Origin of the sequence: Pseudomonas synxantha (genome assembly GCF_900105675.1) — a bacterium.
In the GTDB taxonomy this organism is placed as follows: Bacteria; Pseudomonadota; Gammaproteobacteria; order Pseudomonadales; family Pseudomonadaceae; genus Aquipseudomonas; species Aquipseudomonas synxantha.
Genome location: NZ_LT629786.1, coordinates 569,132 through 681,075 on the forward strand (window position 1 = coordinate 569,132; position 111,944 = coordinate 681,075).

The 111,944-nt window shown below is 60.0% G+C and carries 114 protein-coding genes, 1 tRNA gene and 1 pseudogene (2 of these 116 running past the window's edge); 70 read left to right on the forward strand and 46 right to left on the reverse strand.

What is annotated here, in order from left to right:
- Window positions 1–253: the start of a ribonuclease E gene (gene rne / locus BLU48_RS02720; protein WP_057025521.1), read on the reverse strand. 2,894 nt of this gene lie to the left of the window's left edge; 253 of the gene's 3,147 nt are visible here — the first part of the coding sequence; it begins with the start codon at window positions 251–253; its stop codon lies off the left edge, out of view.
- Window positions 254–1,021: 768 nt separating this feature from the next.
- Between rne and rluC the strand changes: the two genes are divergently transcribed.
- Genes rluC through BLU48_RS02740 form a run of 3 tightly spaced genes read left to right on the forward strand, consistent with a single transcriptional unit; the run spans window position 1,022 to window position 3,635 of the window.
- A complete protein-coding gene (gene rluC / locus BLU48_RS02730; protein WP_003175615.1) occupies window positions 1,022–1,981 on the forward strand; it encodes a 23S rRNA pseudouridine(955/2504/2580) synthase RluC in 960 nt (319 codons plus the stop codon).
- Entirely contained in the window at window positions 1,968–2,630 is a 663-nt protein-coding gene (locus BLU48_RS02735; RefSeq protein WP_057025522.1) for an HAD-IA family hydrolase, read from the forward strand. Before rluC ends, BLU48_RS02735 begins: the two co-directional genes overlap by 14 nt.
- A gap of 21 nt (window positions 2,631–2,651) precedes the next feature.
- The gene (locus BLU48_RS02740) at window positions 2,652–3,635 is read left to right on the forward strand and encodes a S49 family peptidase (protein ID WP_046069153.1); all 984 of its coding nucleotides are present in this window, start codon (window positions 2,652–2,654) and stop codon (window positions 3,633–3,635) included.
- A gap of 72 nt (window positions 3,636–3,707) precedes the next feature.
- Here the strand turns inward: BLU48_RS02740 and BLU48_RS02745 are convergent, their stop codons facing one another.
- On the reverse strand, window positions 3,708–4,286 hold the full coding sequence (locus BLU48_RS02745) for a Maf family protein (protein ID WP_057025523.1): 579 nt from the start codon (window positions 4,284–4,286) through the stop codon (window positions 3,708–3,710).
- A 105-nt stretch (window positions 4,287–4,391) separates the two neighbouring features.
- Between BLU48_RS02745 and BLU48_RS02750 the strand changes: the two genes are divergently transcribed.
- The 20 genes from BLU48_RS02750 to BLU48_RS02845 all read left to right on the forward strand — a co-directional run bounded on the left by BLU48_RS02750 (window position 4,392) and on the right by BLU48_RS02845 (window position 21,982).
- Window positions 4,392–4,922 (forward strand): YceD family protein, encoded by a 531-nt coding sequence (locus tag BLU48_RS02750; protein ID WP_005790551.1) that lies wholly within the window; start codon window positions 4,392–4,394, stop codon window positions 4,920–4,922.
- A 13-nt stretch (window positions 4,923–4,935) separates the two neighbouring features.
- Complete coding sequence (gene rpmF, locus BLU48_RS02755; protein WP_003179396.1) at window positions 4,936–5,118, forward strand: 50S ribosomal protein L32; 183 nt, start codon at window positions 4,936–4,938, stop codon at window positions 5,116–5,118.
- Between the two features lie 4 nt (window positions 5,119–5,122).
- Complete coding sequence (gene plsX, locus BLU48_RS02760; RefSeq protein WP_082636739.1) at window positions 5,123–6,133, forward strand: phosphate acyltransferase PlsX; 1,011 nt, start codon at window positions 5,123–5,125, stop codon at window positions 6,131–6,133.
- Between the two features lie 139 nt (window positions 6,134–6,272).
- A complete protein-coding gene (fabD, locus tag BLU48_RS02765; protein WP_046069150.1) occupies window positions 6,273–7,211 on the forward strand; it encodes an ACP S-malonyltransferase in 939 nt (312 codons plus the stop codon).
- Window positions 7,212–7,235: 24 nt separating this feature from the next.
- On the forward strand, window positions 7,236–7,979 hold the full coding sequence (gene fabG, locus BLU48_RS02770; protein ID WP_003189275.1) for a 3-oxoacyl-ACP reductase FabG: 744 nt from the start codon (window positions 7,236–7,238) through the stop codon (window positions 7,977–7,979).
- A gap of 191 nt (window positions 7,980–8,170) precedes the next feature.
- Entirely contained in the window at window positions 8,171–8,407 is a 237-nt protein-coding gene (gene acpP / locus BLU48_RS02775; protein WP_003175607.1) for an acyl carrier protein, read from the forward strand.
- A gap of 128 nt (window positions 8,408–8,535) precedes the next feature.
- Entirely contained in the window at window positions 8,536–9,780 is a 1,245-nt protein-coding gene (gene fabF, locus BLU48_RS02780) for a beta-ketoacyl-ACP synthase II (protein ID WP_057025525.1), read from the forward strand.
- Entirely contained in the window at window positions 9,780–10,595 is an 816-nt protein-coding gene (pabC, locus tag BLU48_RS02785) for an aminodeoxychorismate lyase (RefSeq protein ID WP_057025526.1), read from the forward strand. The genes fabF and pabC overlap by 1 nt, the downstream gene beginning before the upstream one ends.
- Before the next feature lies 1 nt (window position 10,596).
- On the forward strand, window positions 10,597–11,718 hold the full coding sequence (gene mltG, locus BLU48_RS02790) for an endolytic transglycosylase MltG (RefSeq protein WP_057025527.1): 1,122 nt from the start codon (window positions 10,597–10,599) through the stop codon (window positions 11,716–11,718).
- A 19-nt stretch (window positions 11,719–11,737) separates the two neighbouring features.
- Complete coding sequence (gene tmk, locus BLU48_RS02795; protein ID WP_057025528.1) at window positions 11,738–12,370, forward strand: dTMP kinase; 633 nt, start codon at window positions 11,738–11,740, stop codon at window positions 12,368–12,370.
- Window positions 12,363–13,352 carry a DNA polymerase III subunit delta' gene (locus BLU48_RS02800; RefSeq protein WP_057025529.1) on the forward strand — a complete coding sequence of 330 codons (990 nt, stop codon included), beginning with the start codon at window positions 12,363–12,365 and terminating at the stop codon, window positions 13,350–13,352. The genes tmk and BLU48_RS02800 overlap by 8 nt, the downstream gene beginning before the upstream one ends.
- 64 nt (window positions 13,353–13,416) lie before the next feature.
- The gene (locus BLU48_RS02805; RefSeq protein WP_057025530.1) at window positions 13,417–14,205 is read left to right on the forward strand and encodes a TatD family hydrolase; all 789 of its coding nucleotides are present in this window, start codon (window positions 13,417–13,419) and stop codon (window positions 14,203–14,205) included.
- A gap of 444 nt (window positions 14,206–14,649) precedes the next feature.
- Complete coding sequence (locus BLU48_RS02810; RefSeq protein ID WP_057025531.1) at window positions 14,650–15,315, forward strand: TetR/AcrR family transcriptional regulator; 666 nt, start codon at window positions 14,650–14,652, stop codon at window positions 15,313–15,315.
- 126 nt (window positions 15,316–15,441) lie between these two features.
- Window positions 15,442–16,410: a GTP 3',8-cyclase MoaA gene (locus BLU48_RS02815; protein WP_057025532.1), complete on the forward strand. Its 969-nt coding sequence runs from the start codon at window positions 15,442–15,444 to the stop codon at window positions 16,408–16,410.
- Between the two features lie 136 nt (window positions 16,411–16,546).
- Complete coding sequence (locus BLU48_RS02820; RefSeq protein ID WP_046069142.1) at window positions 16,547–17,152, forward strand: DUF4823 domain-containing protein; 606 nt, start codon at window positions 16,547–16,549, stop codon at window positions 17,150–17,152.
- Window positions 17,153–17,168: 16 nt separating this feature from the next.
- Window positions 17,169–17,729: a DUF1285 domain-containing protein gene (locus BLU48_RS02825; RefSeq protein WP_057025533.1), complete on the forward strand. Its 561-nt coding sequence runs from the start codon at window positions 17,169–17,171 to the stop codon at window positions 17,727–17,729.
- A gap of 70 nt (window positions 17,730–17,799) precedes the next feature.
- On the forward strand, window positions 17,800–18,513 hold the full coding sequence (locus BLU48_RS02830; RefSeq protein ID WP_057025534.1) for a GntR family transcriptional regulator: 714 nt from the start codon (window positions 17,800–17,802) through the stop codon (window positions 18,511–18,513).
- The gene (locus BLU48_RS02835) at window positions 18,510–19,511 is read left to right on the forward strand and encodes an ADP-ribosylglycohydrolase family protein (protein WP_057025535.1); all 1,002 of its coding nucleotides are present in this window, start codon (window positions 18,510–18,512) and stop codon (window positions 19,509–19,511) included. Before BLU48_RS02830 ends, BLU48_RS02835 begins: the two co-directional genes overlap by 4 nt.
- Before the next feature lie 88 nt (window positions 19,512–19,599).
- Window positions 19,600–21,066 carry a purine-cytosine permease family protein gene (locus BLU48_RS02840; protein WP_057025536.1) on the forward strand — a complete coding sequence of 489 codons (1,467 nt, stop codon included), beginning with the start codon at window positions 19,600–19,602 and terminating at the stop codon, window positions 21,064–21,066.
- Window positions 21,059–21,982 carry a PfkB family carbohydrate kinase gene (locus BLU48_RS02845; RefSeq protein WP_057025537.1) on the forward strand — a complete coding sequence of 308 codons (924 nt, stop codon included), beginning with the start codon at window positions 21,059–21,061 and terminating at the stop codon, window positions 21,980–21,982. The genes BLU48_RS02840 and BLU48_RS02845 overlap by 8 nt, the downstream gene beginning before the upstream one ends.
- A 47-nt stretch (window positions 21,983–22,029) precedes the next feature.
- Here BLU48_RS02845 and BLU48_RS02850 read toward each other — a convergent pair whose 3' ends face one another.
- The 4 genes from BLU48_RS02850 to BLU48_RS02865 are packed head-to-tail and all read right to left on the reverse strand — an operon-like array spanning window position 22,030 to window position 24,406.
- Window positions 22,030–22,410: a Rho termination factor N-terminal domain-containing protein gene (locus BLU48_RS02850; RefSeq protein ID WP_043050076.1), complete on the reverse strand. Its 381-nt coding sequence runs from the start codon at window positions 22,408–22,410 to the stop codon at window positions 22,030–22,032.
- 50 nt (window positions 22,411–22,460) lie between these two features.
- Window positions 22,461–22,727: a hypothetical protein gene (locus BLU48_RS02855; protein WP_057014650.1), complete on the reverse strand. Its 267-nt coding sequence runs from the start codon at window positions 22,725–22,727 to the stop codon at window positions 22,461–22,463.
- 51 nt (window positions 22,728–22,778) lie between these two features.
- Window positions 22,779–23,123 (reverse strand): hypothetical protein, encoded by a 345-nt coding sequence (locus BLU48_RS02860; RefSeq protein ID WP_057025538.1) that lies wholly within the window; start codon window positions 23,121–23,123, stop codon window positions 22,779–22,781.
- Window positions 23,120–24,406 (reverse strand): MFS transporter, encoded by a 1,287-nt coding sequence (locus tag BLU48_RS02865; RefSeq protein WP_231989011.1) that lies wholly within the window; start codon window positions 24,404–24,406, stop codon window positions 23,120–23,122. Before BLU48_RS02865 ends, BLU48_RS02860 begins: the two co-directional genes overlap by 4 nt.
- Window positions 24,407–24,594: 188 nt before the next feature.
- On the opposite strand from BLU48_RS02865, the gene BLU48_RS02870 reads away from it, so the two are divergent.
- The 6 genes from BLU48_RS02870 (at window position 24,595) to BLU48_RS02895 (ending at window position 30,462) form a co-directional block, all read left to right on the forward strand.
- Complete coding sequence (locus BLU48_RS02870) at window positions 24,595–25,074, forward strand: GNAT family N-acetyltransferase (RefSeq protein ID WP_043050118.1); 480 nt, start codon at window positions 24,595–24,597, stop codon at window positions 25,072–25,074.
- A 148-nt stretch (window positions 25,075–25,222) separates the two neighbouring features.
- Window positions 25,223–26,044 carry an SDR family oxidoreductase gene (locus tag BLU48_RS02875; protein ID WP_057025539.1) on the forward strand — a complete coding sequence of 274 codons (822 nt, stop codon included), beginning with the start codon at window positions 25,223–25,225 and terminating at the stop codon, window positions 26,042–26,044.
- Window positions 26,045–26,076: 32 nt separating this feature from the next.
- Window positions 26,077–27,057, forward strand: a complete 981-nt coding sequence (locus BLU48_RS02880; protein ID WP_108240673.1) for a substrate-binding domain-containing protein — start codon at window positions 26,077–26,079, stop codon at window positions 27,055–27,057.
- Window positions 27,054–28,553 carry an L-arabinose ABC transporter ATP-binding protein AraG gene (gene araG / locus BLU48_RS02885; protein ID WP_057025700.1) on the forward strand — a complete coding sequence of 500 codons (1,500 nt, stop codon included), beginning with the start codon at window positions 27,054–27,056 and terminating at the stop codon, window positions 28,551–28,553. The genes BLU48_RS02880 and araG overlap by 4 nt, the downstream gene beginning before the upstream one ends.
- A gap of 18 nt (window positions 28,554–28,571) precedes the next feature.
- Window positions 28,572–29,537: an L-arabinose ABC transporter permease AraH gene (araH, locus tag BLU48_RS02890; protein ID WP_057025699.1), complete on the forward strand. Its 966-nt coding sequence runs from the start codon at window positions 28,572–28,574 to the stop codon at window positions 29,535–29,537.
- Between the two features lie 121 nt (window positions 29,538–29,658).
- Window positions 29,659–30,462 (forward strand): IclR family transcriptional regulator, encoded by an 804-nt coding sequence (locus BLU48_RS02895; RefSeq protein WP_057025698.1) that lies wholly within the window; start codon window positions 29,659–29,661, stop codon window positions 30,460–30,462.
- Here BLU48_RS02895 and BLU48_RS02900 read toward each other — a convergent pair whose 3' ends face one another.
- The gene (locus tag BLU48_RS02900; RefSeq protein WP_057025697.1) at window positions 30,463–31,515 is read right to left on the reverse strand and encodes an NAD(P)-dependent alcohol dehydrogenase; all 1,053 of its coding nucleotides are present in this window, start codon (window positions 31,513–31,515) and stop codon (window positions 30,463–30,465) included.
- 180 nt (window positions 31,516–31,695) lie between these two features.
- Between BLU48_RS02900 and BLU48_RS02905 the strand changes: the two genes are divergently transcribed.
- The gene (locus tag BLU48_RS02905; protein WP_046069129.1) at window positions 31,696–32,589 is read left to right on the forward strand and encodes an AraC family transcriptional regulator; all 894 of its coding nucleotides are present in this window, start codon (window positions 31,696–31,698) and stop codon (window positions 32,587–32,589) included.
- 167 nt (window positions 32,590–32,756) lie between these two features.
- Here the strand turns inward: BLU48_RS02905 and BLU48_RS02910 are convergent, their stop codons facing one another.
- Window positions 32,757–34,421 carry an electron transfer flavoprotein-ubiquinone oxidoreductase gene (locus BLU48_RS02910; protein ID WP_043047184.1) on the reverse strand — a complete coding sequence of 555 codons (1,665 nt, stop codon included), beginning with the start codon at window positions 34,419–34,421 and terminating at the stop codon, window positions 32,757–32,759.
- A gap of 516 nt (window positions 34,422–34,937) precedes the next feature.
- Between BLU48_RS02910 and BLU48_RS02915 the strand changes: the two genes are divergently transcribed.
- The 14 genes from BLU48_RS02915 to BLU48_RS02980 all read left to right on the forward strand — a co-directional run bounded on the left by BLU48_RS02915 (window position 34,938) and on the right by BLU48_RS02980 (window position 46,527).
- Window positions 34,938–35,687: an electron transfer flavoprotein subunit beta/FixA family protein gene (locus BLU48_RS02915; RefSeq protein ID WP_015885405.1), complete on the forward strand. Its 750-nt coding sequence runs from the start codon at window positions 34,938–34,940 to the stop codon at window positions 35,685–35,687.
- A 2-nt stretch (window positions 35,688–35,689) separates the two neighbouring features.
- Entirely contained in the window at window positions 35,690–36,619 is a 930-nt protein-coding gene (locus BLU48_RS02920; RefSeq protein WP_057025696.1) for an electron transfer flavoprotein subunit alpha/FixB family protein, read from the forward strand.
- Window positions 36,620–36,689: 70 nt separating this feature from the next.
- Window positions 36,690–37,505, forward strand: coding sequence for a substrate-binding periplasmic protein (locus BLU48_RS02925; RefSeq protein WP_057025695.1), 816 nt, complete (start codon window positions 36,690–36,692; stop codon window positions 37,503–37,505).
- 9 nt (window positions 37,506–37,514) lie between these two features.
- Window positions 37,515–37,877, forward strand: a complete 363-nt coding sequence (locus BLU48_RS02930) for a DUF4398 domain-containing protein (RefSeq protein ID WP_046069126.1) — start codon at window positions 37,515–37,517, stop codon at window positions 37,875–37,877.
- A complete protein-coding gene (locus tag BLU48_RS02935; RefSeq protein WP_057025694.1) occupies window positions 37,874–38,686 on the forward strand; it encodes an OmpA family protein in 813 nt (270 codons plus the stop codon). Before BLU48_RS02930 ends, BLU48_RS02935 begins: the two co-directional genes overlap by 4 nt.
- Window positions 38,687–38,936: 250 nt before the next feature.
- The gene (locus BLU48_RS02940) at window positions 38,937–40,376 is read left to right on the forward strand and encodes an aminotransferase-like domain-containing protein (RefSeq protein ID WP_057025693.1); all 1,440 of its coding nucleotides are present in this window, start codon (window positions 38,937–38,939) and stop codon (window positions 40,374–40,376) included.
- Window positions 40,377–40,469: 93 nt separating this feature from the next.
- Complete coding sequence (locus BLU48_RS02945) at window positions 40,470–40,961, forward strand: hypothetical protein (protein WP_057025692.1); 492 nt, start codon at window positions 40,470–40,472, stop codon at window positions 40,959–40,961.
- A gap of 162 nt (window positions 40,962–41,123) precedes the next feature.
- Window positions 41,124–41,378 carry a YkgJ family cysteine cluster protein gene (locus BLU48_RS02950; RefSeq protein ID WP_043047177.1) on the forward strand — a complete coding sequence of 85 codons (255 nt, stop codon included), beginning with the start codon at window positions 41,124–41,126 and terminating at the stop codon, window positions 41,376–41,378.
- Between the two features lie 41 nt (window positions 41,379–41,419).
- A complete protein-coding gene (locus BLU48_RS02955; RefSeq protein ID WP_057025691.1) occupies window positions 41,420–42,025 on the forward strand; it encodes an START domain-containing protein in 606 nt (201 codons plus the stop codon).
- Window positions 42,026–42,129: 104 nt separating this feature from the next.
- Window positions 42,130–42,366 (forward strand): hypothetical protein, encoded by a 237-nt coding sequence (locus BLU48_RS02960; RefSeq protein WP_046069121.1) that lies wholly within the window; start codon window positions 42,130–42,132, stop codon window positions 42,364–42,366.
- A 212-nt stretch (window positions 42,367–42,578) separates the two neighbouring features.
- Window positions 42,579–42,920, forward strand: coding sequence for a ribonuclease E inhibitor RraB (locus BLU48_RS02965; protein ID WP_003193463.1), 342 nt, complete (start codon window positions 42,579–42,581; stop codon window positions 42,918–42,920).
- A 445-nt stretch (window positions 42,921–43,365) separates the two neighbouring features.
- Window positions 43,366–44,775 carry a circularly permuted type 2 ATP-grasp protein gene (locus BLU48_RS02970; protein ID WP_057025690.1) on the forward strand — a complete coding sequence of 470 codons (1,410 nt, stop codon included), beginning with the start codon at window positions 43,366–43,368 and terminating at the stop codon, window positions 44,773–44,775.
- A gap of 4 nt (window positions 44,776–44,779) precedes the next feature.
- Window positions 44,780–45,730 (forward strand): alpha-E domain-containing protein, encoded by a 951-nt coding sequence (locus BLU48_RS02975; RefSeq protein WP_046069119.1) that lies wholly within the window; start codon window positions 44,780–44,782, stop codon window positions 45,728–45,730.
- A complete protein-coding gene (locus BLU48_RS02980) occupies window positions 45,727–46,527 on the forward strand; it encodes a transglutaminase family protein (RefSeq protein ID WP_046069118.1) in 801 nt (266 codons plus the stop codon). The genes BLU48_RS02975 and BLU48_RS02980 overlap by 4 nt, the downstream gene beginning before the upstream one ends.
- 19 nt (window positions 46,528–46,546) lie before the next feature.
- Here BLU48_RS02980 and BLU48_RS02985 read toward each other — a convergent pair whose 3' ends face one another.
- Window positions 46,547–47,353 (reverse strand): c-type cytochrome, encoded by an 807-nt coding sequence (locus tag BLU48_RS02985; protein ID WP_057025702.1) that lies wholly within the window; start codon window positions 47,351–47,353, stop codon window positions 46,547–46,549.
- A 653-nt stretch (window positions 47,354–48,006) separates the two neighbouring features.
- Here BLU48_RS02985 and BLU48_RS02990 point away from each other — a divergent pair.
- From BLU48_RS02990 to BLU48_RS03000, 3 genes are all read left to right on the forward strand, one after another.
- Window positions 48,007–49,212, forward strand: a complete 1,206-nt coding sequence (locus BLU48_RS02990) for an acetyl-CoA C-acetyltransferase (RefSeq protein ID WP_057025689.1) — start codon at window positions 48,007–48,009, stop codon at window positions 49,210–49,212.
- A gap of 16 nt (window positions 49,213–49,228) precedes the next feature.
- On the forward strand, window positions 49,229–51,376 hold the full coding sequence (locus tag BLU48_RS02995) for a 3-hydroxyacyl-CoA dehydrogenase NAD-binding domain-containing protein (protein WP_057025688.1): 2,148 nt from the start codon (window positions 49,229–49,231) through the stop codon (window positions 51,374–51,376).
- Window positions 51,377–51,469: 93 nt separating this feature from the next.
- Window positions 51,470–52,213: an amidotransferase gene (locus tag BLU48_RS03000; RefSeq protein ID WP_043047168.1), complete on the forward strand. Its 744-nt coding sequence runs from the start codon at window positions 51,470–51,472 to the stop codon at window positions 52,211–52,213.
- Here the strand turns inward: BLU48_RS03000 and BLU48_RS03005 are convergent.
- The 4 genes from BLU48_RS03005 to BLU48_RS03020 all read right to left on the reverse strand — a co-directional run bounded on the left by BLU48_RS03005 (window position 52,191) and on the right by BLU48_RS03020 (window position 56,386).
- The gene (locus tag BLU48_RS03005) at window positions 52,191–53,162 is read right to left on the reverse strand and encodes a magnesium and cobalt transport protein CorA (RefSeq protein ID WP_057025701.1); all 972 of its coding nucleotides are present in this window, start codon (window positions 53,160–53,162) and stop codon (window positions 52,191–52,193) included. The genes BLU48_RS03000 and BLU48_RS03005 overlap by 23 nt on opposite strands.
- Window positions 53,163–53,306: 144 nt before the next feature.
- Window positions 53,307–54,047, reverse strand: coding sequence for a lysophospholipid acyltransferase family protein (locus tag BLU48_RS03010; protein ID WP_057025687.1), 741 nt, complete (start codon window positions 54,045–54,047; stop codon window positions 53,307–53,309).
- A gap of 195 nt (window positions 54,048–54,242) precedes the next feature.
- Window positions 54,243–55,574, reverse strand: coding sequence for an IS4 family transposase (locus BLU48_RS03015; RefSeq protein WP_082636749.1), 1,332 nt, complete (start codon window positions 55,572–55,574; stop codon window positions 54,243–54,245).
- Window positions 55,575–55,693: 119 nt separating this feature from the next.
- Window positions 55,694–56,386, reverse strand: coding sequence for a crotonase/enoyl-CoA hydratase family protein (locus tag BLU48_RS03020; RefSeq protein ID WP_057023160.1), 693 nt, complete (start codon window positions 56,384–56,386; stop codon window positions 55,694–55,696).
- A 319-nt stretch (window positions 56,387–56,705) separates the two neighbouring features.
- Between BLU48_RS03020 and BLU48_RS03025 the strand changes: the two genes are divergently transcribed.
- Window positions 56,706–56,795 (forward strand) — tRNA-Ser (locus tag BLU48_RS03025).
- 198 nt (window positions 56,796–56,993) lie between these two features.
- Here the strand turns inward: BLU48_RS03025 and BLU48_RS03030 are convergent.
- The 9 genes and pseudogenes from BLU48_RS03030 to BLU48_RS03070 all read right to left on the reverse strand — a co-directional run.
- The gene (locus tag BLU48_RS03030; protein ID WP_057023159.1) at window positions 56,994–57,284 is read right to left on the reverse strand and encodes a type II toxin-antitoxin system RelE/ParE family toxin; all 291 of its coding nucleotides are present in this window, start codon (window positions 57,282–57,284) and stop codon (window positions 56,994–56,996) included.
- On the reverse strand, window positions 57,247–57,510 hold the full coding sequence (locus tag BLU48_RS03035; RefSeq protein ID WP_057023158.1) for a CopG family ribbon-helix-helix protein: 264 nt from the start codon (window positions 57,508–57,510) through the stop codon (window positions 57,247–57,249). Before BLU48_RS03035 ends, BLU48_RS03030 begins: the two co-directional genes overlap by 38 nt.
- A gap of 207 nt (window positions 57,511–57,717) precedes the next feature.
- Window positions 57,718–57,987, reverse strand: a complete 270-nt coding sequence (locus BLU48_RS03040) for a hypothetical protein (RefSeq protein ID WP_057023157.1) — start codon at window positions 57,985–57,987, stop codon at window positions 57,718–57,720.
- 328 nt (window positions 57,988–58,315) lie between these two features.
- Complete coding sequence (locus tag BLU48_RS03045) at window positions 58,316–59,356, reverse strand: DMT family transporter (RefSeq protein WP_057023156.1); 1,041 nt, start codon at window positions 59,354–59,356, stop codon at window positions 58,316–58,318.
- A 69-nt stretch (window positions 59,357–59,425) separates the two neighbouring features.
- Entirely contained in the window at window positions 59,426–59,761 is a 336-nt protein-coding gene (locus BLU48_RS03050; protein WP_046071635.1) for a hypothetical protein, read from the reverse strand.
- A 162-nt stretch (window positions 59,762–59,923) separates the two neighbouring features.
- Window positions 59,924–60,502: a DUF4337 domain-containing protein gene (locus BLU48_RS03055; RefSeq protein ID WP_057023155.1), complete on the reverse strand. Its 579-nt coding sequence runs from the start codon at window positions 60,500–60,502 to the stop codon at window positions 59,924–59,926.
- Window positions 60,503–60,556: 54 nt separating this feature from the next.
- Entirely contained in the window at window positions 60,557–60,922 is a 366-nt protein-coding gene (locus tag BLU48_RS03060) for a DUF2784 domain-containing protein (protein WP_057023154.1), read from the reverse strand.
- A gap of 51 nt (window positions 60,923–60,973) precedes the next feature.
- On the reverse strand, window positions 60,974–61,342 hold the full coding sequence (locus BLU48_RS03065; protein ID WP_057023153.1) for a helix-turn-helix domain-containing protein: 369 nt from the start codon (window positions 61,340–61,342) through the stop codon (window positions 60,974–60,976).
- Window positions 61,284–61,535, reverse strand: a pseudogene (locus BLU48_RS03070) (type II toxin-antitoxin system RelE family toxin); the annotation flags it as partial. The gene BLU48_RS03065 and the pseudogene BLU48_RS03070, both read right to left, overlap by 59 nt.
- Window positions 61,536–61,760: 225 nt before the next feature.
- Between BLU48_RS03070 and BLU48_RS03075 the strand changes: the two are divergent.
- Window positions 61,761–62,450 (forward strand): HAD-IA family hydrolase, encoded by a 690-nt coding sequence (locus BLU48_RS03075; protein ID WP_043047105.1) that lies wholly within the window; start codon window positions 61,761–61,763, stop codon window positions 62,448–62,450.
- A gap of 66 nt (window positions 62,451–62,516) precedes the next feature.
- Here BLU48_RS03075 and BLU48_RS03080 read toward each other — a convergent pair whose 3' ends face one another.
- Entirely contained in the window at window positions 62,517–63,263 is a 747-nt protein-coding gene (locus BLU48_RS03080; RefSeq protein ID WP_046071640.1) for a 3-oxoacyl-ACP reductase family protein, read from the reverse strand.
- Between the two features lie 106 nt (window positions 63,264–63,369).
- Between BLU48_RS03080 and BLU48_RS03085 the strand changes: the two genes are divergently transcribed.
- Window positions 63,370–64,293: a LysR family transcriptional regulator gene (locus BLU48_RS03085; RefSeq protein WP_057023152.1), complete on the forward strand. Its 924-nt coding sequence runs from the start codon at window positions 63,370–63,372 to the stop codon at window positions 64,291–64,293.
- Between the two features lie 117 nt (window positions 64,294–64,410).
- Here BLU48_RS03085 and BLU48_RS03090 read toward each other — a convergent pair whose 3' ends face one another.
- The 3 genes from BLU48_RS03090 to BLU48_RS03100 all read right to left on the reverse strand — a co-directional run bounded on the left by BLU48_RS03090 (window position 64,411) and on the right by BLU48_RS03100 (window position 67,890).
- Entirely contained in the window at window positions 64,411–65,139 is a 729-nt protein-coding gene (locus BLU48_RS03090) for an aspartate/glutamate racemase family protein (RefSeq protein WP_057023151.1), read from the reverse strand.
- 13 nt (window positions 65,140–65,152) lie between these two features.
- Window positions 65,153–66,682, reverse strand: a complete 1,530-nt coding sequence (locus tag BLU48_RS03095; RefSeq protein WP_057023150.1) for an NCS1 family nucleobase:cation symporter-1 — start codon at window positions 66,680–66,682, stop codon at window positions 65,153–65,155.
- Window positions 66,683–67,155: 473 nt separating this feature from the next.
- The gene (locus BLU48_RS03100) at window positions 67,156–67,890 is read right to left on the reverse strand and encodes a phosphoadenylyl-sulfate reductase (RefSeq protein WP_046071643.1); all 735 of its coding nucleotides are present in this window, start codon (window positions 67,888–67,890) and stop codon (window positions 67,156–67,158) included.
- Window positions 67,891–68,039: 149 nt separating this feature from the next.
- Between BLU48_RS03100 and thrH the strand changes: the two genes are divergently transcribed.
- Window positions 68,040–68,657, forward strand: coding sequence for a bifunctional phosphoserine phosphatase/homoserine phosphotransferase ThrH (thrH, locus tag BLU48_RS03105; RefSeq protein ID WP_057023149.1), 618 nt, complete (start codon window positions 68,040–68,042; stop codon window positions 68,655–68,657).
- Window positions 68,658–68,785: 128 nt separating this feature from the next.
- Here the strand turns inward: thrH and BLU48_RS03110 are convergent, their stop codons facing one another.
- From BLU48_RS03110 to rloA, 6 genes are all read right to left on the reverse strand, one after another.
- Window positions 68,786–69,142 (reverse strand): helix-turn-helix domain-containing protein, encoded by a 357-nt coding sequence (locus BLU48_RS03110; protein ID WP_046071645.1) that lies wholly within the window; start codon window positions 69,140–69,142, stop codon window positions 68,786–68,788.
- Window positions 69,142–69,444, reverse strand: a complete 303-nt coding sequence (locus BLU48_RS03115; RefSeq protein WP_057023148.1) for a type II toxin-antitoxin system HigB family toxin — start codon at window positions 69,442–69,444, stop codon at window positions 69,142–69,144. The genes BLU48_RS03110 and BLU48_RS03115 overlap by 1 nt, the downstream gene beginning before the upstream one ends.
- A 226-nt stretch (window positions 69,445–69,670) precedes the next feature.
- Window positions 69,671–71,014, reverse strand: a complete 1,344-nt coding sequence (gene pabB, locus BLU48_RS03120) for an aminodeoxychorismate synthase component I (protein WP_057023147.1) — start codon at window positions 71,012–71,014, stop codon at window positions 69,671–69,673.
- A 104-nt stretch (window positions 71,015–71,118) separates the two neighbouring features.
- Window positions 71,119–72,105 (reverse strand): alpha-L-glutamate ligase-like protein, encoded by a 987-nt coding sequence (locus BLU48_RS03125; protein ID WP_005790412.1) that lies wholly within the window; start codon window positions 72,103–72,105, stop codon window positions 71,119–71,121.
- Entirely contained in the window at window positions 72,105–73,637 is a 1,533-nt protein-coding gene (gene rloB, locus BLU48_RS03130) for an osmotic stress tolerance membrane protein RloB (RefSeq protein ID WP_043047095.1), read from the reverse strand. The genes BLU48_RS03125 and rloB overlap by 1 nt, the downstream gene beginning before the upstream one ends.
- 5 nt (window positions 73,638–73,642) lie before the next feature.
- Window positions 73,643–74,179, reverse strand: a complete 537-nt coding sequence (gene rloA / locus BLU48_RS03135) for a retropepsin-like aspartic peptidase RloA (protein WP_046071648.1) — start codon at window positions 74,177–74,179, stop codon at window positions 73,643–73,645.
- Window positions 74,180–74,450: 271 nt separating this feature from the next.
- On the opposite strand from rloA, the gene BLU48_RS03140 reads away from it, so the two are divergent.
- The 6 genes from BLU48_RS03140 to prpD all read left to right on the forward strand — a co-directional run bounded on the left by BLU48_RS03140 (window position 74,451) and on the right by prpD (window position 82,875).
- A complete protein-coding gene (locus BLU48_RS03140) occupies window positions 74,451–75,164 on the forward strand; it encodes a GntR family transcriptional regulator (protein WP_057011920.1) in 714 nt (237 codons plus the stop codon).
- Window positions 75,161–76,054, forward strand: a complete 894-nt coding sequence (gene prpB / locus BLU48_RS03145; RefSeq protein WP_046071650.1) for a methylisocitrate lyase — start codon at window positions 75,161–75,163, stop codon at window positions 76,052–76,054. Before BLU48_RS03140 ends, prpB begins: the two co-directional genes overlap by 4 nt.
- A 42-nt stretch (window positions 76,055–76,096) precedes the next feature.
- Window positions 76,097–77,224 (forward strand): bifunctional 2-methylcitrate synthase/citrate synthase, encoded by a 1,128-nt coding sequence (gene prpC / locus BLU48_RS03150; RefSeq protein WP_046071651.1) that lies wholly within the window; start codon window positions 76,097–76,099, stop codon window positions 77,222–77,224.
- Between the two features lie 191 nt (window positions 77,225–77,415).
- Window positions 77,416–80,010: a Fe/S-dependent 2-methylisocitrate dehydratase AcnD gene (gene acnD / locus BLU48_RS03155; RefSeq protein WP_057023146.1), complete on the forward strand. Its 2,595-nt coding sequence runs from the start codon at window positions 77,416–77,418 to the stop codon at window positions 80,008–80,010.
- An 11-nt stretch (window positions 80,011–80,021) separates the two neighbouring features.
- Window positions 80,022–81,212 (forward strand): 2-methylaconitate cis-trans isomerase PrpF, encoded by a 1,191-nt coding sequence (prpF, locus tag BLU48_RS03160; RefSeq protein WP_057023145.1) that lies wholly within the window; start codon window positions 80,022–80,024, stop codon window positions 81,210–81,212.
- 178 nt (window positions 81,213–81,390) lie between these two features.
- A complete protein-coding gene (prpD, locus tag BLU48_RS03165) occupies window positions 81,391–82,875 on the forward strand; it encodes a 2-methylcitrate dehydratase (RefSeq protein WP_057023144.1) in 1,485 nt (494 codons plus the stop codon).
- Between the two features lie 134 nt (window positions 82,876–83,009).
- Here prpD and BLU48_RS03170 read toward each other — a convergent pair whose 3' ends face one another.
- The 5 genes from BLU48_RS03170 to BLU48_RS03190 are packed head-to-tail and all read right to left on the reverse strand — an operon-like array spanning window position 83,010 to window position 88,493.
- Complete coding sequence (locus BLU48_RS03170) at window positions 83,010–83,750, reverse strand: alanyl-tRNA editing protein (protein WP_057023143.1); 741 nt, start codon at window positions 83,748–83,750, stop codon at window positions 83,010–83,012.
- A 2-nt stretch (window positions 83,751–83,752) separates the two neighbouring features.
- On the reverse strand, window positions 83,753–84,745 hold the full coding sequence (locus BLU48_RS03175; RefSeq protein WP_057023142.1) for a serine O-acetyltransferase: 993 nt from the start codon (window positions 84,743–84,745) through the stop codon (window positions 83,753–83,755).
- A gap of 37 nt (window positions 84,746–84,782) precedes the next feature.
- On the reverse strand, window positions 84,783–85,697 hold the full coding sequence (locus BLU48_RS03180; protein WP_046072693.1) for a PLP-dependent cysteine synthase family protein: 915 nt from the start codon (window positions 85,695–85,697) through the stop codon (window positions 84,783–84,785).
- A 16-nt stretch (window positions 85,698–85,713) separates the two neighbouring features.
- On the reverse strand, window positions 85,714–87,576 hold the full coding sequence (moeB, locus tag BLU48_RS03185) for a molybdopterin-synthase adenylyltransferase MoeB (RefSeq protein WP_057023141.1): 1,863 nt from the start codon (window positions 87,574–87,576) through the stop codon (window positions 85,714–85,716).
- 23 nt (window positions 87,577–87,599) lie between these two features.
- Entirely contained in the window at window positions 87,600–88,493 is an 894-nt protein-coding gene (locus tag BLU48_RS03190; protein ID WP_162276342.1) for a DMT family transporter, read from the reverse strand.
- A gap of 160 nt (window positions 88,494–88,653) precedes the next feature.
- Here BLU48_RS03190 and BLU48_RS03195 point away from each other — a divergent pair, with 160 nt between their 5' ends.
- On the forward strand, window positions 88,654–90,078 hold the full coding sequence (locus tag BLU48_RS03195) for an aminotransferase-like domain-containing protein (protein WP_057023139.1): 1,425 nt from the start codon (window positions 88,654–88,656) through the stop codon (window positions 90,076–90,078).
- A 104-nt stretch (window positions 90,079–90,182) separates the two neighbouring features.
- Here the strand turns inward: BLU48_RS03195 and ppsR are convergent, their stop codons facing one another.
- Complete coding sequence (gene ppsR / locus BLU48_RS03200; protein ID WP_003193298.1) at window positions 90,183–91,001, reverse strand: posphoenolpyruvate synthetase regulatory kinase/phosphorylase PpsR; 819 nt, start codon at window positions 90,999–91,001, stop codon at window positions 90,183–90,185.
- 178 nt (window positions 91,002–91,179) lie between these two features.
- Here ppsR and ppsA point away from each other — a divergent pair, with 178 nt between their 5' ends.
- The 8 genes from ppsA to BLU48_RS03240 all read left to right on the forward strand — a co-directional run bounded on the left by ppsA (window position 91,180) and on the right by BLU48_RS03240 (window position 99,319).
- Complete coding sequence (gene ppsA / locus BLU48_RS03205) at window positions 91,180–93,555, forward strand: phosphoenolpyruvate synthase (protein WP_057023138.1); 2,376 nt, start codon at window positions 91,180–91,182, stop codon at window positions 93,553–93,555.
- 106 nt (window positions 93,556–93,661) lie between these two features.
- Complete coding sequence (locus tag BLU48_RS03210) at window positions 93,662–94,651, forward strand: alpha/beta fold hydrolase (protein ID WP_057023137.1); 990 nt, start codon at window positions 93,662–93,664, stop codon at window positions 94,649–94,651.
- Window positions 94,652–94,880: 229 nt separating this feature from the next.
- Window positions 94,881–95,372, forward strand: a complete 492-nt coding sequence (gene rraA, locus BLU48_RS03215; RefSeq protein WP_046071661.1) for a ribonuclease E activity regulator RraA — start codon at window positions 94,881–94,883, stop codon at window positions 95,370–95,372.
- A 25-nt stretch (window positions 95,373–95,397) separates the two neighbouring features.
- A complete protein-coding gene (locus tag BLU48_RS03220) occupies window positions 95,398–96,393 on the forward strand; it encodes a zinc transporter ZntB (RefSeq protein WP_057011909.1) in 996 nt (331 codons plus the stop codon).
- Window positions 96,394–96,480: 87 nt separating this feature from the next.
- A complete protein-coding gene (locus BLU48_RS03225) occupies window positions 96,481–96,726 on the forward strand; it encodes a hypothetical protein (RefSeq protein ID WP_005790375.1) in 246 nt (81 codons plus the stop codon).
- A 2-nt stretch (window positions 96,727–96,728) separates the two neighbouring features.
- Window positions 96,729–97,553, forward strand: coding sequence for a mechanosensitive ion channel family protein (locus BLU48_RS03230; RefSeq protein ID WP_003193288.1), 825 nt, complete (start codon window positions 96,729–96,731; stop codon window positions 97,551–97,553).
- 87 nt (window positions 97,554–97,640) lie between these two features.
- Entirely contained in the window at window positions 97,641–98,231 is a 591-nt protein-coding gene (gene sigX / locus BLU48_RS03235) for an RNA polymerase sigma factor SigX (protein WP_003193286.1), read from the forward strand.
- A gap of 107 nt (window positions 98,232–98,338) precedes the next feature.
- Window positions 98,339–99,319 carry an OmpA family protein gene (locus tag BLU48_RS03240; RefSeq protein ID WP_057023136.1) on the forward strand — a complete coding sequence of 327 codons (981 nt, stop codon included), beginning with the start codon at window positions 98,339–98,341 and terminating at the stop codon, window positions 99,317–99,319.
- A 60-nt stretch (window positions 99,320–99,379) separates the two neighbouring features.
- On the opposite strand, the gene cobA is transcribed toward BLU48_RS03240, so the two are convergent.
- From cobA to BLU48_RS03280, 8 genes are all read right to left on the reverse strand, one after another.
- Window positions 99,380–100,123, reverse strand: coding sequence for a uroporphyrinogen-III C-methyltransferase (cobA, locus tag BLU48_RS03245; RefSeq protein WP_057023135.1), 744 nt, complete (start codon window positions 100,121–100,123; stop codon window positions 99,380–99,382).
- Window positions 100,124–100,132: 9 nt separating this feature from the next.
- Window positions 100,133–102,841 carry a nitrate reductase gene (locus tag BLU48_RS03250; RefSeq protein WP_057023134.1) on the reverse strand — a complete coding sequence of 903 codons (2,709 nt, stop codon included), beginning with the start codon at window positions 102,839–102,841 and terminating at the stop codon, window positions 100,133–100,135.
- Window positions 102,841–103,158: a nitrite reductase small subunit NirD gene (gene nirD / locus BLU48_RS03255; RefSeq protein WP_005790365.1), complete on the reverse strand. Its 318-nt coding sequence runs from the start codon at window positions 103,156–103,158 to the stop codon at window positions 102,841–102,843. The genes BLU48_RS03250 and nirD overlap by 1 nt, the downstream gene beginning before the upstream one ends.
- A complete protein-coding gene (gene nirB / locus BLU48_RS03260) occupies window positions 103,155–105,608 on the reverse strand; it encodes a nitrite reductase large subunit NirB (protein ID WP_057023133.1) in 2,454 nt (817 codons plus the stop codon). Before nirB ends, nirD begins: the two co-directional genes overlap by 4 nt.
- Window positions 105,609–105,832: 224 nt before the next feature.
- Window positions 105,833–107,503, reverse strand: coding sequence for a bifunctional protein-serine/threonine kinase/phosphatase (locus tag BLU48_RS03265; protein WP_057023132.1), 1,671 nt, complete (start codon window positions 107,501–107,503; stop codon window positions 105,833–105,835).
- A complete protein-coding gene (locus BLU48_RS03270) occupies window positions 107,503–108,714 on the reverse strand; it encodes a nitrate/nitrite transporter (RefSeq protein WP_057023131.1) in 1,212 nt (403 codons plus the stop codon). Before BLU48_RS03270 ends, BLU48_RS03265 begins: the two co-directional genes overlap by 1 nt.
- 154 nt (window positions 108,715–108,868) lie before the next feature.
- A complete protein-coding gene (locus BLU48_RS03275) occupies window positions 108,869–109,444 on the reverse strand; it encodes an ANTAR domain-containing response regulator (RefSeq protein WP_057011903.1) in 576 nt (191 codons plus the stop codon).
- A 13-nt stretch (window positions 109,445–109,457) separates the two neighbouring features.
- On the reverse strand, window positions 109,458–110,657 hold the full coding sequence (locus tag BLU48_RS03280; protein WP_057023130.1) for a CmpA/NrtA family ABC transporter substrate-binding protein: 1,200 nt from the start codon (window positions 110,655–110,657) through the stop codon (window positions 109,458–109,460).
- Between the two features lie 246 nt (window positions 110,658–110,903).
- Between BLU48_RS03280 and BLU48_RS03285 the strand changes: the two genes are divergently transcribed.
- The 4 genes from BLU48_RS03285 to BLU48_RS03300 form a co-directional block, all read left to right on the forward strand.
- Window positions 110,904–111,146, forward strand: a complete 243-nt coding sequence (locus BLU48_RS03285) for a hypothetical protein (RefSeq protein WP_057023129.1) — start codon at window positions 110,904–110,906, stop codon at window positions 111,144–111,146.
- A gap of 15 nt (window positions 111,147–111,161) precedes the next feature.
- A complete protein-coding gene (locus tag BLU48_RS03290) occupies window positions 111,162–111,377 on the forward strand; it encodes a FliM/FliN family flagellar motor switch protein (protein ID WP_043047071.1) in 216 nt (71 codons plus the stop codon).
- Window positions 111,378–111,541: 164 nt separating this feature from the next.
- Complete coding sequence (locus BLU48_RS03295) at window positions 111,542–111,928, forward strand: winged helix-turn-helix domain-containing protein (RefSeq protein ID WP_057023128.1); 387 nt, start codon at window positions 111,542–111,544, stop codon at window positions 111,926–111,928.
- Window positions 111,921–111,944 carry the beginning of a transglycosylase SLT domain-containing protein gene (locus tag BLU48_RS03300; protein ID WP_057023127.1) on the forward strand. It continues 438 nt past the right edge of the window, so the window shows 24 of its 462 coding nt (coding positions 1–24); it begins with the start codon at window positions 111,921–111,923; the stop codon falls past the right edge of the window. The genes BLU48_RS03295 and BLU48_RS03300 overlap by 8 nt, the downstream gene beginning before the upstream one ends.

Consider the following 111,944-nt stretch of genomic DNA (forward strand, 5'->3'; position numbering starts at 1 on the left):
TATTCACGCGGCCTTCGGGGGCTTTCTTGAAGTATTCGCGGGAGATTTCTTTGAGGGGCAGGAAGCCGTGGCGCTCGGAGCCGAAATCGACAAAGGCAGCCTCAAGGCTTGGTTCGATGCGAGTAATACGGCCTTTATAGATGTTGGCCTTCTTTTGCTCGCGTGCACCGGATTCGATGTCCAGGTCGTAGAGGCGTTGGCCATCTACCAGTGCAACACGCAACTCTTCGGGTTGAGTTGCGTTAATCAGCATTCTTTTCATGTTGTACCGTCGGTTTCCGGGCTGCCGGAAACGGCGTTCGGCACACACGACTTCTCACGGTCGGTGTCAGGTGCGTCAAGAGTGGTTGGCCACTCCAGTGTCCAGCAATAACCGGCCAATTGGGCCGCTATCGCGACGGACGCGTCCTGCTCGTTAGCGGTGGTGACAAAGGCACCACTTCAACAAAAGCTAAGGTCAGGAGGAGGAATCAACCGGCGACTGTGGACGAGATGAAGCGTCTAAATATAAGCCTAGTGCTACACAGTCCGACGGTTGTGCATCTCCACCCTACACGTATCCCTGATAATTCGGGTGCTGCCGCGCGCAGAATCCGCAGCGGGTTGGCATTTACCGTGTTCTCCAATGGGGAGTCCACGCTCATGGCTAAACAAGACTAGGTGTGGGCGACTGCGCTCTCACTCAGCTCTTAACAGGCGTTGTTTCCGAAGCATTCGCCATGGTCTGGCTCAAGACTGACTGCACTTTGTGAACTGGCCGTAAATATCGGCGCAAAAGGCGAGTATTCACTCTGCTTTCTGCACTCGCTTCAGGCCTCATGTCACCTGCGCTTGTTACAATCCCGAGCCTTCCAAGGTGGCGAAAGCCCCGTAGGACGGCCTCGCGTCCTGATGAATTGCGATGGTCAGGGCCGGCAGTTTGCCGCATGTCCTCTGTCCAGGCCGCTTTTGGCGGCGTTCGCGACTATAGCAGCAATGATTAAGTGCTTCAATTCCATAAAAAATTGTTATCATCGCCGGCATGACGACTACCGCCCCCCCGACCCCCAGCGTCCAGCTGCTTGAGGTCTCGCCGGAATATGCCGGCCAACGCATCGACAATTTTCTCCTGGCCCGGCTCAAAGGCGTGCCCAAGACCTTGATCTACCGCATTTTGCGTAAAGGCGAAGTGCGCGTGAACAAGGGCCGGATCAAGCCTGAGTACAAGTTGCAGGCGGGCGATATCGTCCGTGTGCCGCCTGTGCGCGTGCCTGAGCGCGACGAGCCTGTGCCATTGGCCCAGGGCCTGTTGCAGCGCCTGGAAGCCTCGATTGTCTTCGAAGACAACAAGCTGATCGTGATCAACAAACCCTGCGGCATTGCGGTTCACGGCGGCAGTGGCCTGAATTTCGGCGTGATCGAAGCCTTTCGCCAGTTGCGCCCGGATGCCAAGGAGCTGGAACTGGTCCATCGCCTTGACCGTGATACTTCCGGCCTGCTGATGATCGCCAAGAAGCGCAGCATGTTGCGCCATCTGCACACTGCCCTGCGTGGCGATGGCGTGGACAAGCGTTACATGGCGTTGGTGCGTGGTAACTGGGCCAGTTCGATCAAGAGCGTGCGTGCGCCACTGCAGAAAAGCAACCTGCGTTCCGGCGAGCGTATGGTCGAGGTGGACGAGGAGGGTAAGGAAGCCCTGACGCTGTTCAAGGTGCTGCGCCGTTTCGGCGACTTTGCCACCATGGTCGAGGCCAAGCCGGTCACTGGTCGTACCCACCAGATTCGTGTGCATACCCTGCATGCGGGCCACTGCATTGCTGGCGACACCAAGTACGGCGACGAGGGTTTCTCCAAGGAAATCCGCGACCTGGGCGGTAAGCGCCTGTTCCTGCATGCCTATATGCTTACGGTGCCGCTGCCCGATGGCGGCGAGCTGAAATTGCAGGCGCCGGTCGATGAGATGTGGGCCAAGACCGTGGAGCGTTTGAGTGTCGCACCTTGACTACAAGCTGCTGATCTTCGATTGGGATGGGACGCTGGCCGATTCCATTGGTCGGATTGTCGAGTCGATGCACATGGCGTCAACCCGTTCAGGCTATGAGTTGTGCAGCGACCTGGCGGTTAAAGGCATCATCGGCCTGGGGTTGCCTGAGGCTATTCGCACCCTGTACCCGCAAATCGGTGACCAGGAACTGATTGCGTTCCGTCAGCACTATGCCGATCACTACATCGCTCTGGAAGCCGAGCCGTCGCCACTGTTTGACGGCGTAAGGCAATCCTTGGCGGCGTTTCGCGCCGAGGGCTATCACCTGGCTGTTGCTACCGGTAAGGCTCGCCGTGGCTTGGATCGGGTGCTCAAGGCCCATGGTTTCGAGGATTATTTCGACATCACCCGCGCCGCGGATGAAACCGCCAGCAAGCCTCATCCTCTGATGCTGGAGCAGATCCTGGATCATTGCGGTGTATCGCCGCGCCAGGCATTGATGGTGGGTGACGCGTCCTTCGACCTGATGATGGCGCGCAATGCCGGCATGGACAGCGTGGCGGTCAGCTATGGCGCCCAGGCTGGCGAGGCGTTGCAGCAATACGAGCCGAGGCTGACGATTGATCATTTTTCTGAATTGCAGGCCTGGCTTAGCCGGGCCCAATGAGTTTTTGCTGGGGTTAATGGCATGAGTGACGAGTGGAAAGCGCCCGAAAAGGCCGAGAACAGTGATGATAAAAGCTGGAAGCTGCTGGAGAAGACCCTCCTGGCCAGCGTCCAGGAACAGCGTCGTTCGCGGCGCTGGGGGATTTTCTTCAAGCTGCTGACCTTTGTTTACCTGCTCGGCATGCTGGCGCTGTTCAGTCCGCTGATGGACATGGAAAAAAGCGCCACCCGCGGCAGTCACTACACTGCCTTGATCGAAGTGCGTGGAGTGATTGCCGACAAGGAGCCCGCCAGCGCTGACAATATCGTCACCAGCCTGCGCGCCGCGTTCGAAGACTCCAAGGTCAAGGGCGTGATCCTGCGCATCAACAGCCCGGGCGGCAGCCCTGTGCAGTCGGGCTATGTCTATGACGAGATTCGGCGCCTGCGCGCACTGCATCCGGATACCAAACTCTATGCAGTAATTTCCGACCTGGGCGCCTCGGGGGCCTATTACATCGCCAGTGCCGCCGACCAGATCTATGCCGATAAGGCCAGCCTGGTGGGCTCCATTGGGGTGACGGCAGCCGGTTACGGGTTTGTCGGCACCATGGAGAAGCTGGGGGTGGAGCGGCGCATCTATACCTCCGGCGAGCACAAGGCATTCCTTGATCCGTTCCAGCCGCAAAAGGCCGATGAGACACAGTTCTGGCAGGGCGTGCTCGACACCACCCATCGCCAGTTCATTGCCAGCGTGAAGCAGGGGCGTGGGGATCGATTGAAGGATAAAGACCATCCGGAGCTGTTCTCCGGGCTAGTGTGGTCGGGCGAGCAGGCATTGCCGCTGGGCTTGATCGATGGCCTGGGCAGTGCCAGTTCGGTGGCACGGGATGTGGTTGGCGAGAAGGAGTTGGTGGATTTCACGGTTGAGGAATCGCCGTTTGATCGCTTCTCCAAGAAGCTGGGTGCCAGTGTGGCTGAGAAGCTTGCGCTGTACATGGGCTTCCAAGGCCCGACGCTACGCTGATATCTCAAGCCAGCTGTAGATCAAAATGTGGGAGGGGGCTTGCCCCCTCCCACATTTGTTTTTATGGTGTTCTCAGGGGATTTGCACGCCTTCAGCGAGCAGCATATCCACCAGTCGAATCAGCGACAGGCCGACAAGGCTGGTCGCATCCCGCCCTTCGGTGCTTTGGAACAGGCTCACGCCCAGCCCCTCGGCCTTGAAGCTGCCCGCGCAGTCGTAGGGTTGCTCGATCCGCAGGTAGCGCTCAATACGCTCTGCATCCAGCTCGCGCATGTGCACGGTGAAGGGTACGCAGTCGACCTGGCAATGCCCTGTCTCACTGTTAAGCAGTGCCAATCCGGTAAGAAAGCTTACACGTTTGCCGCTGGCCGCCAACAATTGCTCGCGGGCGTTTTCAAAGGTGTGGGGTTTGCCGATGATCCGGCCTTCGAGTGCGGCCACCTGATCCGAACCGATAATCAAATGCCCAGGATGGCTGGCCGCAAGGGCGCGGGCCTTTTGTTCGGCCAGGCGTTTGACCAGCTCAATGGCCGATTCACCCGTGCGGTGGCCTTCGTCGATATCCGGCGAGCTGCAGGTGAACGGCAGGTGCAGGCGGCTCAGTAATTCCCGGCGATAAACCGAGCTGGACGCGAGTAATAACGGCAGCATATACGTCTCCTCAAGGCAGTCGCCGATTCTAGCGACGTGACCGGCTGACGCACAGGGCTGAATTTCCTTTGACATGGCTGGGGGCATCCCTATAATGCTGCGCCTATGTTGAATGACCCGATTCCACCTCACGTTGACCCGCGCAAATTGGCTGATCGTGGCACCACCCTTCAAGGTGAAGTGCTGCTGGCCGATTTGGAGAGACTCTGCGACCCGCTTTCCGACACTGTCGGTACGGTGCAGGCTAAATTCGTTTTTGAACGAGATGAACGTAAGTCTGTGGTAATCCACAGCTTTATCGACACCGAAGTCAAAATGGTTTGCCAGCGTTGTCTTGAGCTGGTCACCCTGCCGATCCACAGCGAATGCAGTTATGCTGTGGTGAAAGAGGGTGCGAATACCCAGTCGTTGCCGAAAGGTTATGACGTGCTGGAACTGGGCGAAGATCCATTGGATCTGCATGCACTGATCGAGGAGGAGCTTTTGCTCGCCTTGCCCATTGTGCCTGCTCATCATCCGGAAGAATGCCAGCAGCCGGAGGGTCTCGATGACGAGGCCGAGCCGAGCGAGGACGAGGTAACGCGGTCCAACCCGTTCAGTGTATTGGCGCAGTTAAAGCGTGACCCAAACGTTTAGGAGTTAATCAATTATGGCTGTTCAGCAGAACAAAAAATCCCGCTCCGCCCGTGACATGCGCCGTTCGCACGACGCTCTCGAGGCTAGCACCCTGTCCGTGGAAAAGACCACTGGTGAAGTTCACCTGCGTCACCACGTATCGCCAGAAGGCGTATACCGTGGCCGTAAAGTGATCGACAAGGGCGCTGACGAGTAATCACTTGTCTGCTCAAGTCATCGCGATTGACGCAATGGGCGGGGACTTCGGTCCCCGCAGCATTGTTCAGGCCTGCATTGCCAGCCTGTCTGCAACGCCCTCGCTGCATCTGACCCTTGTCGGTCAACCCTCCCTTCTTGAAGAACTGATTGCCAGCCATCCGGCGGTGGATCGCGCGCGCCTGACGATTACGCCGGCCAGTGAAGCCATCAGCATGGATGAAAAGCCGGCGGCCGCCCTGCGCGGCAAACCCGATTCTTCAATGCGAGTGGCCCTGGAGCTGCTGCGTGATGGCAAGGCGCAAGCCTGTGTCAGTGCCGGCAATACGGGGGCGTTGATGGCTTTGTCGCGGCATGTGCTCAAAACCTTGCCCGGTATTGACCGGCCGGCGATGGTCGCGGCGATCCCGACGCAGAAAGGCTATTGCCAGCTACTGGACCTGGGCGCCAATGTCGATTGCAGTGCCGAGCACCTGTTGCAGTTTGCCGTGATGGGTTCGGTGGCCGCCGAAGCGCTGGGCGTTGCCCGTCCGCGTATAGCCTTGCTGAATATCGGGACCGAGGACATTAAGGGCAACCAGCAGGTCAAGCTTGCCGCAACCTTGTTGCAAAGTGCGCGGGGCTTGAACTATATCGGCTTTGTCGAAGGTGACGGCTTGTACCGTGGCGAGGCCGATGTGGTGGTGTGTGACGGTTTTGTCGGCAACATACTGCTCAAGTCCAGCGAAGGCCTGGCGACCATGATTGCCTCGCGTATCGAGGCATTGTTCAAGCGCAACCTGGCGTCGCGCATGGTGGGTGCCTTGGCGCTGCCGTTGATGCGCCGCCTGCAGGCTGATCTGGCGCCGGCTCGGCATAATGGCGCGAGCTTCCTGGGGTTGCAGGGCATTGTGGTGAAAAGCCATGGCTCGGCAGGTGTCGAGGGCTTCCAAAGCGCGATTGCGCGGGCCTTGATCGAGATCCAGGAAAACCTGCCGCAACGCTTGCACGGCCGTCTTGAGGATCTGTTGCCTTAGGCGAATTGGCCCGGGAGTGCTTAAATGTGACCGGCCAGTTCAATTGACCATCCAATCTGTCAGTTTCGTCTGCTCCCGGCATTCATTTTAAGATCGGGAGCGACTATTTCCGACGACCAGATCATTAGGGGCTTGTTACATGTCTACATCCCTCGCATTCGTCTTTCCAGGGCAGGGTTCGCAGTCCCTCGGCATGTTGGCCGAACTGGGCGCGCAATACCCGCTGATCCTGGATACCTTCAAGGAAGCTTCCGACGCCCTGGGTTACGACCTGTGGGCGCTGACCCAGCAGGGGCCGGAAGAGCAGCTTAATCAAACCGATAAAACCCAGCCGGCCATCCTGACCGCTTCGATCGCCCTGTGGCGCTTGTGGCTGGCAGAAGGCGGGGCGCGTCCGGCATTTGTTGCTGGGCACAGCCTGGGCGAATACAGCGCCCTGGTGGCGGCGGGCAGCCTGACCCTTGGTGAAGCGGTCAAGCTGGTCGAGCGTCGTGGCCAGTTGATGCAGGAAGCCGTTCCGGCCGGGCAGGGCGGCATGGCCGCGATCCTGGGCCTGGACGATGCGGTGGTAATCGAGGCCTGCGCCGAAGCGGCGCAAGGTGAAGTGGTCAGCGCGGTGAACTTCAACTCCCCTGGCCAGGTGGTGATCGCCGGCGCCAAGGCGGCTGTTGAGCGCGCCATCGAAGGCTGCAAGGCCCGTGGTGCCAAGCGTGCGCTGCCATTGCCGGTGAGCGTGCCGTCCCACTGTGAACTGATGCGTCCGGCTGCCGAGCGTTTTGCCGAGTCCATCGCTGCCATCAACTGGCAGGCGCCACAGATCCCGTTGGTGCAGAACGTCAGTGCCGCGGTTGCACCCGACCTCGAGACTCTCAAACGCGACCTGCTGGAGCAACTCTACAAGCCAGTGCGTTGGGTTGAATCGGTCCAGACCCTGGCCGCCAACGGCGCTACCGAACTGGTCGAGTGCGGCCCGGGCAAAGTCCTGGCAGGCCTGAACAAGCGTTGCGCCGACGGTGTGTCGACCGCCAACCTCAACACCCCTGAAGCCTTCGCTGCCGCCCGCGCGGCACTGGCCTGAATTGCGAAATTAGGAGAAGCCTGCATGAGTCTGCAAGGTAAAGTTGCACTGGTTACTGGCGCAAGCCGTGGCATTGGCCAGGCGATCGCCCTGGAACTGGGCCGTCAGGGCGCCGTTGTGATCGGCACCGCCACTTCCGCATCGGGCGCCGAGCGTATCGCCGCGACCTTGAAGGAAAATGGCGTGCAGGGCACCGGCCTTGAGCTGAATGTGACCAGCGATGAGTCCGTGGCTGCCGTATTGGCCCAGATCACCGCACAGTTCGGCGCGCCGGCAATTTTGGTTAACAACGCCGGCATCACCCGTGACAACCTGATGATGCGCATGAAAGACGACGAGTGGTACGACGTGGTCGATACCAACCTGAACAGTCTGTTTCGCCTGTCCAAGGGCGTTTTGCGCGGTATGACCAAGGCGCGTTGGGGCCGAATTATCAATATTGGCTCCGTAGTGGGTGCCATGGGCAACGCAGGCCAAGTAAACTATGCCTCCGCCAAGGCCGGCCTGGAAGGTTTCAGCCGTGCACTGGCACGTGAAGTCGGCTCGCGGTCGATTACGGTCAACTCGGTGGCCCCAGGGTTCATCGACACCGATATGACCCGCGAACTGCCGGAAGCACAGCGTGAAGCCTTGCTGACGCAGATTCCGCTGGGCCGTCTGGGCCAGGCCCAAGAGATCGCGAATGTGGTCACTTTCCTGGCATCCGACGGTGCGGCATACGTGACTGGGGCTACAATCCCGGTGAACGGCGGGATGTACATGAGTTAAATTGTGACGGATCGCTTCAAAAAAATGTCATACGAGCTGTCTAAAATCCGTTATAAAGCTGCAACTTAATTTATAGGCAGATGGTCGGCGGGGTACGGGGTGAAGCTTTCAGTTGAAAAGCTGAAATGGCTTTCTATACACTTACCCACTGGCCAGCTGCCTGAATTTGTCCATTAGGAGTTAAACAAGGTATGAGCACCATCGAAGAGCGCGTCAAGAAAATCGTCGCCGAGCAACTGGGCGTTAAGGAAGAAGAAGTGGTCAACACTGCTTCCTTCGTAGAAGACCTGGGTGCCGATTCCCTTGACACCGTTGAGCTGGTGATGGCTCTGGAAGAGGAATTCGAGACCGAAATCCCGGACGAAGAAGCTGAAAAAATCACTACTGTTCAAGCTGCCATCGACTACGTTACTAGCCACCAGGCGTAATAGTTTGTAGTCGTCGCTTGCTGTCAGGGAAAAACCGCACTGCTGTAACGGCGTGCGGTTTTTTCTTTAAGCGGTGATGAAAAGCAAGCTGCGAAGCGAAGTGTCGTCATTAGAAAAAGGAGAGTGCTGTGTCGCGTAGACGCGTCGTAGTCACCGGTATGGGTATGTTGTCGCCACTGGGCACGGATGTGCCAAGCAGTTGGCAGGGCATTCTGGCTGGCCGCAGTGGTATTGGTCTGATCGAACACACGGACCTTTCTGCCTATTCCACCCGTTTTGGCGGCTCGGTAAAGGGTTTCAATGTCGAGCAATACCTCTCGATCAAAGAGTCCCGCAAGCTCGACCTGTTCATTCAATACGGCCTGGCGGCCGGTTTTCAGGCAGTGCGTAATGCGGGCCTGGAAGTCACCGACGCCAACCGTGAGCGCATCGGCGTGGCCATGGGGTCGGGTATTGGCGGCTTGACCAATATCGAAGAAACCAGCCGCACGCTGCACGAATCCGGCCCTCGTCGAATTTCACCGTTCTTCGTACCGGGCTCGATCATCAATATGATTTCCGGCTTCCTGTCCATCCACCTGGGGGCACAGGGGCCTAACTACGCCATTTCGACGGCGTGCACCACGGGCACTCACTGCATCGGCATGGCGGCGCGCAACATCGCCTATGACGAAGCGGACGTGATGATCGCCGGTGGCGCCGAAATGGCCGCCTGCGGCCTGGGCATGGGCGGCTTCGGCGCCTCCCGTGCGCTGTCGACCCGCAATGACGAACCGACCCGTGCCAGCCGTCCGTGGGACAAGGGCCGCGACGGCTTCGTACTGGCCGACGGTGCCGGTGCCCTGGTACTCGAAGAGTTGGAGCACGCCAAGGCGCGTGGCGCCACCATCTACGCCGAGTTGATCGGCTTTGGCATGAGCGGCGACGCCTACCACATGACCTCGCCACCGTCCGACGGTGCCGGTGCTGCGCGCTGCATCACCAACGCCCTGCGCGATGCGAAGGTCAACCCCAACCAGGTGCAGTACATCAACGCCCATGGTACTTCGACGCCGACCGGTGACCTGGCGGAAGCCGAGGCCATCAAGTCGGTGTTCGGCGAGCACGCCTACAAGCTGGCGGTCAGTTCCACCAAGTCCATGACCGGCCACCTGTTGGGCGCGGCGGGCGCGGTGGAGGCGATCTTCAGCGTGATGGCAATCAAGGATCAGGTCGCTCCGCCGACCATCAACCTGGATGAACCGGACGAAGGCTGCGACCTGAACTTCGTGCCTCACGAAGCGCAACCGATGCCGATCGACGTGGCGATTTCCAACTCGTTCGGTTTTGGTGGCACCAACGGGTCCCTGGTGTTCCGCCGGTTCGCCGAGTGATGCACAGCTGGGTCGACGGTCAACCAGTGGACTCCGTGCCCCTGAAAGATCGCGGCCTGGCGTATGGCGATGGCTTGTTCGAGACCATCGCCGTCAAGGCCGGGCAGCCGCTGTTGCTCGACCGTCACCTGCAGCGCCTGAATGAGGGCTGCAGGCGTTTGGCATTAGTTGCCGACCACGGTGTGATTCGCAGCGAAGTGCTGGCCTATGCCGTCGCCCTCGGCGACGGTATCCTCAAGTTGATCCTTACCCGTGGCGATAGCCTGCGCGGCTATGGTCTCAACCCTGGCGCTCCGGTGCGCCGTATCTTGCAGGGCAGTGCGCCCGCGACTTATCCCCCCGCCCATGGTGTCGAAGGCATCCGCCTGTTTCCGTGCGCGACCCGCTTGGCCGAACAGCCGTTGTTGGCCGGTCTCAAGCACCTCAATCGTCTGGAGCAAGTGCTCGCACGCGCAGAATGGCAAGATGCCGATCATGCCGAAGGCTTGATGCTGGATATGTCCGGTCGGGTTATCGAAGGCGTGTTCAGCAACTTGTTCCTGGTGCGCAACGGCTTGTTACTAACCTCTGACCTGAGTCGATGTGGCGTGGCCGGCGTGATGCGCGCCGAGCTGCTGGCCCAGGCTCAGGCGCTGGGCATCCCGGTAGTCGTGGCCGACGTCAGTGTCGAGCAGTTGCGACAGGCCGATGAAGTCTTCGTCTGCAACAGCGTATATGGCATTTGGCCGGTGCGCGGATGCGCTGCGATGAGCTGGCCGGTTGGGCCGCTCACCCGTAAACTGCAGGGTATTGTTCGCGCGCTATTGGATATTTGAGTTGATACGAAAACTGGTTTTACTGCTGCAGATCAGCCTGGTCTCGGCGGCGTTGCTCGTGGGCTTTTCGGCCTGGAAGCTCGACTCTGCCCTCAAGCAGCCTTTGGCGCTGTCCCAGGAGCAGTTGCTCGACGTACCGGCTGGCGCTACCCCGACGGGCACCTTCAATCGTCTGGAAGCTGACGGTGTGCTCGACGATGCCTTCTGGCTGCGCCTGTACTGGCGCTTCAATCTCGAAGGCCAGCCACTGCACAGCGGTGAATACCGCATGACTCCCGGTCTTACCGCCGAGGGGCTGATTGGCCTGTGGCAGCGTGGCGAAGTGGTGCAGTACAGCCTGACGCTGGTGGAAGGCTGGAATTTCCGTCAGGTGCGCATGGCCCTGGCCAAGCACGAAAAGATCGTGCAGACCCTTCCAGGGCTGACTGACAGTGAAGTAATGGAAAAGCTCGGCCACCCGGGTGTATTCCCCGAGGGGCGTTTCTTCCCCGACACTTATCGCTTCGTGCGCGGTATGACCGATGTCGAATTCCTGAAAAAAGCCTACAACCGCCTCGACGATGTCCTCGCTCAGGAGTGGAGCAAGCGTGCCGCCGATGTGCCGTACACCGACCCTTATCAGGCGCTGATCATGGCGTCCCTGGTGGAGAAGGAGACCGGTGTACCGCAAGAGCGTGGGCAGATCGCTGGTGTGTTTGTGCGTCGCATGAAGATCGGCATGTTGCTGCAGACCGATCCGACTGTGATCTACGGCCTGGGTGAGCGCTACAACGGCAAGTTGACCCGCGCCCACCTCAAGGAAGCCAACCCTTACAATACCTACATGATCGCCGGCCTGCCGCCGACACCCATCGCCATGGTCGGTCGCGAGGCCATCCACGCGGCGCTGAACCCGGAACCGGGCAGCAGCCTGTATTTCGTCGCCCGTGGCGATGGCAGCCATATTTTCTCGGATAACCTGGATGCGCATAATGCCGCCGTGCGCGAGTTCCAGCTCAAGCGGCGTGCCGACTACCGCTCCAGCCCGGCGCCGGTGGTGAAACCACTGGACGACACAGCCCCACCCGGCGACGCACCGATCGAGCCCACACCGGACACCATCGTGCCGCAAAGCCCGCAATGACTCTGACTAAGGACTGCCCGTGACTGGCTTGTTTATTACCCTGGAAGGCCCGGAAGGCGCCGGCAAAAGCACGAACCGTGACTACCTGGCCGAGCGCCTGCGTGCTCAGGGCATCGAAGTGGTGCTGACCCGTGAACCGGGTGGTACGCCACTGGCCGAGCGGATTCGCGACGTCCTGTTGGCCCCGGGTGACGAGCAGATGAACCCGGACACCGAGCTGCTGCTGGTATTCGCCGCCCGTGCCCAGCACCTGGCCGAAGTAATCCGCCCGGCCCTCGCACGCGGTGCGGTGGTGATCTGTGATCGTTTCACCGATTCCACCTACGCCTATCAGGGCGGTGGCCGAGGCTTGTGCCTGGAACGCATCGCTACCCTGGAAACCTTCGTGCAGGGGGATTTGCGCCCCGATCTGACCCTGCTGTTCGACCTGCCGGTGGAAGTGGGCATGGCTCGCGCCAGTGCCCGGGGGCGCCTGGATCGTTTCGAGTTGGAAGGGCAGGCATTTTTCGAAGCTGTGCGCAGCGCTTTCCTGCAGCGTGCCAAGGCTGAGCCTGCGCGTTATCACCTGCTGGACGCCGCCCAGCCGCTGGCCCGGGTGCAACAGGCCATCGACGCACTGTTGCCGACACTGTTGGAGCGCACCCGTGGCTGAGTCCTACCCGTGGCAGGACAGCCTTTGGCAGCAACTGGCCGGGCGTGCCCAGCACGCCCATGCCTATTTGCTGCATGGGCCGGTGGGCATCGGTAAACGCCACCTCGCCGAGCGCCTGATGGCCAGCCTGTTGTGCCAGCGCCCGGTCGATCTGCAGGCGTGCGGTGAGTGCAAATCCTGCCTGCTGCTCAAGGCCGGCAGTCACCCGGACAACTATGTGCTGGAACCCGAGGAAGCGGACAAGGCGATCAAGGTCGACCAGGTGCGTGACCTGGTCAGCTTCGTGGTGCAGACCGCGCAGATGGGCGGGCGCAAAGTGGTGTTGATCGAGCCGGTCGAGGCGATGAACATCAACGCCGCCAACGCCTTGCTCAAAAGCCTCGAAGAACCCTCCGGCGATACCGTGCTGTTGCTGGTAAGCCATCAGTCCAGCCGTTTGCTACCGACTATTCGCAGCCGCTGCGTGCAGCAGGCATGCCCATTGCCGAGCGAGGCCATGAGCTTGCAATGGTTGGCGCAGGCATTGCCGGAGTGCACCGCAGAGGAACGCGTCGAATTACTGACCCTGGCGGCCGGTTCGCCCTTGGCGGCAGTCAAGCTGCAAGCCCAGGGCGTGCGTGAGCAGCGGGCGTTGGTCGTGGATGGCGTGAAGAAGCTGCTCAAGCAGGAGCTGTCTGCCACGCAACTGGCCGAAGGCGCCTGGAAGGATATCCCCCTGTTGCTGTTGTTCGACTGGTTCTGCGACTGGTCCAGCCTGATCCTGCGCTACCAGTTGACCCAGGATGAAAACGGCCTGGGCCTGGCGGATATGCGCAAGGTCCTGCAATACCTGGCGCAGAAAAGTGCCCAGGACAAAGTGCTGAACATCCAGGACTGGATTCTTGCCCAGCGCCAGAAGGTACTCGGCAAGGCCAACCTCAACCGCGTGCTGTTGCTCGAAGCGCTGCTGGTGCAGTGGGTCGGCCTGCTCGGGCGGCGTTAATTTCCGTGGCCGACGGGTGTATCGTTGGCCAGACTCTTTTCGTGACTTAAAGCCCTGACTCCCTATGCTCGTAGATTCCCATTGCCACCTTGATCGTCTCGACCTTGCCCAGCACGGCGGTTCCCTCGACGCCGCCCTTGAAGCTGCCCGCCAGCGTGGGGTAGGCCACTTCCTATGTATCGGTGTCAGCGCTGAGAACGCCGCCGACGTCAAGGCCCTGGCTGAGCGCTACACGGACGTGGATTGCTCTGTGGGTATCCACCCGCTGGACCTCAAGCCCGACGAAGCCCCGGCCCTCGATTGGCTATTGGGCGAACTCAACCACCCACGGGTGGTAGCCATCGGTGAGACCGGCCTGGACTACCACTACGAACCCGAAGCCGCCGAGTTACAGCAGGCTTCGTTCCGCCTGCACCTGCAAGCTGCCCAACAGACCGGCAAGCCGGTGATCGTCCACACCCGTGGCGCCCGGGCCGATACCTTGACGCTTTTGCGTGAAGCCGCACTGCCACAGGCCGGTGTACTGCACTGCTTTACTGAGGACTGGGACATGGCCAAAGCTGCCCTGGACCTGGGATTCTATATTTCCCTGTCGGGTATCGTCACCTTCCGCAATGCCGACGCGCTGCGTGACGTAGCCCGCCAAGTGCCGGCCGACCGCCTGCTGGTGGAAACCGACTCGCCCTACCTGGCGCCTATCCCCCATCGCGGTAAGCCGAACCTGCCGGAATACGTGCGTGACGTGGCCGATTACCTGGCAATGCTGCGCGGCGAGTCCTACGAGCATTTTGCCGAGCAGACGACCGAGAACTTCAAGCGCCTGTTTCCGCTGGCCCATGTAGCAGTTGGATAAACGCTCGAATTCCAGGCAAAAAAAACCCGGGTTCTGGGGGGGGAATCCGGGCTAAGACCATTAGGAGTAAAACAAGGGCACACAGTCCGTCGGTACCCAGGTCGACGCGTCACTTGGGGGAGATGTCGCGCCGACAGTTGAAGTATTGATCACTATCTCATTCAGTCCAGTCGGATCTGATCGTTTTTTAAACAGATTTGGAATACGCCCGCTTCTCTTGAGTTCTCATTGCTCAGGTGGGCAGGTTCAGGTGATACGTATTATTTCTGACTGATAGAGGCAGGATCGTTGGCGCATTGAAAGTTATGTGCCTGGCGGGTTCACATAGACATTGCCCAACGACCGTTCAGTCGGGATAATCCCTCGCATCGGGTAAATCGTATCGCCACGTATCTGTGGCCCTGCGCAACCCTCCCTATTCCGACCTTTGCAGACCTTTTCCTCATGCACAAAGAACCCCGTAAGGTCCGTGAGTTTCGCCGCCGTGAGCAGGAAATTCTCGACACTGCACTCAAGTTATTCCTCGACCAGGGCGAAGACAGTGTCACCGTCGAGATGATTGCGGATGCCGTGGGTATCGGCAAAGGCACAATCTACAAGCACTTCAAGTCCAAGGCCGAGATCTATCTGCGTCTGATGCTCGATTACGAGCGTGACTTGAACGAGTTGCTGCACTCGGCCGACGTCGACAAAGACAAGGAAGCCTTGTCCCGCGCTTACTTCGAGTTCCGCATGCGTGACCCGCAACGCTACCGCCTGTTCGACCGCCTGGAAGAGAAGGTGGTCAAAGGTCACCAGGTGCCGGAAATGGTCGAGGAGCTCCACAAGATTCGCGCCTCGAACTTCGAACGCCTGACGCTGCTGATCAAGGGCCGTATCAGTGAAGGCAAGCTCGAAGACGTACCGCCGTATTTCCACTACTGCGCCGCCTGGGCTTTGGTGCATGGCGCCGTGGCGTTGTACCACTCGCCGTTCTGGAGCAATGTGCTGGAAGATCAGGAAGGCTTCTTCCAGTTCCTGATGGACATCGGTGTGCGCATGGGCAACAAGCGCAAGCACAGCTCTGAACTGCCAGGCGCTGAAAAGAGTGGTGAAACCCCGGCTACGTAAGTCATTCGCCAATGATTTACTGCCAGGCGCAGTACCCCAGGAATATACTCAGGCAAGGACCTTGCTAAAAGCTGATTTATAAGTCAGCTTTTAGTGCGCCCGAATTATCCTCTGCCGGAGTGATCCATGATCGTTGATCGTCAAGGCAGGCGTTTTCGCAATTTGCGAATCAGCCTGACCTCAGCCTGCAATTACGCGTGTACCTATTGCGTGCCAAATGGCAAGCGGCTGGTGGCTGCCCAAGACGAACTTTCGGCCCAGGCCATGGCCCGGGGCGTGGCTTACCTGATCGAAGCAGCCGGTATCGAGCGCTTGCGCATTACCGGCGGTGAACCGCTGGTCAGCCCCAAGTTGGAAGCTTTCATGGGCGCGGTAGGGCAGATGGGCCTCAGCGACATCAGCCTGACCACCAACGGCCAACTGTTGGCGCGCAAGTTGCCGTTGCTGGTGACCGCCGGCATTCGACGCATCAATGTTTCCCTCGATACCCTGGATGCCGATGCCTTCCGCAGCATCGCCCGTGGCGGCGACCTGGCCACCGTGCTCGACGGCATGGACCAGGCCAGCGCTGCCGGGATCAAGATCAAGGTCAACATGGTGCCGTTGCGCGGCCAGAACCTGGACCAGGTGATGCCGCTGCTCGATTACTGCCTGGAGCGCGGCTACGAGCTGCGCTTTATCGAACTGATGCGCATGGGCCACCTGGCCAAGGACTCCAACGCGTTCCTGCAACAGTTCGTCAGCTTGCAGCAGCTGCTCAGCCTGATCGGCGAACACCACGAATATTTGCAAGCCAATGCGCCCGTCGACGCCACTGCAGTGCGCTACGAAGTGCCGGGCAAGGGCTTCTTCGGCGTGATCGCCAACGAAAGCGTGCCGTTCTGCCGCACCTGTTCGCGGCTGCGCTTATCCTCCACGGGATGGCTGCATGGGTGCCTTTCATCGAGCAATCGCCACTACGTCGGTGACTTGCTCGATCAGCCGCGCCACCAGGCATTGCCGGCCCTGCAGGGCTTGCTGATGAAGGCCCTGGGCGACAAACAGGAAGTAGCGTTTTCTGGCGGCGCGACGGTCATGAAGATCATCGGCGGCTAATGTAGATCTCCCGAGTTCACACAAATGAATATGGGGGCTCGCTCCCACATTTGATTGGGGGCGCTGCTCAATGGCGCGGATTCTGCATCTCACCCCCATTCGCCGGTTTTCCGTCACCGGCTTCTGGAGGATTAGGATGCGTAGTCTGGTTTTGCTGCTGGCGTTGTTGGCCCTGGGCGGTTGCATGACCGTCAGCGATATGGCCGAAGGCACCCGCTATCAGATGAGCGACGCCGGGTTGCTCGACCACAGCGATACCCGGCGTACTGCCTCAGTGCGCATACAGCCGGACTCCTTTGTGTTTATCGCCCAGGGCGCCTTCGTACCGCCGGGTAGCGCGTATCCGCGGCCTAACGTGGTAGCCGAGGAGGCGTTCAACGGCTTTGTCGAATATTTCCCGATGGTGCGTCGCGCGCGCCAACCGGAAGGTCTAGAGCAGGCCATGGCCGAAGCCCGCGAGGCGGGTGCCCACTACTTGCTGTATTGCCGTTTTGCGGCAGCCGATGACCGTATCGGCAATGCCGACGAATGGACTGACCAGCAAGCCCTGGACCGCCTGGGGCTGGACAGCGGCGTGATCCAAGTCATGTTGATCGAGACCAGCACCCAGTATTTGATCGATACTGCCCGTATTCGCAGTCGTGGCGGTTTACTGACGTTCCACGACACATCACCACAAGATCTGATTGCCCGTCCCCTGGCGCAATACGCCCGAGGCTTGCTGGGCATGAGCAATCAGTAGACCTGAGGAGAACCCCATGACCGATTCCGCCAAGGCCAATGATCTATTGGCCCAACTGCCGAAGGGCAAGGGACCGGCGCCGGTGCACCTGTGGAACCCGGATTTCTGCGGCGATATCGACATGCGCATCGCCCGCGACGGCACTTGGTTCTACCAAGGCACGCCCATCGGGCGCAAGCCGATGGTCAAGTTGTTTTCCAACATCATCCGTCGCGATGGCGATGACTATTTTCTGGTCACCCCGGTGGAAAAAGTCGGGATAACCGTCGATGACGCGCCGTTTGTCGCCGTCACCCTGGACGTGCAAGGGCAGGGCGAAAGTCAATTACTGCGCTTTACCACCAACGTCGATGAGCAGATCGAGGCCGGCCTTGAACACCCGTTGCGGGTGGTGATCGACCCCGACACCCAGGAACCTGCGCCCTATCTGCGGGTGCGCGCTAATCTTGAAGCCCTGGTGCACCGCAATGCCTTCTATCAATTGGTGGAGCTGGCGGTGAGCCGTCCGATCAACGGTCAGAACTGGCTTGGCGTATGGAGCGGCGGGGTGTTTTTCCCCATTGGCCTGGAACCTTGAAGACGATTTTGTCTTTGTTCTGAAATAATTCCCTTGCCGGGAATGGGCGCTTTCGGTTATCAATTTGTACATGATTAGACATGTCCGATTTGATAAGAAAAAACGCGTCGTCGACGAACTCATCCGCCGAATCGAGGGTGGAGTGATGGCCGACGGTTTCCTGCTGCCGGGCGAGCACCAACTGGCCGAGGAGTTTGCGGTCAGCCGTGGCACGTTGCGCGAAGCGCTGGCCGAGCTTAAACGTCGTCACTACATTGCGACCCAAAGCGGTGTTGGCTCCATCGTCACCTTTGACGGCATGGTGCTGGACCAGCGTAGCGGTTGGGCCCAGGCTCTGGCGGATACGGGCGCGCAGGTGTCCACCGAGATCCTGCGCTTCGAGGCCGTGACCCGTGCGGACCTGTTCAGCCGTTTCGGCACCGACCAATTCATCGCCCTTGACCGCCTGCGCCGCGCTGCCGACGGGACCCCGGTATCTCTGGAACGCTCGCTGATGCCCGCTGTCGGCGACCTGGAAAGCCTGCCGCGCATCGGCCTGATCGACAATTCCTTGACCATCACCCTGGCGGCCTACGGCTATGTGGGCGCCGATGGCGACCAATGGATCGGTGCCGAGCCCCTCAGCGACGAAGACGCCGAACGGCTCGGGCGGCCGATCGGCACGGTCTTTCTCAAAGCCTCGCGCACCACCTATGACCGTCGCGAGCGTTTCATGGAGCATGTCGAAAGCCTGCTCGACCCTGTGCACTTTCGCCTGCACCTGCAATTCGGAGCGTCGAAATGACAGCAGAACATCGCGCACTCGGTGCCTTCTACGGTTTGGCCCTGGGCGATGCCTTGGGCATGCCCACCCAGTCGTTGAGCCGGGAGCAGGTTCGACAGCGTTTCGGAGCCATCACCGCCCTGGAAGATGCGGGCGCCGACCAGCCCATCGCCCCGAACATGCCTGCCGGCTCCATTACCGATGACACCGAGCAAGCCATCCTGGTCGCCGAGTTGCTGGTGCAAGGCCATGGCCGGATCGAACCCACGGTGCTGGCTCAGCGCCTGATCGATTGGGAGGCCGTGATGCGCGCCAAGGGTTCCCAGGACTTGCTCGGGCCGTCGACCAAACGTGCCATCGACATGATCCTGGCCGGCCACACCCCAGAAGAGTCGGGGCGCTACGGCACCACCAATGGCGCGGCCATGCGTATCACGCCAGTGGGCATCGCCGCCGATGTCAGCGATCCGCAGCCATTTATCCAGGCCGTCATCCAGGCTTGCCAGGTCACCCATAACACCAGCCTGGGCATTTCCAGCGCCGCAGCCGTGGCGGCGGTGGTCTCGGCCGGCATCAACGGCGCCGACCTGGGCGAAGCCCTGAACATCGGCATCCAGATTGCGCAGCGGGCCGAAAACCACGGCCATTGGATCGCCGGGGGGCGCATTTCCACGCGTATCAGTTGGGCGCGCACCCTGAGCGTTGGCAGTGGTGATACGGCGCTGTTTGCGGACCTGCTCTATGAATTGATCGGCACGTCGGTCGCCTCCCAGGAGTCGGTGGTGGTGTCGTTCGCCCTTGCGCAGCAAGTGGCGTCGGGCGAGATGAATGCCTTCGAGGCCCTGTGCCTGGCTGCCAGCCTGGGAGGCGACACCGACACCATCGCCGCGATCCTCGGCGCCATGCTGGGGGCGTGCCTGGGCATGCAATGCTGGCCCGAGGCGTTGATCGAGCAGGTCAAGCAGGTCAATGGCCTTGAGTTGCGGCCGCTGGTTCAAGAACTGCTCAAATTGCGCTGAGCAGCACAAATCAAAGAAGGCCGGAATACCGCTGCACATTGCACATCTGCCACAACCACAATAATACAGGCATCAGGAGCACTCCCTCATGAGCAGCACCTCTTCCGGCCAGGGTGCCGGGCAATTGGAAACACGCGGTATCGAGCCGGTCCCTGAAAGCGAGTGCAACGGCCACCCGCTGCAGCTGTTCTGGGTATGGTTCGCCGCCAATATCAGCATCCTCGGCTTGCCGCTGGGCGCGACCCTCGTGGCGTTTCGTGGCTTGGCCATCTGGCAGGCGATAATTGTTGCGATCCTTGGCGCCGCCGGCTCCTTTGCGGTGGTGGGGATTATTTCCATCGCCGGGCGTCGAGGTCGCGCGCCCAGCCTGACCCTGTCCCGTGCCATCTTCGGTGTACGCGGCAATATCGGCCCGACCCTGGTCTCGCTGATGTCGCGCCTGGGCTGGGAAACCGTCAACACCACCACCGCCGCCTTTGTGCTGTTGTCGTTGTGTTCGATCCTGTTCGGTTCGCCAGTGGAGGCGAAAAGCGCGCCGCTGTTGACCCTGGTCTTTATCGCTATCTTCGTGCTACTGACCCTGGCGGTTTCCGGTCTCGGCCATGCCACCTTGCTGGTGATCCAGAAGTGGGCCACCTACGTATTCGGCGGCTTGAACATCCTGGTGGGTGGATTCCTCTGTGCCACCATCGACTGGAGCGCGGTGTTCAACGCCACCCCAGCGCCGCTGAGCGCAATGATCATCGGTGTCGGCACCATGGCCGCGGGTACGGGGATCGGTTGGGCCAACGCCGGTGCCGACATGTCGCGCTACCAGCACCGCAGCGTCAAGGCCGTGCGCCTGGTGGCGTCCGCCGCGTTTGGCGCGGGCATCCCGCTGGTGCTGCTGATCACTCTTGGCGGCCTGCTGTCGGTGGGTAACAACGACCTGGCGTCGGCCACTGACCCGATCATCGCGATCCGCGACATGCTGCCGACCTGGATGGCCGTGCCGTACCTGATCACTGCGTTCGGCGGGCTGTTGCTGTCAAATAACCTATCGGTGTATTCGGCCGGTCTCACCACCCTGACCCTGGGCTTGAAGGTCAAGCGTGTGCATGCGGTGATCGTCGATATCGTGGCGATCTTCGCAGGTTCCATCTACTTCATGCTGATCGCCGACAGCTTCTATGGCCCGTTCATTACCTTCATTTCGCTGCTGGCGGTGCCGATCACGGCGTGGGTCGGGATCTTCGTGGTCGACCTGATTCATCGTCACTACTACAGTCCCAAGGACCTGCTGGACGTCAGCCCGAGCAGCGCCTACTGGTATCGCGGCGGCGTGGAATGGCGGGCGTTTGGCGCCTGGGCGGTGGCCATTGTGCTGGGGTTCAGCTTCACCACTATCGGTACTACCGCCGAAAACATCTGGTTTGCCGGCCCGTTGTCCGACTCCTGGCTGGGCCATAACGGCCTGGGCTGGATCGTCACGTTCCTGGTGGCGGGCGGAATTTATGCGGTACTGGGTGGCGCGGCTGATCGTCGTCCGGCTTTGGTCGAGCGTCCCAATGTCTAGATTGCTGCACACCGGCCAGGTCATCGTCGACCTGGTCATGGCCCTTGATACGCTGCCGGCGACTGGCGGCGACGTGCTGGCGAAGTCCGCCAGTTTCCAAGCCGGCGGTGGCTTTAACGTGATGGCTGCCGCGAGGCGCAATGGCTTGCCGGTGGTTTATCTGGGCCGCCACGGCAACGGGCGCTTCGGCGACTTGGCGCGTGCGGCAATGCAGGCCGAGGGCATTGAGATGGCCTTGGCGGCCAGCAGCGACAAAGACACCGGCCTGTGTGTGTCCCTGACCGAAGCCAGCACCGAGCGCACATTCATTTCCCATATCGGCGCCGAGGGCGAGCTGAGTGCCGGGGACCTGGCCCGAGTCGTGCCGCATGCCGATGACTATGTGTACGTCAGTGGTTACAGCTTGCTCCTTGAAGGCAAGGCACAGCCGTTGATCGACTGGCTGTTGGCATTGCCGCGAGAGATCGTTGTGGTGTTCGACCCGGGGCCGCTGGTCAAGGCGCCGGATTCAGCGTTGATGCGTGGGTTGCTGCCGCGTATTGATATCTGGACCAGCAATGGCCCGGAAGCTCTGGCGTTTACCGGGGCGACGGATATCGCCGCCGCGTTGCCAGAACTGAATCGATACCTGCCTGCACAAACGATGCTCGTAGTACGCGATGGGCCGAATGGCTGCTGGGTAGGGCGCAGGGGTGAGATTGAACATGTGCCCGGTTTCAAGGTGCAGGCGGTGGACAGCAATGGTGCGGGGGATGCGCACGCAGGGGTGTTTATTGCTGGCTTGGCGGCGGGGTTGAAGCCGGTTGAAGCAGCACGCCGGGCGAATGCGGCGGCGGCATTGGCCGTGACGCGTTGGGGGCCGGCTACCTGTCCAGGCGCAGCCGAAGTTGATGCATTAGTTTCCAGGCAAAAATAAACCCCAATGTGGGAGGGGCAAGCCCCCTCCCACATTGGGATCGATATTTAGCCTGCTTTTTTCAGCGCTTGGATCAACTCATCTTTACGCATGGTCGACCGCCCGGGGATATTCTTAGCCCGCGCTTCTTTCATCAGACTTTCCTTGGTTTGCGTACCCAGCGAGGCCCGGCTGCTGCGCGGGTGTCCTTCACGGCTGGCCGCTGCACGTTTGGACGACTCATGCCGATCCTCGGCCTTCTTCGCCGGGGCCTTGCGCCGGCCCGAACCACCGGCTTTTTCACCGCCGCCAGACTGCTTGTTGACCGTGGCCCAGGCACGGGCTTCGGCTTCTTCCTTGGATAATCCCTTGTGCTCATAACTGTCTTCGATATGAGCGGCCTTGCGTTTCTGTTCGGTGGTGTATTTGGCTTTGCTTCCACGAGGCATCGCTAAAACTCCTTCTGGCCCCTGTAACCCGGGGCCAGACCAGAAATGGATTACTGAGGGACTGCACCGTCCAGCTTGCGCGCCTCATCCACACCCGAGGCAGTCAGCTTGATCGGCAGGTTCAACGAGTATTCACCGGCGTCATCGGTGGTCACATGCCCATCCTTGATCAATCCGCGGTCCTGCAGGAACGCCAAGACACTGGCGACCTCCTTTTCACCGCGGTAATTGTCCAGCACCTCCTTGCCCAAGCCTTGCGGATGGGCGTGCAGCAGACGGGTGAGGACTTCTTTTTCAAGGTTTCTATCGACGTTCATGTGTACCTCTTCACTGGGAAATGGTCGGGTGTCGGTCGTGCTACGGGTGTCTCAAGGCGCGGGTTGTTTCGGTGCACCCGGGACGTTTGAGTCATCCCCTTTGTTGATCTTCGGCTCATTGGTGCCAGGGCCCATCTTGCCGTTGCCGACGGCAGCCGGTGCCTGGCGCTGGGTGTCGTTGCCCTTGGTGCGTGGGTCCGCGCCGTTGTCGATGATCGCGCCACCGTTGGTATCAAGGCCGGTGCCCATTGAATCCTGGGATTCCTGGGTGGCGGGGCTAGGCGGGCTACCGACTGGATCAGTCTTGCCGGTAGATGATGTGGCGGCAAACGCGCCCAGGGATGCGGCGGACAACAGGCCGGCGAGGGCGAGGGCAGACAATTTGGAATTTTTCATGAGGGTGTCTCCATATGATTAATGTCCTTACCCTCTATTGGTCCTCCCTCATTCGGTGATCGTGCCTTGATGTCGACGAACGGTATCAATAGGCCTGTATCCGTTTTATGTGCCCAAACGCTGCGCGCTATCAAGCGCACTGTGGCGATCGCCCAATTGAGTGCGGCGATAAACAGTACGCTCAGCATCATTGCCCAAAGCCCGTAATCGACAATGATCTTGCCCGCGAGCCAAGGAAACCCGAAGACGCCGACAAAGTACGCCATGCTGAACAGCAATAACGCCTGGGGCGTAGTGCCACTGGGTGCTTCATTGGCCACCAGCCCATTGATCACCGAATACGTCAGGCCATACCCGACCCCCAAAATAGCGGCGGCCAGCAAATAGCTGAGGTTGCCGCTCACACCAAATGCAAACAGCGCGATCGCACCGAGCATTATCCCGGACAACACGCAGGCAGCCTGGTAGGCATCGCGCTTGACCACAAAACCGGCGATCAGCAGACGGCTGGTGATCGCTGCTGTCAGGAAACCCGCAAAGAACAGTGAGTAGTCCAGCCCATGGGCAGCGGCGTAGCTGGTCTGGAACGATGAAAGCCCACCAAACACGCAACCACCCAGGCCGACCATCAGGATGGCGAACGCCGCTTTGGACGACAGTACGCGGCGGCTAGCGAACCAGGAGATCCTCGACGCCGGCACATTCGCATGCCCCTTGAGCAGGGCGCCCATGCGCCAGAACATCACCACGCCGGCAAGGCTGGCCAGACCGGCGATATAGAACGCAGTCGTCAGGGGCAGGTCCAGCGCAATGGCGGCGCGCCCCAGTAAAGGGCCGGAGCCGATTCCGCTCAACATACTGCCCGACAGCAGGGCGAAATACCTGGCACGCTGGCAGGGTTCTACCAGCAGCGTCACGATGATCGGGCCCAGGGTATAGAACACGCCCCAGCCCAGACCCAGAGACAGCCCGAACAGCATCAAGCCCTGACCAAACCCAGGCGCCAGGGCGAACCCCAGGCAGGCCAACACCAGCAATACGCCGGCGCTCGCAATCGCTCGCGCCGCGCCCAGCGCATCCGCCAAATGCCCGGAAAGAAGCACCGCCACAAAAGTGCTGAGCATTGCCGTGGCAATGACACTGCCTGCGTCGTGCTCATTGCCGCCGCGTGAATGAATCAGCAGCGACAGCAAAAAGGTTGAGCCATAGGAGAGCGACAGCAGGAAACTGGCGAGGCAGAACAGCGCGAAAGTCTTTGCGCCGACTGGAGACGTGGCGTGCATGAGCAGGACCTGATCATTGGATTTATGCCAACTGTTTACCATGGGTATCCAGCGGGATTGTTCTGTGTTTGCCGGTGCTGGCATCCCGGTGCAGCGGAGTAAAACATGCTCCTGGGTATGAAATTGCGCTGCAATCGGTCACTGAACCGCCTTAGTATGTGGGCTCTGAATTTACCCAAGGCTTGCCCATGACCATCGAGATTCGCCCCGCCGTGCCCAGCGATGCTGCGCAAATCCTGACCTTTATCACCGAGCTGGCCGAGTACGAGAAAGCCCGGCATGAGGTGATCGCCAGCGTGGTGGATATCGAACGCAGCCTGTTCAGCGAAGGTGCCACGGCCCATGGCCTGATGTGTCTGCGCGACGGCCTGCCGATTGGTTTTGCGGTGTTCTTTTTCAGCTATTCCACCTGGCTGGGCAGTAACTGCCTGTACCTGGAAGACCTTTATATCAACCCGGAACAACGTGGCGGCGGGGCAGGCAAGAAGTTGCTGCGCCACTTGGCCAAGATCGCCTGTGACAACGGTTGCGGTCGCTTTGAATGGAGCGTGCTGGACTGGAATGAGCCGGCGATCGCCTTCTATAAGTCCATCGGCGCCCAGCCGCAGGAAGAGTGGGTGCGCTATCGCATGGAAGGTGATGCGCTGAGGGATTTTGCCCAAGGCTGACGGTCTTCGGAACCGGCTATGAATGGCCGGTTTTTTTTGCGATTGCTCACAATATGGGATTGAAATTTATATATTGAGATATTTCAAGATCTAGGTTTATAGTCGCCTGCATCAGCACTCACTATCAAAAAATAAAACAGGTGAAGCGATGCAGGCACAACCGTTGTCACTACCCGCGGTGCCCGAGCCGACTTACGGCGAGCGTTTGAAGAACAAGGTAGTGATCGTCACCGGCGCTGCCCAAGGCATTGGCGAAGCGATTGTCGCCTGCTTCCAGGCCCAGCAGGCGCGCTTGGTGATTGCCGATATCCAGGGCGAAAAAATCGAGAAGATCGCCGCCCATTGGCGTGAACGCGGTGCGCAGATCCATGCCCAGCCTGTCGATATCACCTCCAAGGATCAATGGCAGGCGCTGGTCAACCTGGCCATCGAACGCTTCGGCCGCGTAGATGTGCTGGTCAACTGCGCCGGGGTCAATGTGTTCCGCGACCCCTTGGCGATGACCGACGAAGACTGGCGCCGTTGCTTTGCCATCGACCTCGACGGCGCCTGGTACGGCTGCCGCTCGGTGTTGCCGCCCATGATCGAGCAGGGCATCGGCAACATCATCAATATTGCCTCCACCCATTCCAGCCACATCATTCCCGGCTGCTTTCCCTATCCCGTCGCCAAGCATGGCCTGCTCGGCCTCACCCGCGCCCTGGGCATCGAATACGCGTCCAAGGGCATCCGTGTGAATGCCATCGCCCCGGGTTATATCGAAACCCAGCTCAACGTCGACTACTGGAACGGTTTCCCAGACCCTCACGCCGAGCGTCAGCGCGCGTTCGACCTGCACCCGCCCAAGCGCATCGGCCAGCCCATCGAGGTGGCGATGACCGCGCTGTTCCTGGCGACCGACGAGGCGCCCTTTATCAATGCCACCTGCCTGATGATCGATGGCGGGCGGTCCGTGATGTACCACGACTAAAGCGTTTTCCAATAACAAGAAGGAGGTGGTTCATGTTCAAGAAGGCACTCGGGGCTGTGGCGCTGGCGTTGGCGTTCAGCGGCGTTGTATCGGCTGAAGAAGTCAAGATCGGTTTTTTGGTCAAGCAGGCCGAGGAGCCCTGGTTCCAGACCGAATGGGCCTTCGCCGAAAAAGCCGGCAAGGAACACGGTTTCACCGTGATCAAGATCGCCGTGCCCGACGGCGAGAAAACCCTCTCGGCCATCGACAGCCTGGCCGCCAACGGCGCCAAGGGCTTTGTGATCTGCCCGCCGGACGTGTCCCTGGGCCCGGCCATCGTCGCCAAGGCCAAGGTCAATGGCCTGAAAGTGATGGCCGTGGATGACCGCTTTGTCGATGCCAAGGGCAACTTCATGGAGGACGTGCCGTACCTGGGCATGGCCGCCTTCGAAGTGGGCCAGAAGCAGGGCGCCGCCATGGCCGCCGAGGCGAAGAAACGCGGGTGGGACTGGAAGGACACTTACGCGGTGATCAACACCTTCAACGAGCTCGATACCGGTAAAAAGCGCACCGACGGCTCGATCAAATCCCTGGAAGAAGCCGGCATCCCCAAGGATCACATCCTCACCGCTGCCCTCAAGACTCTTGACGTGCCTGGCAGCATGGACGCCACCAACTCGGCCCTGGTCAAGCTGCCCGGCGGTGCGAAGAACCTGATCATCGGCGGCATGAACGACAACACCGTGCTCGGCGGCGTGCGCGCCACTGAAAGCGCCGGCTTCAAGGCCGCCAACGTGATCGGCATCGGCATCAATGGCACCGACGCCATCGGCGAATTGAAGAAAGCCGACAGCGGTTTCTTCGGCTCCATGCTGCCGAGCCCGCATATCGAAGGCTATAACACCGCGCTGATGATGTACGAGTGGGTCACCAAAGGCACTGAACCACCGAAGTACACCGCCATGGACGAAGTCACCCTGATCACCCGCGAGAACTTCAAGGAAGAACTGACCAAGATCGGGCTGTGGAAATGACCGCTGCGGCCCTGCGTTTCGACGCGATCGGCAAAACCTTTCCCGGGGTCAAGGCGTTGGACGGCATCAGCTTCACCGCCCACCCCGGGCAGGTGCACGCCCTGATGGGCGAGAACGGTGCGGGCAAGTCGACGCTGCTGAAAATCCTCGGCGGCGCTTACATTCCCAGCAGCGGCAGCGTGCAGATCGGCACGCAGGTCATGGCGTTCAAAAATGCCGCCGACAGCATCGCCAGCGGCGTCGCGGTGATCCACCAGGAACTGCACCTGGTGCCGGAAATGAGCGTCGCCGAGAACCTGTTCCTCGGGCACTTGCCGACGCGCCTGGGCGTGGTCAATCGCGCCCTGCTGCGCCAGCAGGCGCTGACGTGTCTCAAGGGCCTGGCCGATGAGATCGACCCCGACGAGAAGCTTGGGCGCCTGTCCCTGGGCCAGCGCCAACTGGTGGAAATCGCCAAGGCGCTGTCCCGTGGCGCCAACGTGATCGCCTTCGATGAACCCACCAGCAGCTTGTCGGCGCGGGAAATCGACCGGTTGATGGCGATCATCGCGCGCCTGCGTGACGAGGGCAAAGTGGTGCTCTACGTGTCGCACCGCATGGAAGAAGTGTTCCGTATCTGCGATGCGGTGACGGTGTTCAAGGACGGTCGCTATGTGCGCACCTTCGAAGACATGAGCACCCTGACCCACGACCAGTTGGTGACCTGCATGGTCGGCCGCGATATCCAGGACATCTACGACTACCGCCCGCGGGAGCAGGGCGAGGTGGCGCTCAAGGTCGACGGCCTGCTCGGCCCGGGGCTGCGTGAGCCGATCAGTTTCCAGGTGCGCAAGGGCGAGATCCTCGGCCTGTTCGGGCTGGTGGGCGCGGGGCGCACCGAGCTGTTTCGTTTGCTCAGCGGCCTGGAGCGCGCCAGCGCCGGCAGCCTGGAGCTGTGCGGGCAAGCGCTGCAGTTGCGCTCACCCCGCGACGCCATCGCCGCCGGCGTGTTGCTGTGCCCGGAGGACCGCAAAAAGGAAGGCATCATCCCGCTGGCCAGCGTCGCCGAAAACATCAACATCAGTGCCCGCGCGGCGCATTCCACCTTTGGCTGGCTGTTGCGCGAAGGCTGGGAGAAGGGCAACGCCGACCGGCAGATCCAGGCGATGCGGGTCAAAACCCCAAACGCCGCGCAGAAGATCCTGTACCTCTCCGGCGGCAACCAGCAGAAGGCCATTCTGGGCCGCTGGCTGTCGATGCCGATGAAAGTGCTGCTGCTGGACGAGCCCACCCGTGGCATCGATATCGGCGCCAAGTCAGAGATCTACCAGATCATCCATAACCTGGCGGCCAGCGGCATTGCGGTGATCGTGGTGTCCAGCGACCTGATGGAAGTGATGGGCATTGCCGACCGTATCCTGGTCATGAGCGAAGGCGCCCTGGCCGGTGAATTGCCCCGCGAGCGGGCGGATGAAGCACGGCTGCTGCAACTGGCACTCCCGCGTTCGCGGGCTTGAAGAATAAGAGGTGTGGGTATGTCTCAGGCAAAAACTGCAAAGGGCTTCTGGCCGGCGTTCAACCAGCGCAAATTTCTCGATGACTGGGTGATGCTGTTGGCGGCGTTGGGCATCTTTGTGCTCAGCGCTGTGTTTATCGATAACTTCCTGTCGCCGCTGAATATGCGTGGCCTGGGCCTGGCGATCTCCACCGTGGGCATTGCCGCGTGCACCATGCTGTTCTGCCTGGCGTCGGGGCATTTTGATTTGTCGGTGGGCTCGGTGATCGCCTGCGCCGGTGTAGTGGCGGGGATTGTGATCCGCGACACCGACAGTGTGGCACTTGGCGTGTCGGCGGCCCTGGCCATGGGCCTGGTGGTAGGGCTGATCAACGGCATTGTGATTGCCAAGCTGCGCATCAATGCACTGATTGCGACGCTGGCGACCATGCAGATCGTGCGCGGCCTGGCCTACATCTTCTCCAACGGCAAGGCGGTGGGGGTGATGGACGAAGGCTTCTTTGTGTTCGGCAACGGCCAGTTGATGGGCGTGCCGGTGCCGATCGTCATCACCGTGCTGTGCTTTGTATTCTTCGGCTGGCTGCTCAACTACACCAGCTATGGGCGCAACACCATGGCCATTGGTGGCAACCAGGAAGCTGCGCTATTGGCAGGTGTGAATGTTGACCGCACCAAGATCATTATCTTTGCCGTGCACGGTTTGATCGGCGCACTGGCCGGGGTGATCCTCGCCTCGCGCATGACCTCCGGCCAGCCGATGATCGGCCAGGGCTTCGAATTGACGGTGATCTCTGCGTGCGTACTGGGCGGGGTATCGCTGAGCGGCGGAATCGGCATGATCCGCCACGTGATTGCGGGTGTGCTGATTCTGGCGATCATCGAGAACGCGATGAACCTTAAAAACATCGACACGTTTTACCAGTACGTGATTCGCGGCTCGATCCTGCTGCTGGCGGTCATCATCGACCGCATGAAACAACGCTGAGTTATGTCAGGTGAGGACTCAATGTGGGAGGGGGCTTGCCCCCTCCCACATTGAGTTCTCCTCTGTATTGGGGGGCGGTATTTGCCATAATGCCCCCGCTTTTTTATTTATAGGCCCGGATATGCAGGAAAACGCCCACACCCCCGTCAAAGACGCCGCCCCCACCGGCACCCAGACCCTGCTGCGTGGCCTGGGGGTGGTGCAAGCGGTGGCGGCCGGTGCGCGGGATCTCAAGGAGATCGCCCGGCGCATCGGCACCACCCGCAGCACCACGCACCGCCTGGCCAGTTGCCTGGTGGATGAGCGTTACCTGCGCGTGGTGCCGCAGGTCGGCTACCTGTTGGGGCCAAAGCTGATCGAGCTGGGCTTCCAGGCCCGCGAAGAGTTGCCATTGGTGAGCCTGGCGGTGCCGTACCTGGACGAGCTGTCGGCCCTCACTGGTGACACCATCCACTTGGCGATCCGTGAATACGACGACGTGCTTTACCTGCACAAGAACCCCGGTCGCAACGGCCCGGAAATGCGCTCACGGGTTGGCCATCGTATGCCGCTGGCGCGCACCGGCATCGGCAAGGCGTTGCTGTTGGATGATTCGCCGCAGGAGTGGCAGCGCCTCTACGAAGTCAGCTTGCCGGCGGCAGGCAAAAACCTGCAATGGCCGCAGCACCCGGAGCAATCCTGGGCGCAATTCGAGCAGCGCATGGGTGAATATGTGGCGGGTGGTTATGCCTTCGATCTCGAAGATAACGAGCCGTCGATCCGCTGCGTGGCGGCACCGGTGCGTGATGCCGGTGGGCGTATTGTCGCTGGCATCAGCATCGCCAGTACCGTGCCCTACATGCCGCTGGAGAAAATGGCCGAGCTGATCCCTGTGATCAAACAGGTCGCAGCCCGGCTGTCAGCGGAGTTGGGTGCGAAAGCCTGATCAGGCTTTCAGGCTCGCCATGTCGATGACAAAGCGGTACTTCACGTCACCCGCGATCATGCGTGCGTAAGCCTCGTTGATCTGGCGGATATCGAGCATTTCGATGTCGCAGGTGATGTTGTGCTCGGCGCAGAAATCCAGGACTTCCTGGGTTTCGGCAATACCGCCGATCAGCGAACCGGCCAGTACTTTACGGCCCAGCACCAGCTTTGCGGCATTGACGGGCGGGTCCACCGGCTCGATCAGGCCGACCAGGATATGCACACCGTCAAAGCGCAGTACATCGAGGTAGGGGTTCAGGTCGTGTTGCACCGGGATGGTGTCCAGCAGGAAGTCGAAGTGCCCGGCAGCGGCTTTCATCTGCTCGGCGTCGGTGGACACGATCACATGGTCGGCGCCCTGGCGACGGCCTTCCTCGGCCTTGCTGGCGGAGCGGGTGAACAGCGTGACTTCGGCGCCCATGGCCTTGGCAAACTTGATGCCCATGTGACCGAGGCCGCCCATGCCAAGAATCCCGACTTTATCGCCGGCCTTCACGCCGTAGTGCTTGAGCGGCGAGTAGGTGGTGATGCCCGCGCACAGGATCGGCGCGGCGCTGGCCAGGTCGAGCTTGGCCGGGATCTTCACCACGAAGTGCTCGCTGACCACAATGCTGTCGGAGTAACCACCCATGGTGTTGCTGCCATCCACACGGTCCGGGGTGGCGTAGGTCATGGTCGGGCCTTCGAGGCAGTATTGCTCGAGGTCTGACTGGCAGGCTTCGCAGTGGCGACACGAGTCGACCATGCAACCGACGCCGACCAGATCGCCGACTTTATGTGCGGTCACATTGGTGCCGACAGCGGTGACCTTGCCGACAATCTCATGGCCCGGCATCAGCGGGTAAACGGCGATGCCCCACTCGTTGCGTGCCTGGTGGATGTCGGAGTGGCAGACGCCGCAGTAGAGGATCTCGATGGCCACGTCATCGACGCGCGGGCTGCGGCGTTGAAACGACATGGGGGCGAGGGGAGTGGTGGCCGACTGGGCGGCATAACCTGTGGCGGTGTACATGGTAAACCTCGCTAAAGCTTGGACTGGAGAGGCGGCGCATTCTGCGCGCCGGCCCTGGGCGCGAACATGGCAAATGCTCCGAGTCTCATGCCTATTCGTCCGGGACTGGCATTGCTTTGGATGTATTCGCCGTCAGACCTGCGATGATGTTCTCATCCCTTGTTCACGAAGTTTTTTGCCATGTTGTTGACCCGCCATCTCGACGCCAACGCCACGCTGGTGTCCCTGATTGAAGGGCTTGCGCCCCGCGACGGTTTCTCCCCGACCAACCTGCCCGGCGTGCAGGTGCTGCGTGCCAGTTGCGACGTGGCGCGTGGGCCGCAGATCTACGAGCCAAGCCTGATGTTCGTGGCCCAAGGCAGCAAGGTTGCCTACCTCGGCCCGAGAACACTGGAGTATGGCGCCGGGCATTACCTGGTCCAGGCGATGCCGGTGCCGTTCGAGTGCGAGACCTTTGCCATGGCGCCTGGCGCGCCGCTGTTGGGCGTGACGGTGGGTATCGATCGGGTGGTGCTGGGGGAGTTGGTCATTGCCATGGGCATGCAGGGCGGACCACCGCCGACGGCGCAGACCTTGGAGTCGATGAGTTCGGTGGTGCTGGACGATGCCATGCGCGGCTGCGTGGAGCGGCTGTTGCAGTGCCTGCACGATCCGCTGGAAAGCCGGATCATGGGCCCGGCGCGGGTACGCGAATTGTTGTTCACCGCGTTGCGTGGGCCCCAGGCGGATGTGTTGCGTGCGTTGGTGGAACAGCAGGGGCAGTTTTCGCGAATCGCCACGTCATTGAACCACCTGCATGCCCATTACGCCGAGCCGCTGAATATCGAGACGTTGGCCGGTTATGCCCATATGAGTGCCTCGACCTTTCATGAGCATTTCAAGCGCTGCACCTTGTTGTCGCCGGTGCAGTACCTCAAGCGCCTGCGGTTGTTGAAGGCTCAGCAGTTGTTACTGATAGACGGCATGAGTGTGGCGCAGGCGGCACATAGCGTGGGGTATCAGAGTACGTCGCAGTTCAGTCGCGAGTACAAGCGCTACTTCCTGCGTAACCCTGGTGAAGAGCGCGCTGCATAGCATTTCAGGCCAAACCACACTCCAAATGTGGGAGGGGGCTTGCCCCCGATGACGGTGTATCAGTTAGCTAATCTTTAGCTGACCCACCGCAATCGGGAGCAAGCCCCCTCCCACATTTAGATTGATGTTGGCCATAAAAAAGGCTCCCGATTGGGAGCCTCAGTGGCTTACATATTCGGGTAAGTCGGCCCACCCGCACCTTCGGGTGTCACCCAGGTAATGTTCTGCGAAGGGTCCTTGATGTCACAGGTCTTGCAGTGCACGCAGTTCTGGGCGTTGATCTGAAAGCGCTTCTCGCCGTCTTCCTTGGTGATCACTTCATACACGCCGGCCGGGCAGTAGCGCTGCGCCGGTTCATCGTAGAGCGGCAGGTTGGTGCCGATCGGGATGCTCGGGTCTTTCAACTTCAAGTGGCAAGGCTGCTCTTCTTCGTGGTTGGTACCGGAGATGAACACCGAGCTCAGTTTGTCGAAGCTCAGCTTGCCGTCGGGCTTGGGGTAGTCGATTTTCTTGCAGTCTTTGGCCAGCTTGAGGCAGGCGTAGTCCGGCTTTGTGTCGTGCAGGGTGAACGGCATCTTGCCGCCGAGGATGTTCTGGTCGAACCAGTTGAAGCCGGCGCCGATGATCGGGCCGAACTTGTGCATCGCCGGGCCGAAGTTACGGGTGGCGAACAATTCCTCATACAGCCAGCTGGCTTTGAAGCCGTCGACATACGCGGTCAGCTCGTCACCGCCTTCGGATTCGGCGAACAGACGATCAGCAACCGCATCGGCGGCGAGCATGCCGGACTTCATCGCGGTGTGGCTGCCCTTGATCTTGGCGAAGTTCAGGGTGCCGAGGTCGCAACCGATCAGCGCTCCGCCCTTGAAGACCATCTTGGGCAGCGAGTTCAGGCCACCTTTGCAGATGGCGCGGGCGCCGTAGCTGACGCGCTTGCCGCCTTCCAGGTACTGGGCCAGCACCGGGTGGTGCTTGAGGCGCTGGAACTCATCGAAGGGCGACAGGAAGGTGTTGCTATAGGACAGGTCGACGATCAGGCCGACCACTACCTGGTTATTTTCCAGGTGATAGAGGAACGAACCACCGGTGTTTTCGGCGCTCATGATGTCCAGCGGCCAACCGGCGGTGTGCACCACCAGGCCTGGCTGATGCTTGGCCGGGTCGATTTCCCAGATTTCCTTCAGGCCGATGCCGTAGTGCTGGGCGTCGGCGTCGCTGTCCAGGTTGAAACGCTGGATCAACTGCTTGCCGATATGGCCACGGCAGCCTTCGGCAAACAGCGTGTACTTGCCACGCAATTCCATGCCCGGGGTATATACGCCTTCCTTGGGCTTGCCTTCACGGTCGACACCGAGGTCACCGGTGATGATTCCACGCACCACGCCGTTCTCGTCGAAGAGTGCTTCCTGGGCGGCGAAGCCTGGGTAGACTTCCACGCCCAGGTTTTCGGCCTGCTGGGCCAGCCAGCGGCACAGGTTGCCCAGGGAAATGATGTAGTTGCCTTCGTTGTGCATGGTCTTGGGCACGAAGAAGTCGGGAACCTTGGTGGAGGTATCGCTGCTGCGCAGCACGTAGATGTCGTCACGCACCACCGGCGTGTTGAGCGGGGCGCCGAGCTCTTTCCAGTCCGGGAACAGTTCGTTCAGGGCCCGGGGTTCGAACACGGCACCGGAGAGGATGTGGGCGCCGACTTCGGAGCCTTTCTCGACCACGCAGACGCTGATTTCCTTACCGGCTTCGGCGGCCTTCTGCTTCAGGCGGCAGGCGGCAGACAGGCCAGCCGGGCCAGCGCCGACGATGACCACGTCGAATTCCATGTATTCGCGTTCCACAGGCTATCTCCTACTCAAGGCTCAACAGGCTTTTTTTTTCTAATGGGTGGAGGTTCGGCGGGGTTCTGCTCAACGGCAGCACCCACCTGTCTCTCTAGGTGGCGCATTATATATAGACCACTGGCAGCGTCCAATACAAACGTTTGTTTGAATTGCCCGCAGCCTAGGTAAATCAAAGCAACGGGGCTTATGACTGACCATTTTGCCGTATTGACCAGAATAGGCGTTCCGGTCAAGATACGGTCGGTTTTGCGCTTCCCGTAGGCAGACTGCAGGTTTCAAGAGCACGTCCAAAGGCCGGCCGAAGGTAAAAATGTGACGCGTACCCGGACACAGGGGCGCAGTTTACACGCCGCGATAAAGAATGACCTCTCAGTCACCACTGACGAACGGTCGTCACTTCCCGTGTGCAAGGCCACTGCCGAAGTCTTTGGAGGTGCCCTTGTGTGCCGATGAGCATCAACCGCCAGGTTCGCCTAGGCGACTTTCTTTTCACCGGAGAGTAACGAGGAATCCATGAAGGTTCTTGTAGCTGTCAAACGCGTTGTCGATTACAACGTGAAAGTTCGCGTCAAGGCGGACAATTCCGGCGTCGACCTTGCTAACGTCAAGATGTCGATGAACCCTTTCTGCGAAATCGCTGTGGAAGAAGCCGTACGCCTGAAAGAGAAAGGTGTTGCGACTGAAATCGTCGTGGTGTCCATCGGTCCGACCACTGCCCAAGAGCAGCTGCGTACCGCTTTGGCCCTGGGCGCCGACCGCGCAATCCTGGTCGAATCCGCCGAAGAACTTACCTCCCTGGCGGTTGCCAAGTTGCTCAAGGCCGTTGTCGACAAGGAACAGCCTCAGTTGGTGATCCTCGGCAAACAAGCCATCGACAGCGACAACAACCAGACGGGCCAGATGCTGGCCGCACTGACCGGTTACGGCCAGGGCACCTTCGCTTCGAAAGTCGAAGTGAACGGCGACAGCGTCGCGGTGACCCGTGAAATCGACGGCGGCGCACAGACGGTTTCCCTGAAACTGCCGGCCATCGTCACCACCGACCTGCGTTTGAACGAGCCGCGCTATGCGTCCCTGCCAAACATCATGAAAGCCAAGAAGAAGCCTCTCGAAGTGCTGACTCCGGACGCTTTGGGCGTTTCCACCGCCTCCACCAACAAGACCGTCAAGGTTGAAGCGCCGGCTGCACGCAGCGCGGGCATCAAGGTCAAGTCGGTGGCTGAACTGGTCGAGAAACTGAAAAACGAAGCGAAGGTAATCTAAAAATGACTATCTTGGTAATCGCTGAACACGATAACAAGGTGCTGGCCCCGGCCACCCTCAACACCGTGGCTGCCGCTGCGAAAATCGGTGGTGACATCCACGTATTGGTTGCTGGCCAGGGCGCTGGCGCCGTGGCTGAAGCCGCTGCGAAAATCGCGGGCGTAAGTAAAGTCCTGAACGCTGACAATGCCGCCTACGCGCATCAGTTGCCAGAAAACGTTGCGCCGCTGGTTGCAGAGCTGGGCGCTGGCTACAGCCACATCCTGGCTGCCGCTACCTCCAACGGCAAAAACATCCTGCCACGCGTTGCCGCGCAGCTGGACGTTGACCAGATCTCCGAGATTATCTCGGTGGAAAGCGCCGACACCTTCAAGCGCCCGATCTATGCCGGTAACGCCATCGCTACCGTGCAGTCCAACGCAGCGGTCAAGGTTATTACCGTACGCGCCACCGGTTTCGATCCGGCTGCCGCCGAAGGTGGTTCGGCCGCCGTTGAAGCCGTCTCCGCTGCCCACGACGCTGGCACGTCCAGCTTTGTTGGCGAAGAGCTGGCCAAGTCGGATCGCCCTGAGCTGACTGCTGCCAAGATTGTCGTTTCCGGCGGCCGCGGCATGCAGAACGGTGACAACTTCAAGCACCTGTACGCCCTGGCCGATAAGCTCGGCGCTGCGGTCGGCGCTTCCCGCGCAGCCGTCGACGCAGGTTTCGTACCCAACGACATGCAGGTCGGCCAGACCGGCAAGATCGTGGCGCCACAGCTGTACATCGCTGTCGGTATCTCCGGTGCGATCCAGCACTTGGCCGGTATGAAGGACTCCAAGGTGATCGTCGCGATCAACAAGGACGAAGAAGCGCCGATCTTCCAGGTTGCCGATTACGGCCTGGTGGCGGACTTGTTCGAAGCCGTACCTGAGTTGGAGAAGCTGGTCTAATCCAGCCGCTTCACTTATAAAGAGCCCGGTCTTGTGACCGGGCTTTTTTATTTATCAGGGGAACCTCGCCATGGAACTGCGTCCTTGGAGCATATTGCTCGCCCTCATGCTGCTGCCGAGCCTGTCACTGGCCGCCGGCAAGTGCGAGCGCCTGGTGATCACCGGCAGCCCTGATGCCCCACCTTTGTTGTGGCGTGACCCCCAGGACCCGACGCACCTGATCGGCGCTACCGCCGAGGTGCTGCAACAAGTGGGCAAGGACCTCGGGCTGAAAATCGACCTGCTCTACGGCGGCAAACGCTCCCTGGCCCTGGATGAAGCGCGCAGCGGGCGCATGGACATCCTCGCCGACGCGCCGCTGAACCTCGGTGAACTGGACAACTTCGACTACATCCATCCGGCGTTGATGCAGACCGATTACCTGGTCTGGACACGCAAGGATTCACAGCTGGCCTACACCTCAGTGGCTGACCTGCACGGCCACAAGGGCGCAGTATCGGAGCGCGCCCGCTTGAGCGCTGAATTCGAAACCTTCGCCGGTCAGCAGCTCAGCCTGCAACGCCTGCCCAATCTGACGCCGGCATTCCAGAAACTGTTGCTGGGTGAGGTGGATTACGTGCTGGCCGGGCGCTATTCCGGCATGGCCATGGCCCAGACCTTGGGCATGAGTGACGACCTGGTCGCCCATGAGGTGCCTGTCGATCAGCCCGGCTTGTACCTGGCGATTTCCCACAACTCGGCGTGCAATGATCCATGGCTGCGCGGACAGTTGGCGAAAAAGATGACAGAATTGCCCGCGTCCGGTGTCGCGCAAGCCGCGCTGCAGCGCAATCTGGAGCGCTGGAAGGCGCAACTGCAACAGCCCGTCGGCACCCCAACACAGTAGGGATTTACAGTGATTTTTCGACCTCTTTTCGCGGCCCTCGCCGTTGTCGCTCTGGCGGGATGTGCAACCGATCCTGCGCCGAATGAACAAATGCGCCTGACCCAGCAAGCCTTGGAGCAAGCCACCGCGGTCGGGGTCAATGCCGACGAATCGCCCGAGCTGAAACTGGCCGAAGAAAAATTCGCCAGGGCCAAGGCCAACATGGCCGACCAATCCTACAAGCGCGCGCGTATGCGGGCCGAGCAGGCTGAGCTGGATGCGCGTCTGGCCGAGGCTAAAGTACTCACCGCCAAGAGCCAGGAGCAATTGAACGTGCTCAATACCCGCATAACCCGCCTGCGCAAGCAATTACAGTTGGGGGACGCGCAATGAGCCCGATGATCCGTGGTTTGGGCTGTGTGTTGCTGCTGGGCAGCGCAGCCCTCGGCGGGTGCGCCAGCCAACCCAGCAGCGAGCAGGCCTTGCAACAGGCCGGCGATGACTTTCAGAAGGTCAAAGAGGACGCCAACGTGCTGCGCTTCGCCCCCAAGGATGTGATCCGCGCCGGCGAATCCCTGGCCCGTGCCGATCGCTTGTCCAGCTACTGGGGCAGCGGCGCCGATGTGGTGCATTACTCCTACCTCAGCCAGCGCTACAGTGCCATCGCCCGCGAACACACTGAGCAAGGCCTGAACGCCGAACGTGGCGCCCAACTCGAATTGGAACGCCAGCGCCTGCAACTGGCCCTGCGCGAAAACAAACTGGCCAGCGTGCAGCAACAGGGCAAGTGGGTTGAAGCACAAATTGCCAGCCTCACCACCCAGACCGACCGTGGCTTGGTGATGACGCTGGGAGATGTGCTGTTCGACACCGGCGAAGCGGAACTGGCCAACTCGGCCAACCGCACGGTGTTGAAGATCGTGCAGTTCCTGCAACTGAACCCCAAGCGTCGGGTGCGCGTCGAGGGTTACACCGACAACACCGGGGGCGAGCAGGAAAACCTCAAGCTGTCCCGCGACCGTGCCCAATCGGTGGCGGACCTGTTGATGGACCTGGGTATCGATGACAAGCGTATCGAGGTCCAGGGTTATGGCGATCAGTATCCGGTAGAAGCCAACGCCTCCGAACGAGGCCGCGCACAGAATCGCCGGGTGGAAATCGTATTCTCCGACGAAAAAGGCCAACTGGGCGCCGCTCGCTGAGCGCCAGGCTGCGATTTAATGTGGGAGGGGGCTTGCTCCCGATAGCGGTAGTTCAGTTGCAACATCTTTGACTGATACACCGTCATCGGGAGCAAGCCCCCTCCCACATTTGTTAGGCGTACTCTCTAACAGTTTTTGCTGTCACTCCCACCCGCGCTCGACTATCGTGACAACTGTCCCCGTACAGTTCTAAACTGTGCCGGTATGTTTCACACAAAAATAAAATACCCGTGAAATCGAGTGCTGCGTCATGACCAATCTGTTGCTTTACCAGCGTATTGCCCAGCAACTGGCTGAGGACATCCGACGCGGTGTCTACCAACCGGGGGAGCGCGTGCCGTCGGTGCGCAAAATGAGTTCCCAGCTCAATGTGAGCCATGCCACGGTGCTGCAGGCCTATGCCAACCTGGAAGACCAGGGGCTGATCCGGGCGCGGCCGCAGTCGGGCTATTACGTGCACCAGACACCCGCACTCACGGCGCCGACGCCAGACATCGCGCGGGTCGAGCGGCCAGGCTTGGTCACCCGCAGCAGCATCATCCAGCAGGTATTGGTCGAGTCGCGCCGTGAAGGGGTGTTCCCCTTGGGCGCCGCGGTGCCGAGTGTCGACTATCTTCCTGTACGGGCGCTGCACCAGCAGTTGGCCAAGGTCACACGGTTCCAGAGCCCGCGGGCCTTCAGCTACATGTTCAGCCCCGGCTTTGAACCGCTGCGCCGTCAGGTGGCGATCCGCATGCGCGATGCCGGTGTGGTGGTAGACCCTTCCGAGGTGGTGATCACCCACGGCTGCGTCGACGCGTTGCAGATGTCCTTGCGCGTACTCACGCGGCCTGGCGACCTGATCGCCGCCGAATCACCGACTTACTACGGCTTGTTGCAACTCGCCGATTTGCTCGGTCTGAAAGTCATCGAGATTCCCAGCGACCCAGCCACGGGAATGAGCCTGGAAGCCCTGCAACTGGCCGCCAACCAGTGGTCGATCAAGGCGCTGGTGCTCACCACGCGCCTGAGCAACCCCCTGGGTGGCACCATGCCCGAGGAGCGCCAGAAACAACTGCTGCGCCTGGCGTCGGATTTCGATATCCAGATCGTCGAGGACGATATCTACGGCGAGCTGATGTTCGAACTGGGTCGCACCAAGGCTCTGAAAGCCTACGACCGCCTTGACCGGGTTATCTACTGCTCGAGTTTTTCCAAGACCTTGTCCCCGGGTGTGCGCATCGGCTGGATGATCGCCGGCAAGTACCAGCAGGAGATCCAGCGCCTGCAGATGTTCAGTACCCACTCAGCTTGCAGTGTCACCCAGATGGGGGTCGCGGCTTACCTGGAAAACGGTGGCTACGACCGCCACCTGCGCTACATCCGCCAGGAATACCGCAAGAACCTCAGCGCCTTCCAACTGGCGGTGCAGCAATATTTCCCCGAAGGCACCCAGATGACCCGTCCAACCGGCGGCTTTATCCTGTGGGTCAGTTTGCCGGGTCGGGTCAATACCCAGGAACTGCACATCCGTGCCCTGCAACAGGGCATCAGTATTGCGCCGGGGCTGATCTTCAGTAATACGGAACAGTTCAACCACTGTATTCGCCTCAACTGCGGTACCCCCTGGAACCGCGAGGCAGAGCGGGCGTTGATGACCTTGGGCATGCTGGCCAGCCAGTTGTGCCAGGAGACCGCGGCGGGTTTTTGAGACGTGCAAAGGGGACAGCATTGATCTGCGCCCTTGTCATGCCGTGCACAACAAGCGAGCATATGGCCTTCTGCCGTTAACGCTGTTGGCGATATGACATCTATTTTTCGCGTTACCTTGGTGATTGGCTTGTTGAGCCTGTGCAATGTTAGCGGTGTGCTGGCAGCCACGCCGGTGGGCGATAGCACGTCGGCTGCCAGTGTTGAGCAGAAGGTCTCCGTGAAGAAGCCGACGCCCGTGAAAAAAGCCCCGGCCACACAGAAAAAAGCCGCAGCGAGCAAAAAGCGCGCGCCCGTTGCGAGCAAGTCCAAGTCTGCCCATGAAGTCGCCCAGACTAAATTGCCACCGGCACAGTTGGACCTTTCGCTGCCCTCTGACATGGTCAGGCTGTTGCAGCCCATCGGCACCATGCCCAAGCCCAAGAGCGTGCCCTTGCTGCCGCCGCTGTTTGGCGAAAAGCCCACCGACAACAGTGCGTTCCAGATCAACGGCCGCTTGCTCAGCAATGAGATGAAGCTGCAACTGCGCAACGATGAGCGCCGTGATGTTGAAGGCGCCGCGCTGGATTTCGAATTCAAGCAATAAACATTGCCGCTATGCGTGACCCAGGTTGCCGACCATCTGTCGCAGACTGGTCGGTCACTTTTGTTTTGCGCGAAAAACCCCTGTTTGACCATTTTAAAACGGCTGTTTAAGGGCGTACTCTAGCCCGGTCATCCCTATTGAGTCGTCGAGGACCTGCTGGTCATGAAATGCCGTGAAGGCTGTGGCGCATGCTGCATCGCCCCCTCCATCAGTTCGCCGCTGCCCGGAATGCCCCAGGGCAAGCCTGCAGGCGTTCGCTGCCTGCACCTGTCGGTCGGACAACTGTGCCAGCTGTTCGGCCTGCCTGAACGGCCGGCGGTGTGCAGTGATTTCAAGGCTGATATCGAGGTCTGTGGCAATGACCAGGCCGATGCAATTCGCTTGATCGGCTGGTGGGAGCAGATGACGGCGGCTTGATGGGCTTTACTATTGGAACTTCAACAATAAGGAATACAACAATGGGTTCGCTGAAACGACTGGCCGTGTTGTGCGGTTTTACACTGCTGTTTGCTGCTACTGCCCAGGCTGAGGAATGGCAAGTGGCCAAGGACGAAGACGGTATCAAGGTGTCCCTGAGCGAAGTTGCCGGCTCCAAGTACAAAGCGTATCGCGGCGTGACCGTGATCAAGGCGCCTGTGGCCAAGATCGTTGCATTGCAGGAAGACGTGGCGGGTGCCTGCGCGTGGATTCACGAGTGCAAATCCCAGAAACTGGTCGACAAGAAAGGCGACGAAGCCTGGACCTACACGCAATTCAAGGCACCGTTTCCGGTGAGCGATCGTGACTCGTATATTCATGTCACAACCGCTAAAAACGCCGATGGCAGCGTAACCCGCACCTTGCAGGGCGTGCCTACCTACAAGCCCGAAGAAAAAGGCTATGTGCGGGTCGCTCAGGTCGAAGGCTCCTGGAAACTGGTGCCCAAGGGCGCCAATGAGACCGAAGTGACCTACCAAGTGCACACCGAGCCGGGCGGCAGCGTGCCGTCGTGGTTGGCCAACAAGTTCGTGGTGGAAGCGCCGTTCAATACCTTGAGGGCGCTCAAGGAACGCGCTGAAAAATAAGCGCAACTGATCCGGTGCCTCCTGCCTTGGGTGGAACGTTTGGCGAAGCCTCAAGGTCCAGATAGATGTAAGCCCACACATGGGGTTTTATCGAGGAGGCACCGATGCCGAAGTGGAATGTTTCTTTCATCAATGACCGTGGCGAGCCGGTAGTCGAGCAATTCGACTGCGAGCATGAGCCGACGCTGGAAGAAGCCGCACAGATGGTGCGGGTGCGTGTGTCGCCGGTGTTAGAAAAGCTGGACCTTAACGATCTTGCCGATCGTGTTCCCGAGCCCACGGTCAAGAGCCTGCATGATCAAAATGGTATCAAGGACCTCAAGGTCGAACCCGCGGCCTGAATATTTCCGTTAGACCCATCAAGCACCTCTGGTGGAGGTGATAGCTTCGCGCTACTCTGCAATCGAGATCAGCGAATGAATCGCTAAGGTCTGGTCTTGTCAGCTACATGCTTGTTTTCCAGCGGTGTTGTTCCTGCCGTAGTACTCGCGCCAGTAGGGCGCGAGCTTCGGGAAGCACGGAAAGTCTATCCATCATTTGAGGAGCACTTTTCATGAGCACAGCCTATCAAGAAGACATCAGTACCAACGTCCTGCGCCGCATGAAAGAGGGCGGCTTCGATTTCTCGCGTTTTCACCCCATTGAGTTCTACGCCATTTTCCCGGATGAGGAACGGGCGCGCAGGGCTGCGGGTCGATTTCGTGGCGAATCCCTGAATGCCCAGGTCAGCGCGCGCGACGATGGCGCCTGGTACCTGGAACTGAGCAAAATCATGTTTGCAACCTACGACGGCATAGGAGACTTCGAGCAAGACTTCGAGGCGGTGGTCGAGCCCCTGGGTGGGATCATCGAAGGATGGGGCGTCAAGCAGGAGGTGCGTGGGTTACCCATGTAGTTGGTTTTTATGAGCAGCGCAGCGTATCGGCTGACCTTTGGGTCGGCCGATTTTGTTTGGGGGGGGTGACCTGCACTGGTTTTGTTACATGCAAAAAAAAGCCACCCCAGTAGGGTGGCGGAAAGGGAAGCTCGAGGGAGCAGATCAGTACACGAAGTAACACAGTACCGGTTGCACAAAGGGTTTCGCTGTAGGACATGTCCTGTTCAGCCGATGGAGGTGATTATCCGCAGCGCCGGCCGGGCAGTGAAATCAACTCTGGCTATGCGATCGATAGCCAAGGGCCGCGTTGCAATGAAGCGTGCGACATGCAATGGGCACGTTCTACGCACTGGAATGGTGCGAAGACTCCGCCTGGATTATTCAAGTCATTGATTATTAAGTGTTTATGCCGCTGGCACGGGCCTTGCGAAGGTTCTCGCGTCCGGGTGACAAGGAGTACGGCATGATCCGCACTTATTACGATGAAATGTACGATGGGGCAGGGCAGGTCCGTCCTCATTACCGCGAGTTCGCCCGCTGGTTGGCCGACACCCCCACGGAATTGCTGGCCCAGCGTCGGCGTGAAGCCGATTTGCTGTTCCACCGCGCCGGTATCACCTTCACCCTCTATGGGGATGAGCTGGGCACTGAGCGCCTGATTCCCTTCGATACCATTCCGCGCAGTATCCCGGCCAGCGAATGGCGGGTTGTCGAGCGCGGCTGTATCCAACGGGTCAAGGCACTGAACATGTTCCTCGCCGACCTGTACCACGGCCAACGCATTATCAAGGCCGGCATTATTCCCGCCGAGCAGGTACTGGCCAACGAGCAGTATCAGTTGGCAATGCAGGGCCTGAACCTGCACCGTGATCTGTATTCCCACATTTCCGGGGTCGACCTCGTACGCGATGGTGACGGCACCTACTACGTACTGGAGGACAACCTGCGCACGCCCAGTGGCGTCAGCTACATGCTCGAAGATCGCAAGATGATGATGCGCCTGTTCCCTGAACTGTTTGCGGCCCAGCGCATCGCGCCCATCGACCACTACCCCAACCTGTTGCTCGATACCCTGAAAAGCGCCAGCCCTCTGGATAACCCCAGTGTGGTGGTGCTGACCCCGGGGCGCTTCAACAGCGCGTTCTTCGAGCATGCCTTTCTTGCCCGGGAAATGGGCGTGGAACTGGTGGAGGGGGCGGACCTGTTCGTACGCGATGACCGTGTGTTCATGCGCACCACCGACGGCCCAAAGGCCGTGGATGTGATCTACCGCCGCCTAGATGATGCCTTCCTCGACCCGTTGGCCTTCAACCCGGACTCCATGCTCGGCGTGCCCGGCCTGCTTGCGGCCTATCGTTGCGGCAATGTGGTGCTGGCCAATGCCATCGGCACGGGAGTGGCGGACGACAAGTCGGTTTACCCGTTCGTCCCTGAAATGATTCGCTTCTACTTGGATGAAGAGCCGATCCTGCAGAACGTTCCGACCTTTCAATGCCGTAATCCCGACGAATTGTCCCACGTACTGGCCCACCTGCCCGATTTGGTGGTCAAGGAAACCCAGGGCTCCGGCGGCTATGGCATGTTGGTTGGCCCGGCGTCCACGGCGGCGGAAATCGAAGCCTTCCGCGCTCGCATCAAGGCCAAGCCCCACGCTTATATCGCGCAGCCGACCCTGTGTTTATCCACCTGCCCGACCTTTGTCGAAAACGGTATCGCCCCACGGCATATCGACCTGCGCCCGTTCGTGCTGTCCGGCAAGGAAACCCGCGTGGTGCCCGGCGGCCTGACCCGCGTGGCCCTGCGCGAAGGGTCGTTGGTGGTCAACTCGTCCCAGGGCGGCGGCACTAAAGACACCTGGGTGGTCGAGGACTGATGCCATGTTGAGTAGAACTGCCTCGGATTTGTACTGGATGTCGCGCTATCTGGAACGTGCCGAAAACCTCGCACGCATGCTCGACGTCAGCTATTCACTGTCGCTGATGCCTCAGGATGGGCGCGGCGACGGACTGCACGAACTGGCCATGCCGTTGTTGATCACCGGCACCCTGGAGGATTACCACGAGCGCCACGGCCAATTGCATGCCGAACGCCTGCTGCACTTTTTCGCACTGGACGCGGCCAACCCGGCCAGCATCTACAGTTGCCTGGGTGCTGCGCGGGCCAGCGCCCATGCGGTACGTGGGCGAATCACCGCCGACATGTGGGAAAACATCAACGCCACTTGGCTGGACATTCGCGATATCGCCCAGCAGGGGCTGAGCCGATACGGCATGAGCCGGTTTTGTGAGTGGGTCAAGGAGCGTTCCCATCTGTTCCGCGGCGCCACCTACGGCACCATCATGCGTAACGATGCCTTCCGCTTTATCCGCCTGGGCACCTTTATCGAGCGCGCCGATAACACCTTGCGCCTGCTGGATGCGCGCTACGAAATGGCCGGCGACCAGGCCGCGTCGGTCAGCGATGGCACGGCTCACGCGTATTACCAATGGAGTGCACTGCTGCGTGCGTTGTCGTCGTTCGAGGCCTACACCGAGATTTATCGTGATGCGCCGGGGTCCCGGCAAGTGGCTGAACTGCTGCTGTTACGCGCCGATGTCCCGCGCTCGCTGCGGGCCTGCAGCGAGGAAATCGACCAAGTGCTCGCCAGCCTGCCTGGCCTCAACGGCCGCCCGGCCCAGCGCCTGGCCGCCGAGATGGACGCGCGCCTGCGCTTTACCGCGATCGACGAAATCCTCGAGGAAGGCCTGCATGCCTGGCTGACCGACTTTATCCCCTTGGTCCGCCAATTGGGCGACGCCATCTACAGTTCCTACCTGGAGGCGGCATGAGACTCTCCATCAGCCACGAAACCACCTACCACTACCAAGACCAAGTGCGCGCCAGCATCCAGTACCTGCGGCTCACGCCCCATGACAGCGAACGCCAGCACGTATTGAGCTGGCAGCTCGACCTGCCACGCCCGGTGCGGGCGCAGGTGGACCCCTTCGGTAATATCCTGCATGTGCTGACCCTGGACGAACCCCACGACGCCATTATCATCGGCGCCCGTGGCCAGGTGGAGATCGACGAGTTGCGCGAGGCCGAACACGAAAGCCAGTCTGCCTGGCCGTTCCTGCGCTGCACGCGTCTGACCGAGCCCGATGAAGCCCTGCGCCGGTTTGCCGAGCAGCATTGCCACCAGCGTCGCGACCGCACGGCGCTCATTGACCTGATGCAGGCCCTCAACCAAGCGATGATCTACACGCCGGGGGCTACCGAAGTCGACACCTGTGCCGCCCAGGCCTTTGCAGGCGCTGCGGGCGTGTGCCAGGACCATACCCATGCATTTCTCGCCTGCGCACGCAGCCTGGGAGTTCCTGCGCGGTATGTGTCGGGGTATTTGTACACCGAAGACTGCGCACATCTGGCCAGTCACGCCTGGGCCGAAGCCTGGCTGGATGACGCCTGGTACAGTTTTGACGTGACCAACCAACTGGCCCGGCCGGAGCGGCACTTGAAACTGGCCGTGGGCCTGGACTACCTCGACGCCTGCCCGGTACGCGGTATGCGCCGTGGGGGCGGGCATGAACAGATGCATGCCAAGGTATTCGTGGCACCGACCGTGGTTTCAGTGCAGCAGCAATAACTTTTGAATTGCTCCAGACTTAAGGTTGGTGCTTGCGCCCCGCCATATGCTGCAAATACTCGACCAGCATATCCAGCTCGTTATCCGGCAATACACTGGCAGCAAACGCCGGCATCTTTGCCTGTGGCCAGCGCCTCAGGCTTTGCGGGTCACGGATATAACGCTTGAGGAAATCACCGCCGAAATACTCGGTGGGGTTGTAGGGAATGTTCAGGTCCGGTCCCACTTGGGCATCGCCGGCCCCGTTGAGGCGGTGGCAGGCCAGGCAGTTCTTCTGGAACAACGCAAAGCCTTGGTTGATCGGGTCATTTGCGGCCAGTTTCGGGTCGGGCAACAACGCGGGAAAACGTTCGGCAACCGTCTGCAATTGCTTGATTCTGGATACCTGGAAGGGCCACTGTTCCGGGCTGATGTGCCCGGCTTCGGGTTGGGTCCACACCAGGTAAAACGGCCCGGCGCTCGGTTTGCCTTGCGCCAGGGCGGGCCATGGATGAGCCGGGTCTTCCACCGCCAACCAGGCGCGGGCACCGGACTTTTCCAACAACGGCGCGGCAGACAGTTCGGCGGCGAAACCATCCAGGGCAACCGCTTGCAAGTGGCTCGCAGGGTTCAGGCCCGGCAGGAGCACCGCCAGGGGTACTGCGCGATAGGTCATATCGCGCTTGTAGGACACGTCATCGACGATCTGCACCGTCTGCGCTTGCGGGTGTTTGAGCAGATCAGCGGTCTGCCAGGTCTGGCTGGCGTGCTCCAGTTCGATGGTCAATTGCGCAGCGGCTACAGGAAAGCTCAGCAGCAGGGCAAATAAGGCGAGGATCGATTTCAAGGCAGCGGCCCGATGCAAGGTGGCGATGGCGCTCACGATACCGGAAATTGACAGGTAAAAAAGACAGCCCCCGCAACGGCAGTGCTAAGCGCACTATCCCGGCAGGTGCTGCCAAAAGCTGCAGGCCTGGTGCTGTGTGTGCACGGCGTCTGGGGGGCGGGGCGTCACCCGAGCACCTTGGTCAGGTTGGGCAAGATCAGAATCAGTGTGGTGGCGAACAGAATAAGTCCTGCCTGACGTACTTTCGAATGTTTGAACATGGCTGACTGCCTATTTTGTTGTTATTCCTGAGCGTCAAATGCGTGCCGATTAATTTCAGTATCGCGAGCTGACGTTGCACTTTTCTTACAGCTGCTCCAGCAAGACCCGGCAGCAGCGTCTTACAGGTTCAACCTTAGAGCGCCCGCCCTTCTTCGCTTAGATCCATTTCATATCAGCTAATCAGCATTTGCGCTAAAAACGGCATGAGGCTTAGTGCCATCTTGGCGCCAGCCCTAGGGCTAGACCGCTAAAACGATTAATCAGGCATATTCCGTAGCTACCTACCGTTCGTCCGAGCGAGGGGGTCAAAAGCATTGAGCGCATCCGTCATTGAAACCGTGTCAATCGGGCCTAAGGTAAGGGGCATACACCCACAGCGGCTCGAGGATGTCATGACCCAAGCTTTGATCTTTGATGCGGTACGCACGCCCCGTGGCAAGGGCAAGGCCGACGGTGCCCTGCACAGCGTCAAGCCGGTAAACCTGGTGGCCGGCTTGCTCAATGCGCTGGCGCAACGCAGCGAACTTGATACGCACCAAGTGGATGACATCGTGCTCGGCTGCGTCACTCCCGTGGGCGACCAGGGCGCCGATATCGCCAAGACTGCCGCGCTGGTAGCGGACTGGGACATCAGCGTCGCCGGCGTCCAGGTCAATCGCTTTTGTGCCTCGGGCCTGGAGGCGGTCAACCTGGGCGCGATGAAGGTGCGTTCCGGCTTCGAAGACCTGGTCGTCGTCGGCGGCGTCGAATCCATGTCCCGGGTACCCATGGGCAGCGATGGCGGCGCGTGGGTGCTCGACCCGCAAACCAATATGCACAGCCACTTCACGCCCCAAGGTATCGGCGCCGACCTGATCGCCACCCTGGAAGGCTTCAGCCGCCAGGATGTGGACGCCTTTGCCCTGCAATCCCAGCAGAAAGCCGCCCGGGCACGCGCAGACGGTTCCTTCAACAAGTCGCTGATCGCAGTGCAGGACCAGAACGGTATCGTACTGCTGGACCATGACGAGTTTATCCGGGGCGACTCCACCCTTGAGGGCTTGGGCAAGCTCAAGCCCAGCTTCGAAATGATGGGCCAGATGGGTTTCGACGCCACCGCATTGCGGGTCTACAGCCATGTGGAGCGCATCCAGCATGTGCACACCCCAGGCAACAGCTCCGGCATCGTCGACGGCGCCGCATTGATGTTGATCGGCTCCGAGGCCAAAGGTCGCGAACTGGGCCTGCAACCGCGGGCGCGCATTGTTGCCACGGCCGTGACCAGCACCGACCCGACCATCATGCTTACCGGCCCGGCGCCAGCCACTCGCAAGGCCCTGGCCAAGGCCGGCCTGCGGGTTGAAGACATCGACCTGTTCGAAGTCAACGAAGCGTTCGCCTCGGTGGTGCTCAAGTTTATCAAGGACATGGGCATCGATGCCGCCCGGGTCAACGTCAACGGCGGCTCCATCGCCATGGGCCACCCGCTTGGCGCCACCGGTTGCGCTATCCTCGGCACCTTGCTCGATGAGCTGGAGGTGCGTCAGCAACGCTACGGCCTGGCCACGCTCTGTGTCGGCGGCGGCATGGGTATCGCCACCATTATCGAACGCCTCTGAGCCTAAGGAATCTTTCATGACCGATGCCATTCGTTACGAAAAAGGCCAGGACCAGATCGTGGTGCTGACCCTCGACATGCCCGGCCAGAGCGCCAACACCATGAACGCAGCGTATCGCGAGGCCATGGCGGCCACCGTCACGCGCCTGGAGGCAGAAAAAGACGGGATCGCCGGGGTGGTGATCACCTCGGCCAAAAAGACCTTTTTTGCCGGTGGCGATCTCAATGAACTGATCAAGGTCGACAAGTCTCATGCCAAGGGTTTCTACGATAGCGTGCTGGTGTTGAAGGCGCAGTTGCGGCGCCTTGAAACCCTCGGCAAGCCGGTGGTGGCTGCGATCAATGGCGCGGCCTTGGGCGGCGGCTGGGAGATCTGCCTGGCCTGTCATCATCGGGTCGCGCTGGACGACAAAGCTGTTCAGCTCGGCCTGCCGGAAGTCACCCTTGGCCTGTTGCCGGGCGGTGGCGGGGTAGTGCGCATGGTGCGCATGCTGGGCCTGGAAAAAGCCCTGCCGTACTTGCTCGAGGGTAAAAAAGTCCGGCCCGCCCAGGCACTGCAAGCAGGTTTGATTGATGAGCTGGCGGCGGATCGTGATGAGCTGCTGAGCAAGTCACGGGCCTGGATTCTCGCTAATCCTGAGGCAAAGCAACCGTGGGATAACAAGGCGTATCAGATCCCAGGTGGTACGCCGTCAAATCCCAAAGTCGCGCAGATGCTCGCCATTGCCCCATCGATTTTGCGCAGCAAAACCAATGGCTGCTTCCCTGCGCCGGAGAAAATCCTCTGCGCCGCCGTGGAAGGCGCCCAGGTGGACTTCGATACCGCGCACCTGATCGAAACCCGCTACTTCACCGAACTGGTGACCGGGCAAGTGGCGAAAAACATGATCGGCACCTTCTGGTTCCAGCTCAATGAAATCAACGCCGGCAGCTCGCGGCCCCAGGGTTTTGCCCCTTACGTCACACACAAGGTCGGTGTGCTCGGGGCCGGGATGATGGGCGCCGGCATTGCGTATGTCAGCGCTTGTGCGGGCATCGACGTGGTGCTCAAGGACATCAACCTCGCCGCCGCCGAGAAAGGCAAGGCACATTCGGCGACGCTGCTGGACAAGAAGGTCAGTCATGGGCAATTGAGCGCCGAACAGCGGGAAGCCACCCTGGCGCGCATTCATTCGACGCAGGATGATGCCGATCTGGCCGGTTGCGACCTGATCATCGAGGCCGTGTTCGAAGACCGCGAACTCAAGGCCAGGGTCTCGGCCGCCGCACAAAGCGTGGTCGGTGCCGACGCAGTGATCGCCTCCAACACCTCCACTTTGCCCATCAGCGGCCTGGCCACGGCAGTCCCCGATCAAGCCAGGTTTATTGGCCTGCACTTCTTCAGCCCCGTGGACAAGATGCCCCTGGTGGAAATCATCAAGGGCGCCCGCACCAGCGACGAAACCCTGGCCCGAGGTTTCGACTTCGTCCTGCAAATCAAGAAGACCCCGATTGTGGTCAATGACAGTCGTGGCTTCTTCACTTCGCGAGTGTTTGGCACGTTCACCAACGAAGGCATCGCCATGCTCGGCGAAGGCGTGGCCGCGCCGATGATCGAAACCGAAGCGCGCAAGGCCGGCATGCCGGTGGGACCGCTGGCGGTGTCCGATGAAGTTTCCCTCAGCCTGATGAGTCATATCCGACAGCAAACCGCCAAGGATCTGCAGGCCGAAGGTAAGGCACTGCCGAGCCATCCGGCGACCGCGGTGATCGATCTGCTGGTGAACGAATACAAGCGCACGGGCAAGGCGGCAGGCGCTGGTTTTTACGACTATCCCGCTGGCGGCCAGAAGCACCTGTGGCCTGGGCTGAAAACCCGGTTCGAACAGCCTGGCAAGCAAATCTCACCCCAGGACGTACGCGATCGCTTGCTGTTTATCCAAGCCATCGAAACCGTACGTTGTGTGGAGGAGGGCGTGCTGATGTCCACCGCTGACGCCAACGTCGGTTCGATCTTCGGTATCGGTTTTGCCGCATGGAGTGGCGGCGCCTTGCAGTTTATCAACCAGTACGGGCTGGACGACTTTGTCGCCCGCGCCCGCTACCTGGCAGAGGAGTACGGGGAGCGCTTCTCGCCACCGGCGTTGTTGCTGGAGAAAGCGGCACAGGGTGAAGTGTTCCGCTGAGCAAAATGTGGGAGGGGGAGCTTGCCTTGAGGGTGTATTTCAAGGCAGGCTCTGGGGTGTGCAATATTCCCATCGCCGTGTCAGGTATTTTTTATGTCGCTACGCGTCTGCATCCTGGAAACCGATATCCTGCGTCCAGGCTTGATCGATCAGTACCAAGGTTACGGGCAGATGTTCAAGCGCCTGTTCGCCAAGCAACCGATTGCCGCCGAATTTGTCGTCTACAACGTGGTGCAGGGCGAATACCCACCGGATGACGAAGTGTTTGATGCGTACCTGATCACCGGCAGCAAGGCCGACTCGTTCGGCACTGACCCTTGGATCCAGACCCTCAAGACCTATGTGCTCGAGCGCTACGAGCGCGGTGACAAGCTGTTGGGTATCTGCTTCGGCCATCAACTCCTGGCATTGCTGCTCGGCGGCAAGACTGAGCGCGCGAGCCAAGGCTGGGGCATGGGCATCCATGACTACAAGCTGGATGCCAAGGCCCCATGGATGAGCCCCGAGGTACCGGAGCTGACGCTATTGATCAGTCACCAGGACCAGGTCACGACCTTGCCGGAAAATGCCACGGTCATTGCCTCCAGTGAGTTTTGCCCGATTGCCGCTTACCACATCGGTGACCAGGTGTTGTGCTTCCAGGGGCACCCTGAATTTGTCCAGGACTATTCCCGCGAGTTGTTGGAGATTCTTCAGACAACCCTTGGGGAAAAGGTTTACACCAACGGCGTTGCCAGCCTGGAACGCGACCACCACGGCGCAACCGTGGCGGAGTGGATGATGCGTTTTGTCGCCCACAAGCCGGACGCCAGCGTTAAAGCCAGCCCGAACGCTTGAAGCTGGCCCATAAACCTGTGCAGCCCAGCGCAATAAACCCGAGCACCCCAAAATAGCCGTAGTGCCACTGCAGCTCGGGCATGTTCTGAAAGTTCATCCCATAAATCCCCGCCACTGCCGTGGGGAATGCCAGGATCGCCGCCCACGCGGCGAACTTGCGCTGTACTACGCTCTGGCGCGAGGCCTCCAGTAACACACCGATCTCGATGGTCTGGCTGGCGATATCGCGCAGTGTGGTGAGGTCTTCCATCTGCCGCGTTACATGGATCTGCACGTCGCGAAAGTAGGGGCGCATGTTCTTGTCGATAAACGGAAAGCTCAGCTTCTGCAGCTCCTGGCTGATCTCCACCATCGGTGCCACATAGCGCTTGAGCCGCAGCACGTCGCGGCGCAGGCCGTGCAGGTTCTGGATATCGCCCTCGCTCAGCGAACTGCACAGCACATTGCGCTCCAGCTCATCAATCTCCGCATGGATCGCCTCGCTCACCGGCTGGTAGTTTTCGGTGACGAAATCCAGCAGCGCATAGAGTACGAAATCCTCCCCATGCTCCAGCAGCAGTGGTCGCGCTTCACAACGTTGGCGCACAAAACCGTAGGACGCCGAATGACCATTGCGTGCGGTGATGATGTAGCCGTTGCCGGCAAAGATATGGGTTTCGATAAACTCCAGCTTGCCGTTCTCGCGCACTGGTGAGTAGGTGACGATAAACAGCGCGTCGCCGAAGGTTTCCAGCTTCGGGCGGCTGTGCTTTTCCATGGCGTCTTCGATGGCCAGTTCGTGCAGGTTGAACTGGCGTTGCAGGTTGTTCAACTCCTGGGCACTGGGCTCTTCCAGGCCGATCCACACAAAGTGTCCGGGTTTGGCGGCCCAGGCTGCGCCTTCATCGAGGGTGATATCCGAGACTTTCTTTCCGGCACTGTAGACGGCGGCCGCAACAACTCTACCCATGGTGCTGATCACTTCTTATCAAGAGGACAGATGTTGGGCAGCTTAGCTGGAAGCGAGTTCTATTGTTGTGGGCAGTTGATTGATCGTTCCCACGCTCTGCGTGGGAATGCCTCCTGTGGCGCTCCGCGTCTCCCTGCACAGGGCTTATAGCGGCGCAGGCACGCAAGCGCTTTGCAGTTCGCGGTCCATTTGGGCAATGCACTCATCCATCTGCGTCTGACAGGTCCTCATTAACTGAGGGATGTCGTCCACTGTCAGACCAATCGTAGGAATCGGCGGCAACGAACGTATGAGCACATCCCCACTGTCCCAACGATTGAGCTTCATCTGCTTCACATAAGTGCTGACACACACCTGCACGATCGGCACGCCGGCCGCAATTGCCATATGAAACGCGCCTTTCTTGAACGGCAACAGCCCGTTGCCCAGGTTGCGCGTGCCTTCGGGGAACACCCAGATCGAGGTGTCCTCATGCTGCAACGTGTGGGTGGTGGTGAGCATGGCACGCCGCGCCTTGTGTGCATTGCCGCGGTCGATCAGCACATTGCCCGCCAGCCAGAACAACTGGCCGAACAGCGGCACCCATTTCAGGCTTTTCTTGGCGATGCATACGGTGCGGTGCGGCACTACATTGCCAAGTACAAACAGGTCGTAATTGGACTGATGGTTGGCGATCACTACACAGGTACCAGGCTTGTTGCGCAGCGAGCCGACATCTGTCTTCAACTTCAGGCGCAAAATCCACATGGCCGGTAATGCGTAAAGACGGGCACAGAGGCGGCTGTTGTCCGGATTGAATGGCCGACACACCCCTAAAATTACGCCCAGTACCCCGGCGATCATAAAGTGCAGGCCCATCAACAGCATACGTAACAGAAAAAGCATCGAAACGGCCCATCGGGACAAAAGGTGGCGCAGTGTACGGATGTGCACTGTATTCGGCAATTGCCCCTACAGATGTAGGAGATAGGCGATGTTTAAGCGCATGTTTCTACGCATGCCAGTAACGGCTGCCCAGAGCGGCTACAGATGTCTCGGTTTATTTGTAAGAAAAAGCCCGATACTAGATCGTAATGCTGTTCACTTAAGCGGAGCAGCCTTACGGTTTACTGGAAACCTGGTTTTTGAGATCTTCACCGTCCTTGGTCTTGATGGCCTTGGGCGGTGATCCAAAAACAGCCCTCCGACTCCCGCCCTCAGTTCTGACAAGCGCCTTCCTGTCGCCGAAATAGGATTAGCCGCAGCCATCACAATCAATTGCACCGCAATGTATTGGCACGCCGGCTTGAAACGAATATCTGATGGTGTGCGACCGAACGCTACGGCAGCTAGACTGGCCTCCCGCCGGATCACGTTGTAAGCCAGTAAAAGCCCCCATACTTCTTGGTATATCAGGTCGATCTTCTTGCTACGCAGAGTCACTGCGTTCTGCTGCATTGAGCTTTTGATGTCTCTGAAGCCCAGCTCTATCTCCCATCGCTCCTGATACAACTTGGCAATCATCTTGGCGCTATAAGTTTCGACGGGCAGTGAAGTCATCACCGTTTTGAGCTTCCCTTGGACTTCATAGCTGACCGCGCGCACCTCCCAGTGACGGGGTAAATTGGGGTTTTGCTTTCTAGCTTGTTGGGACACTTTCATGCGTAACAATCGGTCGTGCTTGCCGTAACGAGCAACCTCTTCGCTTACCACCCCTTTGCGCTCCGGGATCAGCCAGTGGCGATTGATGCCGGCACCGCTCAAGCTCAGTAACAAATTCGCGCTCCAGAAACCCTTGTCGAACAGCGTCACTGAGTGGTCAGGGATTTGTTGAAGAAACTCGTCAGCCAAGCGCATTTCACTGCGCCGATAGGGACTCAGCTGAGCATCCAGAAGCAGGTGCGAACGCACATTCATCAAGGCGACAAGACGCAGCATTGGAAACGGTGTCTGACGATCAGTGCCGGTGTTTCCTGAGCCAAAATGATCTCGTAGCTCCTGATTATCGGGAGTTCGCAGAAGCGCTCCGTCTACTGCAAACACTTGTAAATCCTGCCAGGTATCTCCGTTGTAACGCTCGCCGCCCCATTGACTACCGGTCTTGCGGAACAGCCATTCGACTGGATCAGAGCCTAATCGTTTGCGAGCTTCAGTCACGCCGCTTCTGGCCAGCAAATGATCGCTAGCAAGCCCCTGAGCACAAATATTCAAACGTCTAGCCACTTCATGAACGGGTTCGTCACGAAACAACGCCATGCCCAGAACGAGCCAAAGCACCTGATCGGCTGGCAAGCGGCGCCTACGGATGGTGGCTTGGGAGGAGAGCCCGAGTGCCGATGCGACCCACTCGACGGGGATGTTCTGGGTGAAGGTGCTCAGGTCTGAGAAGTTAAAAAGATCGCCAAGGTCGAGCAGTTCTTGTTGAACAGACATAAAAAATCCGATGCCAGGAGTCTGGCATCGGATTTTCTAGGAAGCCCAGCGTGAGCTCAAATGCTTAAGTGAACAGCATTACGATACTAGATCGGGCTTTGATAAAGCAGGTGTAGGAGTTAACTCAGGTTATGGCCTTGATCCTGGATGATTGCTTCGTCCAGAGCCTCCAGCAGCGCCCGGCGCACTTTTAACTTGGTGTGCTTGTGAGCGTTCATATTGATCTTCTTCAACTGCCGCGCCGCCTCCAGGGCTGCCGCGTGCAATTCTTCCGGCGCCACGACCTTATCGAGGAAGCCTGCTTGCAAGGCGCCTTGCGGATCAAACATTTCGGCATTGATCACCGACCGATGAAATGCCGACTTGCGCAGACGATCCCGCGCCAACTCGATACCGGCGTGATGCATGGTCATGCCGATTGCCACTTCATTCAGACCAATGCTGAACGGGCCTTCCACGCCAATGCGGTAATCCGCCGACAACAATAAAAACGCGCCCTTGGCCACTGCATGCCCAGGGCACGCAACGATCACCGGGAACGCATGCGCCAACAGACGCCGCGCCAGGGTCGAGCCCGACGTCACCAGGCTGATTGCCTCTTTAGGGCCGGCGGTCATCACCTTCAAATCATAACCACCCGACAAAATCCCCGGCGTGCCCGTGATGATCACCACCGCCCGATCTTTCTCGGCCTGATCCAGCGCAGCATTGAATTCGCTGACCACCGCAGGAGAAATGGCATTGACCTTGCCGTTGCTCAAGGTCAGGGTCGCGATACCGTCTTCGAAGTGGTAGGCAATCAACTCACTCATGACGCGGTTCCTTGTAGGGCTTGTTATAGAGAATGCAGCAGACGTTACCCACCACGCCCGCCTGGGTAAAGCGCTGTGACTGACTACCCAGTCAGGCTTTTCCTCTATCCCCAAGGGTAGACGCCCCGCAGCACAGCGCAGCAGTCCCGCAAAACCGGTGCTGGGCCTGCCCAAGAATGGCAGAAACACCGCCCATTACCGGGCGCGCCACGGCATAACCATCTAACCGCATGAAAATTCTGAAAAAAACCTTTGCCATCAGAAAGGCTTTCGACTACATTAGCGCGCCTCGACAGACTGAACTGGTTTGCCGAGATACGGTGAAGTGTCCGAGTGGCTTAAGGAGCACGCCTGGAAAGTGTGTATACAAGAAATTGTATCGAGAGTTCGAATCTCTCCTTCACCGCCAAATTTGAAACGACAAAACCCCTGAAAACGTTAAAGTTTTTAGGGGTTTTGTGTTTTCAGGGCGGCGAGAAAGGCCCATATGGGAACATCCATGGGAACACGGGGTTCGTTGAATGCCCAGGGTCAGCTGCCGCATGCCGATGACGTCCACGCTGTCATAGGCGATACGACGACGTAGAGCGCTGGTAAGCGCTGGTAATTACCAGTCTTCAGAGCGCTCCATACGCTGATGCAGGATACGCAGAATCTGTACTATTCCGTGAGCAAGGCGATAGGGGGCGATGAAAGGAAATTTGGACAGGATCAGCTCTCTGACGTCTGGAATTTGAGAGGGCCTGCCCAAGCCTGTAAACATTTCCAACTGTTCGAGCGCCTCAATGATTTGAGCTACCACCCCTTCGGCGGCTTCTGCCCCCAAGCGTGACTCATAGTATTCGTAGATCGACTCTAGATCACTGTCCGCTTTTTCCGTCAACACGATTTTTGGCACGGTTTACCCACTTAGCCTTAACGGCGTCCATATCTATGAGGTTGCCTGCCTCTGCGTCTGCGATACCTTCAGCGATTGCGTTGATATGCCATGACTCGGCCTCAACGTAACGAGCCAAGGCGCGCTTGAGGTGATATTGGCGGTCGCGATCCGTTGCCAATGACAACTGATCAAGCTGTTCAACCAATTCCTCTTCCACACGAAATGACAGCACGGGTGATGCCATAAAAGACTCCTCAATCTCGCTCGTATACATCGTATACAGATGTTGGGAATGTATACTTTTACACGCATGCCTAACAGTGATTTTTATAAAAACAGACGAGTGAATGGTTGATCTTGACCCCACCAAATTCGAATCAAACGAACCCTCTGGCTTCGGAAGAAGCTAGAGGGTTTGTGGTTTTTGAGTTTGAAAACTTAGTTTTTCAGGTCATATGCTCGGCACATCCATCCGTCGTCCAATGACATCGAGCAAATCGCACCCGTCCCGCAGAGGAATTGAGCAGAGCAGTGCAAAATCACTGAGCACCACCGCATCACTACTGATTTCACCGCGTAGAGCAAGGTTCTCAAGGACTTGTGTAACGGCACGAAGCCGATAGGTCGCGGCGTCGAGGAGTATTTCCAGCGGCACGGTGGTGTCGACAAAAAGGGCAGGGGTGGCGCTGTCGTTGCTGGTGAGGGCTATGTATTGGTTCATATGCGGAACTCCGGTTGTCAAAGGAGAGCAACCACACATTTGTCGCCAAACAAAAGGGGTGGCAGCTGTACGCAGGTTGGCGAACCGGGACAATCGGAAAAACCGGCAGACCCGAAGGTCTCCCGCGCACAGCTACCATCGAGCAGCTTATTGCGCGCAGAAGCATCCCGCAAATACATGGGGACGTTTCTATCGATTTATCGTCGAGTCGCCAAACCCGGCCGCTATGTGAGCGACCGAAAGACTATAGGTGTGGCGCTTTTAAAAAGGCAGCCTGTCGTTTCTGTAAGGAGCGTAGGACGTTGCCCAAAGCCGTCACCACCCACCCTCAATGCCTATGCCGATGATGCACATCCGGAAAATGCGCATGGCTATGCCTCATCACACCATGAACATGCACATGACTATGGGCCTCCTTCGGATCCCACTCAAACCCATGCTCATGCTGATGATGCTCATCATGCACATGCCGATGCCCATGTTCCGTGGCTTCATGCAGATGCTCATGGGCATGCCGTTCCGTCAGGTGCAGCCACACACCCACGGCCATCAGCGCCGAAGCAATCCAGAACGCCACGGTCACTGACTCTCCAAACACCAGCAAGGCCACTGCGGCACCGAGGAAGGGCGCCGTCGAGAAGTAGGCGCCGGTACGCGCACTGCCCAGCCCGCGTAGCGCCAGCACAAACATGACCAGGCTGATCCCATACCCCAGAAACCCAACCAGCAGGATCGGCACCAGTTGTGCCAAGCCGGGAATCTGCGCCCCGAGGTAAATCGCCAGGGTGCAATTCACCAGCCCCGCAATCAAACCCTTGGCGCCGGCGATAAATAGCGCGTCAGACGCAGACACTTTGCGCGTCAGATTGTTATCAATGCCCCAGCACAAACACGCCAGCGCAACGGCCAGCGGCCCGGTCCAGTCCTGGCTGACGCCGCCAGCGCCGGTCCATGACAGCGCCACGCCGCCCAGCACAATCGCGATCATGCCAAGCACGATGCGGCGGTCTGCGTTTTCCCTGAACACGACCCAGGCGATCACGGCGGTCAATACCGATTCAAGGTTGAGCATCAGCGAGGCGGTGGCGCTGGCGGTACGGGTCAGGCCGAACATGAGGGCGACGGGTCCGAGGATGCCGCCGAAGGCGATGGCGCCAAGTAGCCAGGGCCATTCCGATGGGGTCAACCCGGCAGGTGCCCAGCCGCGATCGCGGATCAGGCGTACGCCGGCAAGGCCAATGCCGCTGCCGAAGTAGAGCAGGCCGGCGAGCAGTATGGGCGAGAGGCCCAGGCCGAGGCTTTTGGCGAGCGGGGTGCTGGCGCCGAACAGCGCGGCGGCGGCGAGGGCGTAAACGATACTGAGGTTCATGGGCCATCCTCGAAAGTCCGGCCCATGATACGTCGCTTGCCGGGGTCGGCGCCCGGGCAATTTCGTGCTTTATTGCGCGGTTTTCAACTTGATCACATCACCGGAAATCTTGGTGGTGTAGCCGTTCAGTACCCAGGCCCAGAACCACTTTTCCTGCACTTGGGTGTTGATCAGCGCATCGCCGCCCTTGGCCTTGATGGCGGCATTCTGGGCGCGTACGAAACGGTTGTTCTGGCCGATCGGGATAACGCCCAGCAGCATGATGCCGGTGGCGCTGGCTTCGCTATGGCCGAGGACGGTGTATTGGCTGGCGTCGTATTGAGGGGTTTTCATGGCGGTGCCGGTGCAACCTGCCAGGGTGAAACCGAGAACGGCTGCTGCAACTACTTTACTGACGTATTTCACTTGTAACTCCATGGGCTCAATCTCGAGACTCAATTCTCGAGGGGCGACACTCTAAGCGCTCAGCAGGCAGATTGAAATCAATCGGCCGAGGTTTCATGTGTAGGTGGCGAATGTCAGGCCGCCATCGGGAGTAAGCCCCCTCCCAGATTCGTCCGTGTTTGGTCACAGATGTAGCGATGCCAGGCTGCCCAGCACCACAGCCACTGCGCCGGCCGTATACGACATGCGTTTGAGCCACTCCTTACGGGTGAGCAAGGTAATCGCCGCCAACGAAATCGCGATCTGAATCGCTGTCATTGCCTGGGCCCAGCGGTGGTGCTGGTGCAGTGCCTGCTCGGATTTCTGATCCCATTCCCGTGACGTGGCCTCCAGTTTCTCGGCTTGCCTGCGCACGTCTTCCTTCTGGTGTTTGTAGCGCTCGATCTCGTCCTTATAGTGCGCCGCATCCACGCCGGGAATATGGGTGGCCAGTTCCGCCAGGTTCTGGCGGCTGGATTTGGCCTGGTAGTAGTTCCATTGGTTGGCGGCTTCGGTCTTGATGATGGCGGCGTTGTTCTTGTCCATCGCAGCTGTGCTTTCGCTGGAGCCGGCCTGGTAGCTGAGCATGGCGCCGACGGTGGCCATGATGGCTGTCATCACGGCGATGCGGCTGGCGAAGGTGTCGCCGCGGCCGTGGGCGTGTTCGGTGGTGTGCTCGAGGTGTTTTTCGTGGGGGCTGGGGACTTCGAAGGCTTCGGACATGGCGGCGTCTGCGAACGGATTGAGGAGGGTTGATTCTTCACCAGCGCAGCTGTCTCAAGCCTGTACGTAACGCCGGATAACCCGCCCATACACCGCCAGGTTAACCAGCACCACCACGGCCCCCAGCACCAACTGAATATTCGCGGTCAGGCCGGCGGGGTAGATCAGCGTCAGGATGTAGTGCTCGATGAACCCGCCGCCATAACCCTCTTGCCCGGCCAGGTGGCGCAACAGGTTTTCCCAGCGGGTGAGCGGGCAGGGCAGGTGCAGCACCTCCACAGCGATGCCCCAGGCAACGGCGGGCAGGTGCAGCCACATTACCCGGGGCCACTTCAGGGTGAGCAGGCCGCCGAACAGCACGAACAGGATAAAGGTCAGATGAAACAGCACGAGGCCGTCGGCGGCTAAACGATAGAGCATGCTTGAGCTCGATTTGAGGTAAAGGGGCGCGCGAATCTTGCGGGATGACGTTTATATCTCCAGTTGGCTGGCATTGATTCCGAACGCCTTGGCAATTTTTTCCCGCGTGGTCCGTCGAGGTTTATTGACCGCCTCTTGCTGGGCAAAGGCAGGTTGTGAAATACCCAGGCGCCTGGCGACCTCTTCCTGGGTCAGGTTCAGGTGTTCGCGCCAGGCTCGGATAGGTGTCGCGCCATCCACCAGGCGGCTGACTACCGCGTGGGGGATCAGGTTTGGATCGTTTTGCTGCGCCACATAGTGTTCATAGGGAATCACCACAAAGGCTGGCTTGCCCTCCGTATTGTGGATGATCTGTACGGCAGTAGGTTCGCTCGTCACGTTTTTTAACCTCTTGGATGCTGACCACCTGGATGCTGCCATCCCAGTCGAAGAGGACGCGGTAATTACCTACCCGCAATCTATAGCTGTGAGGATGGTTAACCAGCGCCTTGACGTTGACTGCATCGGGCATTCGCTCAAGAGCGGACACAGCATCGCGGACCTGTTGCTGATGGTACGAATGTAGCCGAAGCAATTGTTTGACGGATTTTCGCGTCCAGTGGATTGAATTCATCGGAGATTAATAAGTCTTTTATAAGGTTTGCAAGGTTTATTTTCCTGTGCGAGTCAATGGTTGATCGCTCTGCCTTGATAAACCCTAGACGGCCGCTGTGGGTGTCGGCTGGTGAAACTGTTGCCTGGTATGAATTGCTCATCGTGGGCAACGAAGGTTGCTTGCAGGCAACGAGGGCCGTTATTGTGCTGAATCCTTTTAGTCTTACCCCAGGGTTTTGTTGTGATGAATGCACCGCGTACAGCAGTCGGTCCAATCAAGGCCGTAATTTTCGATATGGACGGGTTGTTGCTGGATACCGAAGGCATCTACACCGAAGTCACGCAGATCATTGCCGAGCGCTACGGCCGTACCTATGACTGGGGGATCAAGCAGCACATCATTGGGCGTGGTGCCCAAGACCTGGCCGATTACGTGGTCAAGGCGCTGGACTTGCCGATCACACCCGCCGAGTTCCTGGAGATCCGCGAGCCGCTGATGAGCGAGCGTTTTCCCAAGGCGCTGGGCATGCCAGGCGCCGAGGCGTTGGTGCGGCATTTGAAGGCGCACAATATTCCGATTGCGGTGGGCACCAGTTCGTCGCGTAATTCGTTTGGCCACAAGACCACCCTGCACCGCGAATGGTTTGGCCTCTTCGACACTATCGTTACGGCGGACGACCCGGAGGTCGGCGCTGCCAAGCCTGCGCCGGATATCTTCCTGACCGCCGCGCGCCGTCTGGGTGTGGCGCCGGAGGATTGCCTGGTGTTCGAAGACTCGCCGTTCGGCGTGACCGCGGCGAAGGCTGCCCATATGACTGCCATTGCAGTGCCCGATGAGGCGATGGCGGACAGCAAGTACCAGCATGCTGACCAGATCATCCGCAAGCTCGCGGATTTCGATTTGGCGGCCTATGGCTTGCCACCCATGGCCTGATTCAACATAGGGCAAAATGTGGGAGGAGGCTTGCTCCCACATTTGGTTTTGCAGCGCTCCAAAAAACTAGGCGCTGAAGCCACCATCGATGGTCAGGCTGGCACCGGTGATGTACCCGGCTTCCGGCCCGGCCAGATACGCCACAAAGCTGGCAATCTCTTCCACATGCCCATACCGGCCCACCGCCATCAACCCGATCAAGCTTTCGGCAAAGTCACTGTTGGCCGGGTTCATATCGGTATCCACCGGCCCGGGCTGCACGTTATTGACGGTGATGCCTCGCGGCCCCAGGTCTCGCGCCAGGCCTTTGGTCAAACCCACCAGTGCCGACTTGCTCATCGCATAAGGCCCGCCGCCACCAAACGGCATGCGCTCGGCATTGGTGCTGCCGATATTGATCACCCGACCCCCTTCGCCCATATGCCTGGCGGCTTCCTGGGTGGCGATAAATACGCTACGCACGTTGATTGCCAGGGTCTGATCGAAGTCTTCCAACTTGAAATCTTCCAGTGGGGCGATGGCCAGCACGCCGGCGTTATTCACCAGGATATCCAGGCGCCCGAACGCTTCGACAGTGGCATTGACCGCATTGCGAATTGCCGTGGCATCAGCGCTGTCCGCTTGAATCGCTAAGGCTTTGCCGCCATCGCTGATCACGTCGTTCTGCAACGCTTCGGCCTTGGAGGCCGAGCTGACGTAGGTAAAGGCAACCGCTGCACCCTGCGCGGCGAGGCGCTTGACGATGGCGGCGCCGATGCCGCGGGAACCGCCTTGAATCAAGGCGACTTTGCCGATGAGATTTTGTGTGGTCATGTCGATCTCCGAGTAGTTGATGGACCGAGTATCGACCTCACCCACCCAAGCCGGTAGACCGCGATTGCTATAGTCTGTGTAAACCAAAAGTTTAGAGTGGGGCGATATGGAGAGCTTTGGCAGTATCGAATGCTTCGTGCGCAGCGCCGAGGGCGGTAGTTTTGCCGAGGCCGCCCGGCACCTGAGCCTGACCCCGGCAGCGGTGGGTAAGAGCGTTGCGAAACTGGAAGCGCGCCTGGGTGTACGGCTGTTCCAACGCAGTACCCGACGTCTCGCCCTGACCGAAGCCGGCAAGCTGTTCCTTGCCGAGGTCAGCTCCAGCCTCACCACCATCCAGAATGCCGTAGCCAACCTGGCCAGCGCCGAAGGGCGGCCGGTGGGCACGCTCAAGGTCAGCATGGGCACAGTGGTCGGCTGCTTGTATATCGTGCCGCTGCTGGGTGAATTCCTAAAACGTTATCCCGATATCATTCCGGACTGGCATTTCGACAATCGCCAGGTCGACCTGATTGGCCAAGGCTTCGACGCGGCACTTGGCGGCGGGTTCGAGCTACCCCTGGGCGTGGTGGCGCGCAAACTGGCGCCAGCGCATCGGGTGTTGGTGGCATCCCCCGATTACCTGGCAGCACGGCCGGCGGTGTTACAGCCCGAGGACTTGGAGCGCTGCGACGGCATCCTGATTCGCTCACCGCAAACCGGTCGCGTGCGCTCCTGGCAACTGACTCATCGCAAGGGCGAACACGGTCCGCTGAACCTCAAGCCGCGCATGACCATGAGCGACTCCCAAGCCGCCTGCATCGCCGCCGACCAGGGGCTGGGCGTTGCGTTGGTGAGCATGCCGTTTGCTGTGCCCTGGTTGGCGAGCGGCAAGTTGCTGCGGGTGTTGCCGGATTGGTATGTGAACGATGGCAATATTTCCATCTACTACGCCGAACACAAACTGTTGCCCGGCAAGACCCGGGCGTTTGTGGATTTCATCATTGAGCAGTTTGCCGAGCAGCAGTTAGGCCAAAGATTCAGTGCCATCTAAAAGTGAAAACAGTTCCAAGTGTGGGAGGGGGGCTTGCCCCCGATTACGGTGGGTCAGTTACAGATAAGTCGGCTGGTACACCGCCATCGGGGGCAAGCCCCCTCCCACATTAAAACCTCAGTGGCCGAACTTGCTCGGCCAACCCACGACTTTCTTGGGTCTTGGCGCCGCATAGGTCCTGACTTTGGATGTCGACAACCCCAACCTCACCAACGACTCGGCAACCATCACCGCCGCCGTCACCCCATCCACCACCGGCACCCCGGTGCGCTGGCGAATCTGTTCATCCAATCCGGCCATGCCCCCACATCCCAGGCAGATCACCTCAGCCTTATCGTCGCGAATCGCCAGTTCCGCCTGGTGCACGATTGCCTCCATGGCAGCCAGCGGGTCTTCTTCCAGCTCCAGCACCGCCATGCCGCTGGCGCGCACTGACGCACAACGCTGGTATAGGCCGGCGAGTTTCAGCCGGTCTTCAATCAGTGGCACGGTACGGTCCAGGGTGGTCACCACCGAGTAGGCATGCCCCAGAAACATCGCGGTGCTGGCGGCCGCTTCGGTAATATCCACCACCGGCACATTCAACAATTCCTGCAAACCTTCCCGACCATGTTCGCCATAGCCGGCCTGGATCACCGCATCGAACGGCTGATCGTAGGCCATCACCCGGTCCATCACGGCGATGGCCGCCAGGTAGCTTTCAAAATTGCCCTCCACCGATTCGGCGCCGAAGTAGGGGGTGAGTCCGACAATCTCGGTGCCCGGTGACGCTACGGCCCGTGCTTGCTGGGCAATGGTCTCGGTGATGGATTCGGTGGTGTTGACGTTGACCACGAGGATACGCATGGAAAGTCCTTGTTTAATGACTGACGTTATCGACGGCAATGCTTTCGCCGCTGACATCGGCGTAGAACGGCTGACGCTTGGCGATCAGCAGGTACAGCAACCCGGCGATACCGGCGCCAAACAACCAGGAAAATGGCGAGACACTGGCAAACCCCGGCAATAGCGCCAGCAGGATGGCGATCACCGCTGCAGGAATGAACGCCGCCACCGCACGCATATTTACCCCATGGCTGTAGTAATAAATGCCTTGGGGGTCTTCGCTGTACAGCTGCGGCACATCCACCTGGCTTTTACGGATCAGCCAGTAATCAACCATGATCACCCCGTACAACGGCCCCAGCAGTGCGCCCAGGCCAGAGAGGAAGTACACAATCACCAACGGGCTGTTGTAGAGGTTCCAGGGCAGGATCAGCACGGCAACGAAGGCACTGATCAACCCGGCGCGACGGAAATTCAGGTACTTGGGCGCCAGGTTGCTCAGCACAAAGGCCGGGGCGACGAAGTTGGCCATGATGTTCACCGCCACGGTGACGATCAGGAAGGCCAGGCAACCGAGTACCAGGAAGAAGGTGTTGGGGATCGCCGCGATGATCTCGGTGGGGCTTTCGATCACCCGGCCATTGAGTTGAAACTGCCCGCCGCACAGCAGCACGGTAATGGCGGCAAACACCAGGATATTTACCGGCAGCCCCCAGAAGTTGCCGACCTTGATGGTCTTTCGGCACGGAGAAGAGCGGGCGAAATCGCAGAAGTTGAGGATCAAGGTGCCATAGATCGCCAGCCACAAGGCGCCGCCAGCAAAGATATTGCGCCACATCTCGCCGCCGCTCAGTGGTTCGCGGATCGACCAGGCAATCACGCCGCCCGCCTGGAAGTACATCCAACCGGCCAACGCAGCCACGGTCAGCAGAATTACCGGTCCGGCAAACCCTTCATAACGGCGCACCATCTCCATGCCATAGGCGAGGATCACCAACTGCACCAGCCATATCGCCACAAAGCACGCCCAGCCCAGGGTCGACAAGCCGAGGATCGAGTTGTGGTCATAATCGGCAAAGCCCGGATGAATCGCCGTCAGTAACACGCGGAAAACCACCGATGCCAGGTAGGTCTGGATGCCGAACCAGGCGATCGCAATGACTGCGCGGATCAAGGCCGGAATCTGCGCGCCGTGGATACCGAAACTGATGCGGCTGATCACCGGAAACGGCACGCCGGTTTTCTGCCCCATGTACCCAGACAAGTTCATGAAAAAGTAAACCAGTGCCGCGCCGATCCCCAGGGACAGCAATATCTGCCAGCCGCCCAAGCCCAACGCATATAAGCCGATGGCAAATGAATAGTTGGCGATGTTGTGCACGTCATTGGTCCACAACGCAAAGATGCTGTAGCGCCCCCAGCGGCGGCCTTCAACCTTGGTGGGGGCCAGGTCCCTGTTGTGCAGGCGTGGGCTGAGTACCAGCGGGCCGGGGCTTGCAGCTGCGGGATTCAAGTTGGAGGAGGGCAGATCCAGTGCGATGTTGCTCGAGAGACTTGTACGCATTCCGGCAGGCTCCAGCACATCTGCAGCATAGCGGCGGATGGCAAAGTGTATGTAGGTTTTGTATTGATTGTATACAAAGCGTGCATCTCACTAAGCCACATGCGTGCCAGTTTTCGTTATATGAAAAACGTGGGTAATTTCGTTTTAATAGTGCTTTTGAATAAACTACTGAATTAAAAGCAATATAAATTGACCGTTTGAACAGGTATTTATTTTTGATTGGGAATAGTGTGGTTCGGGTGCGTGGGAACTAGCAGAGATGGATGTTACGTTTTGGTGCGCCAGAATATGAGTTGCACACAAAAATGGCACCGATGGTTACAAGGTTGTGTACATTTTATGCTGCGCACAAAACAAAATGTGGGAGGGGGCTTGCTCCCGATAGCGGTATATCAGTCAGAAAATCTGCAACTGACCCACCGCTATCGGGAGCAAGCCCCCTCCCACATTTTTACCACACCAGTTTGCCAGGCTCATGCCTTGGTGATGATATTCCCCGCATGCAGCCCGCATTCTTTCTGTGTGGCTTCTTCCCACCACCAGCGGCCTTCCCGTTCATGCTGGTTGGGCAATACCGGCCGGGTGCAGGGCTCGCAGCCGATGCTGATAAACCCGCGCTCATGCAGGCTGTTGTAAGGCAGTTCCAGCATGCGGATATAACCCCAGACCTCTTCACTGGTCATCTGCGCCAGCGGGTTGAACTTGTACAGGGTGCGTTCCGGGGTAGAGAAGGCCGTGTCGATTTCCAGCGCCGCCACCTGGCTGCGAGTGCCGGGGCTCTGATCGCGGCGCTGGCCGGTGGCCCAGGCACTTACACCCGCAAGCTTGCGGCGCAGCGGTTCGATCTTGCGGATGCCACAGCATTCACCATGGCCGTCCTTATAGAAACTGAACAAGCCCTTTTCCTTGACGAAGGGCTCCAGTTTGCTCTGGTCCGGCGAGATCAGTTCGATGTCGATCTTGTAGAACTCACGCACCTGTTCGATAAACCGGTAGGTCTCCGGGTGCAGGCGGCCGGTGTCGAGGCTGAACACCTTGACGTTCTTGTTCAGCTTCCAGGCCATGTCCACCAGCACCACATCCTCGGCACCGCTGAAGGAAATCCACAGGTCATCGCCGAACTGGCTGAACGCCAGCTTGAGAATATCCTGGGCAGACTTGTTGGCATAAGTCGTGGCGAGTTCAACGACGTCGAAGGCTTGGTTCATCAGGACGGTTCCTACAGGTCAGTGGCGCTGAGCGCTCTATAGGCGGCGATGGTATCAAAATCTGCCGTGCGTTGCGGCGGCGGGCTTGAGTCGCTAGAGTTCGGCAGTCCTTTTGCCCGCTCAACTAATAAATTCAATGGGAGTGTCTTGTGGAAATTGCCTGTCTTGACCTGGAAGGGGTGCTGGTTCCGGAAATCTGGATTGCCTTTGCCGAAAAAACCGGTATTGAATCCCTGCGTGCAACCACCCGCGACATTCCCGACTACGACGTGCTGATGCAGCAGCGCCTGCGTATCCTCGACGAGCACGGGCTCAAGCTGGCCGATATCCAGGAAGTGATCGCCACTCTCAAGCCTTTGGACGGTGCCGTCGAATTCGTCAACTGGCTGCGCGAGCGTTTCCAGGTGGTGATCCTGTCCGATACCTTCTACGAATTTTCCCAGCCACTGATGCGCCAGCTGGGCTTCCCGACCTTGCTCTGCCACCGCCTGATCACCGATGAACACGACCGGGTGGTGAGCTATCAACTGCGTCAGAAAGACCCCAAGCGCCAATCGGTATTGGCGTTCAAGTCGCTTTACTACCGCGTGATCGCGGCCGGTGATTCCTACAACGACACCACCATGCTGGGCGAAGCTGATCGTGGGATCCTGTTCCATGCGCCGCAGAATGTGATGGATGAGTTTCCCCATTTCCCGGCGGTGCACACGTTTGAGGATTTGAAGCGGGAGTTCATCAAGGCGTCGAATCGGCAGTTGAGCCTGTAAGTTATCCAGCGAGGCGGAGGGCCCCATCGCGGGCAAGCCCGCTCCCACACTCGACTGCGTTCCTCCAGGATAAACGCAGTCCAATGTGGGAGCGGGCTTGCCCGCGATGAGGCCGGCGCAGTCACCGGCTACAGCCCTGCCAGCAACCGCTCATAAGGAATACTCAAGCCTTCATGCAGGCGCTTGATCATCGACAGGCTCAGCTTGCGCTTGTGGTTCAACACCTCGGATACCCGTCCGCTGGTGCCGATAAACGGCTCCAGGTCGCGGGCGGTCATGCCCAACTGCTCCATGCGAAACTTGATAGCTTCCACCGGATCCGAAGGGGGCATTGGATAATGCTCGGCTTCGTACTTCTCGATAAGAATTGCCAGGATTTCCAGCTCGTCACCTTCAGGCGAGCCGGGTGGTGCTCCCCATATCTGCTCGACCCGTGCGAGTGCAGCTGTCAGATCGTCCTGGGAGTGAATAGGTTTGATGTTCATCACGCAATCTCCGCGTTGATCTGGTCGTACTGAGCGTGGGTTCCCACAAAACGTATGAACCCTAGCTGTCGCTGATAGTCGATCGCCATGATCACTCGGTATTCGTTGCCACCGACGTTGAACACGACCCTGCCGCCTTTGAGAATGCTCGCTGTTCTAAGCTCTGCCTTGAGTGCTTGCGGCGTTGGATAGGTGGCTTTCTCCATGTGACGATACAACTCGACCAGCGGTATTTTGGCGTCGCTATAAGCTGAATGGCTTCCCCAGAATATTCGTAGGGTAGAGAGAGCGATTATCCGCATCGCCTTAACCTCCCAGTTTGGGAGATCATAGGCGTGAGTGCTTGAATAGGCAATCTCGGAAATATTTTCAGACGAGGGGGCAGTCGCTTCATGTGGTCCTTCACAGATGGCGGGTGGACGGTGGATCCTGACGCTATCTGCAAGCGCCTATCCCGTCCACAGCGGTTCTGATTCAGGCTTTTTCTACTGGCCGCTCCTGCAAGCGAACCCCGGAAAGGGCTGTGCTCTACAAACTTTCCAACGTTTGTAACAACACCCGCACCTTGGTCAACGACTCCTGATACTCCGCCTGCCACTCTGAATCAGCCACAATCCCGCCGCCGCCCCAGCAGCACACTTGCCCATCCTTGACCAGCAAGCTGCGGATGGCGATGGAGCTGTCCATCTCGCCGCGCACGTCCAGGTAGACCAGCGAGCCGCAGTACAGCCCGCGGCGGGTTGGCTCTAGCTCGTCGATGATCTGCATCGCGCGAATCTTCGGCGCGCCGGTGATGGAGCCGCCGGGGAAGCTGCCGGCGATGAGGTCCAGGGCGTCTTTGTCGTCGGCCAATACGCCGGTGACGCTGCTCACCAGGTGGTGCACGTTGGGGTAGCTTTCCAGGCTGAACAACTCCGGCACTTTCACCGAACCGATGCGGCAACTGCGGCCGAGATCATTGCGCAGCAGGTCGACGATCATCAGGTTTTCTGCGCGGTCCTTGGGGCTGGCCAGCAGTTCGGCGGCGTGGTCGGCATCCTCTACAAGCGTTACGCCGCGAGGGCGGGTGCCCTTGATCGGACGGGTCTCGACCTGGCGTTCGCTGATGCGCACAAAGCGCTCCGGCGACAGGCTCAGCACCGCACCGTCATCGGGCAGGCTCTGGAACCCGGAAAACGGGGTAGGGCAGGCTTCGCGCAACGCGCAGTAGGCCACCCACGGATCGCCGCTGCACGGTGCGCGAAAGCGTTGGGCGAAGTTGACCTGGTAGCAGTCGCCGGCCTGGATGTAATCCTGGATGCGCACAATCGCCTGCCGGTAAGCCTCGGCTGTGAGGTCGGAAGCCATGGGGCCATGCAGCTTGAAGGCGGCCGGCGACTCGACGGCAGTCTGGCTGAACAGGTCGATCAGGCGTTGTCGCTCGCCATCGACCAGCGCCGGGTGAAACACCAACTGGCTGGTGTGGGCGTGGTGGTCGCTGATCAGCGCCCAGGCATATAAGCCGAAACGCGCGTCTGGCAGGTGCAAATCATCGACGGCCAGGTGCGGCATCTGTTCCAGGTGCCGGCCGAAGTCATAACTCAGATAGCCAATCAAGCCACCGGCAAACGGCAACTGCAAACCCGCGGGCAAGGCCGCTTCGCCCAACTGCGTCAGGTTCTCGCGCAAGCGTTGCAGGAAATCGTTGCCACTTTCGTCCGGCCCTACCGTCAAGGTCGCTTCGGGCCAGGCGCTGAGCAGGTCATAACGCCCGCGGTCCGCCGTGGGGCGGCCGCTGTCGAGCAGCACCGCGCCAGGGGCATGGCGAATCGCCGCAAAATACTCGGCGGGGTTGGCCCGGTAGGGCAACGGGTATACGGAACAGGTCGACATGCGGGGGTGGATCAGCCAATGGCGCGGGGGAGGGGATTGTAGTCTTCTGTAGGATTTGCTCCTAGAGGCAATAGCGGGATATCCATCCCGCCACGGGGTGGCCTTCAGCCCTCAACGGGCGGTATATGCCCAAACATCTCCTGCACGAACTTCACCCGCTCTTGCGGGGTTTCCGTCACGCCGGCAGCTTTGAGTTCCTCCAGTCGCGCCTCCACCGCATGGGTGCGCAAGGTCAGCCCGCAGTCATTGGCGATCTGGATATTCAGCCCCGGCCGTGCATTCAATTCAAGGATCAGCGGGCCTTTTTCCTGGTCCAGCACCATGTCCACGCCGATATAGCCCAGCCCGCACAGCTCGTAGCAGCCAGCCGCAAGCTGCATGAAACCGTCCCAGTTGGGCAGTTGCACGCCATCCACGGCATTGGTGGTGTCAGGGTGCTTGGTAATGATGTTGTTCAGCCAGGTGCCGCGCAAAGTCAGGCCGGTAGCCAGGTCGACGCCCACGCCAATCGCGCCCTGGTGCAGGTTGGCCTTGCCCCCGGACTGGCGGGTCGGCAAGCGCAGCATGGCCATCACCGGGTAGCCCATCAGCACGATGATGCGGATATCCGGCACGCCTTCGTAGCTGATGCTCTTGAAGATCTGGTCGGGTACCACGCGGTACTCGATCAGCGCCCGGTCGCGGTGGCCGCCCAGTGAATACAGGCCAGTGAGGATGCTGGAAATCTGGTGCTCGATCTCTTCATGGCTGATGATCTTGCCGGACACCGTGCGATAGCGTCCTTCAAACCGGTCGGCCACTACCAGGATGCCATCACCGCCCGCACCCTGGGCCGGCTTGATCACGAAGTCGCTGCGCCCGCCGATGATCTCGTCGAGCTTGTCGATTTCCTTCTCGGTGGAGATCACCCCATACATTTCCGGCACATGGATACCGGCCGCCAGCGCGCGCTCCTTGGTGATGATCTTGTCATCCACAATCGGGTACAGGCTGCGCTTGTTGTACTTGAGCACGTAGTCGGCGTTACGCCGGTTGATGCCCATGATCCCCCGCGCTTCGAGGGCCTTCCAGGTCTTCCAGAAGCCGAACATCAGGAGTCAGCCTTCAAGAACGCCTTGAAACGCACCAGCTCGGTGAGGCGGTAGCCGCGATAACGCCCCATGGCCAGCATGAAGCCCACCAGGATCAGCAGGATCGCCGGGAAGGTGAACACGAAGTAGATCAGCTCCGGCACGCTCATGATGATGTGCGCCAGGGACGCTGCGAACAGTGTGCCAATCGCCACCTTCAGCGCATGGTTGGCGCCACGCTCCTCCCAGGTGATCGACAGGCGTTCGATGGTCATGGTCAGGATCACCATCGGGAACAGCGCGACCGACAGGCCGCGTTCCAGCCCAAGTTTATGGCTGAACAGGCTGATGGCGGCAATCAGTACCACCACGAAGGTCAGCACTACCGACAGCCTCGGCAGCATCTGCAGTTTCAAATGCTCCAGGTACGACCTGAGGGACAGCCCCAGCGCCGTGATGATCGTGAACAGCACAATCCCGAAGCCCAGCTGCGTCTCGCGGAATGCCAGGGCGATCAGCACCGGGGTGAAGGTGCCCAGGGTCTGCAGGCCGATCAGGTTGCGCAGGATCAGGATCACCAGCACGCCAATCGGGATCATCACCATGATCATGAAGGTCTGCTGGGTTTGCAGCGGCAGGCCATACAGCGAGTATTCGAGGAAATTGGCGTCGGTGTTTTCGTCGGTCAGCTTGGCCAGGCGGATGGCGTTCATCTCGCTGTTGTTCAGGCTGAAGGTCACCATGGCTTTCTTGCCGCCGTCGACCGTGATCAGGTTTTCATCACCAGTCCACCACAGCAGGCGGTCGGCCGGCAGGCCCTGTTCGCCGGTTTCCGGGTTGAAGTACAACCAGTCACTGCCATTGAAGCTGCGCAGCCACAGTTCCGGGGTTTGCGGCTGGTCGGCCACCAGGCGGATGGTGTGGACTTTCTCTACTGGCACATGGGCGATGGACAGCAGCAGCTCGACGATCTTGGCCTTGTGTGGCGTCGACGGGTCGCCGGCCAGCAACAATTTCACATTGTCGTCGTTGAGGTTGTTGGTGCGCTTGATCGCTTCGCTGATAAAGGTCTCGACGTCGGCCGAGTGCTGGCGGATCGGCGCCAGCAAGGCTTCGGCAGCGATTTTTTCCGGGCCTTCCACAGCGATGCTGTCGCGAAAGGTCGGGCCCTTGATCTTGACCTTCTCGCCACTGTAGCGCTTGGTCAGCACCAGGCGGTAATACAGGGTCTGGTTGCCCTTGGCCCGGCGCGCCGACCAGGTGACCTTGCGGTTGCCGTCGATGCGATTGACGCTCACCCCGTAGTTGTTCGAGATAAAGCTTTCGTTGAGGCTGACGAAGTCGCGGCTCAGGGGCGGCACGAACATCTGGATCTTGACGGGGTCTTTCGGGTTGGCGACGAACTCGACCTTGGCGTCGATGTTCCACAAGTCGTCGGTGGCATCCTCGGTAACGGGGATGCCCAGCACGAAAATCTGATAGGCGGTGACCGAAATGCCCAGCACCACCAGCAAGGTGATCAGGATTTTCAGGTGCAGGGTCAAAGAGCGCATTCGGTTTACTCGGCGGTATGAGCGTCGGCGGCGCAGGCAGGTTTGCCTGCTGCGTATTTAAGACTGGGGTCGACCAGCGCATCAAAGCGTTTGAGCGCTTCGGAGCCAATCAGCAGCGGGTATTGGAAAGCGCTGCGGTCAGTCAAGTTCACTTCTATGCTGCGTAAAGCAGTGCCCATGCAGATATCCAGGGCAATCACCGGACGGGCGGTGTAGTTCTTGTCTTCATCGGGGTCGTAGTCACCGGCGCGGCGCTTGATCTTGCTGACGCGGGCCAGGGGGCGTTCGATGGGGTGGGAGTGGGCGGTGTCGATGGCCAGGTAGAAGCGTACCCAGGATTCGCCGTTGCGCTTGAATCGCTTGATATCACGGGCACTCAGCGAGGCGGTCTTGGCACCGGTGTCGAGCTTGGCCGCGACTTCCAGGTCGATGCCGTCCAGCTTGGCGTATTCATTGAGGCCATACACCGTCTTCTCGGCGGCGATACCGAGGCTGGGTATAAACAGAAGGCAGAAAAACAGGGGGAAGGGCTTGAGTCTCATAAATCCTGAGGCGGTGCCGTGCGATGTTCAATTCAAGGCGACTGGCATTGCTGCGCAAACTCCCTCGTGCGCCGTTTCATCCAGAGATGTCAGGCAAATACGCCGGGCATTCTAACATGATGCTTTTTTGGCGCCAGCGCTGGCAGGCGGCCATGCCCGGCGTAAGTAAAGCGGGCGCATTAGACGATTGTCGACAATACCTATTTATTCTTTGACTATTACGGGAGGATTGGCTAGTTTTTGCCGCGTTGATTTGAAAGGTGTCGACAATATGCTCGATCAGGCAGAAATTCCGATAGCGACGTCAGACGAATCCCAAACCATGTCTGAGAACGTCTTCCGGCGTATCCAGGCGGCTATCGTCAAGGGCGAGATTGCCCCCGGCAGCAAGATCTCCGAGCCGGAGCTGGCGCGTACCTACGGTATCAGCCGCGGCCCGCTGCGTGAGGCGATCCACCGCCTGGAAGGCCAGCGCCTGCTGGTACGCGTACCCCATGTTGGCGCGCGGGTGGTGTCTTTGAGCCATGCCGAGCTGATCGAACTCTATGAAATCCGCGAGTCCCTGGAAGGCATGGCCTGCCGCCTGGCTGCCGAGCGCATGACCGACGCGGAAATCGAAGAGCTGCGCCAGGTATTGCACACCCATGAACGGGATGCGGCGTTCCAGGCCGGTGTCGGTTACTACCAGCAGGAAGGCGACTTCGACTTTCATTACCGGATCATCCAGGGCGCCGGTAACCGTACGCTGACGCAGATGCTGTGCGGCGAGTTGTATCAGTTGGTGCGCATGTACCGCATCCAGTTCTCCGCCACTCCCAATCGTCCACGCCAGGCCTTTGCCGAGCATCACCGCATTCTTGACGCGATTGCCGATCGCGATGGCGAGCTGGCCGAACTGTTGATGCGCCGGCATATCGGCGCATCCAAACGCAACATTGCCCGTCACTTCCCGGACGGCGCTCCTTCATCACGAGGTGAGTCATGAGTTCCAACAACAACAGCACTCCCGGCCAGCGTTTCCGTGACGCAGTTGCCAGCGAAAAGCCCTTGCAAGTGGTCGGCGCCATCAACGCCAACCACGCGCTGCTGGCCAAGCGCGCCGGTTTCAAGGCGATCTACTTGTCAGGTGGCGGGGTAGCCGCCGGCTCGCTCGGCGTGCCGGACCTGGGTATTACCGGCCTGGATGACGTACTCACCGATGTGCGGCGCATCACCGACGTATGCGACCTGCCGTTGTTGGTCGACGTGGACACCGGTTTCGGCTCCTCGGCGTTCAACGTGGCGCGCACCGTCAAGTCGATGATCAAGTTCGGCGCGGCCGCCATCCATATCGAAGACCAGGTGGGTGCCAAGCGCTGCGGGCATCGCCCTAACAAAGAGATCGTGTCCCAGCAGGAAATGGTCGACCGTATCAAGGCCGCCGTGGATGCGCGCACCGATGACAGTTTCGTGATCATGGCGCGCACCGACGCCCTGGCTGTCGAAGGCCTGGAGTCCGCCCTTGAGCGTGCCGCGGCCTGTATCGAAGCCGGTGCCGACATGGTCTTCCCGGAAGCCATTACCGAACTTGAGATGTACAAGCTGTTTGCCTCCCGCGTAAAGGCCCCGATCCTGGCTAACATTACCGAGTTCGGCGCGACCCCGTTGTACACCACCGAACAGTTGAAATCTGCCGATGTTTCCATTGTGCTGTACCCGCTCTCGGCCTTCCGCGCCATGAACAAGGCCGCCGAGAACGTCTACACCGCGATCCGTCGCGATGGCACCCAACAGAACGTGATCGACACCATGCAAACGCGCATGGAGCTCTACGATCGCATCGACTACCACACCTTCGAGCAGAAGCTCGACGCGCTGTTTGCCGCGAAAAAGTAATGCGGTGCGCCTCCCTAATAAATTCAAGATTGGAGAACGAACATGGCTGAAGCAAAAGTATTGAGTGGCGCCGGCCTGCGTGGCCAGGTGGCCGGGCAGACTGCCCTGTCCACCGTGGGCCAGGCCGGGGCCGGCCTGACTTATCGCGGCTACGACGTGCGCGAACTCGCTGCCGATGCGCAGTTTGAAGAAGTCGCCTACCTGTTGCTGTACGGCGAACTGCCAACCAAGACCGAACTGGCCGCCTACAGCGCCAAGCTGAGCAAGCTGCGTGATTTGCCCCAGGCGCTGAAGGAAGTGCTCGAACGCATCCCCGCCGACGCCCACCCGATGGACGTGATGCGCACCGGTTGCTCGTTCCTGGGCAATATCGAGCCGGAGAAAGATTTCAGCGTACAGCGCGATGTCACCGACCGTCTGCTCGCCGCGTTCCCGGCGATCATGTGCTACTGGTACCGTTTCAGCCACGACGGCAAGCGTATCGATTGCGTGACTGATGAAGCGAGCATCGGCGGTCATTTCCTGCACCTGCTGCATGGCAAGAAACCGAGCGAGCTGCATGTCAAGGTCATGAACGTATCGCTGATCCTCTACGCCGAGCACGAATTCAACGCCTCGACCTTCACTGCTCGGGTGTGTGCCTCGACCTTGTCCGACCTGTACTCCTGCGTTACCGCAGCCATCGGTTCCCTGCGCGGCCCGCTGCACGGTGGTGCCAACGAAGCGGCCATGGAAATGATCGAGCGCTTCTCCTCGGCCGAAGACGCTGTGGAAGGCACCCTCGGCATGTTGGCGCGCAAAGATAAGATCATGGGGTTCGGCCATGCCATCTATAAAGACAGCGACCCGCGTAATGAAGTGATCAAGGGCTGGTCGAAAAAACTCGCTGATGAAGTGGGCGACACTGTGTTGTTCCCGGTCTCCGAGGCCATCGACAAGACCATGTGGGAGCAGAAAAAACTGTTCCCCAACGCCGACTTCTACCATGCCTCGGCGTACCACTTCATGGGCATCCCGACCAAATTGTTCACGCCGATCTTCGTGTGCTCGCGCCTGACTGGCTGGGCCGCGCACGTGTTCGAACAGCGCGCCAACAACCGCATCATCCGTCCAAGCGCCGAGTACATCGGCGTTGAGCAGCGCAAGTTCGTGCCAATCGAACGTCGCTGAAAACCAACGCTTCCAGAATTGGAATGAGGCCAAAAATGTGGGAGGGGGCTTGCCCCCGATAGCATTCTGTCAGCTGATACAACTGGCACTGAACCACCGCCATCGGGGGCAAGCCCCCTCCCACATTTGAACTGCATTTCAAATCTGGATCAGTAGGTCCCTTTTGTAATCACCGTGACCGAGTCCTGACGATGAACACTGAGTTTCGCAAACCGCTTCCCGGCAGCCGCCTGGATTTCTTCGACGCTCGTGCGGCTGTCGAGGCAATCACCCCCGGCGCCTACGCCACCTTGCCCTACACCTCGCGCGTGCTCGCCGAGAACCTGGTGCGCCGTTGCGACCCGGCCACCCTCAATGCGTCCCTGGGCCAGTTGATCGACCGCAAGCGCGATCTGGACTTCCCGTGGTTCCCGGCCCGCGTGGTATGCCATGACATCCTCGGCCAGACTGCGCTGGTGGACCTCGCCGGCCTGCGCGATGCTATCGCGCTGCAAGGCGGCGATCCCGCCCAGGTCAACCCGGTGGTGCCGACCCAACTGATCGTCGACCACTCCCTGGCCGTCGAGGCCGGTGGTTTCGACCCGCAGGCATTCGAGAAAAACCGCGCCATCGAAGACCGTCGTAACGAAGACCGCTTCCACTTTATCAAGTGGACCAAAAAGGCCTTCAAGAACGTCGATGTGATCCCGCCGGGCAACGGCATCATGCACCAGATCAACCTGGAGAAAATGTCCCCGGTAATCCAGGTGCGCGACGGCGTTGCCTTTCCGGATACCTGTGTCGGCACCGACAGCCACACCCCGCACGTGGACGCCCTGGGCGTGATCGCCATCGGCGTCGGCGGCCTGGAAGCCGAGAGTGTGATGCTCGGCCGTGCATCGTGGATGCGCCTGCCGGAAAGCGTCGGTGTGGAATTGACCGGCAAGCTGCAACCGGGCATCACCGCCACCGACATGGTGCTGGCGCTCACCGAGTTCCTGCGCCAGCAGAAAGTGGTCGGCGCCTGGCTGGAGTTCTTCGGCGAAGGGGCTTCGGCACTGACCCTGGGCGACCGCGCAACTATCTCCAACATGGCCCCGGAATACGGCGCCACGGCAGCGATGTTCTATATCGACCAACAGACTATCGCCTACCTGAAACTCACCGGCCGCGAAGATGAGCAAGTCACCCTGGTGGAACAGTACGCCCGCCACACCGGCCTGTGGGCCGATGACCTCAAGGGCGCGCGGTACGAGCGCGGCCTGACCTTCGACCTCTCCAGCGTCGTGCGCAACATGGCCGGCCCGAGCAACCCCCACGCCCGTGTTGCCACACGCGACCTGGCGTCCAAAGGCATCAGCGGCCAGTGGGACGAAGTGCCAGGGCAGATGCCCGACGGCGCGGTGATCATCGCTGCCATCACCAGTTGCACCAACACCAGTAACCCACGCAACGTGATCGCCGCAGGGCTGTTGGCGCGCAACGCCAACAGGCTCGGGCTGACCCGCAAGCCGTGGGTCAAGTCATCCCTGGCGCCGGGCTCCAAAACCGTGGCCATGTACCTGGAAGAAGCTGGCCTCGGCCATGAGCTGGAAAAGCTCGGCTTCGGCGTGGTGGCGTTTGCCTGCACTACCTGCAATGGCATGTCCGGCGCCCTCGACCCGGTGATCCAGCAGGAAATCATCGACCGCGACCTGTATGCCACCGCGGTATTGTCGGGCAACCGCAACTTCGATGGGCGCATCCACCCTTACGCCAAGCAAGCCTTCCTGGCGTCGCCGCCGTTGGTGGTGGCCTATGCGATTGCCGGCACCATCCGTTTTGATATCGAGAAGGACGTGCTCGGCCTCGACGCCGACGGCAAGGAAATCCGCCTGCAAGATATCTGGCCGAGCGACGAAGAGATCGACGCGGTGGTCAAGGCGTCGGTCAAGCCCGAGCAGTTCCGTGCGGTGTATATCCCCATGTTCGCGATCCACGAAGACACCGGCCCTAAAGTCACCCCGCTGTACGACTGGCGCCCGCAGAGCACCTATATCCGCCGCCCGCCGTACTGGGAAGGCGCACTGGCCGGTGCGCGACCGCTCAAGGGTATGCGCCCGCTGGCGGTGCTGCCGGACAACATCACCACTGACCATCTGTCGCCGTCCAACGCGATCATGCTCGACAGCGCTGCGGGTGAATACCTGGCGAAAATGGGCTTGCCGGAGGTCGACTTCAACTCCTACGCGACTCACCGTGGCGACCACCTGACCGCGCAGCGCGCTACTTTCGCCAACCCGAAACTGTTCAACGAAATGGTGCAGGAAAACGGCAAGGTCAAGCAGGGTTCCCTGGCGCGTATCGAGCCGGAAGGCAAGGTCACGCGGATGTGGGAAGCCATCGAGACCTACATGGAGCGCAAGCAGCCGTTGATCATCATCGCCGGCGCCGACTATGGCCAGGGTTCGTCCCGCGACTGGGCGGCCAAGGGCGTGCGCCTGGCCGGTGTGGAGGCGATTGCCGCCGAAGGCTTCGAGCGCATCCACCGCACCAACCTGGTGGGCATGGGCGTGTTGCCCCTGGAGTTCCTGCCGGGCACCGACCGCCACACCCTGCAGATCGACGGCAGTGAAACCTATGACGTGGTCGGCGAACGCACCCCGCGGGCGCAACTGACCCTTGTGATCAACCGCAAGAATGGCGAACGTGTCGAAGTGCCGGTGACCTGCCGCCTGGACACCGCCGAAGAAGTGTCGATCTACGAGGCGGGCGGCGTGTTGCAACGCTTCGCCCAGGACTTCCTGGAATCGGCGGCGACCGCCTGAAGAGGATTACCATGGCACACGTAGCGCAAATCAAGATCCCCGCCACCTACATGCGTGGCGGCACCAGCAAGGGCGTGTTCTTCAGCCTCAAGGACCTGCCCGCAGCTGCGCAGGTCCCGGGGGCGGCGCGCGATGCCTTGCTGCTGCGAGTGATCGGCAGCCCCGACCCCTACGACAAACAGATTGACGGTATGGGTGGGGCTACCTCGAGCACCAGCAAAAGCGTGATCCTCGCCAAAAGTACCCGCGCCGATCACGACGTGGACTACCTGTTCGGCCAGGTTTCCATCGACAAACCGTTTGTAGATTGGAGCGGCAATTGCGGCAACCTTTCGGCGGCGGTGGGCTCTTTCGCCATCAGCGCGGGCCTGGTCGATCCGGCCCGCGTGCCCCACAACGGTATAGCCGTTGTGCGGGTGTGGCAGGCCAATATCGGCAAGACCATCATCGCCCACGTGCCCATTACCGACGGTGCGGTGCAGGAAACCGGTGACTTCGAACTCGATGGCGTGACTTTCCCGGCCGCCGAGGTCCAGTTGGAATTCATGGACCCGGCGGCAGAAGAAGAGGGCGGCGGCGGCTCGATGTTCCCCACGGGCAATCTGGTCGACGACCTGGAAGTGCCCGGAGTGGGCACCTTCAAGGCCACATTGATCAACGCTGGCATTCCGACGATTTTCATCAATGCCCAAGACCTCGGCTACACCGGCACCGAGCTGCAAGGCGCGATCAACAGCGACCCCAAGGCCCTGGCGATGTTCGAGACCCTACGCGCCTACGGGGCGCTGCGCATGGGGCTGATCAAGCATGTGGACGAAGCCGCCCAGCGCCAGCACACGCCCAAAGTGGCGTTCGTGGCCAAGCCAGCCGATTACGTGGCGTCCAGCGGCAAGGCGATCAAGGCCGGCGATGTGGATCTGCTGGTGCGCGCCCTGTCCATGGGCAAGCTGCACCACGCGATGATGGGCACCGCGGCGGTGGCGATTGGCACGGCGGCGGCGATTTCCGGCACCTTGGTCAATTTGGCGGCCGGCGGTATTGAGCGAAATGCCGTGCGCTTCGGGCATCCGTCCGGGACGTTGCGCGTTGGCGCCGAGGCCACCCAAGTGAACGGCGAATGGGTGGTGAAAAAAGCCATCATGAGCCGCAGTGCGCGGGTGCTGATGGAAGGCTTCGTACGCGTTCCGGGTGACGCTTTTTAGCTTTATGTGGGAGGGGGCTTGCTCCCGATAGCAGGGTGTCAGTCGCCCCATTCATTAACTGACCCACCGTCATTGGGAGCAAGCCCCCTCCCACAGGGATACAAGCAGGCAATCAGACCTGCGCAACGATTAACCCTGACCCTGAGGATGGAACAACCCAACTTTTAGGAGAACTGCCATGAGCGCCAACGTCGACCAGAACAACCGCCCCGACTACGACCAGGTTTTGCAGGACATCGCCGACTATGTCCTCAACTACCGCATCGACTCCCGGGACGCATTGGACACTGCCCGCAATTGCCTGATGGACACTCTCGGTTGTGGCCTGCTGGCCCTGCGCTTCCCCGAGTGCACCAAGCACCTGGGGCCGACAGTGGAGGGGACGGTGGTGCCATTCGGTGCACGGGTGCCGGGTACGTCGTTTCGCCTCGACCCGGTCAAGGCTGCCTGGGATATTGGCTGCATCGTGCGGTGGCTCGATTACAACGACACCTGGCTCGCCGCTGAATGGGGCCATCCTTCGGACAACCTTGGCGGCATCCTCGCCGTGGCCGATCACCTGTCGCAAAAGCGCATGGCCAATGGCGACGCGCCGCTGACGGTGCGTGCGGTGCTGGAAGCGATGATCATGGCCCACGAAATCCAGGGTGTAATTGCCCTGGAAAATTCTTTCAACCGCGTCGGTCTCGACCATGTGCTACTGGTGAAGGTTGCCTCCACAGCCGTCACCGCCAAGCTGATGGGCGCTAACCGTGAACAGCTGCTATCTGCTCTGTCCCACGCCTTTGTCGATGGGCAGGCGTTGCGCACCTATCGGCATGCGCCGAATGCCGGCTCGCGCAAATCCTGGGCCGCGGGGGACGCATCGAGCCGCGGCGTGCGCCTGGCGGATATCGCCCTGCGTGGCGAAATGGGCATCCCCGGTGTGCTGAGTGCGCCGCAGTGGGGCTTTTATGATGTGTTGTTCAGCCACACCAACAAGGACCTGGCGCTCAAGCCTGAGGACAGGCGCACCTTCAGCCTGTCCCAGCCCTACGGCACCTACGTGATGGAAAACGTGCTGTTCAAGATCAGCTTCCCTGCCGAGTTTCACGCGCAAACCGCCTGTGAAGCGGCGGTAACCCTGCACCCGCAGGTCAAGCCGCGCCTGCACGAGATCGAGCGCATCGTGATCACCACCCATGAGTCGGCGATTCGTATCATTTCCAAGGTCGGCCAACTGGCCAACGCCGCCGACCGTGACCATTGCCTGCAATACATGACCGCCGTGCCATTGGCGTTCGGCAACCTGGTGGCCGAGCACTACGAAGATGACTTCCACGCGGCCCACCCGATCATTGATGAGTTGCGCGGCAAGATGGTCATTGTCGAAGACCCTCGCTACAGCCGCGAGTACCTGGAAGCCGACAAGCGCTCCATCGCCAATGCTATCCAAGTGTTCTTTACCGATGGCACTTGCACCGAGCAAGTGGCGGTGGAGTACCCGATTGGCCATCGTCGCCGTCGAGTGGACGGTATCCCGTTGCTGGAAGACAAGTTCAAAGCCAACCTGGCCACGCGGTTCACTGCCCAGCGCAGTGCTGAGATTTTTGCGTTGTGCAAGGATCAGGCACGGCTTGAGGCCACGGCTGTGAACCGTTTCATGGATCTGTTGGTGATCTAAAAAACAACGCGGCCAATGTGGGAGGGGGCTTGCTTCCGATAGCTGGGTGTCAGTCAACAGATTCATTGACTGGTCCACCCCTATCGGGAGCAAGCCCCCTCCCACATTTGTCCATCATTGGGGCAACTATCGGGTCAGGCGCAAGCTTGTTCAAACCGCAGTATCACCCTGCGATTGTGCTTGCTCTTCTTTTCAATTTTCTCGCAGAACACCCGGCCGATTTCCTCGGTGTTGAGCACATGGGTGCCGCCGCATGGCTGGATATCGATGCCGGGAATTTCAATCACCCGTACCGAACCCGAGACCACCGGTGGCGCCACGGCTTGGGTACGGGTGATCTGCAACAGCGTCGCGTACTCGGTGGCGGGCATCGACAGGGTCTTCACTGCGTGGGCCTGCTCGATCAGGGCGTTGAGGTCGCGGGTGAGGCTGTCTTTGTCCAGGGTCATTTCCGGCAGGTCGAAATCCAGGCGGCCTTTATCCGAGCTGATGCTGCAACCGGTCACCGGCGCGTCGATGAGCGAGCACAGCAAGTGCAGGCAGGTGTGCATCTTCATGTGCTGGTAGCGCCGCTCCCAATCCAGCCCCGCGTGGACCTGGACGCCGGCGGTCAATTGCTCGGGGCAATGCTCCACCTGGTGCCAGATGATCGAACGCAACACCGGGTCGCGCACGGTACCCGTCACCTCGACCCGTGTGCCATCGGCCAGGGTGAGATGGCCGGTATCGCCCGGTTGCCCGCCACCGGTGGGGTAGAACAGCGTGTGCTCCAGGGCGATGCCATGTTCGCTGACGGCAATCACCCGGGCGCTGAAAGCGTTCTGGTAGGGCGCGCTGTCGAACAGCGCCAGGGTTTCCATGGTGTACACGGACATTTTCAACCTCCGACGATCAGTGGGCTGGCTTGCAGCAGGTGGCGCACCATTGCGCTCAAGCCAGGAGGAGAGAGCAGGGTGATTTCAAATTCTGGTCCGCAGACTTTCAAGTTCAGCGGCAGGCGCGGCAGTTGGTCACCGATGTCGAGGCGATGCAGGCGGAATTGCAGGTGATGCCGCTCTTTTACCGTGGGCTCGAGCATCAACCCTTGCAGTGGATGAAAGTCAGCATCCAGCACGGTGACCTTGTGGCCGGCACTGACCTCGCCGACGACATGCAAGCGCTCATCCAGAGCAAAGGCGCCGAGGTAGTTGCTGTGGTCCGATTCATCGTTTTTTTGCAGTTGGATCTGGTTGACCACCTTGACCTTGGTGCCTGCCGGCACGTCCTGGGTGATCACGCAGGAGGGGCTGATAAACACGTTATCGCCAATCGACACATAACCCAGCACCCGGGCACCGGCGCCCACCTCGACATTGTTGCCCAGGCGCGGGTGGCGCTTGCCGTCCGGGTTGTTGGCGATGCCGCGTGCGCCCAGGGTCACGCCGCAGAGGATGTAGCAATCGTTGCCAATTACACAGGTCTCGCCGATAACGGTGCCGAAGCCGTGGTCCAGCACAAAGCGTCGGCCAATGCGTGCCGCCGGGTGAATCTCGGCGCCGGAGAAGATCTTGCCCTGGTTGCTGAGCTTGAGGGCCATGCGCGAAAACATCGCGTGGCCAGGGTCGGGGAAATGCCACACCAGATGCGCAAGGCGATAGAACAGCACTGCCTTGAACGAGGCATAGGACTCCAGGATCAACTCCCCGCGCCCACGCGATGCGGGGTCACGATAGGCGTAGGCGATCAGGTCTTCGGCCACCGCCTGGGCCGCGTTCTGGATCAGCGGCGCAAGGTGCGGTTCCAGCTGCTTCATCTGTCCGGGCGTCAGGGTCGTGATGAGATGGGTCAGCAGCTCATCGTGCAGCTGTTGCATGTCGATAAAGCCCCCCATGGAGGCACCCCCGCATTCTGGATGGTTGGAAAACCCGTTACTCGAAACTGGGCAGGTAGCTGTCGGCATTGTCGTAGACCATGGTCAACACCACCGTTTCAGGCGGTAATTCGGGGGCGAGTTGGGCGATGGCAACCATGTTGGCGGCCGAGGACAACCCCAGGCTGATGGCGTCGGTACGCATGATGCGTTTGATCATGTCCAGGCATGCCGCGTGCGACACCTTGAGCATGCCGTCGATCACATCCAGATTGAGAATGCTCGGAATCAGGCCAATCGACAGGCCCTGGATCGCGTGCGCGGCGTGCTGGTCTTTCAACAGATCGCATTCTTCCGGCTCCACCCCCATGATGCGCAGCGCCGGCCAGGCCGCCTTGAGGGTTTCGCCGATGCCGGTGATATGACCGCCGGTACCGATACCGCTGACGAAGTAGTCCACGCGCCGCTCACCGAAGGCGCGGATGATTTCCGGTGCGGTGGTGTCGCGGTGGGTCTGAGGGTTGGCGCCGTTGCGCTGCTGGTTGAGCATCACGTAGTTGGGGTTCTCCAACTGCAGTTCCATGCACTTTTCGCCGTGGGAATTGTTACCCAGGCGGCTGTCCGACAGCACCACCCTGGCGCCATACAGGCGCAGCAGTTTCTGCTTTTCGGGGCTGTAGTTGTCAGGGATCACCAGCACTACTTTGTAGCCGAGCACGTTGCCGGCCATCACCAGGCCGATGCCGGTGTTGCCCCCACTTGGCTCGATAATGGTTTGCCCGGAATCACGGATCAGCACGCCCCGGCGCTCGGCATCGAGGATCATGCCCAGGGCGATGCGCGCCTTGTGGCTGCCGCCGGGGTTGAGGGACTCCAGCTTGGCGTAGACCTCGATGCCAAGGTCTTCGGAAAACTGGGCCAGTCGCACGATCGGCGTCTGGCCGATGACGTCGAGAATCGAGTTATGCAACATCAGTAAGCCCCCACGATCAGTACAAAGGCATGTCGGGTTCGACGTCGCGAACCCAGTGCTTCATACCGCCCTGCAGGACTTTGGTATTGGCAAAGCCGGCCGCCAGCAAAGTGCTGGCGGCTTGCTCGGCACGGGTGCCCGCGTAGCAGATCAGGTAATGGGTGTTGTCGCGGCTCAGGTTGGCCAATTGCCCATCCAGCTCGGCCAGCGGGATATGCACCACGCCCGGTAGTTTGCACACTTCCAGTTCGCTGGCGTCGCGCACATCCAGCAGTACATCGGCGCCGCTGGGGTGTTCGAGCACTTGCTTGAGGCCTTGAGGCTTGATGTAGCGCTCTGCCGCCAGGGACGGTTGGCTTGGTACGGCATCTGCGCAGGTAGCGGGCGTAACGGTTTCGCTGTGACGCAGCTCCGAGCAGCAAGGGCAGTCGGCGCGGCGCTTGAAGCGGATCTCGGTGAATTTCATCGCCAGTGCGTCGAAGCGCATCAGGCGCCCGGACAAGGGCTCACCGATGCCGATCAGCAACTTGATCGCCTCGGTAGCCTGGATCATTCCCACCACGCCCGGCAGCACGCCGATCACGCCGCCGGCGCTGCAATTGGGTGCCAGTTCGGCAGGGGGAGCCTTGGGAAACAGGCAGCGATAGCACGGCCCGCCTTTATAGTTGAGTACGCTGATCTGCCCATCGAAGCGGTAGATGGCACCGTACACCAAGGGTTTGCCCAGCTGGACGCAGGCATCGTTAACCAGGTAGCGGGTGTCGAAATTGTCGGTGCCGTCGATCACCAGGTCATAGGCGCCCACCAGCTCCAGGGCATTGTCGGCGTCGAGCGCCGTGTCGTGAGTGTTGATCTGGATATGGCGGTTGAGGTCCTGCAGGCGTTGCTTGGCGGATTCGACCTTGGGCATCCCCAGGGTGCTGTTGCCGTGGACAACCTGGCGTTGCAGGTTGCTGCTTTCCACCACATCAAAGTCCACCAGCCCCAGGGTGCCGATACCGGCCGCCGCCAGGTACAGGCTGATCGGCGAGCCCAGGCCGCCGGTGCCGATGATCAGCACCTTGGCTTTCTTCAGGTTCAACTGGCCCTCGCGACCGACGCCGGGCAGGGTGATATGGCGCACGTAGCGCTGCACTTCTTCATTGCTCAGGGTATCGACGTCCATGCCACCGGAGGTGGCAAGCAACACTTCGATCCGGGCTTTTTCCGGCAGGTGATCATCGGCGTTGATCAACTCTTCCTCGGCGGTGAACAGGAAGTGTTCCTTGAGCTGGTTGTTCTTTTCATGAAACAGGTGCTGGCGCAACTGCGGGTAACTGCTGCAGAGGTTTTCAATGACTTCGCGCAATGTCGATCCAGTGCCCTCAAGGGTTGATTCCGGCAGCTTGGCCACTCGGACCAGGATGTCGGGGAAAGAGACAGCGTTCATGGACAACTCCGTGTGCAGGTCGTTGAAGGGTTGAAGGGCGAAATGCCTGCCATCCCAGGCAAACAGCTTCGAGCCCAGGGCCTGGCCCTGGCGAACATCCACCACCAGATAGCTGACGGGGTAGATCGGCTCCCCCAGGAACAGCGCCTTGTCCTGGTCTTCGTCACTGAAATAAGCGCCGACATCCGGGTGCGAGTGGTAGATCACGACTACCGGGTTGTCGCTGCGACCCGCCTTGTTCATCAACAAGGTGTCGGCCACCGAAAAGGTGTAGCCGTTGGCCGCGCTGCGCGGGTACATCTCGGGGTTCTTGCGGTGCAACTCGTTCTGGATATTGCTGCCCAGGTACACGCTGCCGTCGGCGAAGACAAAACCGCAACATTCCTCGGGGTAGCTGCGGCTGGCGTGGGCGTAGATTTGTTCCAGGGCGGTGGGGCGGAGGACTTCCATGTTTCTCTCGCGTTGGTTGGGGGTCAATTTTTCTTGGCCAGGAGTTTTTCGATGGGCAACTTGGTAATCGCAAAGCCGGCCAGCAGGATCGCCGAGTACAGCATCAGGTCGCGGGAAATTTCCACGCCTTCGTACCAGGCACCGATGATGACCGCGAACACCGGGAAGATGATGAATACGAACGACAGGATGATCGGGCTCAGGCGCTTGAGCAGCATGAAATACACGATGAACCCGCCTACCGATGCCACCAGTCCCAGGTAGAACAACGCACTCCAGGAACGCAGGGTGATGGCGTTGAAGACCGGTGTTTCAAACCACAGGCCTGCCACGAACAGCATCAGCCCGGCAATGCCGATGGGCAGGGTGTTGTAGGTAATCACGCTGATGGCGCTGCCTTTTTGCTTGGTGATGACATAGCACAAGGCATGCATGATCGCCGCGCTCAGGATGGCCAGTACACCGAAGAACTCGGCGTGGTCCAGGTGCAGGCCCTGGCTCCTGATGATCATGTAGAGGCTGGCGAATCCGATGCCGATGCCGACCACCTGGGAGAAGTAGATGCGCTCACGCAGGAACAGCGCGGAAAAGATCAGGATGAACACCGGCATGCAGCTGAACAGCAGGGCGGTGAGCCCGGACGACACATGCATCTCGCCATAGTTGAGCAGGTAATAAGGAATGCTGAAGTAGGACAGGGTCACGAATACGAAGAACCAGCGACTTTCCCGGGGGAACAGGATCGGCTCGCGCCGCACCAGGGCAAAACACAGGAACAACGGGAAGGCAATCAGGAAGCGCAGGCCGGCGGACGTCAGCGGCGGCACGCTCTCCACGGCAATCTTGATGCCCAGCCAGGTGGTGCCCCAGCTCAGGCATACGATGAGGAACATCACGCTGGTCACCAGCCCGGCCAACCACTGTTTTTGCGTTTTTGTTTTTGCAGTGTTTTCGAGAACGGCGGACATTGGCATCGTTTATTGCTTCCCTGAGCCGAAATTGAACTCTATATTGAACTTGTAATGAGGTATGTTTATCGGCGATTGAACCCGTAAAAGCACACTATTAGGGCAAAAGATGACTGTCAAAACAAATATTGACATGGTGTCAATTATGCGTGAGGGGTTGTCCAGCGGACAGGGCGTGAAGTACAAGCGCTTGTCCGATGTCATGGAGCGGGGCATCCTCGAAGGCTTGATTGAACCGGGACGAAAACTGCCTCCCCATCGGGTGCTTTCCGACAATCTGGGGGTGACCATCGGCACCATCAGCCGCGCCTATGGTGAGCTTGAGCGCCTGGGGTTGGTGGTTGCGCGAGTAGGTGATGGAACCTTCGTGCGCAAGCGTGGGATGGAGCGCCAGCGCGATGAGGGCTTTCGCAATTTCAGCGAGGAGCCGCGCCAATACTTCGACATGAGCCGCAACATGCATATTCCTGGGCAGGAGACGGCGTTTCTCGCCCAGAGCTTCCAAACCCTGTCGACCAACGCCAAGTTTCTTCAGGACATCAGTGCCTACACCCCCGACGCCGGCCTGCCGCGTTACCGTGAAGCCGGTGCACAATGGCTGGTGCAGCGCGATTTCCATCCGATCCCCGAGCAGGTGATCTGCGTCAACGGCGGTCAGCATGGCTTGTTGTGCGCGATGATGGCGTTGCTGCGCGCCGGCGATACGGTGGTCACCGAGCAACTGACGTATCCCGGGCTGATTACCGCTGCGCGCATGCTCGGCATACGGCTGATTGGCCTGGACATGGATGAGGAGGGCGTGCTGCCCACGGCGCTGGACGAGGTCTGTCGTAATCACCGGATTTCGGCGTTGTACTGCACGCCGACTATTCAGAACCCGACGACGGCGGTGTTATCGGTTGCGCGCCGCGAAGCCCTGGCCAAGGTATGCCGCGAACACAACCTGCTGATTCTTGAGGACGAAGCCCACGGCGTGCTGGTGGAAGATCGTCCGCCGCCACTCAGCTATTTCGCGCCCGAGCGTACGATTTTGATCAGTAGCCTGAGCAAGGCGGTGTCGGCAGGCTTGCGGGTTGGCTACGTGCACGCGCCACCGGCACTGGTCAGCCGCATCTCGGCGGCACTGCGCTCGACCTGCTGGATGGCCACGCCAGTGACCCTGGAGCTGGCCACCCAGTGGATTGAAAACGGCACGGCGGAGTATCTGCTGCGCCAACAAATCAACGAAATCAGCCGTCGCAAGACCTTGGTCGAGGATTTATTGACCGGGCTGGCGTATCGCACCCACCTCAACAGCCCGCATTTCTGGATAGAAGTGCCGGAGCCATGGCGTGCATCGGAAATCGAGGCAGAGCTCAAGCAGAACAATTACCTGATTGCCACCGCCGAGGCGTTTGCCGTGGGCCAGACGGCGGTGCCGCAGTTTATTCGGGCGAGTATCTGCAATACGTCGGGCGATGATCAGTTATTGCGCGAGGGGTTTGATGCGCTGGCGACGGCGTTGGGGCAGGGGGGCGGGCGGTTTCATCTGTAAATCCGCGTTACCGTTCATCGCAGGCAAGCCAGCTCCCACAGGAGAACGCATTCCAACTGTGGGAGCAGGCTTGCCTGCGATAGCGTCAGATCAGGCGACAGAGATTACTTGAAGCGCCGCTCCACCCCCTTCTCCACCAAAATCTTCGCTGAAATCTCTTCCACCGAAAAATGCGTGGAATTGATGTGCGCAATATTCTCGCGACGGAACAGATTTTCTACTTCGCGCACTTCAAACTCACACTGGGCATAGCTGGAATAGCGGCTGTTGGGCTTGCGCTCGTTGCGGATGGCCGTCAGCCGGTCAGGGTCAATCGTGAGGCCGAACAGTTTGTGCGAATGGGCGCGCAGGGCGGCGGGCAACGTCAGGTGCTCCATGTCATCTTCGGTCAGCGGATAGTTGGCCGCACGGATGCCGAATTGCATGGCCATGTACAGGCAGGTCGGGGTCTTGCCGCAGCGCGACACGCCCACCAGGATCAGGTCGGCCTTGTCGTAGTAGTGGGTGCGGGCGCCATCGTCGTTGTCGAGGGCGAAGTTCACCGCCTCGATACGCTCCATATAGTTGGAGTTATGCCCGATGGAGTGGGACTTTCCGACGGAGTACGATGAATGCTCACTCAACTCCTGTTCCAGCGGCGCCAGGAAGGTCGAGAAAATGTCGATCATGAAACCATTCGACGTTGCGAGAATCTCACGAATGTCTTGATTGACGATGGTGTCGAAAATGATCGGACGAAATCCGTCTTTTTCAGCCGCCAGATTGATTTGTTGTACCATGGCCCGCGCTTTATCCACGCTGTCTATATAAGGCCGTGTGAATTTGGCGAAGGTAATGTTTTCGAACTGCGCGAGCAGGCTCTGGCCCAATGTTTCGGCTGTGATGCCGGTGCCGTCGGAGATAAAGAAAGCAGATCGTTTCATTTGAGCCCTGGGCCTTAAGCTGATGGCGAATCTTGGATATGATAGGCGCGATTTTGCCGTCCCGCAGTGGGCCGCATTCTCACTTATTTTCCAGGTCCAGGCCACAAGCGCTGGCGTTAGCTCCTACTGAGCAGCCGGCGTCCTGAGCTTTTCCAACACAGAAAGTGGAGAGATCACCTTGGTAGAGTACGTAGTTTCCCTCGATAAGCTCGGCGTCCATGATGTAGAGCACGTAGGGGGCAAGAACGCATCCCTCGGCGAGATGATCAGTAATCTTGCAGGCGCTGGTGTCTCGGTGCCCGGTGGTTTCGCCACCACGGCCCAGGCTTACCGCGACTTCCTCGAGCTGAGCGGCCTTAACGCCCAGATCCACGCCGCACTGGACGCCCTGGATGTCGACGACGTCAACGCCCTGGCCAAGACCGGCGCCCAGATCCGCCAATGGATCATGGAAGCCGAGTTCCCCGAGAAGCTCAACGAAGAAATCCGTACCGCCTTCGCGACCCTGTCCGCCGGTAACCCGGACATGGCCGTGGCCGTGCGCTCTTCAGCGACCGCCGAAGATTTGCCGGACGCCTCCTTCGCCGGCCAGCAAGAGACCTTCCTGAACATCCGCGGCGTGGAAAATGTGATCCGCGCAGCCAAGGAAGTCTTCGCCTCGCTGTTCAACGATCGGGCGATCTCCTACCGCGTCCACCAGGGTTTCGACCACAAGCTGGTGGCCCTGTCTGCCGGCGTGCAGCGCATGGTGCGTTCGGAAACCGGCACGGCCGGCGTGATGTTCACCCTGGACACCGAATCGGGCTTCCGTGACGTGGTATTTATCACGGGTGCCTACGGCCTGGGCGAAACCGTCGTGCAAGGCGCGGTCAACCCCGACGAATTCTACGTGCACAAGCACACCCTTGAGGCCGGCCGCCCGGCCATCCTGCGCCGTAACCTGGGCAGCAAGGCGATCAAGATGATCTACGGCGACGAGGCCAAGGCCGGTCGCTCGGTGAAAACCGTTGACGTCGACAAGGCCGAGCGCGCACGTTTCTGCCTGACCGACGCTGAAGTCAGCGAGCTGGCCAAACAAGCGATGATCATCGAGAAGCACTACAAGTGCCCGATGGACATCGAGTGGGCCAAGGACGGTGACGACGGCAAGCTGTATATCGTGCAGGCCCGTCCCGAGACCGTGAAGAGCCGCACTTCGGCCAATGTCATGGAACGCTACCTGTTGAAGGAAACCGGCACCGTACTGGTGGAAGGCCGTGCCATCGGCCAGCGCATCGGCGCCGGCAAGGTGCGGATCATCAAGGACGTGTCCGAGATGGACAAGGTCCAGCCCGGCGACGTGCTGGTCTCCGACATGACCGACCCGGACTGGGAACCGGTGATGAAACGTGCCAGCGCCATTGTCACCAACCGTGGCGGGCGCACCTGCCACGCGGCGATCATCGCCCGTGAGCTGGGGATTCCTGCGGTAGTCGGTTGCGGCAACGCCACCCAACTGCTCAAGGACGGCCAGGGTGTGACCGTGTCCTGCGCCGAAGGCGACACTGGCTTCATCTTCGAAGGTGAGCTGGGCTTCGATATCAAGCAAAACTCCATCGACGCCATGCCTGACCTGCCGTTCAAGATCATGATGAACGTCGGCAACCCGGATCGCGCCTTCGACTTCGCGCAGTTGCCGAACGCCGGTGTGGGCCTGGCCCGCCTGGAGTTCATCATCAACCGCATGATCGGCGTGCACCCCAAGGCCCTGTTGAACTACGACGGCCTGCCTCTGGACATCAAGGAAAGCGTCGACAAGCGCATTGCCGGCTACAACGACCCGGTAGGCTTCTACGTCGAGAAGCTGGTGGAAGGCATCAGTACCCTGGCGGCGGCGTTCTACCCGAAAAAGGTCATCGTGCGTCTGTCGGACTTCAAGTCCAACGAATACGCCAACCTGATCGGCGGCAAGCTCTACGAGCCGGAAGAAGAAAACCCGATGCTGGGCTTCCGCGGTGCTTCACGCTACATCAGCGAAGCTTTCCGTGACTGCTTCGAGCTCGAGTGCCGTGCACTCAAGCGCGTGCGCAACGAGATGGGCCTGACCAACGTCGAGATCATGGTGCCATTTGTGCGCACCTTGGGCGAAGCGAGCCAGGTGGTCGACCTGCTCGCCGAAAACGGCCTGACCCGTGGCGAGAACGGCCTGCGCGTAATTATGATGTGCGAGTTGCCGTCCAACGCCATCCTCGCCGAAGAGTTCCTGGAGTTCTTCGACGGGTTCTCCATCGGCTCCAACGACCTGACCCAGCTGACCCTGGGCCTGGACCGAGACTCGGGGATCATCGCTCACCTGTTCGACGAGCGTAACCCTGCGGTCAAGAAACTACTGGCCAATGCCATCCAGGCCTGTAACAAGGCCGGCAAGTACATCGGGATCTGCGGTCAAGGCCCTTCGGACCACCCTGACCTGGCCAAATGGCTGATGGAGCAGGGCATCGAGAGCGTTTCGCTGAACCCCGATTCCGTGCTGGAAACCTGGTTCTTCCTGGCGGAAGGCCAAGCCTCAGTTTAAGGCCGCGATGTCAAAAGTGCCGGTCACTCGTAGAGGGTGGCCGGCATTCTTATCTGTACAGGGCGGAACTCCTTGCGGACGCCGCCCTTTTTTGTGCAAGAGCATTATGCAAAGCAGCAGCAAACTATTTCCTGTCGCCTTGATCAGCGCTGAGCGTCGTGGCGACCTGAGTGAAGATGTGTACCGGATCAAGCCCGGCAATAGTCCCGACGGCACCGTCGAGCTGGCCGTTACCCGTTTGGGCCTGGCCAATGTCCCTGAAAACCGGGGCACGCCGATTATTTTGTTGCACGGCAGTTTTTCCAATCGACGCTTCTGGTACTCACCCAAAGGTGTCGGCCTGGGTGCTTACCTGGCGCGCCGGGGCTTTGATGTGTGGATTGCGGAAATGCGCGGGCATGGTTTGTCCAGGCGCAACCAGGACTACGCCAGAAACCGTGTTGCTGATTACGCGCGCTACGATTTGCCGGCCATCGGTGCATTTGTGCGTGAGCAAAGCGGGCAAATCCCTCGTTGGATCGGGCATTCCCTCGGTGCCACGACCTTGGCTGCGGCCCTTGGCGGTCAACACCTGGGGGCGTCAATGGTCGCGTCGGTGGCCTTGTTCGGCTGCCAGGTCAGTCGCACCCATTGGCCGTTGAAAATTCCACCGGTGGAGTGGGGCGGTCGTTTTATCCTCAAGCGCCTTGCCCGGGTGTCCGGCCCGCGATTCAAGCGCGGCCCGGAGGACGAGCCGGCCGGTGTGATAATCGAAGCGATGCGCTGGAACGGCCTGTTTGGCCGTTTTGGCGATGCGGAGCGTGATTGGTGGAAGGGCCTGGCAGAGGTCAACGTGCCATTGCTGGCGGTCAGTGCGGCCGGTGATCGTCAAGACCCTGACTGGGCGTGCCGCCAGCTCTTCGAACAAGTCGGCAGCGAGCATCGCCAGTACCTGTGCCTGGGGCGCAAGCAAGGCTTCAGTGAGGATTTCGGGCATGTGCAGATGCTGGTCAGCAAGGCCGCGCAGGCCGAAGTATGGCCATTGGTGGAGCGTTGGTTGCGAGACCCGCTGACACCTTTATTCGGTACGCAGCCCGACATGGCCGCGGCGGTTTGACGAAACGCTCTACCAAGGGCGTTTCACTCTTGAGTGGTTGCGGCTAAGATATGACGCGCCAGGCACTTCTGGTCATATTCAGTCGCGCAACGTGTATTGCGTTGCACCGAGGTGGATCTGATCATGGCCGCCGCTGACCGACACGCACTTAAAGAATGCCTGTCGCGGCGCGTTTTCCTGATGTACAGCGTGGATGTTTGACCTCTTCTTTGACGACAGGAGTTTCTCGATGAACCATTACGTGACCCCCGACCTGTGTGACGCCTACCCGGAGCTGGTGCAGGTAGTGGAACCGATGTTCAGCAACTTCGGTGGCCGAGACTCCTTTGGTGGCGAGATAGTCACCATCAAATGCTTCGAAGATAACTCCCTGGTCAAGGAACAGGCGGACCAGCCTGGCGCCGGCAAAGTCATGGTGGTCGATGGCGGCGGTTCTCTGCGTCGTGCGTTGCTGGGCGACCTGATCGCCGAGAAAGCCGCGAAAAACGGTTGGGAAGGGCTGGTGATCTACGGTTGCATCCGTGATGTCGACGTTATCGCCCAGACCGACCTGGGCGTGCAGGCGCTGGCCTCGCACCCGATGAAAACCGACAAGCGTGGTCTGGGTGACCTGAACGTGGTGGTGACGTTCGCAGGCGTGACGTTCCGCCCGGGCGAGTACATCTATGCCGATAACAACGGCGTGATCGTATCGCCCAGCCCGCTGAAAATGCCTGAATAAACCGCAGTAGCCGATAGGGGTGAGGATGTTCGAGGAAGAGAACGCGCAATGGGGGCTGGTACATGCCCTGGTGCTGGACGGTAAAGGCGGTGCGCGTTCGATTGCCCGGACTGAGCTCGACGATTTGCAAGTGCAGCCCCATGAAAGCCTGTGGCTGCATTGGGATCGCAGCCATCCCCAGACCCAGACCTGGCTACGCAAATCCAGCGGCCTGAGCGAGTTTGCCTGTGACTTGCTGCTGGAAGAGAACACTCGCCCACGGCTGTTGCCGCTGCCGGACGCCGAATTGCTGTTGTTTCTGCGCGGGATCAACCTCAACCCAGGCGCCGAGCCCGAGGACATGGTTTCGGTACGTATCTTCGCCGCCGCCAACCGTGTGATTTCCCTGCGTTTGCGCCCGCTGCGTGCGACCGATGAGCTGCTGGTGCAATTGGCGGAGGGTAAGGGCCCACGGACTGCGTCTGAACTCATCCTTTATATGGCCCAGTACCTGACCAATAAAGTGCAGGATCTGGTCACGTCCTTGTCTGAAATCGTCGATGCCGAGGAAGAAAAACTCGATGCCGACGAACGGTATACCCCGGAGCACGGCAGTGTCTTGCAGATCCGTCGGCGAGCAGCAGGGCTCAAGCGTTTCCTGGCGCCGCAACGGGATATTTTTGCTCAACTGACGCGAATCAAACTGGCGTGGTTTTGTGACGACGATGCCGACTATTGGAATGAACTGCACAACAGCCTGACCCGTTACCTGGAAGAGCTGGAATTGGCGCGAGAGCGCGTGGGGCTTGTGCTTGAGGCCGAAGATAGGCGCTTGAGCGTGCGCATGAACCGCACCATGTATCGCTTTGGGATCATTACCGGGATCTTCTTGCCGATGAGTTTTCTCACCGGGTTGCTCGGTATAAATGTGGGGGGCATTCCGTTCTCTGCCAGCCCTTATGGATTCATGATTGCCTGCCTGTTGATGGTCTCTGTGGCACTGGGGCAGTGGTGGTTATTTCGACGATTGCGCTGGGTTTGACCTGAATATGAGCTGAACGTAAGAAGGGGCCGATGTGACCCCATGAAATTTACCCTCGTCTTTTAAAACACTTGCGAGAGGTCTCTTATGCACGATCCGTTCGAACAGTCTTTGCGTGACATGCTCAATGCCTCGCCATCCAACCGTGATGACGATGCTTGCCTGGGTCGCGTACTGAAAACCGCCAACCGTCAGGTCGGGGCGGGAGATCTGTTCGGTCTGCTCGGGCGCTGGCTGCCGGCATTGATGATGGCCCTGAACAACGGTTCGGCCCATGTCTCACCGGTTTCCCGTCGTAAACCTCTTGCTCGCACTGCTGATAAGGCTGATTGAATATGGAACTTGATCTCTGGACCCAGAGCCTGGTCACCGCGATGACCGCATTGTGGACCAAGGTTGCGAATTTCATTCCCAACCTTTTTGGTGCTCTGGTCCTGGTATTGCTGGGTTTTGTCGTGGCCAAGTTGCTCGATACCCTGCTGTCCAAGTTGCTGGCGAAACTGGGGCTGGATCGCCTTATGGCCGGCACCGGTCTTACCAAGTTGCTGGGCCGGGCAGGGTTGCAAGTGCCGATTTCGACCCTGATCGGCAAGATCGTCTACTGGTTCGTTCTACTTATTTTTCTGGTTTCTGCGGCTCAGTCCCTTGGACTGGAGCGAGTTTCAGCTACGCTCGACATGCTGGCGCTGTATTTGCCGAAAGTCTTCGGTGGCGCGCTGGTGCTGCTGGTGGGGGTTTTACTGGCGCAACTGGCCAACGGGCTGGTGCGCGGGGCCGCCGAAGGCGTGGGGTTGGACTATGCGGCAGGCCTGGGGCGAATCGCCCAGGGACTGGTGATCATCATCAGTATTTCCGTCGCGATCAGCCAGTTGGAGGTCAAGACTGACCTGCTCAACCACGTGATTGTGATTGTTTTGATTACCGTTGGTCTGGCCGTTGCGCTGGCCATGGGCTTGGGAAGCCGGGAAATTGCCGGCCAGATTCTTGCGGGAATCTATGTGCGTGAGCTGTATCAAGTTGGGCAACAGGTGCGTGTGGGCGAGGTCGAAGGGCAAATCGAGGAGATCGGCACAGTCAAGACAACCGTGCTGACCGATGACGGGGAGCTGGTGTCGCTGTCCAACAGGATTCTCCTTGAGCAGCAGGTCAGTAGCCGCTAATCCGGAAAACCCTGCTAATGTACGCCGCCGCGAACCCGGGTGACCGGGTTGCAACGGACATTGACCTGACTGTCGGCACGACTTGTTTTGAATAAAGCCCAAACGCTGTCCACGCGCTATGACCCACGTGAGCTCTCTGATGAGGAGTTGGTCGCGCGCTCGCACACGGAGCTGTTTCACGTAACACGTGCGTACGAAGAATTGATGCGCAGGTATCAACGCACTCTGTTCAACGTTTGTTCAAGGTATTTGGGGAACGATAGAGATGCGGATGATGTCTGTCAGGAAGTGATGCTCAAGGTGCTCTACGGCCTGAAGAACTTCGAGGGCAAATCGAAGTTCAAGACATGGCTGTACAGCATCACGTACAACGAGTGCATCACGCAGTATCGGAAGGAACGGCGAAAGCGTCGCTTGATGGACGCTTTGAGTCTGGACCCCCTCGAGGAGGCGTCTGAGGAAAAGGCGCCGGCACCCGAGGAGAAGGGCGGACTTGATCGCTGGCTGGTGCATGTGAACCCGATTGACCGAGAGATTCTGGTGCTTCGTTTTGTCGCAGAGCTGGAATTCCAGGAAATCGCTGACATCATGCATATGGGCTTGAGTGCTACAAAAATGCGTTACAAACGTGCTCTTGATAAATTACGTGAGAAATTTGCGGGCGAGACTGAAACTTAGTGCGTAGCAAATATCTCTTACGTGTAGGCAAGTTCTGTTAGACTTGTCGCCGAGTTGTCCCCCGGTTTGTGGGACTGCTTTACAATCACCAGATGGGGATTTAACGGATGAAACTGAAAAACACCTTGGGCTTGGCCATTGGTTCTCTTATTGCCGCTACTTCTTTCGGCGTTCTGGCACAAGGCCAAGGCGCAGTTGAAGGCGAGCTGTTCTACAAGAAGCAGTACAACGATAGTGTCAAGCACATCGAAGACGGCTTCAACCCAGGCGCTCGCATTGGTTACTTCCTGACCGACGATCTGTCGTTGAATCTGTCGTACGACAAGACCAACCACACCCGTTCGAACGACGGCACTGGCAACCAGAAGATCAAAGGTGACACTGGCAGCCTCGTTGCCCAGTACCACTTCGGTCAGGCTGGCGTTGATAGCCTGCGTCCATACGTTGAAGGCGGTTTCGGCCACCAGAGCCGTACCAACGTCAAGGCTGATGGCCACAGCGGTCGCGACCAGACCACTTTCGCTACCATCGGTACCGGCGTGAAGTACTACTTCACCAACAACCTGTACGCACGTGCTGGTGTTGAAGCTGACTACGGTCTGGACAACGGCAAGTGGGACTACTCCGCACTGGTTGGCCTGGGCGTGAACTTCGGCGGTAACGCTGGCGCAGCTGCTCCAGCTCCTACCCCAGCACCAGCTCCAGAGCCAACTCCAGAGCCAGAAGCTCCGGTTGCTCAGGTTGTTCGTGTTGAGCTGGACGTTAAGTTCGACTTCGACAAGTCGGTTGTTAAGCCTAACAGCTACGGCGACGTGAAAAACCTGGCCGACTTCATGGCTCAGTACCCAGACACCAACGTAGAAGTTGCTGGTCACACTGACTCCATCGGTCCAGACGCCTACAACCAGAAGCTGTCCCAGCGTCGTGCTGACGCTGTTAAGCAAGTCCTGGTTAAAGATGGCGTAGCTCCTAGCCGCATCACTTCCGTAGGTTACGGTGAGTCCCGCCCAGTTGCTGACAACGCAACTGAAGCTGGCCGCGCTGTTAACCGTCGCGTAGAAGCTGCTGTTGAAGCCACCGCTAAGTAATTAGCCTGGCTTTACAAAAAAACCCGGCTTAGGCCGGGTTTTTTTCGCCTGCGATTTGCCTCATGCGCTGGCCGCTGCAGCGACACAAGCCGTCTGTGCGGCGGCAGCAACGTGGCCAATCACTAGGATCGCCGGGCTTTTCAAGGCGAATGCCTGCGCGTCCTCATGCATCCGCGCCAGCTCGCTGCGGCATTCGCGCTGTTGGGGCAGCGATGCGTTTTCGATCATCGCCACGGGCATATCAGCCGCCATGCCACCTTCCAGTAGTTGCTGACCAATTTCCTCCAGCTTTGCCACTCCCATGTACACCACCAAGGTGGTTCCACCTTCGGCCAGTGCGCGCCAGTTCAGTTGGCTGTTGTCCTGGGTATGGGCGGTGACCAATGTCACGCCGCGACTGACACCGCGCAGCGTGAGCGGAATATCGCAGTTGGTCGCACCCGCGAGCCCTGCTGTGATGCCATTGATCAATTCAACTTCAACGCCGCGCTCGCGCAGCCACAGCGCCTCTTCACCACCGCGACCAAAGATACACGGGTCGCCGCCCTTGAGCCTCACCACACATTTGCCCTGGCGTGCATAACGCAGCATCAGGCGGTGAATAAAGTCCTGGGGCGTCGAGCGGCAGCCCCCGCGCTTGCCGACAGTAATCACCCGTGCACTGCGACAGTGGTCCAACACGGCCGGGTTGACCAGATCATCAATCAGCACCACATCTGCCTCATGCAGGGCTCTTACCGCCTTGAGGGTCAGCAACTCCGGATCACCCGGCCCGGCGCCTACCAGCCACACTTTTGCGCTCATGTTTTTCCCTCACACACTGATTGCGATTGGCTGCGGGGTGCTGGCCAAAAGACGTTTGATTTCCGGTACGCAGGAGCCGCATTGCGTGCCGCAGCCCAGTTCTTGCTTGAGGCCGTCCAGGTCCAGGCCCTGCGCAATACCTGCGCATACGGCATTTTCACTGACGTTCTTGCAGTTGCATAAAATCTTGCTGCTGGCCGCCGCAGCGCCTGGTGGCGCGCTTAATGGCGCCAGCAGCCAGCGTCGCAGTTGCTCGTCGGCCCGGCCTTCCAGCCATAGGCTTTGCAGCCAGTGGCGGGCCAGGGTTTCGCCGGCCAGGCGCAGGGCAGTAATACGACCTTTCTCGATCTTCACGCGTTTGCCAATTGAACGACGCGGGTCGTCATAGGCCATAACCGGACCGTCGTTCAGGCCCAACAATTGGTCAATGCGGTTCAGCAGCTGCAGGTCGGGTGCCTCGGTATGCGCCGCCCGCACCAGCAGGGCCGGTCTCTCACGTCCGGCCAGGCTCAGGCTCACGTAGGCAAAGCCCTCACACAGCGGGCGCAGGGCGTCGAAGTGTTGCTGCACATCACCCTCGATCAGCGCGAACAGTTGCCACGGCAGTTGCACCGCTTCCAGGCGCACGCCGCTGTGCTTGAGTTCTGGTTGCTTGGACAAGGGATCGAACGCCGGCTGGGTGAGGACGTTCACGCCACCCTTGAGAAAGCGGTCGCCCCAATGCATAGGCAGGAACGCCTGGCCGGGGCGCACGCTGTCATCGCTGCTGACGGCGACGATCACATTGCCTCGACGGCTTTTCAGGTTGACCAGGTCACCTTCTTTGAAACGATGGCGACGCAGTTCGTCCGGGTGCAGGCCCAACAATGCCTCGCTGACATGCCCGAACAACTGCGCGGCCGTGCCTGTGCGGCTCATGCCATGCCACTGGTCACGCAGGCGCCCGGTGATCAGGGTCAGGGGGAAGCGTGCGTCACGCTGTTCCTTAGCGGCGCGGTAAGGGTCGGCGATAAAACGCGCCCGACCATCGTCCGTGGGGAAAATACCGTCGGTGTACAGACGCGGCGTACCCGTCTGCGCGCCTTCGGGAAATGGCCATTGCTGTGGGCCGAGCTGGTCGAGCAGGGCATGGCTGATACCCGACAAGTCCAGGTCCCGGCCTTGGGTCAGCTGCTTGAATTCATCAAACAGCTGCGCCGGCTCTTCAAAGGCGAACAGGCTGGGCGCGCCCGGCCGCAGGCGATGTTCCAGGCGCTGTGCGAAATCCACAGTAATCGCCCAGTCTGCCCGCGCCTCTCCCGGTGGGGCGATGGCGCGACGTACGTGGGAAATACGCCGTTCGGAGTTGGTCACCGTACCGTCCTTTTCGCCCCAACTGGCTGCCGGCAGCAGCAGGTCGGCATAGGCAGCGGTTTCGGTGGTGCGGAACGCCTCCTGCAACACCACGAACGGGCACGCCGCCAAGGCTGCACATACGGCATTCTGGTCCGGCAAGGATTGGGCGGGGTTGGTGCAAGCGATCCACAGGGCCTTGATCTTGCCGGCCTGCACCTGTTCAAACAGTTCGATCGCAGTGAGGCCGGTGAGCGCCGGCAGTTGATCCACGCCCCAATAGCTCGCGACCTCGGCGCGATGTTCAGGGTTGGCCGCCTCACGATGCCCCGGCAGCAGGTTGGACAGGCTGCCGGTCTCGCGCCCACCCATGGCATTCGGTTGTCCAGTCAGGGAAAACGGCCCGCAGCCCGGCCGGCCAATGGTGCCCGTGGCCAGGTGCAGGTTGATCAATGCGCTGTTTTTCGCGCTGCCGGCAGTGGATTGGTTAAGCCCCATGCACCACAGCGACAAAAAGCTACTGGAAGTGCCTATCCACTGGGCGCACAGGCGCAACTGCTCGACACTGATGCCGCACAGCTGCGTGACCATTTGCGGCGTGTAGTCATGCACCAGGCGTTTCAGCTCGGCCAGGCCCTCGGTATGGGCTTGGATAAAGGCGTGGTCGATCCAGCCTTCCCACAGCAGCAGATGCAAGATCCCATGGAACAACGCCACATCCGTCCCCGGCAGGATTGCCAGGTGCAGGTCAGCCAAATCGCAGGTGTCTGTACGCCGAGGGTCAATCACCATCACTTTCATTTGCGGACGTTGCGCCTTGGCTTGCTCCAGGCGTCGGAACAATACCGGGTGGGCGTAGGCCATATTGCTGCCGACGATCATCACGCAGTCGCTGTTTTCCAGGTCTTCATAGCTGCACGGCGGCGCATCGGCGCCCAGGCTGCGCTTGTAGCCGACCACGGCCGAAGACATGCACAGCCGTGAGTTGCTGTCGATATTGTTGGTGCCAACCAAGGCCCGGGCCAATTTGTTGAAGCTGTAGTAATCCTCGGTCAGCAGCTGCCCCGAGACATAGAACGCCACGCTGTCGGGCCCATGTTCGGCGATGGTATCGGCGAACACGGTGGCCGCGTGTTCCAGGGCGGTGCCCCAATCGGTGCGCGTGCGTGCCAAGTCCTTGCCCAGGCGCAACTCCGGGTACAGGGCGCGGGCGCTTAAGTCGCCGGTCAGGTGCAGGCTCGCGCCTTTACTGCACAATTTGCCGAAGTTGGCCGGGTGGCTCGGGTCGCCTTGCACCCCCAGGATCTGTTCGCCGTCATGCTCGATCAGCACGCCGCAGCCCACCCCGCAATAACAGCAGGTGGACGCGGTGATCTGGCGGTTCATCAACCAGCGTCCCGTAGGGCCAGCATCACCCGACCGTTTTCCACCCGGGCCTGGTGATGGTGGGCGCAGCCGATATCCGGGGCCTGGGCTTCGCCGGACGCCAGGTCAATCTGCCAGTTGTGCAGCGGGCAGGCCACGCGCTTGCCGTAGATCAAGCCTTGGGACAGCGGGCCGCCCTTGTGCGGGCAACGGTCGTCGAGGGCGAAGACTTCGTCGTCACTGGTGCGAAAAATCGCGATGTCGCCTTTCGGCCCACTGATGATGCGCGAGCCCAGGGTGTTGATTTCATCCAGGGCGCAGATATCCAGCCAGTTCATAGCGAGACCTCCAGCTGTTTGACAGCGATAACGTCGAATTCCTTTTTCAGCAGCGGCTGTTCCAGACGCTCTTTCCACGGGTCCTGCTCGAATGACAGCGAGAACTGCAGGCGCTCGTTGAGGGCCTTGCGGCGGGCCGGGTCCTCAAGCACCGCCTTCTTGATATGCTCCATGCCAACCCGTTGCAGGTAGTGCACCGTGCGCTCCAGGTAGAAAGCTTCTTCGCGGTACAGCTGCAGGAACGCGCCGTTGTATTCGCGCACCTCTTCGGCGGTTTTCAGCTTGACGAAGAACTCCGCGACTTCGGTCTTGATCCCGCCATTGCCGCCGATGTACATCTCCCAGCCAGAGTCGACGCCGATGATTCCGACATCCTTGATCCCCGCTTCCGAGCAATTGCGTGGGCAGCCGGAGACCGCCAGCTTGACCTTGTGGGGCGACCACATATTGAACAGGTCATGCTCCAGCTCGATGCCCAGTTGCGTGGAGTTCTGCGTGCCGAATCGGCAGAACTCGCTGCCCACGCAGGTTTTCACGGTGCGGATGGACTTGCCGTAGGCGTGGCCTGACGGCATATCCAGGTCCTTCCATACGCCCGGCAAGTCCTGCTTCTTGATGCCGAGCAGGTCGATACGCTGGCCGCCCGTGACCTTGACCATCGGCACGTTGTACTTGTCGGCCACGTCGGCAATTCGGCGCAGCTCCGAGGGGTTGGTCACACCGCCCCACATCCTTGGGACTACCGAGTAGGTGCCGTCTTTCTGAATATTGGCGTGGGCGCGCTCGTTGATCAGCCGCGATTGCGGGTCGTCCTTGGCCTCGCCGGGCCAGGTGGAAATCAGGTAATAGTTGAGGGCCGGGCGGCAGGTGGCGCAGCCATTGGGCGTGCGCCAGTTGAGGTAACGCAGGGTGCTGTCGATGGTCAGCAGGTGCTGCTCGCGGATGGCCTGGCGGATCTGCCCGTGATTGAGATCGCTGCAGCCGCAGATGGCCTTTTCGCTTTTGGGTTTAACGTCGGCGGCACCGCCCACGGTGTTGATCAGGATCTGTTCCACGAGGCCAGCACAGGAGCCGCAGGAACTGGCGGCCTTGGTGTGCTTTTTCACCTCGTCGACGCTGAACAAGCCTTGTTCCTGGATCGCCTTGACGATGGTGCCCTTGCACACGCCGTTGCAGCCACAGACTTCGGCGCTGTCGGCCATGCTCATGGCCTTGTCCTGCCCTTGGTGGCCGACGTCGCCCAGCGCATTCTCACCGAACATCAGGTGATCGCGAATTTCGCCAATGGCGTGGTTCTCGCGAATCTGACGGAAATACCAACCACCATCCGCGGTGTCGCCGTACAGGCAGGCACCGACCAGGATGTCATCCTTGATCACCAGCTTCTTGTACACGCCGCCGATGGGATCGGAGAGGGTGATGGTCTCGGTGCCTTCTGCGCCCATGAAGTCGCCGGCGGAGAACAGGTCGATGCCGGTGACTTTCAACTTGGTCGAGGTGACCGAACCCTTGTAGGTGGCAAAACCCAGCTGGGCCAGATGGTTGGCGCAGACCTTGGCCTGTTCGAACAGGGGCGCCACCAGGCCATAGGCGATGCCGCGATGGCTGGCGCATTCGCCGATGGCGTAGATGCGCGGATCGTAGGTTTGCATCGTGTCATTGACCAGGATCCCACGGTTGCAGGGGATGCCGGACTTTTCCGCGAGTTCGGTATTGGGGCGGATGCCGGCGGCCATCACTACCAGGTCGGCGGGGATCACGTCGCCATTCTTGAACTGCACCGAGCCGACTCGGCCATTGCCGGCGTCGTGCAGGGCCTGGGTCTGTTCGCATAGGCGAAACACCAGGCCACGGCTTTCCAGCTCGGTCTGCAGCAGTTGGCCGCTGGTTTTGTCCAGCTGGCGTTCCAGCAACCATTCGCCCAGGTGCACCACGGTTACATGCATGCCACGCAGCATCAGGCCATTGGCAGCTTCCAGGCCGAGCAGGCCGCCGCCGATCACCACCGCATGCTTGTGGGTCTTGGCGGTGTCGATCATGGCCTGGGTATCGGCGATATCGCGGTAGCCAATCACGCCCTGCAGGGTGTTGCCGGGGATCGGCAGGATAAACGGCGTGGAGCCGGTGGCGATCAGCAGACGATCATATTCGGCCTCAGTACCGTCTTCGGCGATGACTCTGCGCTTGACCCGGTCGATCTGCACCACCTTGCGGTTGAGCAGCAACTTGACGTTGTTGTCCAGGTACCAGTCCAGGTCGTTGAGTACGATCTCTTCGAAGGTTTGCTCACCGGCCAGCACCGGCGACAGCAGGATGCGGTTGTAGTTGGTGTGGGGCTCGGCGCCGAACACGGTGATGTCATAAATGTCGCTGCTGAGCTTGAGCAGTTCTTCCAGGGTACGCACCCCGGCCATGCCGTTGCCGATCATCACCAGCTTGAGTTTTTTCATGTCGCTCTCCGACCAAACACGCGCAAACAAAAAAAGGCGTCCCCGCTAGTCAGCTAGCGAGGACGCCTTTGTCCTGGTCCCGTTCTCTCGGGAAGCACGCGCCTTCGTCGTTGAAGGGGCGGCTGTATGTGGGTTGTTGGGAAAGCTAATGCAGCAGCTGTGCCAAGTTTCCATGCCCCCTGTTTTATTGGGCGTTTAAATAGAGCCTCGGCGGATTTTGCTCGTTAGTGGTGCAAAAGCCAGTACATCAGCACCAGATTGATCAGCAGCGAAGCCACCGCCAGGGTCTGCCACACCTTGAGCGGTTCGCGCTCCAGCAAAGGCCGTGGCCGTACACTGAGTTCGCGGCGGTCGGCCTGTTCCAGTACCAACAGCCATTCTTCGGCGGTTTCATAGCGTTGGGCGGGAAGGACGGCCACGGCACGTTCCAGACTCAGGGGCAACCAATCCGGCAAGTCGGGGCGATAGCGGCTGGCGCTGACCGGCTGGTTAAAGCGCGGGCGTTGGAAGGCTTCGATTTCGCCGTAGGGGTAATGCCCGGTCAGCAGGTAATACAAGGTCACACCAACGCCATACAAATCCTGTTGCGCCGTAGGCTGCTCGCCACCGAAGGCTTCCGGTGCGATAAAGCTCGGGGTGCCGGGCAGCAGATGGGCGCGGTCTTCAGACAGCCCAGGGCAGTAGGCCAGGCCGAAGTCCAGCACCCGCAGTTCGCCATCGTCCCCCAGCAGCAGGTTTTCCGGCTTGATATCGCGGTGCAGGATCTGCCGGCGATGCAGCAGGCCTACGGCCCGCAGCAAACGTTCGGCGATAGTCTGCCACTGCGCCAGCGGCAACGGGCCTTGCTGCTGGAACAGCTGGGCCAGGGTCTGCCCGGGATATTCGCGCATCACGTAGTACAAGTGCTGACGACCACTGGCCGCGTGGACTTCAGGAAAGGCGCGGCCGGCGACTCGGCGCAGGAACCATTCTTCCGACAACAAGGCTTGGGCCGCGTCGGTGTCGTCGTCGTGGCTCAGTGGCAGGGTCTTGAGCAGCCAGGGTTGTTGCTGGGCATCGAGGACCCGATACAGCAGCGACTGCCGACTTTGGGCCAGCACGCTCTCCACTCGCCAGCCTTCAAAGGTCTGGCCGGCCTTCAGCGCTGGCGGCAGCGGCCATTGCTGTAACTGCACCAGGGCGTCGCCGAGAGTGGCGGCGCCGAGTCGGTCGATACGTACCAGCAAGGCGCTGGCGTTGTCTTGGCTGCCGGCCAGGTGCGCAGCGTTGACCAGGGTGCTGACGGCCAGGTCGAGGTCGCTTTGTTCACGCAGGATCGTGCCGATGCTGGCGTCGCCCAGTGTGGCCCACACCCCGTCGCTGAGCAGCAGGAAGCATTCACCTTCGCGCAGTTCGCCGTCGAGGAAATCCAGCATCAGGTGCTGATCCAGGCCTAGGGCGCGCTTGAGCACATGTTGCATGCCGGGCTGTTCCCACACATGGTCTTCGCTGATGCGTTGCAACTCGCCGTTGAGCCAGCGATATACCCGACAATCGCCGACATGGGCCAAGGTGAAGCGCCGGCCGCGAAACACCAGGGCACTGAGGGTGGTCAGCAGCGGTAGCCCGCCGCCATTGGCCTGCAACCAGCGGTTTTGCGCCAGCAACAGGCGCTCCAGCGCCTGGGCCACGCCCCAGGTCTGCGGCGTGGCGTAGTAGTCCAGGGCCAGGGCCTGCAGGGTCGAGCGTGCGGCCAGGCCACCGTCGGCGCATTGGCTGACGCCATCGGCCAGTGCGCACAGGTAGCCTTTGCTCGCCGCCAGTTCCGCCAGGGGCGTGACCACGCGCAGCGCATCCTGGTTTTCGCTGCGCGGGCCGATGGCACTGGCCTGGGCGACGCTCAGTTGCAGGCTCATCAGACGCGTGCGGCGGTCACGGCGGCCGACCCCCAGGTGGTTCTCCAGCGCCGTTTCACACCATGCAGGCCGAACCAGGCCACCACACCGAGACTGGCAAACAACCATAGGGCCAGTTGATAACTGCCGGTACTCTGTTTGATCGCGCCCATTCCGGCGGCGAGGGCGAAGCCGCCGATGCCGCCAGCCATGCCGATCAAACCGGTCATGACGCCGATCTCATTACGAAAACGTTGCGGTACCAATTGGAATACCGCGCCATTGCCGGCACCAAGGCCGAGCATGGTGCAGACGAAAAGTGCCAGCGCCGCGTAGGAGTTGGGCAGGTTGAAACCCACTGCCGCAATGCAGATCACTGCCACGCTATACATGCCGAGCAGGGTCTTGATCCCGCCGAAACGATCCGCCAGGGCGCCGCCCAAGGGCCGCATCAGGCTGCCGCCGAACACGCAGGCGGCGGTGTAGTAGCCGGCAGTCACCGGGCTCAGGCCGTACTGGTCGTTGAAGTAGCCGGGCAGGGCGCTGGCCAGGCCGATAAAACCGCCGAAGGTCACGCTGTAGAAAAACATGAACCACCAGCTGTCGCGGTCACCCAGGGCTTTGAAGTAGTCGGCCATGGATTTGGCTTTCGGCCGCTCTGGGGCATTGCGTGCGAGCCAGGCGAACACGATCAGCGTCAGCACCAGCGGAATCAGCGCAAAGCCGAACACGTTGCTCCAGCCGAACGCGGCCGCAAGCACCGGTGCCAGCAATGCGGCGAACACGGTGCCGGAGTTACCGGCCCCGGCGATGCCCATGGCCTTGCCCTGGTGTTCCGCCGGGTACCACTGGGACGCCAAGGGCAGGGCGACCGCAAAGGAGGCACCGGCCATGCCCAGGAACAGGCCCAGCAGCAAGGCTTGCTCGTAGCTGTGGATCCCCAGTTTCCAGGCACAGAACAGCGCCACGATCACAATCACCTGGCCAATCAAACCTGCGGTCTTGGGCGATAGCTTATCGGCCAGCATGCCCATCAGAAAGCGCAGCAGCGCGCCGGCCAGGATCGGTGTCGCCACCACCAGGCCACGCTGTTGAGTGGTCAGCTGCAAGTCGGCGGCAATCTGCACCGCCAGCGGGCCCAGCAGGTACCAGACCATGAAGCTCAGGTCGAAATACAGGAACGCGGCGAACAGGGTCGGGGTGTGCCCGGATTTCCAGAAACTTGATTTCATCATGCACCTCAACGGTTGGGGGCTAGGGGACCAAAACGCAAAAAACGCCGCCACCAGGTTCGCGAGGGGCAAACCGGATGGGCGACGTCTTTGTCGTGGAGGGGCAACCGCCGTTGGCTACCTGTCAGGATTGTTTAGCAAGAGCTGAGCCAGATCAGCCGAGCAACTCGCTCATGGCAATAATCTGCTCCGCCACCTGGATCAGTTTCTGTTGGCGACTCATGGCCTGGCGGCGCATCAGGGTGTAGGCCTCTTCTTCATTGCAGTCCTTCATTTTCATCAACAGGCCCTTGGCCAACTCGATGCGCTTGCGCTCGGCCAACTGCTGGTCGCGGGCGTGCAGCTGGGCGCGCAGCGCCTGGTCGCTCTCGAAGCGGGCCATGGCCACGTCAAGGATCGGTTGCAGGCGCTGGGCCTGGATGCCTTCGATAATATAGGCACTGACCCCGGCCCTGATTGCCTGGCGCATCACGTTCGGGTCGTGCTCATCGGTAAACATCACGATGGGCCGGGGTTGGTCGCGGCTGACCAGCACCACTTGCTCCATCACATCGCGACCGGGTGACTCGGTATCGATCAGGATCACGTCCGGGCGCACCGTTTCGACGCGTGCGGGCAGGTCGATGGTCAGCCCCGACTCATCGATCACTTCGAAACCAGCCTCGGTCAGCGCAGCCTTGAGGCGCCCGACCTTGCGCGCAGTGTCATTGATCAACAGGATTCGCAGCATTGTCATACCCCTTTCAGCGCAGCGCTTGGCGGCTGGCGTCATCGGCCAGGGCATGCAGGCGGAAGCTGCGGGCGTAGCCGGCAGGGTCGGAGCCGTCCCAGGTCTTGCCGTCGATCAACTGGCTGCTGCGCATCTCTGAGTCGCTGGCGGCAATGCCCAGCGTCTCGGCCGCCCGGCGATACAGCGCCAGTTGCTGCACCTGCCGGGCGACGCCCAGGTAGTCAGGGTCTTCACGCAACAAGCCCCAGCGTCGGAACTGGGTCATGAACCACATACCGTCGCTGAGGTAGGGCAGGTTCACCTCGCCACCGGCGAAAAAACGCAATGCGTGGGGATCTTGCCACTGGTTGCCCAGGCCATCGTCATAGTTGCCCAGCAGTCGCGGCTCGATACAGTCCAGTGGGGCGTCCAGGTACTCGCGGGCACTGAGCAATTGCGCAGTGGAGCGGCGGTTTTCGCTGCCCTGTTCGATAAACCGGCTGGCCTCGAGGATCGCCATCACCAGCACGCGAGCGGTATTGGGATACTCGTCGACGAAGGCCTGGGTGCAGCCCAGGACTTTTTCCGGATGATCGGGCCAGATCGCCTGGCTGGTCGCCAGGGTAAAGCCTTGATTTTCCTTCACTGCGCTGGCGCTCCAGGGTTCGCCGACACAAAACCCCTCGATGCGCCCGGCTTGCAGGTGCGCAACCATCTGCGGTGGCGGCACCACTACGCTGTTCACATCCCGCAACGGATGAATGCCTTGGCTGGCCAGCCAGTAATACAACCACATGGCGTGGGTGCCGGTGGGAAATGTCTGGGCGAAGGTCAGTTTCGTCCGACTTTGGTGCACATGGCGTTCCAGTGCCTCAGGAGTGACCACACCCTGGGTTTGCAGGCCGCGGGACAGGTTGATGCTCTGGCCGTTCTGGTTCAGCCCCATCAGCACCGCCATGGGGCAGGGGGCGACACCGCCGATGCCCAGATGCACGGCATAGATCAGCCCGTAGAGACTGTGGGCGGCGTCCAGTTCGCCGCTGACCAGCTTGTCCCGCAGGTTGGCCCAGGACGACTGGCGCTTGAGATTCAGCGTGAGGCCATAGGGTTGGGCAAAGCCCTGGGTGGCGGCAACTACCAGCGAGGCGCAATCGGTCAATGCCATGAAGCCCAGATCGAGGCTGCTTTTTTCCGGGGCGTCACTGCCGTTTACCCAAGCCAGTGGATCGTTCATCAACACCTGCCTTTTTCCAGGAAAGCCGTGATTCCCTGGGGTGGCGGTGCAGGCCATTGCAGGGTAACCACGCCTATGTACGTAGGCTCGCCGAGTCTTTGGCGCGGGCCTGTTACAGAGTGCATAGCAAGGCACATGCCATGGGCTGGAGGGTGGGTTCTGCCGTCAGCTTTCCATCATGATTGAACCTCGTGCGCCTCGCAGTATGGCCGCTTCTTCAAGCCATACAGCCCGGGAATATCTACGGTGCACGCTGATTCATCTGTAACGATCAAATACCGCTTGCTGTACCTCGGGCTGATCTGTGGCGTGTTGTTGCCGGGCAGTCGAGCTGCCTGGTGCGAGGCGTACCAGGCACGGTATGAAGGCCTGCGCACCTTCAGCCGTGCCCCATTGCCGCCCACGACCTTACTGGCGCAGTTGACCACCGCGCAACTTGCGCGTGTGCAACGTGCGTTCCTGCAAACAGATCCTGAGTTTTCCCCCTGAAAAAGGCCTTTGTCCATGCACCTGGAAATACTGTTGCAGGAGCAACTGATCAGCCGCAAGCGTCTGGCTGCGTTCGCACCGGGGAAGGTGCTGCCCTTGGATCCGGGGGTAACCCGATGTGTGGAGGTGCGGGTCAATGGGCAACTGATGGCATTGGGTGAGCTGGTGCAACTGGAGGACCGGCTGGGAGTGGAGTTGCAGGAGACCTATCAGGAGTGGATCTCTCAATAAGGGCGGGTAGCGAATTGTCCTACCGGAGGGTGCAAAAAAAAGTCGGCTGAATGGGTTTTGTCCTAGCGCGGGCCGAAGTGCCGATTTCTATAGTTGTGACATTGGCGCGAGCTGGCACAGGAAATAAGGATTTTGAATGGCAGTAGTCGAATGCAGAGGTGTGTATGGTCGTCGTGACTGCTGAACCTGCGACTTCCCTGGTCTTTGCTCGCTGGACTTTGCATGGCGATGGCCGGTTGACGGGCGGGCACGCGGATATTCAGTTGCCACCCAAGGAGGGGCAGGTTCTGCGTCTGCTGCTGGCCTCCGGTGGCACGTTGATGACCAAGGACCGTTTGTTGGAACTGGCCTGGTCCCGGGGCGAGGTGGCCGATGAGTCACTGACGCGATGCATTTACTCCCTGCGCAAGCACCTGGGTGCTGACAAAGGGTTTATCAAGACGATCTACGGCAAGGGGTATCGCTTTACCTGCCCGGTGCGGGTGGTGAGCGACCCATCAAGGCGCGTTGTGCACGTGTGCTCATTCTGCGGTCAGGCCAGCAATGCTTAAGGGGGGAAGCAGGAGC

Bases quoted from the DNA above. Each gene is read 5' to 3' on its own strand.
- BLU48_RS02920 (WP_057025696.1), top strand. From the start codon at position 35,690: ATGACTATCTTGGTAATCGCTGAACACGATAACAAGGTGCTGGCCCCG.
- nirD (WP_005790365.1), bottom strand. From the start codon at position 103,158: ATGAACTGGCTGGATATCTGCGCCCTGGATGAAATCAACACCCTGGGC.
- acpP (WP_003175607.1), top strand. From the start codon at position 8,171: ATGAGCACCATCGAAGAGCGCGTCAAGAAAATCGTCGCCGAGCAACTG.
- BLU48_RS02805 (WP_057025530.1), top strand. From the start codon at position 13,417: ATGCTCGTAGATTCCCATTGCCACCTTGATCGTCTCGACCTTGCCCAG.
- BLU48_RS03060 (WP_057023154.1), bottom strand. From the start codon at position 60,922: ATGCTCTATCGTTTAGCCGCCGACGGCCTCGTGCTGTTTCATCTGACC.
- ppsR (WP_003193298.1), bottom strand. From the start codon at position 91,001: ATGAAACGATCTGCTTTCTTTATCTCCGACGGCACCGGCATCACAGCC.
- BLU48_RS02900 (WP_057025697.1), bottom strand. From the start codon at position 31,515: ATGTACACCGCCACAGGTTATGCCGCCCAGTCGGCCACCACTCCCCTC.
- BLU48_RS03265 (WP_057023132.1), bottom strand. From the start codon at position 107,503: ATGAGCCTGCAACTGAGCGTCGCCCAGGCCAGTGCCATCGGCCCGCGC.
- BLU48_RS03290 (WP_043047071.1), top strand. From the start codon at position 111,162: ATGCACCTGGAAATACTGTTGCAGGAGCAACTGATCAGCCGCAAGCGT.
- BLU48_RS02965 (WP_003193463.1), top strand. From the start codon at position 42,579: ATGAGCACAGCCTATCAAGAAGACATCAGTACCAACGTCCTGCGCCGC.
- BLU48_RS02830 (WP_057025534.1), top strand. From the start codon at position 17,800: ATGATTAGACATGTCCGATTTGATAAGAAAAAACGCGTCGTCGACGAA.
- BLU48_RS03055 (WP_057023155.1), bottom strand. From the start codon at position 60,502: ATGTCCGAAGCCTTCGAAGTCCCCAGCCCCCACGAAAAACACCTCGAG.
- BLU48_RS03220 (WP_057011909.1), top strand. From the start codon at position 95,398: ATGTTCGAGGAAGAGAACGCGCAATGGGGGCTGGTACATGCCCTGGTG.
- BLU48_RS03270 (WP_057023131.1), bottom strand. From the start codon at position 108,714: ATGAAATCAAGTTTCTGGAAATCCGGGCACACCCCGACCCTGTTCGCC.
- BLU48_RS03125 (WP_005790412.1), bottom strand. From the start codon at position 72,105: ATGTTCGGCTTCTGGAAGACCTGGAAGGCCCTCGAAGCGCGGGGGATC.
- BLU48_RS03080 (WP_046071640.1), bottom strand. From the start codon at position 63,263: ATGACCACACAAAATCTCATCGGCAAAGTCGCCTTGATTCAAGGCGGT.
- BLU48_RS03015 (WP_082636749.1), bottom strand. From the start codon at position 55,574: ATGTCTGTTCAACAAGAACTGCTCGACCTTGGCGATCTTTTTAACTTC.
- BLU48_RS02850 (WP_043050076.1), bottom strand. From the start codon at position 22,410: ATGCCTCGTGGAAGCAAAGCCAAATACACCACCGAACAGAAACGCAAG.
- araH (WP_057025699.1), top strand. From the start codon at position 28,572: ATGTCTCAGGCAAAAACTGCAAAGGGCTTCTGGCCGGCGTTCAACCAG.
- BLU48_RS03240 (WP_057023136.1), top strand. From the start codon at position 98,339: ATGAAACTGAAAAACACCTTGGGCTTGGCCATTGGTTCTCTTATTGCC.
- BLU48_RS02975 (WP_046069119.1), top strand. From the start codon at position 44,780: ATGTTGAGTAGAACTGCCTCGGATTTGTACTGGATGTCGCGCTATCTG.
- BLU48_RS03275 (WP_057011903.1), bottom strand. From the start codon at position 109,444: ATGCTGCGAATCCTGTTGATCAATGACACTGCGCGCAAGGTCGGGCGC.
- prpB (WP_046071650.1), top strand. From the start codon at position 75,161: ATGAGTTCCAACAACAACAGCACTCCCGGCCAGCGTTTCCGTGACGCA.
- BLU48_RS02740 (WP_046069153.1), top strand. From the start codon at position 2,652: ATGAGTGACGAGTGGAAAGCGCCCGAAAAGGCCGAGAACAGTGATGAT.
- nirB (WP_057023133.1), bottom strand. From the start codon at position 105,608: ATGAAAAAACTCAAGCTGGTGATGATCGGCAACGGCATGGCCGGGGTG.
- BLU48_RS02980 (WP_046069118.1), top strand. From the start codon at position 45,727: ATGAGACTCTCCATCAGCCACGAAACCACCTACCACTACCAAGACCAA.
- BLU48_RS02960 (WP_046069121.1), top strand. From the start codon at position 42,130: ATGCCGAAGTGGAATGTTTCTTTCATCAATGACCGTGGCGAGCCGGTA.
- BLU48_RS02880 (WP_108240673.1), top strand. From the start codon at position 26,077: ATGTTCAAGAAGGCACTCGGGGCTGTGGCGCTGGCGTTGGCGTTCAGC.
- BLU48_RS03295 (WP_057023128.1), top strand. From the start codon at position 111,542: ATGGTCGTCGTGACTGCTGAACCTGCGACTTCCCTGGTCTTTGCTCGC.
- BLU48_RS02840 (WP_057025536.1), top strand. From the start codon at position 19,600: ATGAGCAGCACCTCTTCCGGCCAGGGTGCCGGGCAATTGGAAACACGC.
- BLU48_RS02835 (WP_057025535.1), top strand. From the start codon at position 18,510: ATGACAGCAGAACATCGCGCACTCGGTGCCTTCTACGGTTTGGCCCTG.
- pabC (WP_057025526.1), top strand. From the start codon at position 9,780: ATGCACAGCTGGGTCGACGGTCAACCAGTGGACTCCGTGCCCCTGAAA.
- BLU48_RS03110 (WP_046071645.1), bottom strand. From the start codon at position 69,142: ATGAACATCAAACCTATTCACTCCCAGGACGATCTGACAGCTGCACTC.
- BLU48_RS03005 (WP_057025701.1), bottom strand. From the start codon at position 53,162: ATGGGTAGAGTTGTTGCGGCCGCCGTCTACAGTGCCGGAAAGAAAGTC.
- BLU48_RS03075 (WP_043047105.1), top strand. From the start codon at position 61,761: ATGAATGCACCGCGTACAGCAGTCGGTCCAATCAAGGCCGTAATTTTC.
- BLU48_RS03040 (WP_057023157.1), bottom strand. From the start codon at position 57,987: ATGAACCAATACATAGCCCTCACCAGCAACGACAGCGCCACCCCTGCC.
- BLU48_RS02825 (WP_057025533.1), top strand. From the start codon at position 17,169: ATGACCGATTCCGCCAAGGCCAATGATCTATTGGCCCAACTGCCGAAG.
- BLU48_RS02905 (WP_046069129.1), top strand. From the start codon at position 31,696: ATGTTGTTGACCCGCCATCTCGACGCCAACGCCACGCTGGTGTCCCTG.
- BLU48_RS02955 (WP_057025691.1), top strand. From the start codon at position 41,420: ATGGGTTCGCTGAAACGACTGGCCGTGTTGTGCGGTTTTACACTGCTG.
- BLU48_RS03210 (WP_057023137.1), top strand. From the start codon at position 93,662: ATGCAAAGCAGCAGCAAACTATTTCCTGTCGCCTTGATCAGCGCTGAG.
- BLU48_RS03195 (WP_057023139.1), top strand. From the start codon at position 88,654: ATGACTGTCAAAACAAATATTGACATGGTGTCAATTATGCGTGAGGGG.
- BLU48_RS02940 (WP_057025693.1), top strand. From the start codon at position 38,937: ATGACCAATCTGTTGCTTTACCAGCGTATTGCCCAGCAACTGGCTGAG.
- BLU48_RS03010 (WP_057025687.1), bottom strand. From the start codon at position 54,047: ATGCTTTTTCTGTTACGTATGCTGTTGATGGGCCTGCACTTTATGATC.
- pabB (WP_057023147.1), bottom strand. From the start codon at position 71,014: ATGTCGACCTGTTCCGTATACCCGTTGCCCTACCGGGCCAACCCCGCC.
- BLU48_RS03100 (WP_046071643.1), bottom strand. From the start codon at position 67,890: ATGAACCAAGCCTTCGACGTCGTTGAACTCGCCACGACTTATGCCAAC.
- BLU48_RS02970 (WP_057025690.1), top strand. From the start codon at position 43,366: ATGATCCGCACTTATTACGATGAAATGTACGATGGGGCAGGGCAGGTC.
- BLU48_RS03225 (WP_005790375.1), top strand. From the start codon at position 96,481: ATGCACGATCCGTTCGAACAGTCTTTGCGTGACATGCTCAATGCCTCG.
- prpF (WP_057023145.1), top strand. From the start codon at position 80,022: ATGGCACACGTAGCGCAAATCAAGATCCCCGCCACCTACATGCGTGGC.
- BLU48_RS03280 (WP_057023130.1), bottom strand. From the start codon at position 110,657: ATGAACGATCCACTGGCTTGGGTAAACGGCAGTGACGCCCCGGAAAAA.
- rraA (WP_046071661.1), top strand. From the start codon at position 94,881: ATGAACCATTACGTGACCCCCGACCTGTGTGACGCCTACCCGGAGCTG.
- rluC (WP_003175615.1), top strand. From the start codon at position 1,022: ATGACGACTACCGCCCCCCCGACCCCCAGCGTCCAGCTGCTTGAGGTC.
- BLU48_RS02875 (WP_057025539.1), top strand. From the start codon at position 25,223: ATGCAGGCACAACCGTTGTCACTACCCGCGGTGCCCGAGCCGACTTAC.
- rloB (WP_043047095.1), bottom strand. From the start codon at position 73,637: ATGCGCTCTTTGACCCTGCACCTGAAAATCCTGATCACCTTGCTGGTG.
- moeB (WP_057023141.1), bottom strand. From the start codon at position 87,576: ATGGAAGTCCTCCGCCCCACCGCCCTGGAACAAATCTACGCCCACGCC.
- fabG (WP_003189275.1), top strand. From the start codon at position 7,236: ATGAGTCTGCAAGGTAAAGTTGCACTGGTTACTGGCGCAAGCCGTGGC.
- BLU48_RS03140 (WP_057011920.1), top strand. From the start codon at position 74,451: ATGCTCGATCAGGCAGAAATTCCGATAGCGACGTCAGACGAATCCCAA.
- araG (WP_057025700.1), top strand. From the start codon at position 27,054: ATGACCGCTGCGGCCCTGCGTTTCGACGCGATCGGCAAAACCTTTCCC.
- BLU48_RS03095 (WP_057023150.1), bottom strand. From the start codon at position 66,682: ATGCGTACAAGTCTCTCGAGCAACATCGCACTGGATCTGCCCTCCTCC.
- BLU48_RS03115 (WP_057023148.1), bottom strand. From the start codon at position 69,444: ATGCGGATAATCGCTCTCTCTACCCTACGAATATTCTGGGGAAGCCAT.
- BLU48_RS02855 (WP_057014650.1), bottom strand. From the start codon at position 22,727: ATGAACGTCGATAGAAACCTTGAAAAAGAAGTCCTCACCCGTCTGCTG.
- BLU48_RS03085 (WP_057023152.1), top strand. From the start codon at position 63,370: ATGGAGAGCTTTGGCAGTATCGAATGCTTCGTGCGCAGCGCCGAGGGC.
- BLU48_RS03065 (WP_057023153.1), bottom strand. From the start codon at position 61,342: ATGGCAGCATCCAGGTGGTCAGCATCCAAGAGGTTAAAAAACGTGACG.
- BLU48_RS02925 (WP_057025695.1), top strand. From the start codon at position 36,690: ATGGAACTGCGTCCTTGGAGCATATTGCTCGCCCTCATGCTGCTGCCG.
- BLU48_RS03175 (WP_057023142.1), bottom strand. From the start codon at position 84,745: ATGGGGGGCTTTATCGACATGCAACAGCTGCACGATGAGCTGCTGACC.
- BLU48_RS02820 (WP_046069142.1), top strand. From the start codon at position 16,547: ATGCGTAGTCTGGTTTTGCTGCTGGCGTTGTTGGCCCTGGGCGGTTGC.
- BLU48_RS02845 (WP_057025537.1), top strand. From the start codon at position 21,059: ATGTCTAGATTGCTGCACACCGGCCAGGTCATCGTCGACCTGGTCATG.
- BLU48_RS02995 (WP_057025688.1), top strand. From the start codon at position 49,229: ATGACCGATGCCATTCGTTACGAAAAAGGCCAGGACCAGATCGTGGTG.
- BLU48_RS02870 (WP_043050118.1), top strand. From the start codon at position 24,595: ATGACCATCGAGATTCGCCCCGCCGTGCCCAGCGATGCTGCGCAAATC.
- BLU48_RS02810 (WP_057025531.1), top strand. From the start codon at position 14,650: ATGCACAAAGAACCCCGTAAGGTCCGTGAGTTTCGCCGCCGTGAGCAG.
- BLU48_RS03090 (WP_057023151.1), bottom strand. From the start codon at position 65,139: ATGCGTATCCTCGTGGTCAACGTCAACACCACCGAATCCATCACCGAG.
- BLU48_RS02815 (WP_057025532.1), top strand. From the start codon at position 15,442: ATGATCGTTGATCGTCAAGGCAGGCGTTTTCGCAATTTGCGAATCAGC.
- BLU48_RS02745 (WP_057025523.1), bottom strand. From the start codon at position 4,286: ATGCTGCCGTTATTACTCGCGTCCAGCTCGGTTTATCGCCGGGAATTA.
- acnD (WP_057023146.1), top strand. From the start codon at position 77,416: ATGAACACTGAGTTTCGCAAACCGCTTCCCGGCAGCCGCCTGGATTTC.
- BLU48_RS03020 (WP_057023160.1), bottom strand. From the start codon at position 56,386: ATGAGTGAGTTGATTGCCTACCACTTCGAAGACGGTATCGCGACCCTG.
- BLU48_RS03250 (WP_057023134.1), bottom strand. From the start codon at position 102,841: ATGAACCGCCAGATCACCGCGTCCACCTGCTGTTATTGCGGGGTGGGC.
- fabD (WP_046069150.1), top strand. From the start codon at position 6,273: ATGTCTACATCCCTCGCATTCGTCTTTCCAGGGCAGGGTTCGCAGTCC.
- rloA (WP_046071648.1), bottom strand. From the start codon at position 74,179: ATGAGACTCAAGCCCTTCCCCCTGTTTTTCTGCCTTCTGTTTATACCC.
- BLU48_RS02915 (WP_015885405.1), top strand. From the start codon at position 34,938: ATGAAGGTTCTTGTAGCTGTCAAACGCGTTGTCGATTACAACGTGAAA.
- BLU48_RS02895 (WP_057025698.1), top strand. From the start codon at position 29,659: ATGCAGGAAAACGCCCACACCCCCGTCAAAGACGCCGCCCCCACCGGC.
- prpC (WP_046071651.1), top strand. From the start codon at position 76,097: ATGGCTGAAGCAAAAGTATTGAGTGGCGCCGGCCTGCGTGGCCAGGTG.
- BLU48_RS02860 (WP_057025538.1), bottom strand. From the start codon at position 23,123: ATGAAAAATTCCAAATTGTCTGCCCTCGCCCTCGCCGGCCTGTTGTCC.
- BLU48_RS02935 (WP_057025694.1), top strand. From the start codon at position 37,874: ATGAGCCCGATGATCCGTGGTTTGGGCTGTGTGTTGCTGCTGGGCAGC.
- cobA (WP_057023135.1), bottom strand. From the start codon at position 100,123: ATGAGCGCAAAAGTGTGGCTGGTAGGCGCCGGGCCGGGTGATCCGGAG.
- BLU48_RS03180 (WP_046072693.1), bottom strand. From the start codon at position 85,697: ATGTTGCATAACTCGATTCTCGACGTCATCGGCCAGACGCCGATCGTG.
- BLU48_RS03000 (WP_043047168.1), top strand. From the start codon at position 51,470: ATGTCGCTACGCGTCTGCATCCTGGAAACCGATATCCTGCGTCCAGGC.
- BLU48_RS02750 (WP_005790551.1), top strand. From the start codon at position 4,392: ATGTTGAATGACCCGATTCCACCTCACGTTGACCCGCGCAAATTGGCT.
- rpmF (WP_003179396.1), top strand. From the start codon at position 4,936: ATGGCTGTTCAGCAGAACAAAAAATCCCGCTCCGCCCGTGACATGCGC.
- BLU48_RS03045 (WP_057023156.1), bottom strand. From the start codon at position 59,356: ATGAACCTCAGTATCGTTTACGCCCTCGCCGCCGCCGCGCTGTTCGGC.
- BLU48_RS02990 (WP_057025689.1), top strand. From the start codon at position 48,007: ATGACCCAAGCTTTGATCTTTGATGCGGTACGCACGCCCCGTGGCAAG.
- BLU48_RS02865 (WP_231989011.1), bottom strand. From the start codon at position 24,406: ATGCACGCCACGTCTCCAGTCGGCGCAAAGACTTTCGCGCTGTTCTGC.
- BLU48_RS02945 (WP_057025692.1), top strand. From the start codon at position 40,470: ATGACATCTATTTTTCGCGTTACCTTGGTGATTGGCTTGTTGAGCCTG.
- BLU48_RS03035 (WP_057023158.1), bottom strand. From the start codon at position 57,510: ATGGCATCACCCGTGCTGTCATTTCGTGTGGAAGAGGAATTGGTTGAA.
- prpD (WP_057023144.1), top strand. From the start codon at position 81,391: ATGAGCGCCAACGTCGACCAGAACAACCGCCCCGACTACGACCAGGTT.
- BLU48_RS03230 (WP_003193288.1), top strand. From the start codon at position 96,729: ATGGAACTTGATCTCTGGACCCAGAGCCTGGTCACCGCGATGACCGCA.
- BLU48_RS03170 (WP_057023143.1), bottom strand. From the start codon at position 83,750: ATGTCCGTGTACACCATGGAAACCCTGGCGCTGTTCGACAGCGCGCCC.
- BLU48_RS02950 (WP_043047177.1), top strand. From the start codon at position 41,124: ATGAAATGCCGTGAAGGCTGTGGCGCATGCTGCATCGCCCCCTCCATC.